A 101834-nucleotide genomic window follows, 5' to 3' on the forward strand; every position below is an offset into this window, starting at 1 on the left:
TCTGGAGGGCATGCGTAAACTCCTCCCGCGTATCCACGACTTCAAAAGTTGTCTCCGGAAATGACTTTCTAAGCTCCCTCGCCACCAACTCCGCATCATCCGGCGAATCTTCCGCGTAAAGAATTCGCAAGGTTTTTGTTGTATCCATACCCCCAAAATTTTCTCAAAAATAAAAAACTATCCCGAAACAAAAACCTTGGCCGTGTTCTCCGGCAAACAGCTCAGGCTCGGGCCTCAAGTCAAATTTTTTGCTGATTGAGCAGCAACCAATAAAAGCCAAGTTCGCGGATCGCATCGACAAACTTGTCAAAATCCACCGGTTTCACAATATAACTGTTCACGCCAAGCTCGTAGCTTTTCACCAGGTCCGATTCTTCCTTGGAGGAAGTCAGCATAATGACCGGAATCACTTTGGTCACCGGATTGCTTTTGATTTCTTCCAACACTTCGAGGCCATCTACCTTGGGTAACTTCAGGTCGAGCAGAATGATTTTTGGGCGCGATGTTTTTGGCCGGTCGGCAAATGCCCCCCGGGCAAAAACAAAGTCCAGCGCTTCTTCTCCATCGTGCACCACCAAAACTTTGTTGGTCAGCTTGTTTTCCTTTAATGCCCGCAGAGCCATTTCGGCATCATGCGGATTGTCTTCCACAATCAAGATTTCTACTTCGGTCAGGTGTTCCATTGGGTTTTCTTTTTAGTTTGATTTTGTTCTGGTTTTAAGTCTGTTTCATTTTGTCTTTTCCTGATGATTATTCAATCAGCACGCGCCGTGCAAATCGTCAGGCACTTTCACTGATCGGGACAAAGCCAGGCGTTAATTTTTCAAAAGAGAAAAATAAAAAGTGGCGCCTTGATCCAGTTCCGCTTCGGCCCACACCCGACCGCCATGCCGGTGTATAATTCGTTGAACAATGGCCAGGCCCACGCCGGTTCCTTTGAATTCGTCGTCACGGTGCAGCCTTTGGAAAACGCCAAACAGTTTATCCTTGTATTTTGGATTGAATCCGGCTCCAAAGTCCTTCACAAAAAAGACCAGTTCGTTTTCCTCGGCCCGCGAGCCTATCTGTATTTTTTTAACGGCTGACTTGCCGCTATATTTTAAGGCGTTGCTAATTAGGTTGATCCACACCTGCTTGATCAAGGCATAGTCGCAAAATGCGGCGGGCAATGGCTCCATTTCAAATTCGAAATGGCTTTGCTCTTCTTCGGTGGCTACTTCGCGAAAAATCGTTTCCGCTACCCGCCCCAGATCGACCGTCGTCATCCGCATCTCGGCGCGCGAAATCCGCGACAGGTTCAACATATCGGTAATCAGGCGATCCATTTTGGTCGCGTTGTTTCTGATAACATCCAGAAAGCGCTTTCCTTCTTCGTCCAACTTGTCGCCATAATCTTTCAGCAGAAAATCGGAATAACCATTAATCGCACGCAGAGGAGCCCGCAGGTCGTGCGATACCGAATAGGTAAAGGCGTCCAGCTCTTGGTTGGACAGTTCCAATTTCCGGCGTTCTTCTTTCATCTTGGCGGTCACCTCGTTTAAGTCTTCTACCATATACAGCATAGCTTGTTGACTTTTATCCAGCTTGCGGACTTTTTCTTCCAGCTCGGCTGTACGCTGGGCCACTTCAATTTCGAGGTTTCGCTTGAGTCTAAGTAATTCTTCTTTGGCTTTCTTTTGTTCGGTGATATTCCAGAAGGTCACCACCACTCCAGTTGTTTCATCATTTTCCCGAATGGGATACGAGTAGTATTCTGCCGGAAAGCTGGTTCCATCGGCACGCCAAAGCACATCATCGTCATTGTGCATGCCCTCTCCGGTTCGGAAAGCCCGGTGTATTTCGCATTCGCCGGCTCCGTAGGGCGAACCATCCGGCTTGGTGTGATGAATCAACTGGTGCATATTCTTCCCGATGACCTGGCTTCGGTCTTCGAAACCCAGCACTTCGAGTGCCGACTTATTGATGAAGGTACAGTTCCCTTCACGGTCAATGCCATAAATTCCTTCCGCAGTCGAGTTGAGTAGCAGGTGAATTTGTGCTTCCCTCCGCTTGAGCTGCACCTGCTGTGTCTGAAGCTCTTCCCAGGTTTGTTTATGCTCCTCGATCTCTTCATTCAGGTGGCGGGTGCGCCTTTTCACTTCCCTGCGAAGCGCAATGATCCAGAAAAAAGATAAAATCGCACCCAGCGGCAAAAAAAGCCAAAGCGCGATTCTTAAAATATCTGCCCTGGAAAGCTCCTCTTTAATCACCGGGCCAAACCATTTCTTGTATATTTCACTGTATGTTCCGTCGGCCATGACAATGGCTAATCCTTCATTCAAACTGGCCAGCAAAGCATCGTTGCCTTTTGTCACCGCGAAACAAAACTCATGGCGAGTTTGAATCAACTTACCATCGAGCATAGCAATGCCCTTGAGCCCCAGCCGATCGATAATTTGCAGACCAATGATGCGGTGTGCAATCACGGCATCCGCTTCGCCCGCCGCCAGCTTTAAAAACGCCTCGTCAAAAGTGGTGGTGGTCGAAACAAAGTTGGAAAGCTCCAACTGCATTGCAAGCTCCTCGTTGATATCACCTTTCATCACTAGGATTTCTTTCTCTTTCAAATCATCCAAAGTATGAATATCGTTTGTTCCCTTTCGGACGAAAATGGCTGTTTGCAATTGGAGGTACGGGATCGTAAAATCGTAGCGGATTTCACGTTCCGGGGTCTTGGCAACAATTGGCAGGGCATCAACGATTCCTTTGGCCAGGTATTCCTTCAGCGCCAGCCACGGTCCTATTTTAATTTCCAGCTCCAGGTTGGCGGCATCGGCAACGGCGGCAAACAGCTCGACGGAGAACCCGGTTGGCTGACCAGCTTCATCCAACGAGCAGTAAGGAGGATAATCTGCTTCGGAACCAAGCAAAATGACAGGCCCTACGGGATCGTCCACGACGGGAATGTCGGCTTGTGTATTCCCAATGGTTACCAGCAGCAAGCAAACCAGCACTGAAAAATAATTCAATTGATTGTACTTCATAATCTCTTTCCTTTAAGTGCTGCAATCTCGTCGCGTAACTCTTTTATTCTGAATTCGCGTTCGATCGTGGCATCATGGAAGCGCTGTAGTTCCTGAATCCGTTCGCGCAGCTCCTTGGTTTTTTCATCGACCTGCACCTCCAGTTGTTCTTTCAATTCGCGCAAATCGGTTTCGGCCAGCTTGCGTTCCGTGATGTCGCGCCCAACACCAATAATGGCGCTGACCTTCCCCTCATCATTAATCACAGCCGTATCGCTCCAGGCCAACCATACCCAGCCCTGTTGCGTAAGGGCGCGCTGTTCCATAAATGCCCGGTGCGGAGGATAGAAAAGCGATTTCATCGCCTCGGCCGTCTGTTCCTGATCGTCCGGGTGAACCAAGGGCATAAAGGTTTTTCCGATCAACTCGTCCTCGGTTTTCCCAAACATTTTACAATACGATGGGCTGACAAACAAAAAGCGCCCCTCCAAATCAACCTTCACAACGATGTCTGTTTGATTTTCAACCAACATGCGGTAGTTCGCTTCGCTTTCCTTCAGGGCTTCCTCCGCTCGTTGGCGTTCGGTAATATCTTTTACAAAAGAGAACGACAAGGTTTGGTCTTTGTACTGAAAGTAATTGACCGTGACTTCAACCGGAAACTCAGTTCCGTCCTTTCTTTTGTGCCGCGAAATGATGGTATTGCTGCCCTTGGCCTTGGTTGCAAGCCGGTGCTGATGAAAGCTTTCCGGATCAAAAGGAGGCGCAATGTCGAAGAGCGATTTTCCAAGTAATTCTTCCATGGAGTAGCCCAGCGTTTTGGCCGCGTAGTGATTGGCATAAGTGATGGTTCCATCTTCTTCAACCTGGTAAATACCAACCTGCGCATGGTCAATGCCGAACTGGGTAATTTGCAGGCGATGTTCGGCTTCTTTGCGTTCCGTAATGTCGGAATGAATTCCCACAAAGCGCAATGGCTTACCCTGCTCGTCGTGCGAAATGATTTTTCCACGATCCAATACCCATCGGTAGCTCCCGTCTTTACCCCGCAAACGATGCTCATTCAGATAAACTTCCGTTTCACCATCGATATGTTTCTGCACATCCTTCAAGGCCTGGTCCAAATCATCGGGATGAACGCGCGTTTGCCACTCCATAAACTCATTGGGAACCTCGTCCGGCTCATAACCCAGCATGCGTTTCCATTGGTCAGAAAAGAAAATCTCGTCTGACTGCAAGTTCCAGTCCCAAATGCCATCGCCAGCACCCTCAAGCGCAAATTGCCAGCGCGCTTCACTTTCGCGCAGCGCTTGCTCAGATGCCTTGCGTTGCGAAATATCCCTTACAAAAACCAAGGCCGAAGCTATCCCTTCATAAACAATTGGATCTCCGGCGGTTTCACCCCAAACTTCGGTGCCGTCCATCCGGATGAAGCGCTGTTCAAACAACTCCTCAACCGGTTGTCCGGCATTCAGCCGTGCGATGCGAGTCTTAATCTTTGCATGATATTCTGGATGAAAACGCTCCATCACCGGTTTCCCAATTAATTCATCGCGTGAATTGATCCTGAAAAACCGGCAGGCTGCAGGGTTTAGGTAGGCAAAATTCATCTGGCTTTGAATAAAAATAGGGTCGGGTGCACCTTCCACGATCGCTCGGAAGCGTTCTTCGTTCTCGCGCAGCACCTGCTCGCTTTCCCTAATCCGCCTCTCCATTCCCACGCGATCGGTAACATCCAAAATCAACACATGCCGTGCCGGCCGCTTATTGTAGACCACACTATGTGAGCTGATCTCCACATCAATCAGCGAGCCGTCTTTCTTCAAATGACGCCATTGCCCCGACCTTTCCATAATCTGCCCTTCCTGCTGCAAATTCTCGTTCAGTCGGTCAAGGTCGGCTTCGGGCCTAATATCTTTGATGGTCATTTTGTAGAATTCTGCTTCCGAATAGCCATAGTGGCTCAAGGCAGCCTGATTCACCTTTAAAAAAGCCAGCGTTTCCAAATCATAAATCCACATGGGTTGCGGGTTGTTTTCAAACATCAGTCGAAAACCTGTTTCGCTCTCGCGCAAAGCTTGATGTAGCTGGTATTCTTCCGTCACATCGCGAAAGACAAGCACCACGCCACTGATTTTTCCGCCATCGTCAACAATCGGCGAACCCGAATCAGAGATCTGGTATTCTTTGCCATTTTTCGAAGTACGCTTGGTGTGGTTCGCCAGGCCCACAATCTGACCAGTTGCCAGCACCTTGGCAACCGGATTTTCGGCCGGCAAACCGGTTTCTGCATTTTCAATCCGGAACACTTCATCGAGGGGTCGGCCTTTTGCTTCGGTTAACTTCCATCCGGTGAGCTGTTCGGCAACGGGGTTCATCCTGACAACCAAGCCATTTACGTCGGTAGCAATCACCGCGTCACCAATCGACTGGAGTGTAATTCGCAGTTTTTCTTCTTTTATTCTGATTCGGTCTTCGGCCTGCCTGCGCTCGAAATACGCGGACAGTTGGGCTCCTATCGCATCCAGCAAACTTCGCTCTTCTTTCAGAAAAGGGCCTTCGTCTGTTTCTGGTTCTTTTTCCAGATAAAAAACCTCCAGGGTTCCCTTTTGCTGGCCGTCAACCCAAATGTCAACCGCCTGCGACCAAGCGCTTTCCTCAAATTTATGCGTATGATATGTCTTTGCGTCAAAAATCAGCCGGGCACAGGTTATCTCCGGATACTGCCAGGCTGGTGGTATCAGGTTTACCACTTGCTGCATCAGTTCATCAAGCGGTAAGTTTACCTGCCCCGTGAGCCTGAAAAGTTGGTAAAGACAGGTTAATTCTTTGATCCGCTCCTGAAGATTTTGTTCCGATTTCTCTAAGTCGGCATGGCAAAAACGAAGTTCTTCCACTAAGTCATCCAACTGTTTTTCTGACCAATCGTGATTATTCCGAGTTAAGAAAGCCCGAAGCTTTGCTTTCAGCTCTCGCATGTTTATAATCCTACCGGGCGATTTGTCCAAACTCATAGTTCAGGTTTTATTGGGTTACGGGCGCTTCGCAACGCTTTGTTCGTCAGCAGGCTGTCCCAAGAAAAACATTCATTCAATCACAATTCAACATTCACCTTTAGGACAAAACCATTGGTTTGAGTTCTCTAAAATAGAAAAAATCAAAAACAGCATTTATGTTATATAACTATAAATGAACACGATATTTAAAATAAATCCAATCGCGCCATGAATGTTCTGCCCTTATGCTCCATTTCGAAATTGCAGCGTTACCGTTGTTCCCCGATTCACCGCACTTTTTATTGAAAGGTCAATATTGGTTTTGGCAAGTAGCTCATGAACCAGTACCAAGCCAATTCCATTGCCCTTTTCGTTGTTTGTGCCCCGGGTCGAACCCGCAGTAGCGGTGAACAATGAATCCAGCTGGTTCTTTGTCATACCCAAACCTTCATCAATAATTGAAAGCATTTCGTTTTCATAGCTTATCCGAATGGCCTTCCCCGAAAAGGAATATTTCAAGGCATTGGACACGAAATTTCGAAGCGCGATTTTCAAAACAGCCTTGTTAGTCAGAACACTTGCAGCTGCCGGTACTTCGTTGGCCGCCGTTATGTTCTTAGCTACCAGCATGGCGTCAAACTCGTGAAACACTTCGAAGACCAGCTCGCGGAGAGCAATGTGCTGTTTGTTGTCAACAGCCAGTGTTTTGGCTTTGCCCCATTCTATCAAACTGGCTGTGATCTCGAACGCCTGGTTGGCTGCTTTCAAAATGATGTCAGCAAATTCCACCACTGAATGCGGATCATCACCTTCTTTACTCCCTTCGGATAGCAATTCTGCAAAGCCGATTACATTGGATAGAGGCGTTCGAAGATCGTGTAGCAGAATGGAAAAGAAATTTTCATGCGTTCGCATCTGCTGCGATAATGACCGGATCAAAACTTGCTGTTTTTCCTGCATGGCTTTTCTTTCAGAGATATCGAAAACAATACCCGCCAGGAACAAGGGCTTGCCTGCCGGATCACGCTTTGTCACTGTTCCCCGGTCATAGCACCATTTCCATTCTCCTGTTTTGGCCTGAATCCGGTACTCTACCTCATAAGCCGGCGTCTTTCCATACAAATGATCGCGCATATTCTGCATCACCGGTTCATAATCGTCCGGATGTAGCTTGTCTGTAAAAAACTGGTAATCGCAGTTTTCCGGAATATCCGACTTCGCATAGCCCAGATTCATCGCTTTCAGCGGATTAAAAGTGACCTGATTGGCTTGAACATCCCAGTACCAATGTCCCAAATTGCCAGCCCAGGCAAACTTCAAAGTCTCTTCATCTTCCCGCTCCCGGGTCCAGGCTTCCAGTAAGCGATCCTTCTTTTCAAGCTGCTCAATCAGTTGTTCACGTGTTTGATCTTTGTATGCTGTTTTCATGGGCGATTGATTGTTTTCTAATTCCAGTCTTTGAAAAGCCAACAAGTTAGGTACTTTTTCGAGATTGCAAACTATAAAATTACGTGTTATCAAAGATTAAAAATCAATAAAAAATACCGCCAATTGGCCCTTCGCAGCGGGCAGGAAAAAAATATCTGGTTTTATTTTTATTTTGCACTTTTGTGCACTAAATTTACACCGTAAAACTTACTTTTAAAGCCAGGAAAAATGAAGATTGCCATTACAGCAACAGGAAACTCCCTCAACTCAAAAGTTGACAGTCGGTTTGGACGATGCTCCTATTTCGCCGTTTACGATATGGATGAAAACCAAACCAAATTTATTAAGAACCCCAATAAAGAAGCAGCCGAAGGCGCCGGCCCGGCTGCGGTTCAGCTGATTGCCAAACAGGGCGTCACACAAATCATTTCCGGCGAGTTTGGCGGAAAAGCCAAAAGCATTCTGGAAGATTTGAACATTCAAATGATCATGCTCAACGGGCCTGAAAAGTCGATACAGGAAGTATTGGATTTAATGGCCATCAACAAATAAAAAAGGAGGTGTCATCATGCCAGGATTTAACAGAAGGGGGCCACGGGGAGAAGGACCGCGAACCGGACGAGGAAAAGGCCGCTGCAACGACGCAAGCCCCAACCGATCGAACCAAAAACAGGAAACACGGGATGCCAACACTCCCGAAAACCAAGCAGAAAAGAACATGAGTGATTTTTTTGGGTTGAAAAGCGGGTTGAGACGCAGAACAGCTTCGGGACGTGGTTTTCGAAACAGGAGCTGATTTGCGAGGGGTTGAAACTGGTAGCCAAATGGTCCTTAAGGCTACCAGTTGTTTTATAGTAAAAACAAGATAAACGATACAAGATGAAAAAATTTGCCATACCAATTGAAAATGGTCAGCTGTGCACCCATTTTGGACACTGTCAGCAATTTGCAATCATTCGGGTTGAAAACAACACCGTGCTTCAAACCGAGTATTTAACACCTCCGCCACACGAGCCCGGGCTGATTCCCAAGTGGCTCGGCGAACAAGCAGTGACTCATGTGATTGCCGCCGGCATTGGCCAGAAAGCCATTCAGCTGTTTAATCAGCAGCATATCGAGCTTACGGTTGGGGTCGAAGCCAAAACCCCGGATGAACTCGTTGCAGACTGGCTGAACGGAGCGCTGCAAGCTGGTTTAAACAACTGTGATCATTAACGAAATCGGCTCCTGCGCGGATCGCCCCACAAAGTGCAGGCATCCGGGAAAAAACGGACGATAACAAATTAGATCGGAAACAAATGAAAATAGCAGTTGCAAGCGGAAAAGGCGGGACCGGAAAAACACTGGTCTCAACCAACCTGTTCAATGTCATCCAGAAATCAGGCTTTGCGGTTGATTTGATTGATTGCGACGCGGAAGAGCCCAATGCCTTGCAATTCATTCACGCTGATTTAATTTCACAGAAGTCCGTCACCCAAAACATTCCGGTAATCGACAAAGAAGCCTGTACTTTCTGTGGCAAGTGCGAGGCGTATTGCCACTACAATGCGATTGTTGTCCTGCCCAAATTGCGCCATATTCAAGTTGTTGAGGACCTTTGCCACGACTGCGGGGCCTGCGAATACGCCTGCCCGGCCGGGGCCATTTCATGGAAATCGAAAACAACCGGAACCATCCGGACGTACGCCGTAAACAATGGTTCTTCACTCATTGAAGGACGCATTGAAATTGGTGTTTACTCCTCGGTTCCACTCATTAAGGAAGTCATGAAAAGCTCCCATCATCGTCAGCTGGCTATTGTAGATGCACCTCCCGGAACTTCCTGTCCGTTCATCGCAACGGTAAGTGCAGCCGACTTTATGGTGCTGGTGACCGAGCCCACGCCATTTGGATTAAATGATTTGAAGTTGTCGGTTGAAATCCTGCAGCAGTTGGATAAATCCTTCGGAATCATTGTCAACCGGGCCGGCTTGGGGGATCATCGGGTTTACGATTTCATTGCAAAAAACAAGCTGCTGCTCCTCGACGAAATTCCGTTTGACCCCCGCATTGCCAAAAGCTATTCGGAGGGCAAACTAATCACAGACAACATGCCCAACTATCACAAACATTTTCTACAGCTATTTAGTCGCATCAAAAAACACCTTCAGTATGATCGAAATAGCTATACTTAGCGGGAAGGGAGGAACCGGAAAATCGAGTTTGAGTGCTGCGCTGGCCACGCTCGCTGCAAAAATTGTGGCGGCTGACTGCGATGTGGATGCTGCCAACCTGCATTTGGTGCTCAACCCAAAGGACTACCGCGAAGAAGTGTACGTATCGGGACAAAAGGCCGTGATCGATCCAGACCGTTGTACCAACTGCGGAATCTGCCTGAGTTATTGCCGCTTTGAGGCCATTAGCAACAAGGGCGGAATTCACCGGATAATAGAAACGGCCTGCGACGGATGCCAGCTATGTGACCGGGTTTGCCCTGAAAATGCCATCCACATGGTCAGCCACGACAAAAGCCGTTGGTTTGTCGGCGATATCGCCAATGGTAAAATGATTCATGCCCGGCTGGCCCCCGGGGAAGACAACTCCGGAAAGCTGGTCAACATTGTCCGTGACCAGGCACGCGAAACTGCCTTTGAAATTCAGTCCGACATCATCCTGATTGATGGCCCTCCGGGAATTGGCTGCCCGGTCATTTCATCGCTCACAGGTGTCGACAAAGTGCTGCTGGTTGCCGAGCCAAGCCTGTCGGGCGTGCACGACCTGAAACGAATCGTTGAACTGACACAGCACTTTCGCGTGCAAACGTATGTTGTCATCAACAAATATGATCTGAATGACGCTCTGAGCGATGCCATTGTCAATTGGTGCCGCTCCGTGCAAATACCGGTGATCGGTCAATTACCTTTCGACCGCGCTGTGGTTGATGCCATGGTGAACTGCGAAAGTGTAACCAACTGGGCACCGGACTCCACGATCAGCAATGCAATAAAAAGAATCTGGAACAAACTCCTGCAACATGAACAAGCAAAATCCTTTTGACAAGATCGACCTTCCCGGGGTAAAAACAAATAAAGATGTTTGAATTTCAGAACAGGCCAAACGCACCCCATCTGCTGGAAACAGGCGAACGAGTCCAGCTGCCCACGATTTATGGCAGCTTCGAGCTCCTTCCATTTATGGAAATCGCGACCGGCAAAGAGCACATTGCCTTGACTAAAGGGCCGGTGGAAAATAAAAAGTCCGTGTTGCTTCGGATTCATTCGGCCTGTGCTACCGGCGATTTGTTTGGCTCCATGCGCTGCGACTGCGGTGAACAACTGCACCGGGCGTTGCAAGCCATTGAGCAGGAAGGCCGCGGTGTGTTGATTTATTTGCAACAGGAAGGCCGGGGAATTGGGTTGATGCAGAAAATGAAAGCCTACAAACTGCAGGAGCAGGGTGTCGACACCGTGGATGCCAACCTGCAACTGGGGCACCAGGCGGATGAGCGGGACTACCGTGCCGCAGCAGAAATCCTTCGCCAGCTCAACATCAGCCAGGTGAAACTGCTCACGAACAATCCCAACAAAAAATCCGGCCTTGAAAAATATGGAATAAACGTGGCATGCTGCATCCCGCTACTGACAGAACCCAATCCACACAACGCTTTCTACTTACAAACCAAGGAAAAACGGATGGGCCATTTGCTTGGGCAACTTAATTTTGAAAATCATGAGTAATCCATTGGAAGCGACTTTCAGGCTGCGTCCGCGCTACGGAGAAGTGGATCAAATGGGCTATGTGTATCACGCCAACTACGTGAGCTACTGCCACCAGGCGCGCACCGAGCTGCTCCGGAAACTCGGCATTGATGACCAGTCCCTGGACGGACACAATATTCTGCTGCCTGTTATCCGGATGAACCTGCGCTACCTGAAACCCGCCGGCTACGACGAACTGCTAACCATCAAGACCAGGATCGTCGACAAGCCCACCACCCGATTCGTGTTTCAGTTTGAAATCCGAAATGAACAGGACGTGCTGCTATGCTCAGCCGATTCAACGGTCGTCTTTGTTGATAAAACAAGCCGCAAGCCGATGAAAGCTCCCCAATTGATTATTAATGCACTCGATCAATACTTTAAACCAACAAAACATGAAACTCACCATCCTCACTGAAAACAGCGCTGGCGGGCACTTCCTGGCCGAGCATGGGCTTTCGTACCTGATTCAGTTCGATGGGCACACCATCCTGTTCGACACCGGCCCGACCGACGTGTTTCTGAAAAATGCCCGGCAACTTGGAATCGATCTGCAAAAAACAGTCGGACTGATCGTGCTTAGCCATGGCCATTGGGACCATGGAAACGGCTTGCGCCACCTGCATTCCAAACCCCTGATCACCCATCCCGCCGCTTTCATGAAACGCTACCGAAAAGCTGACGGCTCATCGGTCGGACTGGCCCTGACGCGGCAGCACATCAATAAAAAATATTCACTCATCACCAGCACCACGCCTTACCGCATTTCAGAGCGGCTGTTCTTTCTGGGCGAAATTCCCCGAATCACGGATTTTGAAGCTCAAAACACAAGTTTTACAGATGAATTTGGCGATGACGATTTTGTTCCCGACGACTCCGCCCTGGCTATCGTTCTCAAGCAAAAGTTGATCATCCTGTCGGGTTGCGCCCACTCCGGAATTTGCAATATTTGCGAACAGGCCAAACAGGTAACCGGCGTACAGTCCATCGACTCCGTCATTGGTGGTTTTCATCTGAAACACGACGATGAGCAAACCCAGCAGACCATTCGGTATTTTCAAAACGAAAAAGTCCGAAACCTTGTTCCGTCTCACTGCACCGAACTGCCGGCGCTGGCCGCGTTTCATGTCAACTTTGGCACCCGACAATTAAAAACAGGACAAATCCTTCATTTCGAATAAAAAACACGTCATATAAAATTCAGAACCATGGAAAATCAACCAAGAATTATTGTCATAGGTGGGTCGGCTGCCGGCCCCAAAGCCGCGGCACGCGCCCGCCGCATGAATGAGTTTGCAGAAATCACGATGTTTCAGAAAGGTCCCGACCTGTCAATGGCTTCGTGTGGCTTCCCGTATTTCGTAGGTGGCTTTTTCGACGACCGCAACAAACTGCTGTGTACCCCCACCGGCGTGGTGCGCGACCCTGTATTTTACTGGAATGCCAAAGGCATTGTGGCCCGAACCAATACCGAAGTGACCAAAATTGACCGGAAAAATAAGCAGGTGGACTTTAAAAATCTGGTTACCGGCGAAACGGGAAGCCAGCCCTACGACAAGCTGATTATTGCCACCGGAGCAACAGCCAATAAACCCCCAATTCCTGGCATTGAGCTAAAAGGAATCACCACCTTGCAATCGATGCAGGATGCCGACTACCTACGAAAAATCCGCGATGATGGAGAAATCAAAAAGGCGGTGGTGATTGGTGGCGGACTGATTGGCATTGAAACTATGGAAGCCCTTCACCTGGCTGGAATTGAGCTCACCCTGATTGAGTTGTTGCCGCAACTACTCATGTTTTTGGATTGGAAGTTAGCCAAGCTCGTTGAAAACTATCTGAAGTCGAAAGCACAGGTGGTTACCCAAAATGGTGTGGCTGAATTTATTGGAGAGAATGGCAAACTGGTGGCCGTGAGATTGCAGGATGGAAGTGAAATCCCCTGCCAGCTCGCGGTTGTTGCCATTGGCGTTCGCCCCAATATTGAACTGGCCCGGGCGGCAGGACTGGAAATCGGTGATCTCGGCGGTATTACGGTGAACGAGCATATGCAAACGAGCGATCCCGATATTTATGCCGCCGGCGACTGCTGCGAAATCACCAACCTGATTTCCGGCAAAAAAGTGCTGGCGCCCTACGGCGACCTGGCCAACCTGGAAGGCCGCGTGGCTGGCGAAAATTGTATCAAAGGGAATGTGGCCTCCTTTCCCGGAACCATACAAACCGGCATTTGCAAACTTTTCGATTGGGGGGTTGGCATCACTGGCCTCTCGGAGGAGAAAGCCGAAGAAGCCGGTCTGGAGTATGTAAAAATCGTGAATGCCAGCCCCGACAAACCCGGATTCATGGATGGCAAACTGCTGATTACCAAACTTCTTGCCGACAAAAACAGCCGGAGAATCCTCGGCGCACAATGTCTGGGGCCTGGTGATGTCGCCAAACAACTTGCCATTTGGGCAACGGCCATCAAAGGAAATTTGACGGTGGATGATATGCTGAATGCAGACCTGCCTTATGCGCCGCCTTTTTCACTGGCCATCGACCACAGCATCGCTTCGGCACATATCATGCAAAATAAAATGAACGGCTTGTTTGAAGGTATTTCAGCCCTCGAAGTCAAGGAAAAAGTAGATCGTGGCGAGGACATTTTTCTTTTGGATACCCGCGGTGCAGATGAATTTGCGGAAACCCGGCTGGGAATTGGCGAAACCCTGATTCCCATCGGGTGGCTGCGCTCGCGAATGGATGAACTGCCGAAAGATAAAAACAAGGAGATCATCACATTCTGTAAAATATCGCTGCGAGGCTACGAAGCTGCGGTACTGATCAAGGCCCATGGTTATACCAAGGTAAAAGTGATGGAAGGTGGTATTGCCGGTTGGCCTTTTGAAAAAGAAAAGTGAACCTTTTTTGGGAACTAATGTTCTATTCAAAAAATCATTTGCGATCTTGCTTCAGTGGCAGGTGAGCTAATTGATTCGAAGAATAAAAAAATCATCAATCAATTTATTAACCATTTAAAATTTTAGAAGATGGACGAAAATCAAGTTCAACCAACCTTTAGCATGCCCCGTATTGGTGAGCCTGCACCCGAGTTCAAAGCCGTAACCACCCAGGGAGATATCAACTTCCCATCTGACTACAAAGGAAACTGGGTGATCCTGTTCAGTCACCCGGCTGATTTCACACCAGTGTGCACCTCGGAGTTTATGACCTTTGCTACCATGGAAAAGCAGTTCAACGAAGCCAACTGTAAGCTTGTCGGGCTGTCAGTCGATGGTATTTACAGCCACATTGCCTGGTTGCGTACCATCAAGGAAAAAATTGAGTACAAAGGCATGAAGGATGTGGAAGTGACCTTTCCGCTGATTGAAGACATCACTATGGAAGTGGCCACCAAATACGGCATGATGATGCCGGGCGAAAGCAATACCAAGGCGGTACGTGCCGTGTTTTTTATTGATCCCAAAGGTATCATCCGAACCATTATTTACTATCCGCTAAGCCTGGGACGTAATTTCGAAGAACTTTACCGCGCCCTGATTGCCCTGCAAACAGCCGATGAGTTTGGTATTGCCACTCCTGCCGACTGGCAACCGGGTGATGATGTGATCGTTCCAACTGCCGGTTCGTGCGGAACAGCAAAAGAACGCATGGAAAGCAAAGATGAAATGCATTGTTACGACTGGTTCTTCTGCACCAAAAAACTAACCAAGGCAACCATTCTGGATAAAATCATAAAAAAATAGATTCCAACAATTGACTTTCAGTTTTATAGATTAGACCAAACAAAGGGCTCGAATCGATTTCGGATTCGAGCCCTTTCATATTGCTAAAATTCTGAAGATCCAGACAGGTTCCATAAAATTAAGAATCAAAAATAAACCCGGCAGAATATCTGACGGGTTTACTTTTGGGCTGAAAACAAATCCAAAAATTCTATTCGTAATGATTGCTGCTATAATACCCCATCGAGTTAACAATTTTTCCATCATCGTTGAAAGTGTGTGACATCATCAACGGAAACTCAAGTTTTTCTTCACCTCTCACGCCTTTAAAAATCCACCATGAATAAACAACGTAGTCATCGTTTCGGGCGTAGTAAATGCAATCGGGATAGCCAACTTGTTCCATTTCAATGTGATCAACCGCATCAAAAACCGACTGCCATTCTTTCTTCTGCTCTTCAAGCTTGTGCTGATCTGTAAACTTCATCGTCGTATTGTAGAACACAGCATCGTCGGTAAAAAACGCAGTCATGCCGGCAACATCCTCATCACAGTAGGCATTGATCAACTTTCGAACCTGGATAATGTACGGATGGTTAATATACACCTTGCCATTTTCCTGGGTAGCCTGGCTGGTGTTAATCTCTTGAAACACCTGTGGATCGAAGTAGCGATGAAGTGAGGTAATCTTTCCATCTTCGTTGAAGCTGTATAAGTTGTGGATGGGCAAATTCAGCCGGATACCCGACTTGGTGTGGAGTCCCGTCATACGGAGCCAGTCCTGAACCCACAGGCCGCCCTTATCATACTCAAGTGCATCAGCGTAGGCCGGTGTGTCGGCTTCCACTTTTAAGTTCTCAAACTCCTCTGCCCACCACTTCAGGCCACTGACAGCAGCCTCACGCGTAATCAGATTTCGGTTCCCATTGGTAATCACCCAGACAGAATCAGCCAGCAAACCGCCAAAAGCAGTTTGATTTCCCTGCTCAAAAGCGTTCCAAAGCTGATTCACTTTCTCCAAAACAGGATGATCAATAAATACAGTACCATTTTTCTCCTGAGCACCTGCAAGCAGCCCAAGGGAGAACAAAACGAGAGTAAGTGTCAATTTTTTCATTTGTCATTTAGTTTAAATTAATAATACAATCGACTATTTATATTCATTCTAAATAAAATTAATGAAACTGACACTGAAAAACAATGCCTTACAACATTACGGCAGGAATTATTTCAACTTAAGGCCTCACGGGTCAAATCCGGGTGATCATCCTCCTCTCCGGAATATCAATCCCAATCGCTTCGCGGCTTTGGTCTTCAAAGTATCCAAAACCGCATTTACCAATTGGCTTGATGAACAGGCCAGTGAAAGTAAAACGAGTATTGAGTTTAATTTGAGAGGGAGAACTCTGGGTTTAACTGCCAAATGAACGATGCAGTAAAAAAACGGATACCCGCGTCAGGACTATTTATTTACGTTTAAAGCGACTCAGGAATTTGCTTTTCAAAGATGCCTGGGTTTCCCCGGCCATCAACTCCTGAATTCCGGTCGGGTTGGTTTTGTTCCGTGCCTGCATGAAACTGCCCAGCGCATTGACCAGGAATGAAACACCGTGTGCGGCAACCCGCGCTGCCTGATCTTCGGAAAACTTCATTTTTTCCTTTAACTCACGTGCGGCTCGCTTTTCGATCTCCCCCGACAAGCTAGTGCGGTATCCACCTTTGCTAACCAATGCGACCAACTCGCTGAGCTGTTCTTTGTCAAATTTTGCAATCAAGCCATCCTTAACAGCCTGGATGATAATATCGGAAGCTTTGATGCCCTTGTGGGCTTCAAGCACGGTTTCGGCAAACAGTAAGTTCACCAGTTCTCTGTGTTTTGTCTTTAATAGGTACGATAACAACATGATATCATTCATTTCTTCCCTCTCGTTCGGCCGGCAGCACTACAACAACTGTACCGTAAGCAAGTTCACACAATTTTCAGACGGTCTGACATGCTGAAAAAATTCCAGGTAAATATGGTTAAAAAAGCTGACAATTATCCTATTTGCTGATCATCGAAAACAGAAACAAGCTTCATTCAAACTCGTATAAATTATTGAAATCAACTTCTTATAAACAAGCCTAATTTTCGACTTGTGGCATGAACGGTGTTCATCCCCTTTCTGCAAAGGGTTACGAGGAATCTCTTCCGACTTAAAATTACTTTTCACAAAGCTTGTGTGTTTATTTTTTATCAGAAAAAACCAAAAGTTATGGAAATCAAAAAATATCCATCCTGCGACTTGAACTGCTACCGGAACCTCTTAATTGAAATTGGGCTGGTTTTGGCGCTGGGCATTATTTTTCTTGCTTTTGAATTTAAGACCGGTGTAAAGAAAGCCGAAATTACTGGTCCCGTTGTCACGCTGGAAGTTGAAAGTGAGGTCATTCCAATTACCCGCCAGGAAGAAGTGAAGCCCCCGGCTCCACCTCCTCCGCCACGAGTTGTTGAAGTGCTGAACATTGTGTCTGACGATATTGAAATTGAAGACGAGCTGGAAATCCAGGACACCGAAGCAGACGAGGAAACCGAAATTGATGTCAGCCCGATTGTTGTTAATTATGCGCAGGATGAAAAAGAGGAAGAAGAAGAGCAGGTATTTTATATTGTAGAGGAAATGCCTGAGTTTCCGGGAGGAGAACTTGCCTTGCGAAAATTCCCGGCCAATGCCATTAAGTACCCGGTTATTGCCCAGGAAAATGGCATTGAAGGCAAAGTTTACGTGTCGTTTGTCGTTGGAAAAGATGGGCGGGTGACCAATGCCCGGGTCGTTCGGAGTGTTGATCAATCGCTTGATAAAGAAGCATTACGCGTAGTAAACAGCCTGCCGCCCTGGAAACCTGGCCTGCAACGCGGACAGCCGGTTCGGGTTGCCTTTAGCGTGCCCATTCATTTTGTATTGCAATAAGTGTATTCCGTCGGTTTGTTATTTTTCAAAGAAAGGCGATTCGTTTTACGGATCGTCTTTCTTTATTCACCGCTTTGCCCTTGAAGCGTCGTCATCCGGATTCCTTATCTTTGTTTTTCATTCCAAATTGAAGTCTGTCTTATGAATCAGCCGGAATCAATCCAAATGCTCGAAGCCAATCGTCTCGGTTTAAAAATAGCTGGTGAAACCATCATCCATCCGCTTAGTTTTCAGTTAAAACAAAGCGAGTCGCTGGCTATTACCGGCGCTTCGGGCAGTGGTAAAACCATGCTGGGACGCGTGCTGGCCGGGCAGCTTTCGCCCTCCTCAGGCGAGTTGCTTATCAATCCAGGTCTCCGGCGTTTAATGGTCGATCAGCAAGATCATTTCATCGCTTTTTCAGGACGAAGAAGCCTGCATGACGGACTTCGCTACGAAAACCAGGACATGGAAATGGAGCCAACAGTCCAGGAGTTTTTGCTTCGAGTAAAGGTGAAAAATACAACTGGCATCTCCGAAACAGCGCTATCGGAGTTGCTGAAACAATTGGAAATTGAACACCTGTCCGACCGGAAACTGTTGCAGCTGAGCAATGGAGAACGCAAGCGAACACAGTTGGCCGCCGTACTTTTGCAAAAGCCCGGCCTACTGGTGCTCGACCAGCCTTTCGTGGGACTGGATTTTCATTCGCGTGCAAACTTAAATCGGTTCCTCAAACAACAAGTAGACACTGGCCTTTGTCTGGTTGTGATTACCGATCCAAAACACATTCCCGAATCAATAAGTCGGGTAATTGAGCTAAAAAAAGGAAACCTGCACCAATTTGTCCGGCGCGATGCCTATCGGCCTGATTTCAACGCTTCCGGCATGAGTTTTCCCGATTTGACCTTGCCATTGTTCTCGCAGCTGTCCAATCCAAAACACACCTTCTTCAACCTTGTGCGGATGAACCAGGTCCAGGTGAGATTGGGCGGCCGCCAGATTTTAAAAAACATCAGCTGGCAAGTGCAAAGTGGCGAGCAATGGGCTTTACTTGGCCCAAACGGAGCCGGAAAAAGTACCTTGCTCAGTTTGATTACTGCCGACAATCCACAAGGCTATGCCAACGACCTGATTTTATTCGACCGGCAGCGCGGAACCGGCGAAAGTATCTGGGACATTAAAAAACACATTGGCTTTGTGTCGCCCGAGCTGCACTTGTATTTTTTGCGTGGCGCAGGCATTTACAACACCATTCCGGGGCTGGGTGCGTCGGGGCATGCCAACTATAGCGCCATGACTTGTCTCGACGTTGTCCTCTCCGGCTTTCACGATGAAGTGGGTTTCACCTCTTCACCAACCGATGGCCAACAAAAAAGCGCGAGGGCCTGGCTGGCTACCTTAGGCTTGACCTCTTGGCAAAAGCGACCGTTTGTGCATGCCTCACTGGGCGAACAGCGCGTGGTTTTACTGGCACGGGCCCTGGTCAAATCGCCTCCGCTGCTTATTCTCGACGAGCCATGTCAGGGACTTGACTCCCAGCAAACCAAGCGGTTTCTTCAGCTGCTCAATGTGCTTTGCCACCAGTTAAAAACCAGCCTGATTTATGTCACCCATCGGAAAGCCGAAATCCCCGCCTGTGTGACCCACCTGCTGCAGTTGGAAAACGGCGAGGTAAAAAGCAAAGGCACTTACGATGGTTCCACTTTTCAATGGAATCATTAATTTTGACTTTGATCAAAACCACTTTCTTCTATGGAAATGACCTCAAAACAATCCGAAGTTTTCTATCGTGCCGCCGCCATTTGCAGTCGTGCCGAGAAATGCTCAACCGATATACTGACCAAACTTGCCCAATGGGAAGTGGATGAAATGGATGCAGGCGTGGTGCTGGAACAACTGATTGCAGAAAAGTATGTGGATGATGAACGTTTTGCCCGGAGCTTTGTAAAAGATAAATTCCGGTTCAACAAATGGGGAAAAATAAAAATCGCTTACCAGCTTCGTGCCAAACGAATCGACTCGAACACCATCGAAACGGCCATGAATGAGATTGACGACGAGGCTTACCGCGAGACTTTAATTGAATTAATTGCGGAGAAAAACAAAAGCGTGAAAGGCTCCAACTCCTACGACCGCAAAGCCAAACTAATCCGCTTTGCCCAAGCGCGTGGCTTTGAAATGGACTTGATCTATCAGGCAATGGCAGAGGTATTGAAATGAGACCAAGAAGGTTGTCCGACTTGCTCTAAAGGCGGGGTAAACCGGAAAATCAAAGAAAGCCAAAGCCATCCAGGTAAAAATGGGACGCACGTCTGGCTGCTCTGATTTTTCTTCTAGTCCTGGCCCAAAAGGGAGAATGAAAAATCAGCCTACCAGATTGGGTTCATAACAACAAACTGACATCTTTTTCCCTTTTATCATGTTTTATCAACATGGGTTTCATGAGCAAGATGAAAACCCTAATTTTAGCTTACTGTTTTTTGCAGCGAGAGACAAATTTGAAGACTGACAAAACATATTGAGAATGGTTCCATTTACACACTTACACGTACACTCACAATATTCAATCTTGGATGGAGCCGCCTCCGTAAAAGGGCTTGTAGCCAAAGCCAAAAGCGATGGCATGAAAGCCCTGGCCCTAACCGACCACGGAATGATGTTTGGGATCAAGGACTTTTACGATACTTGCAAGCGTGAAGGAATCAAACCCATTTTGGGATGCGAAACCTACGTCGCCTCACGAACAATCAACGATAAAAATGACAAAGTCGACCGCTCGGGCGACCACCTGATTTTGCTGGCCAAAAATCTGAAAGGCTACCGGAACCTGGTCAAGCTAATTTCCATTGCCAGCAATGAAGGATTCTACTACAAGCCGCGTATCGACAAGGAGGTGCTTGAAAAATACAGCGAAGGTCTGGTTGTTTCGTCTGCCTGCCTGGGAGGTGAGGTTGCTCAAAAGATTATGAACAACGCCATTCCGGAAGCCGAAGAAACCATACTCTGGTTTAAGCGGGTTTTTGGCGATGATTACTACCTGGAACTGCAGCGCCACCAATCGGATGATCCACAGCGCAATGAAGATGTTTACAAAAACCAGGTGCTGGTCAACCGGGTGATTCTGGAGCTGGCTCAAAAGCACCAGGTGAAGGTGATTGCTACCAACGATGTGCACTTCATCAATGCCGAAGATGCCGACGCGCACGACTTACTGATCTGTTTGAACACCGGGAAGGATGTTGACGATCCCAACCGGATGCGCTACACCAAACAGGAGTGGTTTAAAACCACCGCGGAGATGAATCAGCTGTTTTCCGATGTGCCCGAATCCTTAACAAACACACAGGAAGTAGCTGACAAGATTGAACAATATGAGCTGAATTCACCACCCATCATGCCTCCTTTCCCGATTCCTGAGGAATTTGGAACGGAAGCTGAATACCGGGAAAAATATTCAGAAGAAGACCTCAAAGAAGAGTTTAAAGATGGTGCTTTTGAACGGTTGGGCGGCTACGAAAAAGTCATCCGGGTTAAGCTGGAAGCCGAGTACCTGAAACACCTGACCTATAAAGGCGCCGAAGAAGATTACCGCTACGGCAGTCCGGTTCCGGCAGATGTGGCCGAACGGCTCGAATTTGAGTTGAACACCATCAAGACCATGGGTTTTCCGGGCTACTTCCTCATCACACAAGACTTTATCAATGCCGCCCGCGAAATGGGTGTTCTTGTGGGGCCGGGCCGTGGATCGGCTGCCGGTTCGGCTGTTTCCTTTTGTGTAGGAATCACCAACATTGACCCGATTAAACATGACTTGCTTTTTGAGCGTTTCCTGAATCCCGACCGGATTTCCATGCCCGATGTCGATATTGACTTCGATGATGACGGACGGCAGCTGGTGCTGGATTGGGTGACCGAAAAATACGGCCGCGAGCGGGTGGCACATATCTGTACGTTTGGCACCATGGCTACCAAACTGGCTATCCGCGATGTATCACGGGTGCTAAAGTTACCCTTGCCCGAAGCGGATCGTCTGGCCAAGCTGGTGCCCGAAGCCCCCAAAATGAGCTTCGTAAAAGCATACAAGGAAAGTCCCGAACTTCGGAATGAAAAAAAATCGGACAACCCACTGATTGCATCCACCTTAAAATTTGCCGAAACGCTGGAAGGTTCCGTCCGCCAAACGGGGGTGCATGCCTGCGGAATTTTAATCAGCCGCGATCCGCTGGATCAGCACATTCCGCTGATGCCAACCAAGGATGAAAACTTGTACACCACGCAGTACGACGGGCGTTTTGTGGAGGATATCGGCCTGCTGAAGATGGACTTTCTGGGATTGAAAACCCTCTCCATCATTAAGGAAACCTTGGAAAATATTCGACTCTCCCGGAAGCTGGAAGTGGATATTGATGCGATTCCGGGCGACGATGAGAAAACTTTCGAGCTGTTTAGCCGGGGCGACACGACGGCTATTTTTCAGTTTGAATCACCCGGAATGAAAAAACACCTCCGCAACCTGAAACCCAACCGGTTTGAGGATTTGGTGGCCATGAATGCCTTGTACCGTCCGGGTCCGATGGAATACATCCCCGATTTTATTGACCGGAAGCATGGCCGTAAAGAGGTTCACTACGATCACCCCATGATGGAAAAGTACCTGAAAACCACTTATGGAATCACGGTCTTTCAGGAACAGGTGATGTTATTGTCGCGCCATCTGGCCAATTTTACCCGTGGCGACTCCGATTCGCTTCGGAAAGCGATGGGTAAAAAAATCAAGGCGATGATGGATAAGCTGAAGGTGAAATTTATTGATGGTTGCAAAGCGAACCCCAAATTTATTGAAGGCTGTGAGCAAATCAACAAGGAGCCGGAAGGGATCATCGAAAAAATATGGAAAGATTGGGAGGCTTTTGCTTCGTATGCTTTCAACAAGTCGCACTCGGTTTGTTACGCGCATATCGCCTACCAAACGGGCTACCTGAAAGCCCACTTTCCGGCCGAGTTTATGGCTGCCAACATGAGCCGCAACCTAAGCAACATCACCGACATCACCAAGCTGATGGGCGAATCGCAACGTATGGGAATGAACGTACTGGGACCCGATGTGAATGAGAGTTTTAATAAGTTCATGGTCAACAAGGAAGGGGATGTGCGTTTTGGCATGGCCGCGATTAAAGGTGTTGGATCAGGAGCAGTGACCGACATTGTGAAGGCCCGAAAAGAAGGTTTGTTTACATCTGTTTTTGATTTCGTAGAACGGGTAAACCTGCAAACGGTGAATAAAAAAAATATCGAAGCACTGGCTATGGCCGGGGCTTTCGACAGCTTTGGAACGATCAAGCGCAGCCAGTTTTTTGCCAGCTCAGCCGAAAATGAGCCCTCCTTTATTGAAAAACTGATTCGTTATGGGCACCAGATTCAGTTGGAAAATAACAACGCACAGCAATCCCTGTTTGGCGAAGTGATGTCGGCACAGGCTGTAAAAACGCCCGATGTGCCCGACGTTCCGGAGTGGCCCAAAATCGTCTTGCTGGAAAAGGAAAAAGCCCTGATCGGAATTTACCTGTCCTCGCACCCACTGGATGATTACAAGCTGGAAGTTGAGAATTTCACCAGCCGCGAGTTTTCGTTGAAAGACATCAACAATAATATTGAAGCCCTAAAAGGGCGCGACCTGACCTTTGCCGGCATGGTGACCGAAAGCCGCGAAGCCATTGGAAAAACCGGCAAGCATTTTTGCACCATGACCCTGTCGGATTACACCGACTCCTACACCTTCTTTTTCTTCGGAAAAGATTATGTGGAGTTTTCGAAGTATTGTAAGACGGGCTTGTTTCTGATGATTAAAGGGCAGGTTCAAAACCGGTTTAACGGCGATCAACTCGAATTCAAAATCCGAAGCATCGAGTTGTTATCCGAAGTCAGGAAAAACCAGATCAAAACCGTGACCGTACAACTGCCCTTACAAAACGTGACACCCGACCTGATTCAGGAAATTGAAAGTATCAGCCTGAAAAATAAGGGGAAAGCCTTGCTGCGTTTTAATATATGGGATTCAGAAACAAAAAGCATGGTTAGCCTGTTTTCAAGAAACACGCGTGTAGAAATGACCAGCGAGCTGGAGCGTTTCTTCCGAAATCATGAATCATTGTCGTTTAAGATAAATTAGCTTTAAAAGTTTCAAATAAAATAATAGTTAAAAAATATTGATTATGGCACAAGAAGTAAATGATGCAAACTTTGAAGAAATTGTTCTTCAGTCGGATAAACCGGTTTTAGTAGATTTTTGGGCGGAGTGGTGTGGCCCCTGCCGCATGGTTGCTCCTGTTGTTGAGGAGTTGTCGCAGGATTATGCCGGAAAATTGCTGGTTACCAAAGTTGATGTGGACAGCAACCCGGAGACCGCGATGAAATTTGGCATCCGGAACATTCCTACCATCCTGTTTTTTAAAGGTGGCGAAATTGTAGACAAGCATGTTGGCGCGGCTCCCAAATCGGCCTTGGCAACAAAAGTTGATGCTCTACTCTAAACCAAAACGCATAAGAATTTGAAAGAGGCTGACTCCAAGGAGTTCAGCCTTTTTTTGTCTACCGCCTGGTTACTGATAGTGAAAAAGCGTTCCCCGATCAAACGGCGTCCACACACTGGCTTTGAGCCCGGCCTTCTTCAAGCATTGGTTGGTCCAGGTGTTGCTTGTGAAAAACAAGTTGTAATTGCCCGTTGCTTTGTAAAAAGCATCAACCGCCGAATACTGAAAACCCGCAATCCGAATAGGTTGACCATGCACATCGCGGGCAAAGCTTTCTTCAACATACGCCACAATCGCCTGATAATGTTTGCTTTCCATGGAAATCCGTTTGCAACGGTCATTGGTTGCCAGGCCCCGGTAATAATCGACATGCATGGCCGACGGGCTGTTCACCAGCAAAGCTTTCGCGGCGGTTTTCACCGTCAGGTCGGACCACTGCGGGGTATTCAGAAAAAAATTCCGGTCACCCCAGCCAAAGCTCACCAGCTGCACCTGGTCGGCCACCGCTTCATCAACAGCCAGAAAATCGGTCCAATCCCTGACTTCATTCCGAAGCGGCAGCACCAACTCCAGGTGCACACCATTCGAGCGGATGTAGATGTCAACATCACCTCCCCAGGCGGCATCGGCATTGGCTGGCAGCACCGACAAGACAAGCGCAACGGTCAGGTAACAGCCCACCACCAGCAGCAAAGCGACCAGCAGTCTGGCTATCCATTGAATGAATTTTTGAATGATCGGACTCATGAGTTGTGCGTCTTTCCGGTGACAAGGAAACCTGCCAAACAAGCTTCACTTGTTGAACATTCAGCAAGCACTAATGGTTGTTGCAGGTAGAAATTGTAACAGCAAACACAACATGGAGTTGAAGATTGAACGAATGACCTTTGGCGCGCGGCCAAACAAATACATGCCCGATCAGGATTTGTACAAACACCTGGGCGAATCGGGTGTGCGAAAAATGGTGAGCGATCATTACGATTTGCTGGCGCAAAGTACCATCAAGCATTTGTTTCCGAAGAATCCGGTAGGATTGGATGCGGCCAAAGAACGGTCGGCCGACTTTTTTATCCAGCGGCTGGGTGGGCCCGACTACTTCAACCAGCACCGGGGCAACCCCATGTTGGTGAGGCGTCACCTGCCTTTTAGAATTAAGCCCGACGACCGGATTGTGTGGCTCGAATGCTACCGCGAAGTACTGCTCAAAATGGATGCGCCAGAACACCTGGTCATGGCATTCTGGCGCTACTTGCACGATTTCTCCAACTGGATGGTCAACACCCCCGACGGTTCGTATTCAATCATGCGGTAGGCTTATTATCCGGCCTATTCTTCCACCACTTCCACCTCCACTTCAATGCCGCCAATCCAGCCCGAAATTAGGTTGTAAATGGCGCAGCCCAAGGCGGTGAACAGGAAAAAAACAATGCCGTAAAGGAAAGGCAGGAAGACAAACATCAGCCCGCCAAAGGGGAAATGGTTGCCAAACATGCCGCCAACAATGCTGCCGATGATTCCAAAAGGAATCATAAAAACAGCCATAACCAGAAAATACATCAGGGAAACGACCTTGGCCGTTTGCCAAACATTAAAACGTTTGATTCGTTTCATACATCGAATTTTAATAAAGGTTGATAATTATTTTTTTTAGAAGAATGATTTTGCTTTTTAACTGAAAATGATCAGGGCATCCTGGCCAATGGCCGCATCCATTTTTTGGTCGGTCCAATCGATATTGGTTTCTGTTTTCAGGCTGTTGCCGCTGACCTCGTAGTTTTTAAAATAACTTCTTTCAACTGGCGCGTGCTCGTTTTTATGCCGGAATTCGAGCCTCACCGCTTTGGCCGACAAAATCTTCAGCACCGTGGGCGATTCGAGAATGTGGCCGGGTTCATCGATAATCACCCTGGTGTTTTTCGAGAAGCTGATCACCATTCGCTTTTGCCGGTTGTCATAGTCAACTTGCCAGATCTCCAGGAAATTTCCATAGGGTCGCCCATGCCAGTCTCCAAATACTTTAAAGGTTCCCCCTCGGCACACATGCTGGTCGTTGTGCACCAAGCTTGCCAGTTTTTCGGGACTCAGCTGCCTTGTTTTCGAATCAGCAGTCGGCCTCAGGTTGTCCAGGTCGGGCGATGAAACCACAATGCTCATAAAGTCGAAAATACCAACCCGCTGAACTTTTTGAAAGATCTGAACTCCAAGCCAAATGGCTAGCAGGCCAAGAAGCACACCGATAAAAATACCTGCCGGATTCTGGAGCTCATTGTAAATCAATACCCCGAAAATTCCGGCAATCGCCAAAGGTGCCAGTCCAGCCAGGATGCCGGTTAGAAAGTTGATTGGTTTGTTCATGGGCTATTCTGTTTTTTTGCTGTTAATCAATTTTTTCAGTTCTTCTTTACTTGGTAAAACCGTCTGATATTTACTAGCAAATATTTGTTCATTATTTTCTGGGAGTGTAATCTCTACAAGCGTGTCATTCTTCTTTTTACAAAGAATAATTCCTATTGTTTTATTTTCATTGTCAAGCTTTACGTAGCGGTCATAATAATTTACATACATCTGCAATTGACCGATATCCTGATGCATTAACTCCCCAATTTTCAAATCGATGAGCACGAAACATTGTAATAAGCGATTGTAGAAAACCAAATCAATACGGAAATGCCTATCATCAAATGTAAATCTCACTTGTCTGCCAACAAAAGTGTAACCTTTGCCCAGCTCGAGTAAAAAATGTTCGAGTTTGTCAATTAGTTTCTGTTCTAATTCTGTTTCTGAATATTTTTTTTCTTCTGGGAGACCTAAAAACTCCAAAACATACGGGTCTTTAAGCGAATCTTGTGCTTTCTCGATAACCAGTCCTTTTTCTGAAAGTTTTCTTATTTCGCTTTTTTCTCTACTCAATGCTAATCTTTCGTATAGTGCTGAATCGAATTGTCGTTGAAGCTCTCGTAGACTCCAATTGTTCTCCAAAGCTTCAATTTCGTAAAAATTTCTTTCTGCAGGATTGTCGATACGCATAAGCATCAGGTAATGCGACCAACTTAATTTGAATTCGTCAGACAGTGTCTGACCTTTTGAATAGGTCAGATAGAATGTCCGCATTTGTTTTAGGTTTGTGGTAGAAAAACCTTTCCCATATTCTTCGGTTAACTCTTTCGACAACTCTGTGATTAACTTTTCCCCATAAACAGCCCGCTGTTTGCCATTTTGCTCTTCTTCGACTATCAGTTTCCCAATTTTGAAGTAAGTTTTTGTCATCGTAACATTAACAGACTGCAAAACATTCTTTCGAGCAGTTCTAAGCAGTTCTGAAATCTGATGGTATAGACTATTTTCCCGATCCAATTTTGACATAACCTTAAAGTATTAATTGTCTATTCGTTTCCCTTCGTGGCCCGTTTATGCGCTGTCACTGCTGTCCACGACATCAAGGCGCCAAAGAATACCGTCATGAAACCCAGCTTCAGGAAATTGACTTCTCCTTCGTCGAGATATTCCCAAATGGCCAGTACAAGGCCGTATATCACTCCTGACCTCAAAAATGTTTTCCAATAAAGCTTGGTTCCAGTCTTCATTTTTGTCCGTTAAAGTAACTTCTTATTGCCATACATTCCAATGCTCCGTCATTAATTTCAGCAAGTAAAAAAGCATTACGAGTGAAAAAAATACCTTGAATATATTGAATAGCCTATTTGCAAGTAACTGCCTGAAAGCAAATAGCAAACCGAGCAACACCATCCACAATGGGATGAAGAAATCGTACCCAATCTGCCAAAGAAAAATCGAAAACAACAAACATACGACGGCATAAATCGACCAAAAAGTATCAATCTTTTTACTTGAAGAAGTTGTTTGCAGCATCATCGCATTTGTTTATTTCGATGTTTATTAACCTGTTCTTCTGCTTCACCTGCTTTTTGCAGCCCCCTGCCCTTGCTACGCGCCGGTAGGGATGAGTAAAACAAGGTCCGATGAGGGAGGTACGGGAAAAGCACCATTTGCTCCCTCCAAAAACTTGTTCAATTTAAATAAAATAATTTAATTTAACATCTGCCGACTGATCAAAAGATCAAAAAAAATTCAATTGTTTTTTAGGGTTCGGGTGCAGATTTTTCCGCGTGATGGAATACAAGAAGTAAGCTACTGCGCAGCCATTTTATTTTCCTGCGCAGCCGACTTCGAGTTACTTGCCCGGAAAGAACCGGCATGCAGGGGCTCCGTGTTCCTTTCATTCAGAATCCAAACGACCAGCAACTCACTGAAAGATTCTGGAACAAGTTCAGGATGAGGCTCCGATTGCCGGGACCGGGTAGCCGGTCTCTCATACATAGGTTGTAAAAAGATGCCCTTCAAAATAATAGAGACAAGGATTAGCACCTTGGTTTTACGCCAATTCCGGGGTGGTTATTCAGTACAATTTTGCCGTCAATCACCTGAACGCCCTCAAAGGGATCGTTGGCAATCAGCAGGTTTCCGTCCAGGTCGGCCCAATCGGCTGCTGGCGAAAGTTGCGCTGCCGCCGAAATTGCGCAGGATGTTTCGGTCATGCAGCCAACCATCACTTTCAGGTCCAAAGCTTTGGCCAAACTCAGCATTTTGTGGGCTTCGTACAGACCGGTGCATTTCATCAGCTTGATGTTGATGCCGGAGTACACGCCATGCACTTTCTTAACATCGTCGAGCCGTTGCAGGGCCTCGTCGGCTATGGTGGGCAGCGGACTGTGCTGTGTGAGCCAGGCCATATCGTCGACAGCAGTTTTGGGCATGGGCTGTTCGACGAAAACTACGCCCTGTTCCTTCAGCCAAAAAATCAGATCGAGCGCCTGCTTCCTGTCGCTCCACCCCTGGTTGACATCCACGCATAGCGGCACATCCGTCATCGAGCGAATGGTTTCGATCATTTCCCGGTCATTGTCGCGGCCCAGCTTCACTTTCAAAATTTTGTAGGCAGCGGCTTCCTTCACTTTTTGGCGAACCACCGCTATGTTATCCAGGCCAATGGTGAACGACGTGCTTGGGGCCTTGGCCGGATCGTATTTCCAGACGCTATGCCACGGCGTATTCATCATTTTACCAAGCAAATCGTGCAGCGCGATATCAACCGACGCTTTGGCCGCGCAATTTCCAGGCGCTACGCCATCAACATAATCCAGTATTTTTTCGAGGTGAATCGGGTTAAACTGGTTTAGTTGTAGGCGGGAAAGGAAACGTGCAACGGTTTCGGCGCTTTCGCCCAAATAGGGCGGCAGGGAAGCTTCGCCATAACCAATCAGCCCGTCGTATTCAAGTTCGATAAGCATCACCGGAGTCGTGGTTCGCGAACTGGCAGCTAGGGTAAAAGCATGATTTAGCATAAGCTCGTAGGGTTTAAACCGAAGTGTCAAGCCTTTTTTGTTCATTTTCTGAAATGCAATTGCTTATAATTCGTGTCAAGCGTACTGTTTTTTATGAAAACGAAGGTAGTCGTTTCTTGTTTCGTTGGCTGGCAATAATTCTGGATTTGCGTGAGGAGAAACTGTTGCCCGGCATGTCCCGGCAACAAAATTCTTTATCTTTACAAGATGAGAATTCTAATTGCAGATAGTGGATCAACAAAAACAAACTGGCTTTTTACGGACAGTTCAGGTGAATCACAATCCTTTAAAACGAGCGGAATCAATCCGTTTTTCAGGGGCAGTGAGGATATTTACAATGAGTTGAAAACAGAATTGGCTCCAAAGTTGGCTGATCAGCCCCACCAAATTTTCTTTTACGGCGCAGGCATCATCAACCAGGAACGGGGCGACGTGCTGCGGGTGCCGCTTCACCGCTTGTTTCCCGACGCAAACATTGAAACACACAGCGATGTGCTTGGAGCATCGCGTGCACTTTTTGGCTCACAAGCGGGCATTGCCTGCATTTTGGGAACCGGGTCCAACGCGTGTTTGTACGACGGGCAGCAGGTTTTGGCCGGTATTCCGCCGCTTGGTTTTATTTTAGGCGATGAATGCAGCGGGGCGGTATTGGGCAAAAAACTGCTGGGCGATTATTTCAAAAATGTGATGCCGACCGATCTGCAAACCTTGTTTGGTGAAGACTATTTCCCGACCGAAGCAGACGTGCTTCGCAATGTTTATCGCGAAGATCGCCCCAATAAATACCTGGCTGGATTTACGCCCTTTTTGTCGAAGCACATCGAAAAATCGTATTGCCACGATTTAGTGACCAATAGCGTACGGGAGTTTTTTGAGCGGAACATCATACAGTTGCCCGATGCCCAACAGTTTGCCCTGGGCTTTGTCGGTTCGGTCGCCTGGAACTTCCGGTCCATTATTCAGCACGCTGCGAATGAATACGGATTTGCGAAAGCCATCATTTTAAAAGATCCGATTGACAAACTGAAAGAATTTCATACAACAAGATAAACAGGAAGAAATGACTTCGGAAAGTATTACAGAATCGGAATCGCTTTACAATGATCTGGAGAACATGTCGGTCAGGCAACTGCTGGAAAGCATTCATGAAGAAGATCGGAAAGTGTTGCCTGCGGTACAACAGACCATTCCTCAAATTGAAAAGCTTGTGGAACAGGTGGTGGAGCGCATGCAACAAGGTGGCCGCCTGTTTTATGTAGGTGCGGGGACAAGCGGGCGCCTCGGTATATTGGACGCGTCGGAAATTCCGCCCACTTTTGGTGTTGATTCCGACCTGGTGATTGGCATGATTGCCGGTGGCGACCAGGCCATCCGAAAGGCAGTGGAAGCAGCCGAAGACAATGTAGAACTGGGTTGGCAAGATTTGCAGGCCTATCAAATCAGCAAGCTGGATACGGTGGTGGGGATCGCTGCTTCGGGGCGCACGCCGTACGTGATTGGCGCCGTAAGAAGAGCCCGCGAGCATGGAATTCTCACGGCTTGCGTAACGAACAACCCCAACAGCGAGCTGGCCCGCCAGGTCGATCTTCCCATTGAAGCCATTGTGGGGCCCGAATTTGTGTCGGGCAGCACCCGCATGAAATCAGGCACCTCGCAAAAGCTGATTCTGAATATGATCACCACCTCGCTGATGATTAAACTGGGCAAGGTGAAAGGTAACAAAATGGTGAACATGCAACTCACCAATCAAAAACTGATTGTGCGGGGCACGCGAATGATTATGGATGAATTGGGCTATGACGAAGGAACCGCCCGCCAGCTGCTGCTCATGCACGGCTCGGTAAACAAGGTGCTGGAAGCGGAAAAAGGGAAATAGCAGCAAACGTTTTTAATGCCGCACGACTTTCCATTCAGAAAAAAACTGAGAACAGTGAAAAAGGCGGAAACGATGGAAAACCACAGTTCCCGCCTTTTTCAACTGTCTTATTGTTTTCAATCAATCCAACCGGTTGACTTTTGAAAGGGCCGTCAGAAATACTTTACTTCTTCGTCCAGCAAATCGCTCAACAAATTATTGGCAAGTCGGCTAGCGCCAATTCGAAACAACGAGGGATTGAGCCAATCTTCACCCAAAACCTCTTTCACAATGGTCAGATATAGGATGGCATCTTCGGTAGTGGAAATGCCGCCTGCGGGTTTAAAGCCAACCTTTCTGCCTGTTTTTCGATGATAATCGCGAATGGCCAGGCACATTTCCAGGGCGGCTTCGGGCGTTGCTGCCGGGTTCATTTTACCGGTTGAGGTTTTGATGAAATCGGCCCCCGACTCCATGGCCAAAAACGACGCATGGCGAATCTTTGCAGGTTCAGCCAGGGCTCCGGTTTCCAGGATCACTTTCAGGTGAGCCTCACCAATTGCCTGTTTGATGGTGGTGACTTCTTCGCGGCAAATCACATCATCGTTATCCAAAAAAGCCCACAGTGGGAGCACAATATCAATTTCGTCAGCACCATAATCAACTGCCATGCGCGCCTCTTTCACTTTCACCTCAATAAAACTCATCGAGCATGGAAAACCTCCGGCTACAGCGGCAATATTCACATGATCGTCGAGCAGGTTTTCCTTCACCGTTCGCACCATATTCGGATGCACGCAAATAGCCGCCACATTTGGCAGGTTGGGATAGTCGTTTTCAAAGTCGTTGACCCGCTCAGTAAACGCTTTTACATGACTGACGGTATCGGTTGAGTTTAAGGTGGTCAGGTCGATACAGGAGAAAGCCAGTTCTTGCCAGTCGGAATTGTTATTGCCTTTGGCGATCGCTTTGATAGCGGCTAGGTTGTGCTCCATGGTTTCCATTGCTCTTATTTTAGTTTCGGATTATTTTCATGCCGGTCTTTGTCCCGCATGGTCTTTTTGTTTACGTTGTTGATGAAAGCTTGGTTCAGGTCAACTCCGGTTTGATTGGCCAAACAAATCAACACCCAAAGTACATCAGCCATTTCGTCGCCCAACTCATACGATTCATCACTTTTTTTAAACGACTGGTCACCATATTTGCGGGCCATAATCCGGGCCAGTTCGCCCACTTCTTCGGTTAAAATGGCCATATTGGTCAGTTCGCTGAAATAACGGACGCCGATGGTTTTGATCCATTCATCCACCATTTTTTGGGCTTCGGGCAAACTGATTGTTTTAGGTTCTACATTCATAATTAATGAAATGGATAATAAATTTGAAACAAAAAACCAGACATTTTGATTGTCAGAATGTTTTATTTTTTGAGTCGATGATGATCGTTACCGGCCCGTCGTTGAGCAATTCAACCTGCATGTTTGCCCCAAATTCACCGGTCTGTACTTCCTTTTGAAGGATGGCCGACAGGGCCTCAACAAACTGATTATAAAGCGGAATAGCCACATCGGGTCTTGATGCGCGAATATACGAAGGGCGGTTTCCTTTTTTGGTGCTGGCGTGCAGCGTAAACTGGCTCACCACCAGCGCATCGCCGGCCACCTCGAGCAACGATTGGTTCATCACGCCATCCTGATCATCAAATATTCGCAGTTGGCTTATTTTTTTCACCAGCCAATCGATGTCTTCTTCCTTGTCGGCATCTTCAATTCCCAACAAAACCAAGACACCCTGGCCAATACTTGACTTAATTTGCTGATTGACTGAAACTGACGCCCTGGAAACCCGCTGAATGACAACTCTCATCTTTATTTATTTTTCTGAAAAGCAAGCCTGTATCGAACAAGCTCTTCCTATTTTTGTTTAACTATTCCGACTTAGATCTAAACAATTGATCTGGACACGAATTTTGAACTAGCAAAGATAATGATTCAACAAACGATTCGAAATAGCGCCATGCTGGTGTTGATAATCCTCATGGGAACCAGCGTTTGCGCACAACGCGCTTCCATACACGGGCGCGTATTTGATGCAGCCAACAACGAAGGTCTGCCCTTTGTCAATGTGGTGGTTTCAGGAACGACAACAGGCACCGTGACCGATGAAACGGGCAACTACCATTTAACCGGTCTGGAGTCGGGTTTTATTCGGCTCGAAGCCTCGTTTATTGGTTACGATGATGTGATTTCTGCAGAAATCGAAGTCAGCAACCTGAAGCCGGCTTACCTCGATATCGAGATGGAAAGAAGCAATACCCAGTTGGATGAAGTAACGGTGTCGGCGTCGTTGTTTCGAAAAACAGAAGAAAGTCCCGTTTCGCTGAAAAACATCGGCATTTCTGAAATTGAAGGCAGCCCGGGTGCCAACCGCGATATTTCGAAAGTCATTCAGTCATTTGCTGGTGTTCAGTCCACCCCATCTTTTCGAAATGATATTATTATCCGGGGAGGCGGCCCTGCGGAAAGCCGATTCTTTTTGGATGGCGTAGAGGTTCCGAACATCAACCATTTTGCCACGCAGGGTGCGTCGGGCGGGCCGGTTGGCATCTTAAACGCCGATTTGCTGCGCGAGGTCAACTACTATTCGGGCGCATTTCCGGCTAACCGGGGCAATGCGCTAAGCGGGGTGTTTGAGTTTTTTCAGGTTGATGGGAACTCGGAGAAGCTACGGGCGCAGGCTGCGGTTGGCGCATCAGAAATTTCGGGCACCATCGATGGCCCAATTGGAGAGAATACGAGCTACATTCTTTCCGTCAGGCGATCGTATTTGCAGTTTTTGTTCGGCATTCTGGAGTTGCCGTTTCTACCCACTTTTAATGATTTTCAATTCAAAGTAAAAACCAAGCTTGATCGGAAAAATGAGCTGACATTTACCGGTTTGGGAGCCATCGACCAGTTTGCACTCAACCTGGATATTGATGAGCCCGATGCCCAGCAGCAATATATTTTAGCATCGATTCCGGAAAATGAGCAATGGACCTATACCGTGGGTGCGGTGTATAAGCATTTCGGCGAAAATGGTTACCAAACCATTGTGGCCAGCCGGAACCACCTGCACAATTCGGCTGTCAAATACCTCGACAATGACGACAGTTCGGAGGCCAATAAAACCATTGACTATGTCTCGGAAGAAATTGAGAACAAATTTCGTTATGAAAATACCATTCGGTCGGGCCATGTGAAGTGGAATTTTGGAGCCAGCGTCGACTTTGTCACTTACACCAATTCAACCGAACAAAAGCGCTACTATCCCGGAGGAATTCAGGACATCAATTTTGATACGGATTTGAACTTGGTGAAATGGGGACTTTTTGGACAGGCCAGCAATAAGTTTTTGAGCGATCGGTTGACCTTGTCGCTTGGGATTCGCATGGACGCCAACAACTATTCGTCGAGTATGCGTTCCTTGTTCGACCAGCTTTCACCGCGGTTGTCAGCTTCGTATCAACTTGCTCCCAGCTGGAGCCTCAACTTCAACACCGGCCGTTATTTTCAGCTGCCACCCTACACCGCGCTTGGCTTCAAGCTCAACGGCGAGCTGATCAACAAGTCGAACCAACTGAAATACATCCAGGCCGATCACCTGATTGGAGGAGTTGAGTTTCGCCCGCGTCAAAACGTGGTCTTTTCGGTTGAAGGATTTTTGAAGCAATACAGCGACTACCCCTTTTCGGTGAAAGATTCAGTTAGCCTGGCCAATCTGGGTGCCGATTTTGGCGTGATTGGAAATGAAGAAGTGGAGTCGGTTTCGAAAGGAAGAGCCTATGGTGCCGAGTTTCAAACGCGGATTGCTTCTTCGAACAAGTTCAACCTGAATTTATCGTACACCTGGGTGCGCAGCGAGTTTGAGGATAAAAACCAGCAATACTTTGTGTCGAGCTGGGATAGCCGCCATGTGTTGGTGCTTACGGCCACCAAAAAGTTAAAGCGCAACTGGCAGATTGGAACACGCTGGCGTTACGTGGGTGGTTTGCCGTACACACCGTACGATTTGGACAGATCGACTTTGGTGGAAGCCTGGAACCTGAACGGAGGCCCGTATCTGAATACGGGTGAGTGGAATACCCGGCGTTTTGATCCGTTTCACCAATTGGATGTACGCGTAGACAAGACGTATTATCTGAATAAGATCACAGCCAAATTCTACATCGACATTCAAAATCTGTACAATTTTGAAAACCAGGATCAGGATATTCTGGTGCGGCAACAAGATGCCAACGGGCAATTTGTGACCGCCGATAATGGAACCCGCTATGTGCTGGAGCGGGTCGAAAATACGTCGGGAACGGTATTGCCAACCATCGGCATCATTCTGCAGTTTTAACTACCTTTGAGTTATGCTTGTGATTTGTATTCAACAAAAGGGATTTGACCCCTATTTTAACTTGGCTGCCGAAGAATATCTACTCAAGAATTTTTCAGAAGATGTGTTTATGCTTTGGCGTGGCGAACGGTCCATTGTGGTGGGAAAACACCAAAACGCTTTGGCCGAGATCAATCATCGTTATGTGGCTGAAAACGACATTAAAATCGCCCGGCGGATTTCTGGCGGCGGCACCGTTTTTCATGATCCCGGAAACCTCAATTTTACCTTTATCAAGACCGTAGAACAGATTGACCAGGTGAACTTCAACGTGTTTACCCAGCCCATTGTTGCCGTGCTGAAAGCGCTGGGTTTGGAAGCCTACACAACGGGCCGAAACGATTTGATGCTCGATGGGAAAAAGATTTCGGGCAATGCGGAACATATTTATAAAAAGCGGGTTTTGCATCATGGCACCTTGCTTTTTAATAGTGAATTGAGCCAGCTGAGAAGTGCGCTGAAAGTGGATTTGTCACGTTTTCAGGACAAGGCGGTTCAATCGAACCGGAGCGAGGTTGGAAATATCGCGGCCTTTCTGAATCAGGAAATGGATGTTCAGCAGTTTTCCGATTTCGTTTTTGAAGAGATTCGAAAAACCTATCCGGCACATCGTGTTTTTCAGTTTTCGGAAGAAGAGGTGACAGCCATTCAGAAACTGCGCGACGAAAAATACGCCACCTGGGACTGGATTTACGGCTATTCGCCAAAATACACCTACAGCAACCAACTGGAGATGCCCGGACATACGATTTCCTTTTCGCTGGATGTCGTGAAAGGCATCATCCACTCGATCGATTTTCTAGGCAAAATATCGAATCAACAGGCCATTTTGTTGACGAATGCGCTGCTGGATACCCGCCACGATTATGGCGAACTGGAGCAAAAACTACGAAAAATTGAGGCTGGCCTGGCTCCTATTCCAGTCGGAAAACTGCTGGATTCGTTGGTTTGAAATTAAGGAATCACCTCAATTGTTTTACGGGCCTGAATAACCTGCCCGTTTGAATCAATCATTTCGGCCCGGATGATAAAGGCCCCCAACACCTGCCCGGCTGCCACTTCAAACGCCGACCGGCCATTGGGGTTCACCTGTACCGCCGGACTCCAGAACAGGGTGGTTGGTTGTTGCTGTGGCTTTTTTGACTTTAGCTGCCAATAGTCGCGCGGAATGCGGTAGTCACCATCAAAAATATCTTCTGCCGAAAGCAGTTCCACTTCTTCGGTACGCTCGCCCCTTTTCGTCCAGATTTCGATCAAGCCAACGGAGTTTAATCCAGTATAGCGCTGAATCTCCACCGGACTGGTTGACACGTTAATACTTTCAATATCGTGTGGACTCATCGAATTCAGCACTGTGGCGCTGGTTCCGAGCTTTTGGCCGTCAACCACAATCAGGGCACCATCCTGCGCGTTTATTGAATTGGTTCCGCCGGGGAAAATAATTTTGTCGCCATCCAGCCGGTAAGGCTTAATCACCTTCAACACTTCGAGCAGTGAAGTGGCCGTTTGCAGATACTTTTTGTACGCCGGTTCCGTCATCTGCCGATTTTCCGGTTCGATTTTAATTTTCTCAAATAAATCCTCGTTCTTATTGTAGAAATCGCTGCCGAATTGGGTTTGCTCAAGGGCGGCGTAGACATTCAAAAACTCTTGAACCGCTTCTGAAACCTCCTCAGCCAATGATTTTCTAAAGGCCACTCTGATATCTTCACTCCCGTCGGGACCAATGGCTTTGATGGCAAAATCGTCGAGTTTGCCGGGATTGATGGCTTGCTGGAAAAACTCGCCATTTTCATCGGTCGAACTGTTGAGAATTTGCATGTTTTGAGCATTGATGAAACTAACTTTGGCGTTGGGTACGGGCTCGTTGTTTCGGTTGACAACCTGCCCAAACACCCCGTTTTGCTGCAGCTTGTTCTGCTCGCGTTCCCGGTCAAAATGAATGATGCTGTTCCAGTCGAAGTTCTTCATCCGGTTGGCAACCAGCAGATAATTCAGGGTTGTTTCCAGGCTCTTTGTGCCCAGCAGACTTTGGGTTTCGGTAATCTGTTTTGAAAGATCGGAGTTGAACAGCAGCCACGGTGCCCAATGAGTTGGCCAGTTCCGGTTTTCTTCGGATGCACTGATTGACAGGTCCACCGCCGGTGTTGCTACAGCCGGCTGGCTGGTTTCGATGATAAACTTGAACACTTCGCCGGCTTTTACTTTTTCCGGTGCGTTCAGTCCCAGCGCCGCATCTCCTTGTTTTTCAAGATAAACCAACCGACTGGCCAACACTTCACCCTGTTCATTGAAAGCCGAAATCAGGCTGACTCCATTCGGGAAATCGGTTTTCGGAATTTTCAGGCGGATGTCGCTTTCTAACTTCACTTCAGAAGCCCAAACGATGGTTTCGCCCTTGTTGGCCAGCAGATAGATGGTTTCCGGGTCCTGTGCCGACGGAACCAGGTTGAGGTAAATAAAATCGGCATCGGTACGGGCAAGCGCCAACCCCAGGCCATTTTCAACTTTTGGAAGCGCAAAACTTTGGTCTTTTCCCAGTTCGCTCGTCAAATGCAAGCGGTATTGTTTCCCTTGTTCGAACAGGCACGGAAAAACACCAAAACCTGGTACAGAGGTGCTGCCCTGGCTGATTCGCGTTCCGTTTTCATCCGTAATTTCTCCGCTTACCGACACCGGCTGCCCCAGCTGATTGTGAACGCTAAAGCCCAGTTTTTGGGGCGTTCCGGCAATCAGCTTTCCTCCTTCAGGAAAAAAGCAAACACGGAGCTGTTCGCTTTTGACAGGAAGTAGCGTTGAAAAATTCAATTCATTCTTTCTGGATGAAACAACCAATTTCAAGGGGCTTTCGAAAGTTTTGCCGGGAATGGCCAAATCAAGGACAGCCTCTCCGTCCGCATTTGTTTTCACTTTTTCTTTCAGAACAAGTTCCTCCTGGTGATAAAGTTCCGCTTCCAGCTTCTCATTTTTAGCCGGGGTTCCGTTCATTTCCTCAACCGCAAACGCATAGCTGCTCGATTCTCCCGGGCTTAAAGATGCCGGTACCCTTGTTTCTTTCAGGCGAAAGGCTTCCTCATTTTTTGGATTGATGTAAATCAGTTTGTAAAAGGCGTCATTGGCCTTCGATGTGGAAGCCACGTTGGCCACCAATACATATTTTCCTTCCTGCAAGCCTTTTGGAATGGCGATATCGCCTTTCATCATGCCCATTTTCGACCTGAAATTGTGCCCGATAATACGGATACCATCACTGGAATACAAACCAACCTGCACCTCATCGCTGATCGGTTCCACAAGCTGGCCCATCGCATTGGTGATCAGCATCGAAAACCAAATCACTTCTTCCGGCTTGTACACTTCCTTATCCGTCATCAGCTGAATTTTTTCAATGGGATAAAACTGGTAATAGTCGGTCAGCTTTTGCGCAAGGTCGGACAGAACAACGCTTTGCGACGATGCCGTTAAAGCAGCCAGCGTAAGCAAGATGGATAAAAATTTCGTTTTCATGGTTGACTTTTTTGTGATGTTAAAGGAACTATTGGCGAGGCATTATTGAGGAAACTTCCTTGTTTCGGATCCTTTTTAAAAGCGTTTCGAAGATCTTCGCTTGGTTTTATCACATTGTAATCTCCCCAAAAATCTTCATCGTAGCTGGTGATCATTTCACTGAAAATATCGGACGAATCAAAATTCTCATCACGCTTGAAACGCCTCAGGTTGGTTTCGCGATGATTGGTAATCAGCAGATCAGAGATGCTGTGAAAAACCGAGTTAATCTTGTCCTGCCGGCTCTTGACATGAAATTTCACCGACGTTTGCGCTGAATTCAGGTACCATTTGTTGTGGTGTTTCTTGTAAGTCACCGTGTAATCCAGGTCGATGGGGCGAACATTAAAACCCCGTGGTTTTTTTCTGATCAGTGACCGGCGGGCACTTTTCTTTCCGCTTCGACTCAGGCTAAACTCCGCGTGAACCAAGGCAAAGGTTTCTTTATCGATATAAAGTTCGCCTTCGTATGTGAGGTAGTCAAACTTGCCATCGGGCTCAAAATAAATGATGTAAGTTGGACGGGCAGCATAATCAATCACGCACTCAACGCTGTAGTTGTAATATTCCCGAAATTCCTTGTCGATAAACGAATCCATGGTTTTGATTACATCCAGCTTGGTGATGTAATAAGGGCCACCTTGCATCTTGAAATCGACCAGTTGAAAAGCCGATTGCACCTCCGTGCTTTTTCGCCCCTTCAGGTAACGAATTTGGTCCTGCCGAAACGGATTGTCGTACGGCGCTTTCAAGATATCCATCACAGCCTCCGAAACATTGATGTATTCTTTGTCCTGTTTCAACACTTCGCGGTAAAACGAAGTCATCAACTGGGTATTTGTTGCGTAATTTTCATTGATGTTGTCAATCATTTTATCCAGCACCTGCATGGGATTTGCCGCCGAAACCAGCACTTCTTTTAACTGAATTTCAACCGGATCGAGGTAAACAAGGAGTTCGTTGTGCTGAACGGTGTCCGGCAAAATGTAAAGCCGGTCGAAGCCCATGCTGGAAACAACCAGCGTGTCCGACTCATATTCAGCAGGTATTTTTAACCGAAAATCTCCATCAACATTGGAGATGGTTCCGAAGGGATGCCCCAACACGGAAATGCTGGCATAAGGAACTTCCTCCTCCGTTTGGCGGTTCAGCAATTTCCCCGACAACTCATAGCGAATTTGTTGATAGGTGTCAGCGCCGGTCCCGGGGCCTTTTTGCCGGGTAATGACGAGCTGGTTTTTCAGTAGGTTGAAATGAAATTTCTGCCCAAAAACTTCATCCAAAACGTGCTGAACGGATTGGTCTTCAACCACCATTGCAATGCGTTGGTCGGTGTTGACCAACACCGGATCGTAGGAAAAATAAATGTTGGTTTGGGCCGAAATCTGGTTCAGCAAATCCAGAAGCTGGCCGTCTTCAATGTGTATCGATACTTTGCTGTCCAGACTCGCAGACTGCTCCTCCTGCCCGCGCGTAATGAAGGGCAGGAGTACAATAAGCAGGCTAAATGTCAGGGTGATAAATTTCACTAAAAGATCTTTTCCAATTGAAAACTCGTTTTTACTTCGGCTCCATCGCGCAAGACGGTCATCTTAATTTTCCGGTCTTCCTTGCTCTGAAAGATAAGATTTATGTCATTTAAAGACAAGGATTTATGACTGGTATTATTGACCGATAGAATCTGGTCATTTTCTTTCAGCCCGGCATGGTACGCCGGTGAGTCTTTTCGGACGTTGTCAATGGTGAAAATGGGCAAACCCGGCATGGGATTGTACACTTCCATTCCGCTCATGTTGTAGTTAAAGTCGTCATTCACCTTGCTTGTCGGGCGAAGTTTGATTTGGTGATTGGGATAATCGAGTGTGACGAAAAACCGCTTCAGAATTTCGGCACCCAAGGTTCCGTTTCGGTCATTGGCAACAATCAAACTTTCAATCATCTCGTTGTTTGGAAAAGCGACGATGGGCTCGGTCAGAATTAGTGGACCAACCCAAATGCCGCCGATCCGCCCTTTGCGTCCATGCAGGTCGCCACTAAGTCCTTTTCCCAAAAAGGTTTCGATATTATTCTTGGGAATGTCAATTCGATCGTCCGACTTGGTTGACAGCCAGATGGCATCGCTGGCGCCCGTATCAACCAGCAGTTTCACCGGCACTTCCTCATTCTCATCGGTCATGATGGTGGTGCGCACATAAGGCTTGTTGTGCTCAAAGTGAAGTGGCATCACAATGTCTTTATTTCGAACCCGGTCGCGATAGCGGTCAGGATCAATCACCGTGAGTTTTTCGTTGTTATAATCAATTTCGACCACAAAATCCTTGAACAGGTCGAAGCCAATCAAACCATGGACGGGGATTCCCAGGATTTGAGAAATCTGGAAGTTGTCGTTTATTACCATGTGTACTTCCTGATTCCAGGCCACCAAACCATCAATTTTCATGGTGTTGTTGCCCGAACGGTAAGCGGTCAGGTTTTCGCCTTCGCCCAAACCTTTAATATCCACCGGGTGCAACAGGTTTAAATTCAACTTGTTTACGTAGGGCAGTTCGGTGATGATTGGAAACCGAACGCCGGTATCCAGAATGAAATTCAAGGTGTCCGAATCATTAATCTGTACCGGAATGATGATCAGGTTGCTGGCCGACTTAAATTTGAAGGTGACAGATTTTTGACCCGAATTTTGAAATTCGAATCGGTTCTTGCTGGGTTCAAAGCGCATTTTCTCTTCATAGTCCACACTTTCGCGCAGGGGCACATAGTCGCGCACAACCAGCAGGTTGTTTTCTATCTCGAAAATCAGGTAAAAATCTTCCATCAGTTTTTCGAGTACATAACGAATGGGCTTGTTCGAAATATTCAGAGTAATGTTCTTTCCCTCAAGCAATTTCGAGTTATAGGAATAATCCAAATCGAGGTAAGTACAAATTTGCTCAATCACCTTTGAAAGCGACTCATTTTCAGCATAAAGACTGATGTTTTGCTCCAGGATATTTTCTCCCTGTTTGTCTTCCTGCGCTGCCAGTGGCCGGGCCGAAAGCATAAAAAATAGGGTCAGGATAAATATTGAAGCGCTGGCTTTTATGATCTGTGTTTTCATGGTTTCAATGTTTTTTTTTCGGATTAAGCTTCTTTCTTCAACAATAAATAGCGCCCACCTTGTTTTTTTACGTCCAGCCCGTGGGTGTTGGAAATCACTTCCAGGATAAAGTCGAGGGTTTCTTTTTCAAAATGCGCGTTTAAGAGCAGTTCGTCCAGCCTGTGGTCCGGAAGTTCAATGTGTACGCGGTAAACTTTGTTTAATTGCTGAATGACTTCAGCCAATGCGGTTTCATTGAAAATAAACGTCCGTGTTTTCCAGGCCAAGAAGTTTGGATTATCATTCAGGCTTTTGGTGAGTTGCTTGCTCGAATTGATGAATGTTCCTTTGTCTCCCGGATCGAGCGTGATTTTCTGGAGGTTGGCCAGTTTCGACACCTCTACTTTTCCGGTGGCTACGATGACTTCAACCCGGTCATTCTCCGGGTAAGCATTGACCGAAAAGCTTGTTCCCAAAACCTTCACGGTTGCTTCACCGGCATGAATGACAAATGGTTTGCTTGGGTTAGGTGTCACTTCGAAAAAGGCTTCTCCTTCAATTGAAATTTCCCGAATATCGTTGGCAAACTGATCGGGATATTTAATTTTCGTGTCGCGGTTCAGGGTCACCAGGGTTCCGTCCGACAGCTCAATTTGCGAAAGCCCGGCATCATCAACCATTACGCCAGCCATGTGCTGCTGTGCTATTTGGCGCTGGCCCACGTAATAAGCGGCTGATCCGATGATCAAGGCCAGAATGACAGCCGCCGCAATTTTAAGCGTACGTAAGATCATGAATCGAGAGATTGCTTTCGACCGATTTTTCTGAATACGCCCTTTCACTTGGGAGAGGGCTCCGGCGGTGTCGTACTTTTTTAGCCGGTAATGCAGGTCGATTTTTTTTGTCAACTGCCGCAATTGGCGCTGATCAGATTCGTCAACCGGAATTGGGCAGACTTGGGAGTCGGGCTCATCGAATAGTTCCCTGGCCAATAATTCCCAATCTTCTTGTCGGATATTTTTATTTGCTTTCATTACTCCTATGACAAGACTGGAAGAAAATACCCCTAATGGTGTAGTCAGATATTTCTGAAAATGACCAATCCAATGAAGTAATCTTTGTAGTCGCGTAGTTGCTCACGCAGTTGTTTTAGGGCCAGGCCCATGTGTGTCTCAACAGTTTTCACCGACAGGCCGAGCTGGTCCGCAATCTCCTGGTATTTCAGTCCTTGCTCACGGCTAAGCTTGAAAATTTCACGTCGCTTTTCCGGTAAGGATTCAATGCTGGCGGCAATTTTTTCGGATAAGCCGACTTCCAGAAAATAGTCGGATTCATTCCATTCTCGGTTAAAACGCTCTTTCACATTTTCGGCATGTTTCTCCCGCACTTTCGTGTGCTGAATCCAATTCAGGCATTGGTTCTTCACCGCATGAAACAGGTAACTTCTTAAAGAGCGATCGATGTGCAGGCTGTCTCGCTTGCTCCACAGGTTGACAAACAAATCCTGGGTAATTTCTTCCGCCTTCGCGTCATCGCCAAGAAATTGGCTGCCAAACAAGCACAACGAAGCATAATAGGTGTTGAAAATGGTTTCGAAAGCTTCTTCATCGCTTTGCTTCAGCCGGGTCAAAAGGTCGTTGTCGTTGTGCGTATTCATGCTTATTGCCTGTTCAATCTTAAAAAGATGCCGGGCTAAGTTATCAAAAAAATAGACGCCCGAATAACAAAGACTTCATTTCCGAACAAAAGATTCTTTCGTTTTTCACGTGGTTTTTGGTTTCAAACCAACGATGAGGAAAAAGACGTACTAATTTCGCTTGCCCTTCGTTTTGAATGAAAAGTGCGCCACATGCACTTTTCAGAACAAGATTTCGCTTTCATGTATCATCAAAAAATCGATTGTATGAAAAAATTATTCTTTGGATTGGTTTTCGGATTGCTGGTCTCCGGAGGGCTAGCTGCACAAGATTATAACACGGCCATTGGCTTAAGGGGTGGTTTTGAGAGTGGATTAACCGTGAAGCATTTTATTGGCGGTGAAGCAGCGCTGGAAGGAATCTTATCCACACGCTGGCATGGGTTCAACATCACCGGATTGTATGAAATTCACAACTACCCGTTTGCGGTTGAGGGCTTGTGTTGGTACTACGGTTTTGGCGGTCACCTGGGCTTTTGGGACGGTTACAGATCGTCACGATTCGATGAGGATAAAGCTTACACGGTTGTCGGGCTGGATGGTATTTTGGGTTTGGAATACAGTTTTGTCGAGGTTCCCATTTGCCTGAGCCTCGACTGGAAACCCGCTCTGAATGTGATCGGACACTCCGGTTTTTGGGGTGATGGTGGTGCTCTCTCCATCCGATATGCGTTTTGAGGGAATATTTTTAAAGAATTTCTTTGAGCTCAGAAAATTTCCATTAATTTTGCATCGCTAATTCAAGCCCGGGTGGCGGAATTGGTAGACGCGCTGGATTCAAAATCCAGTTCTGGCAACAGAGTGCGGGTTCGATTCCCGCCCCGGGTACTAAAAACCCTCTCAAACGCTTGTTTTGAGAGGGTTTTTGTTTTTTGATGATCGTAGAATTGTGCCGAATTAGTGTTTCGGACAAATGGCGATACAACCAGTACCAGGAACTTCTACCTGGTAAAATCGTGACTTTTCTTCAGTTTTAGACCGGTTTTTTCTTTGTTTTTTTTAACCTTTACGGCGATTTCAAAAATATAAACCAACTAAACCTGCTTGGACAGACTTGGGGTTCACCCCGTTTTTTCGTCTGTATCAACGCAGGCCTAATATTTCTTTCAGATGAAGCTATACACCTCGATGATCGTTGCCTGTATGTTGGCCCTTATGTGGATTACAGCATGCGGCACAACAACCAACCAAAGCCAGGGCAATCAGCCGGCGAAGAACAATCTTTCAGAACAAAACCTTTTGCGTGCCATTGAACTTGCTGACAACGCCCTGTCGGCCCACTTTACCCGCGAAGGCATGGCCATGGCCCGCTACTACAACCCTTACACGGATGTTCGATCCAAAGAGACCGGAAGCGTATGGATGTACACCGCCGCTATCGAAGCGGTCAATGCCATTCTACATGCCCTCCAGCTGCAGCAGGAGCATGGCAACTCTAAGCTTTACCAAGCGCATTTTGACCGCTATGCCGACGTGCTGAATCAGCTGTATCAGGGTGCCGATTATTATCTGGGAACTTTCGAGCTGGTGTCCTACACACAGACCAAGGCTTGGTCGGTGTATGGGGTTCACCGGGCTGCAAACAAAGGTGAGGCCAAAGTAGCGGGCATCGAAAATGTGTATGACGACCAGATGTGGCTGGTACGCGAGTTGCTCGAAGCGTATAAGCTCACCAACAACAAAGCTTATTTGGAGAAAGCGGAATACCTCACCGAATATGTGCTCGACGGGTGGGACTGCACGCGCGATGCCAATGGCGAAGAGCGTGGTGGGATTACCTGGGGGCCGGGTTATGTCTCCAAACATTCGTGTAGCAACGGGCCCATGGTGAGCCCTTTGGTGTGGTTGCATGAGCTGTATAAAGAGAAAGATGATGAAATCACCCACCGCTACATTGATGCAGCGGATGGCAAAACCCGTAAAACAAGCCAGGTGAAAAAGAGTGACTATTACTTGCAGTTTGCTCAAAAAATATACGACTGGCAAAAGAAACACCTGTTGCGGGCCGATGGCGTGTACGATGATATGATGGGTGGCTGCTCGCCACGAAATCCACAGACCGAAACGGTTGATGGCGTGACTTACCGGCAGGGCATCGTTTGTCGCGACCGCGTGGGACCGGCTTTCACCTACAACAGCGGGACCATGCTTTCGGGTGCTGCCGACCTGTACCGGGCAACGGGCGATCAGCAATATCGGAAGGATTCCGAAAAACTGTCGGATGCCAGTTTCGCTTACTTTGCCAAAGCCGGCGAAGACCTGCCCGGTCATTATACCTACGACATCGGCGGTTTCAGAAATTGGTTCAACGGAGTACTCATGCGTGGTTACGTCGATCTGTATCCAACCGTTAAAAAGGTCGACGATTATATTCATACTTTTCAGCAAAACCTCGACTATGGTTACGAAAATTTCCTGTATAAGGGCATTCTCCCAACCAATTTGTTGAAAGGTTGGAAAGACGACCAAAACGAAAACCAGACCGAGGGCATGTTCAGCTTTACCTTTGCTGCCGAATATGCAGTACTATCTCGATATGAACTGGAGAAATAAAAAATAAAGGAATTAAAGATGAAGAAGAAGATTGGATTTTTAGGCGCCTTGATGATGTTGAGCTTCGTGCTCAAAGTGAACGCACAGGACTTTGACCCGGTGAGCTATGTCAGCACATTGGTGGGCACCAATTCGAAATATGAACTTTCAACAGGCAATACTTACCCGGCCATTGCTCTTCCCTGGGGCATGAATTTTTGGTCGCCCCAAACCGGAAAGATGGGCGATGGGTGGATGTACCAGTACACCGCCGACAAAATCAGGGGATTCAAGCAAACCCACCAGCCCAGCCCCTGGATGAACGACTACGGCCAGTTCTCTATCATGCCCATCACCGGAAAGGCTGTTTTTAACGAGGACGAACGGGCCAGCTGGTTTTCGCATAAGGCCGAAGTGGCCAAACCTTATTACTACCGGGTCTATTTGGCCGATCATGATGTAACAACCGAGATCACCCCCACCGAACGGGCAGCCATGTTCCGTTTCACCTTTCCCAACAGCGACCATTCGTTTGTGGTTACCGACGCGTTTGACAAAGGTTCATTCGTAAAAATCATTCCTGAAGAAAACAAAATTGTAGGTTACACCACCCGAAACAGCGGCGGTGTGCCCGACAACTTCAAGAATTACTTTGTCATCGTTTTCGACAAGCCCTTTACCTATTTTTCAACGGTAAAAGATGGCGAGATCACCGAGGGTGAAAAAGCATTCGAGGGCAACCATGCCGGAGCCATTATCGGTTTTTCAACCGTCAACGACGAGCAGGTGCACGCCCGCGTGGCTTCATCGTTCATCAGCGAAGAGCAGGCCATGTTGAACCTGAAAGAATTGGGCGACGACAGTTTCGACGAGATTGCCGGCAAGGGAAAAGCACGCTGGAACGAGGTGCTGGGAAAAATCAGGGTCGAAGACGACAACATCGACAACCTGCGCACTTTTTATTCCAACTTGTACCGCACGGTCTTGTTCCCCCGGAATCTTTCGGAAATTGATGCCGATGGAAACATCATGCATTACAGCCCATACAACGGGCAGGTGCTGCCGGGCTACCTATTCACCGACACGGGTTTCTGGGATACCTTCCGCAGTTTGTTTCCTTTCCTGAATTTTGTTTATCCTTCAGAAAATGAGAAAATGCAGGAAGGTTTGGCAAACGCCTACAAAGAAAGTGGCTTCCTTCCCGAATGGGCCAGCCCGGGGCACCGCAACATTATGGTGGGCAACAATTCGGCTTCGGTGGTAGCCGATGCCTGGTTGAAAGGCTTGCGAGGTTATGATATTGAGACCCTGTGGGAAGCCCTGAAACACGGTGCCAACCATGTGCATCCAACTGTTGCCGCCTCGGGAAGAACCGGCTACGAGCAATACAACCAATACGGATACATTCCCAACGATGTGAAAATTAGCCAGAATGTGGCTCGTACCCTGGAGTATGCCTACAACGACTGGACCATCTATCGTTTGGGAAAAGCGCTGAATAAACCGCAAAGCGAGATTGACATTTATGCGCAGCGGGCCATGAACTACAAAAACCTGTACAACCCAAAAAATAAGCTCATGGCTGGCCGGGCGTCCGACGGCTCTTTTTCTGATTCGTTTAAACCGACAGACTGGAGTCGCGATTTTACAGAAGGAAACAGCTGGCACTATTCCTGGTCGGTTTTTCACGATCCGGCGGGACTCATGGATTTGATGGGCGGACGAAAAGAATTTGTCAACATGCTCGATTCGGTCTTTATCATCCCCGGATCGCGCGGAATGGACAGCCGCTCGATGATTCACGAAATGCGCGAAATGCAGGTCATGGACATGGGACAGTACGCCCACGGCAACCAGCCCATTCAACACATGGTTTACCTGTATAACTATGCCGGAGAGCCCTGGAAGTCGCAGTATTGGGCGCGCGAAATTATGGACAAGCTTTACGCGGCAACCCCCGATGGCTACTGTGGCGACGAAGATAACGGGCAAACATCCGCCTGGTACGTGTTCTCCTCCCTCGGATTTTATTCGGTGTGCCCGGGAAGCAACGAGTACATCATCGGATCGCCTTTGTTCAAATCAGTGAAAATTGAATTGGAAAATGGCCAGGAGGTCAGCATCCGGGCAAAAGGCAACTCAAAGGAGAATCGCTACATCAACAGCATGAAACTCAACGGAAAAAAATACAGCAAGAATTACCTGACCCACGAGGATTTGATGAAAGGGGCAAAAATCAGTTTCGAAATGAGCGCGCAGCCAAACACGAACCGGGGAACCGGGGCGGCAGACTTTCCCTATTCGTTTTCAAACAAAAAATAGGGCACGAAAAAGCGAAATCAACTCGAATCCCTCGCCTTGAAAACCCGAATACGGATAAGATCAAACGATTTAAAACGACCTAAAATGAAAAGAATTCTTTTTTTGTGTTTCGTGCTTGTGGCCGTCACTTGTGGCGCCCAAACCGGAGAAATGACGGTGGCGTCTTTCAATATTCGTTACAACAACCCCGCTGATGCGAACCAGGGAAATGGCTGGGAGCGCCGCGCCCCGGTTGTTTGTGATTTAATCCGCTTTCACAATTTCGAAGTCTTTGGCGCGCAGGAAGTCCTGCATGACCAACTGCTCGATCTGCTAAATGGCCTGCCCGACTACGATTACGTGGGTGTGGGGCGCGACGATGGCCAAACCAAGGGCGAATATGCACCCATCTTCTTTCTGAAAGAAAAGTTCGAAGTGGTTGAATCGGGCCATTTCTGGCTGTCCGACATCACCGACCGGCCCAACAAGGGCTGGGATGCTGCCTTGCCCCGAATCTGCACCTGGGCCAGGCTGAAAAACCGCGAATCCGGCTTCAGGTTCTTCTTCTTCAACCTGCACATGGATCATGTGGGGGTGGAGGCCCGGAAGAACAGCGCCAAGCTGGTGCTGAAAAAGATAAGCGAAATGTGTGGCGATCAACCCGTAATTTTGGCAGGAGATTTCAATGTCGATCAGCACAGCGCCAATTATGCCGTCTTGGAAGAATCAGACCTGTTGAACGATGCCTACGAAGTGGCCGGGGTGCGCTATGCACTCAATGGGACGTTCAATAATTTTAAGCCCGATATGAAAACCGACTCCCGCATCGATCACGTGTTTGTCAGTCCGTTCTTCACCGTCGAGCGGTATGGCGTGCTCACCGATACCTACCGGACCGAAATCGAAGGTAGCGAGGCACAGCAATCGGGGAATTTCCCGAAAGAAGTATCGCTGACCAGGTATGTTGCCCGCACCCCTTCCGACCATTTCCCGGTGAAAGTCATATTGAGTTTCGAGGAATAACCGGTCGCACAGGCCCTCAGCCAAGGCCTGTGCCCGGTCATTACCGCACCTGCCATGGTCCGCCATGGCCCAAATCAAGTCCGGTCTGGCTCTGCTTCACCCGCAACACCTCCTGCTTGGCAACGGGCGCTTATTGCTCGGCACGGAGGACTTATTGCTTGACACCGAGCACTTATTGCTTGGCACCGGGCGCTTATTGCTTGGCACCGAGCGCTTATTGCTTGACACCGGGCGCTTATTGCTTGGCACCGAGCGCTTATTGCTTGGCACCGAGCGCTTATTGCTTGACAAGGAGGACTTAATGCTTGAATTTTGAAGGATTACATCGTAATTTTGATGAATAACTTTCTTTGAATCATTATTTTCGACACCTTTAATTCCGTCTTTACTTTGTTGTGCATGCAACATAATCCAGGCTTTACAGGTATCACGTTCATAGAAACGTTTGTCAAAAACTCAAAATCAAACACCATGGATGGCGAAGAATTATATTGGTTTTTCAAAAACTTCGAAGACGATATGAAAGCCATGAAAGCTGTGGACGAAGCATTTCACGCCAAGCTTTCCCAAGCGCTTTTCGACCTGGTCTTCGCTTACTGGCCCGAGTGGGAAGAATACCGGGAACAGATGGCGGATCGCTTGCGCGAGCTGGCAGAGCGGTATTCCAACAAAACCATGGAAGGCCTGAATTTTGTCGACTACCATTTACGAAGAGACGAGCCGGTTAAAAATATAAACCCAATCCCCAAACCCCTGTCGGCAGCAAATGCAGAGGCTAAGGTGCAAGAGTTTTTCGCCGAATTTCCGGATGTTCCCATCGAAGAGTGGCGAAGCGTTGTTTGGGAAGACTTTGAAGATGAGATGCGCGCTGACCACTTTGTCCATCGTATTCACAAGCTCATGAAAGAGATCGTCGTGGAATTCTACCTCGATCCGATCCTGAAGTTTGAGCCCGAGCACCTGCTGCTGCTGGACGATTACCTCTACATGATGGGCGCCTATTGCTTTTCCGATGCTGTATACGAGCTGGAATATGACGCGGAACAGGAAAAAAATCCATCCAATCCCGCTGATGAAGCTTAAAATTACAATCGGCTATGGTATTTACGTAAATCTTTCAATATCTTTGGTTGACCAACAGAGATTTAATCTAGAAGAAATGACGATAGTTGATAACCCCAGAATTCTTATTGCAGAGGACGTTGAGTCAAATTATTTGTACTTAAGCGCTGTACTGAGCAAGATTAAGGCAAAAATATTTTGGGCAAAAAATGGCAAGGAAGCGGTCGATCTTTTCAAGAAGGAAACGATTGATTTGATTTTGATGGACCTGCAAATGCCCGAAATGAACGGCTATGAGGCCACCCGAATCATCAAAGGCTTGAATCCGGATATGCCAATCGTTGCGCAAACAGCCTTTGCCATGTCTGATGATCGCGAAAAAGCGCTGGAAGCAGGATGCGATGATTACCTGGCCAAACCCATCAAATCAAAAGATCTTCTGAATACCGTGGAAAAATTCATTCACGTATAGTTTTTACGTGGTTGACGACATACGTAAGGCGTTCATTTCTTTCAAGAGTGAGCGCTTTTTTGTAATGTATCCAGTCAATCAAGACTCATGATTTATTACTTTTGGACAGTCTAAAAACAATTCATCCGATGGAAAAAAAACAGTTCTTACTCGATCAGCGTTATTTGAAGATGGCCAACATCTGGGCACAAAATTCCTATTGCAAACGTCGCCAGGTTGGCGCACTGTTGGTGAAGGACCAGATGATCATTTCGGATGGATACAATGGAACTCCGTCGGGCTTTGAGAATATTTGCGAAGATGAAAACAATGTAACAAAACCATACGTTCTTCATGCCGAAGCCAACGCCATTAGCAAGGTAGCCAAATCGAACAACAGCAGCGAGGGAGCAACCCTGTATGTCACTTCATCGCCCTGTATGGAATGCTCAAAACTGATCATTCAGGCCGGCATAAAGCGGGTGGTTTTTACCGACAATTATCGTTTGGAAAATGGCATAAATCTATTAAGGCAAGCCAATATTGAAGTGGTGCAGGTTGAAAACGAGGAATAAGGAAAGTCATGAACAGAAAACAGATCAACATTTATTTGCCTATTTTAATTGCCGTTTCGGTTATTATTGGAATTGTGCTGGGAAATAGTTTGAGTAGAAACCAGGGCGCATCATTGCAAAATCTGACGCCAACAAAAAACAACAAGCTGAGCACCATCATCGAATTGATTAACCAGGCCTACGTTGATTCGGTGTCAACAAGCGAACTGGTCGAAAAAACCATTCCCGAACTCTTGAAAAATCTCGACCCGCACACGGCTTACATCCCGGCGCGCGATATGCAAGAGGTTCACGAGGAAATGCAGGGCAATTTTGGAGGAATAGGCGTGCAGTTTTCTATTCATAATGACACCGTTCAGGTCATTGATGTGGTGTCCGGCGGTCCTTCGTACCAACTTGGAATTTTACCCGGCGACCGCATTGTCACCGTTAATGATTCTGTCATTGCCGGCGTGGATATTAAGAATCAGGATGTTCTCACCGTACTTCGGGGAGAAAAGGGAACCAACGTTAGAATTGGAGTAAAAAGAAAGTCAATACCTGACCTGATTGAGTTTGAAATTACCCGTGGCGACATTCCAATTTACAGCATTGATGTAAGTTATATGATTGACGAAACGACCGGTTTTGTCAAAGTCAATCGTTTTGCAGAAAAAACCTATGACGAATTTACCGAGGCCATTGCCAAACTACAATCGTCGGGAGCCAAAAAAATCATTGTTGATTTACGCGGAAACCCCGGGGGCTATTTGATGGCGGTGGTGAACATGGTCAACGAGTTTTTGCCCGAAGGCAGGCAGATTGTTTACACCGAAGGAAACGCTCAAGCCCGCAAAAATTACACGGCGACCAAAGGCGGCATCGCGTTGGATAACGAAGTGATTGTGTTGATTGATGAATATTCTGCTTCGGCCAGCGAAATTTTTGCCGGAGCCATCCAGGACAATGACCGGGGACTGGTGGTGGGCCGCCGTTCATTTGGCAAAGGATTGGTGCAGGAGCAAATCCCGTTTCGCGATGGTTCGGCTTTGCGCCTGACCGTTGCCCGCTACTACACGCCAAGCGGACGCAGCATTCAAAAACCTTACACAGACGGCAACACAGATTATTACCACGACATTATGAATCGGGCCGAACATGGCGAATTCCAAGAGGCTGACAGCATCCAATTTGCCGATTCGCTGAAGTTTGAAACCAGCAGTGGTCGAACTGTGTACGGCGGCGGCGGCATTATGCCCGACTACTTTGTGGCGGCCGACACCAGCGGCTATTCCGACTATTACTCCAAAGTCACCCAAAAAGCCTTAGTCTATCATTTTGCTTTTCAGTACTCCGATTTAAACCGAGAAAAATTGAAGGAACTGAAAACAGCTGCCGAATTTGTCGATTACCTCGGTCGCCAGCAGATCCTGGATCAGTTTATCGCTTACGCCAACGAAAAAGGAGTGAAAAATGACCCCAAAGGTCTGGCTGTCAGTGGCAAAATTATTGAAACGCAAATCAAAGCCTATATTGCCCGGAATATCATTGGCGAGGAAGGCTTCTTTCCAATCATTCAGGAAATTGATGAAACTCTCAAAGAGGCCATTCGCCTTTCCCATTCAAAAAAACAATTGAGTCAATTGCTCGCTGTAACAAAATAGCTTCGTGGTCGTCATACAAGGTGTAACGACCTAAAAAAAGAATGACCGTAGAGGATTATAACGAAGCTGTAAACCGGCATGCCGACGCTGTTTTTCGATTTGTGTTGAAGAATATCAGGGATGAAGAAAAGGCCCGCGATATTGTTCAGGACAGTTTTGAGAAGCTGTGGATGCATTTGCTTTCGGTTGATGCTGCCAAGGTGAAATCGTACTTGTTCTCAACGGCCTACCATCGAACCATTGATGTGATCCGGAAAGATCAGCGCCAGCAATTGCTCGATGACAAACAATTGCCTGAAGAAGGACACTTCACCCAATATTCCGATGTTGGCGAAGTTCTGAACCAGGCCATTAAATTGCTCCCCGAAGATCAGCGTTCCGTGTTGATGCTTCGGGACTACGAAGGCTATTCGTACAAAGAAATTAGCGAAATAACCGCGCTTAGCGAAGCCCAGGTGAAGGTGTACATTTACCGTGCCCGGGTGTTTTTGAAAAATTATATTGGGAAACTAGATGTGCTTGTTTGAATCATGAATATTAACCGGTCAAATTACGAAGTTTATTTTCTGGATTACCTCGATGGTAATCTTCCCGAAGATCGGATTGATGATTTTCTGGATTTTTTGAGCAACAATCCCGACTTGCGCGAAGAGCTGGAACAGGTGTCTGCCATAAAAATCACAGGTGGCAATCATCCATTTCAAAATAAACAAGCACTGCTGAAGAATGAACTAACCGGCACCTCCGCATTTGATTCGCGGGCAGTTGCATTCTTGGAAAACGATTTGCCTGAAGAAGATCAAACCGCCTTTTTAAACGAATTAACCAGCGACCGGGAAAAAGAAAAGCAGTTTGACTGGTTTCTCAAAACCAAGCTGCAACCCGATCCTGCGATTGTTTTTCCCAACAAAGCTTCATTGCAAAAAAAACCTGCCAAAAAAGTCTTTTTGTTTTGGGGAACCCGTGTTGCTGCGGTGCTCGTGCTATTACTCGTGGTGTGGGCCGTATGGGATTTTTCGCCAAAGCCTGAACCAACCCACCAACTTGCCCAAGAACAGCCCATTGTAAACCCTGATCAAAAGCCATTGCCGGCGAAAAACGAGCTCAGGAATGCCGCTCCGGAAAAGAACGCTGACCAGCAGCCATCAGCACCACAAGTCCAGCCGCTGGCCATTGAAGCCGTCCAAACTGTTCAGCCCACCATCCAGAAAATATCTGCACCCGACACCGATGAATTGATGGTTTCACGCGAGGCAGTTCCTCAAAAGCTGAAGCCGCTTTCGTCGCCGCTTGAAATAGCTCCGGCAGCAGAGCAGTTTGCCCTGGCCGAGATGAAGACGCATCGGCCAGATTCGCCAACGGACTACCTGACCGTTGATGAGTACCTGGCGCAAAAAGTCTTGAACAAGCCAAAAGATGAGCCGCTGACGATTGGCAGCCTGCTTAGTGCCGGCCTCAATGCGGTGGCTTCGGTGAGCAACGACCGGCTAGAGTACGAAACCAACACCCGAGGAAAAGTTTCTGAAATCAGCCTGAACACCCGAATCCTCGCTTTTTCCATTCCGCTAAAAAAAGATCAATAAGCTGCTGTAACTTTTCAAAATAGCTGGCCGTCTTACTCCTGAAAACAATTAAACAATGATCAGATTTGCTTGCTGAAGGCCAGGCAAGCCCCACACCTTGTAAAATTTTTAAAATGAAAAAAATGAAAACGACAGTACTCACAAGCCTAATGATTTTTTGCCTTTCCATGGGCTACGCCCAGGATTCAACCAAAATAGGAAAACTGGTAGATGTAACGGAAAGCGGAACTCGCACCGAAGTCGCGCTTTTGAATAACCGGATTTATATCGACGACAATTACAGCAGCGACACCACCCACATTCGCATTGGCAAGCGGAATATCGAAATTATTGAAAAAAATGGCCGGACCAACGTTGATGTACACCGCGACCGCTCGTGGGATGACGATGATGACAGCTGGAAACGCAAGAAATTCAATGGGCACTGGGCCGGTTTCGAGCTGGGAATCAATACTTTTTATGATGATGGGCATTTTGGTGGATCGGATTTCATGTCACTGAACCAGTCCAAATCGCTGGAAGTGAATATTAACTTTCTGGAATACAACATTGTACTGGCCGAACAAAGGGCAGGCTTGGTTACCGGCATGGGCTGGTCGATGAACAACTATCGATTGGATAACCCGGTCACCCTGCAAAAGGTGGATGGCGTAATTGTGCCAGATCCTATTGATCCTGATGGACTTAAAAAATCGAAGTTGACCGTTTCCTACCTCACCATTCCGCTTCTGCTCGAATTCCAGATTCCGGTCAATGACAGGTCGAATCAGGTATTTGTTTCGGGCGGGGTCATCGGTGGCTTAAACTTGGGCTCGCACACAAAAATAAAAACCGACGACACCAAAAGTAAAGACCACGGAAACTTTAACATCAACCCCTTTAAGTATTCGCTGGCGGGTAGAATTGGACTGAAAGATATCAGTATCTATGCGACTTACAGCTTGTCAAGTTTGTTCAAAGATGGTGGTGGACCTGAACTTTTTCCATTGACCATTGGCATTGGATTGGTTAATTTTTAATCAGAATCTTTTGAATAGATCGAGGCCTGCCTGCAAGCAGGCTTCTTTTTTTCATTTTCATGCGTAACTTTGTTGGAAGAATTAAGTTATGAAGGTATTTCTATTCCTATTTTCGCTTTTACTTTTCTCGTTTGTGTCGAAAGCACAACTAAATGATTCCATTGAAGTTAGTCAACCGGCATGGGGCAATCAGCCCATCATTATCCAGCCGCATGGGGTTGTTACGGATGGCTTTAACTATTGGGAAGAAAAATTTACCGGTCATTGGTCAGGCATTTACCTTGGACTGAATGGCTTGGCAAATGAAGATTATTCGATGTATTTGGACGAGGAAGCCGGTTTTCTGGATGTTGACCTCTTGCGCTCCACGGTGTTGCAGATAAACCTGATCCAGTTTTCGAAAGGCCTGCAGCGCACCCGCAACACCATTGGCCTGGTCACCGGATTGGGCATGGAACTGCAAACCTACTTTCTGGATAAGAAAACGAGCATTGAGCAGGGGCCCGTTCGGATCGAGCCGGTGGAACGTTTTTATGATTCAAAACAAAAGTCGAAACTTTCTTCCATGTATTTGAGTGTGCCGCTGTTGATCGAATTTCAGGTGCCGGTGAAAAACTACGGCAACCGTATTTATTTGGCGGGCGGCTTGGTTGCCAGCAAACGGCTGAGCACACACACCAAAGTGAAGTACCGCGAAAACGGAAAAAAGGAAAAGCTGAAAATGCCCGACGATTTCTACATGCACGACATTCGCTTTTCGGGTATGCTGCGCGTGGGTTACCGGTGGATTAACCTATTTGCCAGCTACGATCTTCAGCCACTTTTTAAGGACGAAAAAGGCCCGGTGCTATATCCGTTTTCTTTTGGCTTGGCCCTCATTTCATTCTAAAATTACTGGCTTCTGTTGAATTTCCTTTTTTAATGAACCGGCTTTGCTTATTTTAGTGGTCATTCATTCAATAGAAAACTAACGAACATGACAACCATGCGACTATTGCTGCTCAGTAATTCCACCATGCCCGGTGAAGCCTATTTGGATTATCCCAAAAATGAAATTCAGAAATTTTTAGGCTCCAGGAAAGTTAAAGCCTTGTTTATTCCTTTTGCTGCCGTGACTTTTTCGTTTGACGAATACGAACAGAAAGTGAACGAGAGTTTAAGGGAAATCGGCCATGAAGTCATTGGCATACATCGATTTAAAGATCCCGTAAAAGCGGTTGAAGAAGCGGAAGCGATTGTTGTAGGCGGAGGAAATACATGGCAATTGGTTCGCATGTTGCACAACCAGGATTTGATGTCGGCCATACGAAAGAAAGTGCAGCAGGGAACGCCCTACATCGGCTGGAGTGCTGGATCAAACATTGCTTGCCCAACACTGCGCACCACCAACGACATGCCCATTATTGACCCGCGAAGTTTCAACACCCTCAATTTGGTTCGCTTTCAGATCAACCCGCACTACCTCGATGCCAACCCCGAAGGGCACGGTGGCGAAACCCGCGAGCAACGAATCTCTGAATTTCTGGAAGTGAATGGAAAAACCTACGTGGTTGGCCTGCGCGAAGGAACCATGCTTCAACTTGAAAACGGCAAACTCAAGCTCATTGGCAATCGATCCGCGCGCATATTTCTGAAAGGGTCACTCCCCTACGAATTGAATGCAGGCGACGACTTTTCCTTTCTGTTAAGAGAATAGTTCGTTTCGTACAATTCTGCCGGCTGTTGAAACTATTCCAGCTTTTAGTTTATACTTTTGTCCGACGAACTGCGCAATAAATTGCAAGTCGTATTTCGGATTCAACCGCTGTTCGTACAAAACGAACGCCAGACGAATCAATTGGATTTCAACTTAAAAGCATTGCCATGGAATTGTTTACCAACAGCTATTTTGCCCTGTTTTTAATCATTTTAGTTGGATTTATTATTGGCCGGATTCAAGTGAAAGGTATTTCGCTCGATGTATCGGCTGTTATTTTTGTTGCCTTGGTGTTTGGCCATTTTGGGGTCATCATTCCGGTCGATTTTCAATATCTCGGTCTGGTGCTGTTTATTTTTACAATTGGCATTCAGGCCGGCCCCGGATTTTTTGGCTCATTTAAAAAGAACGGCCGCGAACTGGCCATTTTGGCCAGCTTGCTCATTTTAAGTTCGAGCATCATCACTTATTTGGTGTATTATTTTGCCGGAATAGACAAAAGTCTGTGCATCGGCTTGCTTACCGGCGCGCTAACCAGTACGCCAGGGTTGGCAGCAGCCATCGACACGACCGGCTCTCCGCTGGCTTCCATTGGCTATGGTATTGGCTACCCGTTTGGGGTGATTGGCGTCATTCTGTTTGTCAGCTTCCTGCCCCGTTTCCTGCGCGTCAATGTAAAAGAAGCCGAAGCACAGTATAAAAAAGAGGTGTCAGCCGGTTTCCCTGAAATTCTGAAAAAGAATTTTGTGGTTGAAAATGAAAATGTGGTGGGCAAAACCATTGGCGAACTTCGCATCCGATATATGACAAAGGCGGTCGTATCCCGGGTCATGCACGGCGATGTGGCCATTACACCCTCGCGCGAAACCATACTCCACAAAGGCGACATCATTAAGGCAGTGGGGACCAACGAGGCCCTGAGCCGTGTCCGATTGTTGATTGGCCCGGAAACCGAAACCGAAATCCCGCTCAGCACCCAGTACGATGTGCGTTCGGTTTTGGTCACCAACAAGGAAGTGGTAAACAAAACCCTTGGGCAGCTCAATATCTTAAACACCTACAATGCCACTATCACCCGTATCCGGAGGTCAGGAATTGACTTGTCGCCCAGCCCTTCTTCCAAATTGCAGTTTGGCGACAAGTTAATTGTAGCCTGTAATAAGGAAAGCGTGGAGCAGGTTAACCGCATTTTTGGCGACGACGACCGACGGCTGTCTGATACCGACTTTTTACCCATCGCAACAGGCATTATTCTTGGTATTTTGGTTGGAAAGTTGAGTCTTAATTTCGGCTCCTTTTCTTTTAGTCTGGGATTGACCGGCGGCATTTTACTGACTGCACTAATTTTAGGACGCACCGGAAAAACAGGCCCCGTCATGTGGACCATGACTGGCGCTGCCAACCAACTGTTGCGGCAGTTTGGCCTGTTGTTTTTTTTGGCTGCTGTCGGGACTAGTGCCGGATCCAGCCTGGTTTCAACTTTTAGCCAGTATGGCATTGAGCTGTTTGTGTATGGCATCCTAATTACTTTGCTGCCGATGATTATCACAACGGTAGTTGCTCGTTATTTTCTGAAGATGAACCTACTAACCTTGCTCGGAACACTCACCGGAAGTATGACCAGCACACCCGGTCTGGCCGCCATTGACGGCATGACCGACACCGACGCGCCTTCGGTTGCTTACGCCACCGTTTATCCGATTGCCATGGTGCTGCTGATTGTGTTTGTGCAGGTTCTAAGTCTGATTTAAATCACTCAAAGCCGATGAGTTTAAAAAATATTGAGATTATTGCGTTCGATGCGGATGACACCCTGTGGGAAAATGAAAACTTTTTTCGCGATGCCGAACGTCAGTTTTGCGAAATTCTGAAAGCATATCAGCCGGCCGAAAAAATTATGGAAGAGCTTTACCGCGTGGAAGTTCAAAACATGGAAATTTACGGCTACGGAATCAAAGCCTTCATCCTTTCACTTGTGGAAACCGCCTTGCTGGTAACAGACAAAAAGGTCCGGCCGGAGCAGGTTGAAGCGATTATTGCGATTGGCAAAAGCATGCTGAATAAAGAGGTGATTCTGCTCGATGGCATTCGCGATTTGCTGGAAAAGCTGGCACCCAACTATCGGCTGGTGGTCGCTACCAAGGGCGACTTGCTCGACCAGGAAAGAAAACTGAAAAAGTCGGGCTTGCTGAAATACTTTCACCACATTGAGGTGATGACTCACAAACGTGAGGAAAACTACCAGGAACTGCTGAAACATCTGGATATTGAAGCCGGGAAATTCATGATGATTGGCAACTCACTCAAGTCCGACGTGCTTCCCGTGATTTCATTGGGTGGCTACGGCGTTCATGTGCCTTATTACACCACCTGGATTTTTGAACAAATGAATCCGGCTGATATCAAAAGTGACCGGTTTTTTGAACTAAAGGAAATACATGATGTTTTGACTTTGTTTGAAGGTGCTTAACTTTAGCAGGAAAAATACAAATGGAATACCAGGGAAACATCATCAAAATGAAAACCGTATTGGCCGATCCAATTCAATACCGCTTGCCCATTGGTGATCAGCAGGTGAACATGAACGAGTTAATCGGGCAGCAGATTCAGTTTCAATTCGATGGGCAAATTAACTGCATCGCTTGCGGAAAGAAAACCAAGACTTCTTTTGGCCAGGGATTTTGCTATTCGTGCTTTCAAACGGTGCCCGAAGCCGACGAATCTGTTGTGCGTCCCGAATTGTCGAAAGCACAGTTTGGCGTGGCACGCGACCTGGCCTGGGCCGAAGAGCATGACTTAATCGAGCATTACGTTTATTTTGCCGTATCGAGCGAGCTGAAAATTGGGGTGACACGCCACCACCAAATTCCAACCCGTTGGATTGACCAGGGCGCAAGCCGGGCCATCAAGCTGGCCAAAACCCCCAACCGGCACATCGCCGGCATTATTGAGGTGCTGTTGAAAAAACATTTCACCGACAAAACCAACTGGCGGGCCATGCTTCAAAACCAGGTCGATGATTCCATTCAACTGGAAGAAGAAAAGCAGAAAGCACGCGAGTTGATGCCCCGTGAGTTACAGCAGTATTTTTCGGATGAGAATGAGGTGGTTGAACTGCATTATCCGGTGATTAGCTATCCTGCCAAAGTAAGCAGTGTCAGCTTCGATAAAAAACCATTGATTGAAGGAAAACTAACAGGCATAAAAGGACAGTACCTGCTTTTCGACCAAAACCAGGCGCTCAACATTCGGAAGCACAACGGCTACTTTTTAAGGCTGAATGTTAAATCGTAAGCAGTTTGCTCATCCGCATTTGAAATTGGAAACGATTGATCGGAATGGCCTTACAATCGCCACTTCGCTGTTTTCGAATCTATTTTTTATAACATGATTTTAAAGTAACAAATGAGAGAAAGCCCATGCGCAGTCGAGCTTTTTTTCATTATTTTAGGCTTCTGAAAAAAACCTGATGGCAAATAAGATAACTATGGAGAATCAAGACTGGAAAACGATTGGCTTCGGCTATCGCAAAACAAACTACAATGTTCGCTGCTATTACAAAAACGGAGCATGGGGACCGCTCGAATTAAGTGACTCAGAATACATCAACATTCACATGTCGGCCACGGCGCTTCATTACGGGCAGGAAGCTTTTGAGGGGCTGAAAGCCTTTATGGGCAAAGACGGCAAAGTCCGCATTTTTCGGATGGACGAAAATGCCAAACGCATGCAATATTCGGCCGATGGCATTTTGATGGAACGCATCCCGCTTGACAAGTTTCAGGAAGCGGTGAAGCTGGCCGTGGAAAAAAACATGGATTTTGTTCCGCCCTACGGATGCGGCGCCTCACTTTACATTCGGCCTTTGCTGATTGGTAGCGGTCCACAAATTGGCGTAAAACCTGCCGATGAATACCTTTTTATTGTTTTTGTGATGCCGGTTGGGCCTTATTTTCCTGAAGGATTCAAACCCACCGACTTGCTGATTATGCGCAAGTTTGACCGCGCGGCGCCACAGGGAACCGGTAAATATAAGGTTGGCGGCAACTACGCAGCCAGTCTCACCGCGGGTAAAAAAGCCAAAGCCGAAGGTTATTCTGCCGTGTTGTATCTGGATTCGCGCGAGAAAAAATACATTGACGAATGCGGTCCGGCCAACTTCTTCGGAATTAAAAATGGTGCCTACATTACGCCCGAGTCCGATTCGATTCTGCCATCGATTACCAACAAAAGTCTGATGAAAATCGCCGAAGATATCGGCTTGAAAGTGGAACGCCGCAGAGTGCCGGTTGAAGAACTGGAAACTTTTGAAGAAGTGGGAGCCTGCGGAACAGCAGCTGTCATTTCACCCATCAAGCGGATTTACGACGACGACCTGGACAAGGAATACACCTATGGTACCGAACCCGGTCCCTGGACGACAAAATTGTACGAAAAGCTGCGCGCCATTCAGGACGGCGACGCGCCAGACCCTTACGGTTGGGTAACAGTAATCGAATAGTTGCCTACGCAATCAATAAAATGAAGGAGCCTCGTTCAAAAACATGAACGAGGCTTTTTCTTTTTTTCAGGCCTTCAAGATAGCTTCAATCCGGCTCAGTTCATCCTGCGAAAAGTTTGGATAATCGAGCATGGCCAGGTTATCATCCAGTTGCTGCACCGAGCTGGCGCCAATCAGCACCGAAGTGATCCGCTGATCTTTCATCACCCAGGCCAGCGCCATTTGAGCCAATGTTTGACCACGTTGCAGGGCAATTTCATTGAGCCGCTTCACTTTTTCAATAGCGGGTTCTACCTGGTCGGCCTTCAAAAATCCCCACGACTTGGCCGCCCGTGATCCTTCGGGAATACCGTTCAGGTACTTGTCGGTGAGCAGGCCCTGGGCCAGTGGCGAAAATGGGATACAGCCAATTCCTTCCTCATCCAATACATCCAGCAGTTCATCCTCAACCCAACGCTCAAACATGGAGTATTTCGGCTGGTGAATCAGGCAAGGCGTTCCCAGATCGCGCAGAATTTGCGCGGCTTCGCGGGTTCGATCGGCCGGGTAGTTCGATATGCCCGCATACAAGGCTTTTCCTTGTCGCACAGCCTGGTCAAGCGCCATCATGGTTTCTTCCAGCGGCGTTTCGGGGTCGGGTCGGTGCGAGTAAAAGATATCTACATAATCGAGCCCCATTCGCTTGAGGCTCTGGTCGAGGCTCGACAACAAATATTTGCGGCTTCCCCAGTTGCCGTATGGGCCGGGCCACATGTCATAGCCCGCTTTGGTCGAAATCACCAGCTCGTCGCGATAGGGCTGAAAATCCTGCTTAAAAAGTTTGCCAAAATTTTCTTCAGCCGAACCGTAAGGTGGCCCGTAGTTATTGGCCAAATCGAAATGCGTGATGCCACTATTAAAGGCGTGGCGCAACATGGCGCGTCCGTTCTCAAACACATCAACACCGCCGAAGTTATGCCACAAACCCAGCGATACCGCCGGAAGCTTCAGTCCCGAACGCCCGCAACGGTTGTAGGTCATGGTGTTGTAACGCTTGTCGTTTGCTAAATAAGTCATGATTTATTCGTTTAGATTTTGTTCGATCGAAAATACAAAATAATTGGGCATGAAACGAAGCTGTATAACGCTTTACACACAGAAATACCGGGGAGGTTCTTCTTGGTTTCACATCCTTGTCTACACCCATGGTCAAAATATGTTGATAAACATATTGCCGTTTAACAGTAGATCGCTTATCTTGTTTGACGATAATATTCCGGCTCCCTAACCTTTAGCCGGAACTAATAAAAAACCAAAAAATGTCTATTTATGGCTACTTTAACAGAACCACGTCAGCGGGACTTTGTATCCCAATTTATCCTTTTGGTAACCAATAATTCCGAAGAACTGATCGCCGCAGGTTATGACCCGGCAGAATTGCTTGCAAAACTACAGCAAGAATTGGATGGGGCCAACGCGGCCGAAGCTGCCCAATCTGATGCAGAGATTGCCGCGAAAAATGCAACCATAGCAGCCCAGGAAACATTGGCACAGGCTTACATAAGCACCTCGAATGCTGTTGAGCTGGTAGCCGGTTTGTTGGGTAAAAACCATAACCTGGTAAAAGAAATCCGAAAATTGAGGAAGTAACTATTCAGCATGAAAAAGTGGGGTATGCTCGTTATATTCCACTTTTTTCTTCCCAAACCCATGGGGAGCAGGCTAATCTTATAGGGGATTTCTATGATCCCCTAGGGTATTATAGAAATCCCCTAAGAGATCTTCCTTCGGGAATGGGGTAGGAAGCTTCGGGCATTGGGTAGATTGCTTCGGGAATAGGGTAGATAGCCTCGGGAATGGGGTAGATCGCTTCGGGAGTCGGGTAGATTGTTCCGGGAGTTGGGTAGATTGTTCCGGAAACAAGGGATCAAAAGATTTTAATTCGCTGATTTCAAACAGATGAGCAAAAATAGAAAACCAAAAAAGAAGACCGCTCCAAGTCAAAACGGGGGTTATAAGCAGTTCTTAAGAGATATGCGGCAGATGTTAGTCCTGGTTGATCTGGAAGACTCTTTTTTGGAGATGAACACCCAGGATAAACGGGAAATGTATAAATGTGCAATTGGGGTTCGGAACCCGGAGTCCGCCAATGCCTATGTCACTCCCAAAGAGTTGAAATTAATCACCGCGAGATTAAAAACCTACTACCGGACCTACAGCCCTGATCCAAGAAAATATACCCTTTCGACCTACCAGCTTATGCTATTCTATTGTTTCAATGAAGCAGAGTTTCGGAGAGCAAAGCGATTGATGAAAGACGACAAACATCCGGATGTGGTATGTCAAAAACACTTCTCAACACAAAGTATCGACACCTTTTACAGTTACTTTAAACTCCAGTATTTCCGGCTGATTACCCAGCTCAGCAAGCCGGATCAGAAATACTTTAGCGTTCGGGTTCGTCCGGCTCCTGTCACCAAATTTACAAAGCGGGTGGACTTGATTTCCGAAGTCTATGGATCTCCTGCCCATGTCCGCATGTTCGTGCTGAATGGACATAAGCGTCCGGCCTTTCGTCTGGGACAGCCTTCAACGATCAAGCCTGTCGAGTGGATTTCGGTGGACGCATCGGTTTTGGGCAGCGCCTATTCGGGCACCCGGCCACAACTGGAAGTCTATATCCAGTCGCATGCGCTCCGACGCATGCGCGAACGCCTGGATTTGCTCGATGAAGGTGCCGTTAATTATGCCCTTTGGGAGAACACACACACCATCACAAAGCTCGAACATTACAACCGCTACCTGTTACTTCCATTTAAGGTGTTCGATGTGAAAATTGGGTACCTGGTGGCCAGTGTTGTCCAAAACAAGGTGCTGTTCCGCACCTTCTTGTTTGTCACCCACAACTGCACCCCCGAAGGCGATCGCCTGCAAAAACTAACGGGCCTGGAGAAGCATGACGTGACCTATTGGCGGATTGACCGGCTAAGCACCTTCGTTAAGCTCGACGAAGAAAAATACCCCGACCTGATTCGTTTGTTCGACGAAGCCGGGCTGGGCGACCTGGTTCATTTAAAAGAAAAGAACTTCGACATTGACGCCTTGCAGGAGGCCAACCTGAATGGACTAGCCGAATACCTAAAGCGCAGCCAGTCTTCGCCCGAAGTGGAGGAACAGGAGTGGGAAGCCGCTTTAAATGAAATGATTTGAAGCACTTGGGAGAAGGAGCAGGTCTTAAAGGAAGCCGCATTCAGAAAATAAACCAAGGGAAAAACAAAACCCTTACAACAACTTGCAAGGGCCTGCCTTTCACTCAAAAAGTAGTCCCACCGGGAATCGAACCCGGATCTACAGTTTAGGAAACTGCTATTCTATCCGTTGAACTATGGAACCATTTTTCAAGCCTTTCCTTACACGGAAGGCTGACTAAAAAGCTTTGCAAAAATAGGAAAAAGCCAGTGGATTCAAAAAAAGAAATTTGGGGATTGCAAAACGCCGGAATTCAGGTGCATTTACTAAGCTGTCTTAACAAAGAGTTTACACGGGTAAAACCTCCGAAGACGATGAACACAAGCTTTTTAGTCTAATGCAGTACATTTTTTTCTTAGAACCGTTTTAAATTACCTATTTTTGATCTTGCATTTTTGCTGGTCAACCCGCATAACTCTACTTTTGTGGAACTTTAAGAGAATCATTAATTTTAAATAAAACGATTATCCTATGAGCAATTTTCTGACTTCTTCTATTGGGAAAAAGTTCTTGATGAGCATCTCCGGAATCTTCCTGATGATGTTTATTATCGTTCACCTTAGCATCAACCTACTTTTGATTTTTGATGACAGTGGTGATCTGTTCAACCAGGGGGCTCACTTTATGGCAACCAACCCCGCCATCAAAATAATGGAGCCAGTACTTGCCCTGGGCTTTTTAGTACATATCATTTGGTCACTCATTGTTAGTTTTCAAAACTTGAAAGCACGGCCAATCGGATACAAACAGTTAAACAATTCGAAATCGAGCAGCTGGGCATCGCGTAACATGCTGGTTCTTGGTTGCTTAATCTTTGTTTTCCTGGTGATGCACATCATCCAGTTTTTCTGGAAGATCAAGGTCACTGGTGATCCGCTATTGGCGCACGTGACTGTGGGAGGCGAAGAGATGGAAAACACCTATGCTTTGGTGTCGAGCTTGTTTAAAGCAAGTTTGATTTACAGCCTGATTTATGTACTGGGCGGAATCCTGCTTGGGTTACACCTGGCTCATGGTTTTTGGTCAGCTTTCCAAACCATTGGATTTGCCAACAAAATCTGGCTGAAAAGATTACAATTTGTCGGAACCATCTTCGCGATCGTAATTGCCATCGGATTTTCCGTTATTCCTTTGTATTTCCAGATTAAGTTTTAATCGAAAAGAAAAGAAGTTATGAGCGTATTCAATTCAAAAATACCCGAAGGGCCATTGGCTCAGAAGTGGACAAATTATAAAGATCACCAAAAACTGGTGAACCCTTCCAACAAGCGTAAACTGGATGTGATTATCGTCGGCACCGGTTTGGCCGGAGCATCGGCAGCTGCATCGCTTGGCGAGATGGGCTTCAATGTAAAAAACTTTACCATCCAAGATTCACCTCGTCGTGCACACTCCATCGCCGCACAGGGAGGGATCAATGCTGCAAAGAATTATCCCAACGACGGCGATTCGGTTTATCGTCTGTTTTACGATACCATTAAAGGCGGTGACTACCGTGCCCGCGAGGCCAACGTTTATCGCTTGGCTGAGGTGAGCAACAGCATCATCGACCAGTGTGTGGCACAAGGTGTTCCTTTTGCCCGCGAATACGGCGGTTTGTTAGACAACCGCTCATTTGGTGGTGCACAGGTTAGCCGGACATTCTACGCCCGTGGGCAAACCGGACAGCAGTTGCTGCTGGGCGCTTACCAGGCTTTGATGCGCCAGGTGAATGCCGGTTCTGTAAAAATGTACACCCGAAACGAATTGGTGGAAATTGTACTGGTTGAAGGCAAAGCCCGCGGAATCATTACCCGCGACCTGGTGACCGGAAAGCTGGAACGTCACTTTGGACATGCTGTGGTGTTGGCAACCGGAGGTTACGGAAACACCTTCTTCCTGTCAACCAATGCCATGGGATCGAATGGATCGGCTGCCGTTAAAGCTTTTCATAAAGGCGCTATGTTTGCCAATCCTTGTATGGCACAAATCCACCCGACTTGTATTCCGGTTCACGGTGAGTTTCAAAGCAAGCTGACTTTGATGTCGGAATCGCTTCGGAATGATGGCCGAATTTGGGTTCCTGCCAAAAAAGAGGATGCCGAAGCCATTCGTGCCGGCAAACTGAAGCCGACACAGATTGCCGAAGAAGACCGCGATTACTATTTGGAGCGTCGTTATCCTGCTTTCGGAAACCTGGTTCCTCGTGACGTCGCTTCGCGTGCTGCGAAAGAGCGTTGCGATGCTGGTTATGGCGTTGGAACTGGTTTGGCTGTCTACCTCGATTTCAAATCAGCCATCGACCGCTTAGGGAAAGATGTGATTGAAGCCCGCTACGGCAACCTCTTCCAGATGTACGAGAAAATTGTAGACGACAATCCATACGAAACACCGATGATGATTTACCCCGCCATCCACTATACCATGGGTGGTATTTGGGTTGATTATGAATTGCAAACCAATATTCCGGGTCTGTTTGCTGCCGGCGAGGCCAACTTCTCCGATCACGGAGCCAACCGCCTGGGCGCTTCGGCCCTGATGCAGGGACTGGCTGATGGCTATTTCGTATTGCCATACACCATTCAGAATTACCTGGCCGACGATATTCGCACGCCGCGAATGACGACAGAGGAAAAGGAATTTGTGGAAGCTGAGAAAGCCGTGAAAGACCGCTTTGAAAAACTGCTCAGCATTCAGGGGCAACGTTCGGTGGACAGTATCCACAAAGAGCTTGGATTGGTGATGTGGGATTTCGTTGGAATGGGCCGCAATGCCGAAGGATTGAAAAAAGCCGTTAAGCGAATTGCTGAAATCAAAAAAGAGTTCTGGACGAACGTCCGCATTCCCGGAAACAAAGAAGGAATGAATGTTGAATTGGAAAAAGCCAGCCGCCTGGCCGATTTTATTGAAATTGGCGCCTTGATGGCTCGTGATGCGTTGGACCGTGAAGAATCCTGCGGAGGCCACTTCCGCGAGGAATACCAAACCGGCGAAGGGGAAGCTTTGCGTCAGGATGACAAATTTGCCTACGTTTCCTGTTGGGAGTACAAAGGCGAAGATGCAGAACCTGCACTTCACAAGGAAGAGTTGGTTTACGAGTTCGTAGAAATGCTTCAACGTAATTACAAATAACGGCTTTTAAAAAGGAGATCAATCATGGAAAAAACAATAAATCTCACGCTTAAGGTTTGGCGTCAGAACGGTCCCAAAGAGAAAGGCCGTTTCGAAACCTACCAGGTATCCAATATTTCAACCGACAGCTCGTTCCTCGAAATGATGGACATTCTGAATGAGCAGCTGGTCGGCGAAAATAAAGAACCCATTGCTTTTGACCACGACTGCCGCGAAGGTATCTGTGGCATGTGTTCGCTCTACATCAATGGCCGCCCGCACGGACCTGACGAGGACATTACCACTTGCCAGTTGCACATGCGTAAGTTTAAGGATGGCGAAACCGTCACGATCGAACCTTGGCGCGCTGCAGCTTTCCCCATCATCAAAGACCTGATTGTGGATCGTACTGCTTTCGACAAGATTATTGCAGCCGGTGGATACGTATCGGTTAACACCGGTGGTGTGCCCGATGCCAATGCCATTCCCATTGCACGGCCTGCTGCCGAAGAAGCGATGGATGCGGCCGCCTGTATTGGCTGTGGCGCTTGCGTAGCGGCATGTAAAAACTCGTCGGCTATGCTGTTCGTTTCGGCCAAAGTGAGCCAGTTGGCCCTGTTGCCACAAGGCAAGGTTGAAGCGAAACGACGCGCCAAAGCCATGGTTTCGAAAATGGATGAGCTGGGCTTCGGCGGTTGTACCAACACGGGTGCCTGCGAAGTGGAATGCCCCAAAAGCATTTCCATCGCCCACATTTCGCGCCTGAACCGCGAATATTTGAAGTCGCGTTTATCAGAATAAGTAGGCAAAAAAATAAAATGAAAAGGCCCCGACAGTGATGTTGGGGCCTTTGTTATATGCTCAGGTTTTCGTCTAAAAATCTGTAAAATCCCACTTGCCACGAATTGCTCTTGTTCGCATGGCGTCCGCATATTGATCATTTTCGAACTTCTCCTTTTTAGGATCCCACTTTAATGGTCGTTGCAATTCGTAGGCAATATTGGCCAGGTTGCACATCGAAGCGGTGCGGTGCCCGGTCTCCACATCCGAAATGGGTCGCTGCCGCGTGCGGAGGGCTTTGATCCAATCCTGGTAATGGTTGTCGCTGTAGTACACGCGTTTGTCGGTTTCCTTCAGGTCGGCCTTGGCCAGTTTTTCGTTGGGGAAGGTGCGCAGAAAACCTCGGCTGATTTCAATTTTTCCTTCGGAACCAATAAACTGCACGGCATTGTTTTCGCCCCAGTTTACATGGTTCACCACTACCCCATTCGCATAAGTCATTTTTAAACCACGCTTGGCTGGCTCATCCGGCGGCGTAAATTCAACCGGCCCCGATTCATCCATGTCCAACCCCCACTGCACAATGTCGAACATGTGCGCCCCCCAGTCGGTGATCATGCCACCGCCAAAGTTGCGGTAGTTTCGCCAGTTGGGGTAGATGTCGCGTTCAATTGGGGGCGCCAGTTCCGAGTGAAAATCACGATACAGCGAAGGGCCAACCCATAAATCCCAATTCAGTCCATCAGGCGCTTTTTCAGACGGAAGGTTACACTGCACAACCGGATCGCCTACATGCACGTTAACTTCTCTAATTTCTCCAATATAACCGTTTCGTACCAATTCAACGGCATGCCGAAAGTCTCGCCACGAACGTTGCATGTTGCCAGTTTGAAAAATACGGTCGTACTTACGTGTGGCATCCACCATGGCTCGCCCCTCTGCAACAGTCAGTGCCATCGGCTTTTCGCAGTAAATATCTTTTCCGGCTTTGGCGGCATCCACGGCAATCTGGGCGTGCCAATGATCCGGCGTAGCAATCACCACCGCATCAACATCCGGATTGGCCAGTAGCTCGCGGTAGAACTCGTAAGTTTGAATCGATCCATTCGGGTGTGCTTTTTTCGCTTGTTGCATGAACAGGTCAAGCTTGGCCTGGTACACTTCGCAAGCGGCCACCGGAACGGCATCCTTGCAATTTTGGGTGAAGTAATTGAGCAAAATGCGCCCTTGTTTGCCGGTTCCAATGTAGCCGAGATTGATTCGGTCGTTGGCAGCCACAAAGCCTTTTCCTCCCATCACGTGACGCGGAATAATGGTTACAGCCGCGGCGCCGAGGGCTGCCTTTCCAAGGAAATTTCTTCGGTTTAATTTCTGATTCATTCGTTTAGTGTTTAGTTTGAAAAAATGATCAGCCCTAATATAGCTATTTTTTAGACAATTGGAGGTTTGCGTCAAGCACGTCTTTCAGGGATCAATTCATCATTGGGGTGGACTTAAAATGGAGATTGATAAGACCCACAAAAAAGCTGGCTGACTTTCCAAATGATATGATGCGTTGGCTTATCAGCCGGATTTTACTTTTTGTCTTGCCACAAAAAGTAAACAAAAAAGTCAAGGCTTATTTTTATCCGCAAGCTCCATCTTCCGAAAAGCTAAGTTCGGCGGGTGATTTCCTCCTCGCGTCGGAACTTCCCGCCTGCACTAAGCTTTTCGTTTGATTCCACTTTTGATAAAAATAGGCCGCTCCGAAACAACAACTGTCGTAGAACACTCATATTCTCGTGTCTTCTCCTTAGGTTCTTAAACCTGCGGAACCGAAAACTGACGGATTTCTTACAAGGCCTTCTGTTTTGCACTGCGACAGACTGATCTATTCTTTTATCCACTCTGATATTGAAGTGCGCGTCTTTCAGACTATGAACTGGTCGTGGCACAAGACGATAGCACCTTTCATGTCGTTTTTTGAGGACGGATTAGCCGGATGAAATTAATCTTCCCGGATTTGAAGCAGGTAGCGGGTTTTGAGTTTTGAAGCCCTGGTCTTGGGATTCAGAAATTTGAACGAGAGGCTGGTCATGCTGTTGTGCTGCAGGATGCGCACCGTGTCCAGGGGCACACCCATATCGATCAGCTCCTGAACGCCTTCCGGCCCGGTAAAGACCCAGTCGTTGGCCGGTGGGTTTACGCTTTTAAAGTCGTCTGGCGTGACCAGATACTGGCCATAGTTTTTTGAATAAAGAAAGACTTCCCAGTAACGGGCCTCTGGCATGAAGATATGGAGCTTCTCGTTGGCGCCGGCTTTCTGATTAAAAATAGTGCAGGCCCCAAAGGATGCTTGATATTTCTCGATTTCCGGTAGAATATGGATATTCAAACTAAACAGTAAGGCAGAAACGGCAAGTACCAGGTAGGCAATTTGCTTATCAAGGCCACTTTCCCAGCCTAGCACATAAATAAATCCTCCCAGCATTGCGGCAATGACCAGCCAAATCCAAACATCGGCCTGGGGAAATACGAATAGCAGAAATACACCTGACAGCGCAAAAAGGAGGATACCGATAACTACGTGAATGGAGCTCAAGATTTTCCGGAGATTCGAAAATTGAGGCAGATCATAAATCAACAATGCCCAACGGGCTGTTATGATCGAGATCAAGGGCAGAACCGGTAATTCATAGTGAGGATTCTTCGCCCTGGCAGTTGATAAAATAAGGAGGTACACCAATATTCCGCCCAGCGTATAAAATTCCGTATCGGTTGTGGATTGAAACTTTTGCCTGACTTTCTCTCTGATTTGCATAAAAATTCCGACAAAGCTAAACACAGCCCAGGGAGCGATCATATATAGGGTTGTATGGATATAAAAAACCGGATCGGTGTTCTTCCCTGCGTAGCTTCCATCTATCCGTCCGACATTGTTTGTCCAAAAGTAGAATTTAATGCCCTCCAGCCCGAACTGGTTGTACAGGCCCCATAAGGCGGGTGCAGTCATTAGCAGGACGATGGGAATAGCCAGCAGCCAGCGATAATTGAATATGGCCTGAAAGTTACGTGTGAAAAGTAGATGAAGTCCTACAGCTGACCCGATAATGACTATTGCAACAGGCCCTTTCGTTAACATCGCCAATCCAACCAACAGGGTTGCCAGGTAAAAATGGTAGTCTTTACGGGATTTCACCCATGCTGCATATTGCCAGATCGACAAGATGACGGGAACAACAAGTAGGGTATCGGTATGAATGTCATTGTGAAAATGCGCATACCCCAGGCAGGTAGCCCACATGAATGCCGATAGCGCGCCAACTTGCTCATCGTACAATAGTTTACCCAGTCGGAACGTGCCGTAAATTCCGATCAACGAGATGAGTAGAACGCCAAGCTTATAGGCAAACACAGAAATCCCGAATGATTTAAAAATCAAAGCGGCAATCCAAAACAATAAGGGGGGCTTTTGGTCATAAGGTTCGCCGCCAATGGTCATGTTGATCCAGTCCTGGTTATCCAGAATCTCCCGACCCACCTGGGCATACTTGGCCGCGTTAATCACAATGGGAATGAACAAACCGGCGAGGTTCACCAGCAGAAATAGAACAATACCAAAAAAGAGCCAGTGTTTGTGCTTCATACAAATTTTGGAATGATAAGATTAATCCGGAACTGAAATAACAAAAAGAATGATTTACCATTCAGAACGCCAAAAGTACAAATAACATTTTGGCAAGCTCTTTTTTTTTCCTTGTTGGGCCAGTTCAAAATCCCTAAACAGGCTGACTCGCTGAATTGAGCAGCTTGAAAAAGATACTTTGGAGCGTCATTATTTTCACTTTGGAGGAATTTCCCCGATCATTGCTCAACCACCGATTCATCTCAAAATAAACGATCAAAATCCTTTGGAAATAGCGGTTTTACTCATATTCCAAGTGTTTTACAACTATGTAAACAATCCTTTTTACGTGAAATTACCCATTGTTTTATAACATGGCTCAGGTGATATTTGATGATACAAGAAAAGCCACAAAAATGATCTCAAAAGAAGCTTCCAAATGGGGTTTAAGTGGCGAAGCTGTATCGCGTTGGAACAATTGAATTAAATACAATAGAGCTCTTCCACCAGGAATGTGGGAGGCAGGAAGCGAAGCTGTATTTAGACGAAATTTATTCCGTCGCTTTTCATAAATGAATCACCAACAATTTCTGTGTCTATGCATTCGAGCACCCGACCAACATGGCTTTGGAGCGGAATCATGATGCGGATAATTGTCACGGTCTCTCATACCAAAAAATATATATGCAACCAGCAAAGCGTGTGGCAGTCAATACAGGCATTCTCTATGCCAAAATGGGCATCACAGTCTTTATTTCACTTTACGCAACACGGCTGATCCTGGCAGCTTTGGGAGCCGAAGACTATGGGATATTCAATGTTGTGGGCGGTGCCATTGCCATGTTGACCTTTTTAAACATTGCCATGGCCTCCGCAAGCCAGCGCTTCATGTCCTATGCGCAAGGTGAAGGTGATGAACAAAAGCAGAAATACATATTTAATGTATCTGTCTCCCTGCACTTTCTGGTCGCAATTGCAGTCTTCCTTCTTCTTCAAGTTGCTGGATATTTTTTGTTTAATGGGATTCTGGAGATTCCTGAAGAGCGGATGGACGTTGCAAAATTGCTCTATCAGTTCATGCTGGTGAGTACTTTTTTCACCATCGTCTCAGTACCTTATGACGCCGTGATCAATGCCCATGAAAATATGCTACTGGTAGCCATTTTGGGGATTATCGAGTCGGTTTCGAAGCTGGCTATTGCTATCTATATTACGTACACAGCGTTTGACAAACTGTTGACCTTTGGTATTCTGATGGTTTCGCTGCCAATCCTGCTATTGGTGTTACGGAGTATTTATTGCCATCGGAAATACGAAGAAGTTGAACTGGCACCAAGGAAATACTATAACAGGCGTTTGTTTAAAGAGATGACAAGTTTTGCCAGCTGGAAATTATTGAGCAGTACCGCCAGCATCGTCGCCATGCAAGGAATCACAATTATTCTCAACTCATTTTTCGGGGTGATTGTCAATGCAGCGCAAGGGGTTGCCAATCAAGTATCAGGACAACTAATGGCATTCTCCAACACCATGTTAAAAGCCTTGAATCCGGTTATTGTAAAAAGTGAAGGAGAAAAGAACAGAACACAGATGCTTAAAGCATCAATGACGGGCAATAAAATCTCTTTTTTTTTGCTTTCATTTTTTGCCATCCCGGTTCTTATCGAAATGTCATTCATTCTAAATTTCTGGCTAAAAGATGTTCCTGACTTTGCGATTGTGTTTTGTCGATTGAGCTTAATCAATGCCGGGATCGATCAATTAACGGTAACTTTTTCCACAGCAATTGGTGCCACTGGGCGAATTAAAAAGGTGAGCTTTTGGAATTCCATGGTATATATTGCCCTTCTGCCAGCAAGTTATCTGGCTTTTAAACTAGGTGCTTCTCCCGAAGCTATCTATGTCAACTTGATTGGAATGACGGTTGTATTATCAATATTGAGAGTACTTTTTACTTATCATTTATGTGGATTGGAACTGGGCCAATTTACTTCGGATTTATTGGTACCCTGTTTGTCAACAACTTTGGCTACTGCTATCATAGCTTACACGCCTACATTTTTTCTTGATGCTGGCCTTGTCCGGTTAGTCGTTGTGGTTATTTTGAATGTTTTAACATTTTTAACCCTATTGTTCCTAATTGGACTAAAAGATGAAGAAAAAAAGCTTATTACATCCGTCTATCAGGCTGTTGTGACTAGGCTTCGAAACAAAAATTAAGTCGGTTTTTACTAACACACAACGATGAATTAGCCTGATGGCAGCTGACATTGTTGTTTATAAATAGACCTGCAATAATAAAATGATCGCATTGTATCATAAACTCACAGGGCTTCTTCAGCGGAATACCAGAAGTGCTCTGGCAGCCAGACAAGTTTTATATTCTTTTATCCTTCAAGGCCTTAGCATTGCTATCGGTCTACTTTATGTACCCTTATTGTTGGACTATTTAACCCAGGAGAAATATGGGATATGGCTTACACTAACTTCAATACTTGGCTGGTTTAGTTTCTTTGATATTGGATTAGGAAACGGACTTCGGAACAAATTGGCCGAGGCCCTGGCGACCGATAATTTGAAAATGGGCAGAAAATATGTGAGTACGACCTACGCACTTTTAATTGGTATTTTTAGTGCTGTTCTTGCATTGTTTCATATCAGCAATTTTTTTCTGAACTGGGATACGATTTTAAACACGAAAACCATTGCTCAAAGCGAACTATATATCCTGACATCCATTGTCTTTACTTTTTTTATACTTCGCTTTATCTTCCAGTTGGTTTCTATTGTTTATATGGCAGATCAGAAACCATCTATAACTAAACTAATCACAGCTTCAGGCAACCTGTTAGCATTTATATTGGTTCTGCTGCTGACCAGATTTACAGTGAGTGGCAGTTTAGTTCTGGTGGGTTCAATTATAAGCGTTATTCCAGTTCTATTGCTGATTGTGGTATCAGTTATCTCATTCAACGGTCGGTATAAGGCGCTTCGTCCTACGGTAAAGGAGGTCGACTTGAAGCTTAGTAGAGGATTAATGAACCTGGGGGCTAAGTTTTTCTTTTTACAAATTACAGCCATTATTGTATTCTCAACATCAAATATTTTTATCACCCAGTTTTATGGACCTGAGGAAGTTGTTGTTTTCAATATTGCTTTCAAATATTTTCAGCTTCCGGTCATGGTTTTTTCTATTGTGATGAGTCCCATATGGTCTGCGGTTACCGATGCTTACACGAAGTCCGACTTTCCCTGGCTAAAGAAAACCTTGAAAAATCTAAATTGGCTATCTCTTCTTTTTGCCGGCGGAATTATTTTGATGATTTTCCTGAGTAACTGGGCATATGAGATCTGGGTTGGCTCCCGGGTAAAAGTTCCTCTGGGTCTTTCCATTTCGCTTGGAATCTATGCTATTATGCAAATTGGCGTTGCTCCATATTCGAGCTTTATCAACGGCATTGGCAAGTTAAAACTGACCGTTTCGCTAACTTTTGTTGGAGTGGCCATCTATTTGATTTTGATCTATGTTTTTGGGAATTTATTCAACAACAGTACTGGAATTGTAATGGCCATTATTGGTTCGCATACCATTGGGGCAATTTTTCAGCCAACACAAACGTATAAAATACTGAACCGGACCGCCAAGGGTATTTGGAACCGTTAATAGTAAATAGTCTCATTGTTAGAGAAGGGAATAAGTCACTATTTACATAGGAGGAGATGGGTGATGTTGTCATTTCTCCATGTTGTGTGGGCCTAGCAAATTGATACTATCATTTATGGATGGAGTGAAGGCTCTTTTCGCTGGCTTGATATTAAGAAATAATAACCGCATATACAAATAAATTGCTGTGGAATGAAGCAAATTAGTTATCTCAAAAATTACTATACGGCCTATCTCAAAAGCTACCTGAAGAGCTATCTGAAACTGAATCAGAATGGAGAGCGATCGAGCCAATACCTCGATATCGGGATCTTAAATCCGACCATCGGAACATCCAATTTGGGAGACTATATCATTTACGAAAGTGTGTACAAAAACCTAAGGGAAACATACCCAAAAGACGTGTTCACGAATTTTCCGACCCAACTATACAATTCGTTTGATACGAAACATTTGATGAGTCAAAAAGATATCCTGTTTGTTGCCGGAACGAACCTACTGGCATCGAACCTGGAACGACGGTTGCAGTGGAAAATTAGTCAATCGCATAAACTCTTTCTAAAAAACAAAGTCGTCCTGTTTGGTTGTGGATGGTGGCAGTACCAGGATGAAATCAATCAATACAGCGCAAGAATCTATAAATCGATACTCAATTCAAACCTGATTCACGCAGCACGTGATAATTACACCGTCGAAAAGTTTCACTCCATTGGAATCAACAATGTCGTGAATGCATCTTGTCCAACTTTATGGAGATTGAGCCCTGAGGTTTGTAGTAAGATCCCCACTCAACGAAAAGATAGCGTTGTAACCACCCTGACATCTTACAATAAAAACAAAGCAGATGATTTAAAAATGCTTGAATTGCTCAGCAAGAATTATGAAACCGTTTTCTTGTGGATGCAGAGCTATGAAGATATTCAATACCTGAATGAGTTGACTCCGGGAATTCAAAACCTGACAATCATACCACCTACGCTTGAAGCCTATGACGCCTTGTTGGCTCAGAAAAGTATTGACTATATAGGCACCCGGCTTCATGCAGGAGTGCGTGCACTTCAAAATAACATCCGAACGCTAATCTTAGCCGTTGATAACCGGGCGATTGAAATTGGGGAAGATACCAATCTAAATGTTATTCGAAGAGAACAAGTTGAGGAAATCTCCTCGTTTATTGAGGGAGTCTACGTAACCAACATTAAACTGCCTCATGAAAATATCCAAGCTTTTAAAAACTCGCTTGCCAATTATAAGTTAGCCTGACCTTTGAAACACACCGACGCAATATAAAAATAATCAACCCTTTAGACCCTTTAAAACGATAAAAACTGTTGTTATGAACTATACAAATCTACTTACAATCTCGATGCCTGTGTACGAACGCAAGGATTATTTTAAAAACGCGCTCGAAAGTGCATTAAATCAGACCGTAAAGTGCAAAGTTATTGTCATAGACAACTGCTCTTCGCATGATTATTTTAAACAAATCTGCAAGGAGAAGGGAGTGACCTATTACCGAAACGACCGTAATATTGGTTTGGCTCCAAACTTTGCCCGAGGCTTCGAACTGGCCAAGACCAAGTATGTAATGAACCTTCAGGATGATGATCTGCTAGCTCCTGATTACGTTGAGGCCTTTGCCAATGCAGTGGAAAAGCATCCCGACCTCGATATCTTCTTTACGGATTTTAGCAGACTGACATCCAAAGGAAAGTTGCCCCACCATCATACCCTGCCCTTCGGCTATATGAAAAACGGAGATCGGGTGATTGAATATGGAATCAGATACAAATTAGGATTTCCCTATATCTCAAGTGCGATTAAAAGAAAAAATGTCAATGGGTTTGACAAATATGACGGCGGTGGAAGTTATGATTGGGCGTGGCTATATTCCAATGCCGATCAGTTTTCCTTTTATGGCGATCCGCGACAACTTTATTCTTTCAGGGAGCACGAGCTACAGCACACAAAGAAGAATGCGGTAAACTACAACCTATCGACACCATATATTTACGAAGCCATTCTGAAAGAAAAAGCAACCAACCCAGAGCTTAAAAAGCTTGCCGCAAAAAGGGCATTTTGGGAACTCATCCATTTAAAGTCAGTTGCAGACAAAGAAGCGATCGCAGGCTTTCTTGAGAAAGACAACATTTATAGTAAATACCTCAAGGACAAGTTGCAAAATGATTTGAAAATCAAAACCATCTTTTTCATTCCCAAAGCAAGTATCGACTTCTTTTATCGGTCGATGAAGAAAGTAGCTTTGCTATGAGATCTATTTGAAAATCCCTAGCGAGGGAAGGTCTACCATCAGAAGTTTTAATTAGAAAATGGTGCCATTATCTATAATCGAGAAAAGTTCGAAATGAAAGTTCTTTGGATAACAAATACACTTTTCCCAGCAGTTTGTGATGAATTGGGACTTCCCAGCCCTGTTGTTGGTGGCTGGATGTATTCAGCTGCAGAGTCCCTTATTAAAGTTGGAAAGAATATTGAACTGGGAGTGGCTTCTTTGTACGGAGGGAAAGAATTGCGGTCAGTCACCGTTAATAAGATAAACTATTTTTTAATTCCAAGGCAAGATAAAGGCCATATATATAGTACTAAGTTAGAAGCTTATTGGCAGCGCATTCACAGTCAATTTGCACCTGACGTGGTGCACATTCATGGATCTGAATACCCACACGGATTAGCATATATAAATGGATGTGGCAATAGAAATGTTGTCGTTTCTATACAGGGACTTGTTAGTGTTTATGAGCGGTACTATTATGGCAGCATTTCTGAAGTTGAGTTACATAAGAACATCACATTGCGAGATCGCCTTAGAGAAGATTCGATTTTTAAGCAGCGTAAAAGGATGCAAGAGAGGGGATCTTTTGAAAAAATGCTTCTCGGTAAAGTAGATCACGTAATTGGGCGAACTTCATGGGATGAAACACACGTTTGGGCTATTAACCCAAATGCGACTTATCATTTTTGCAATGAGACTTTGCGGAGTGAATTTTACAAGGGTGGGTGGCTGTATGAAGCTTGCGAAAAGCAGAGCATTTTCTTAAGCCAGGCTTACTATCCCATCAAAGGATTACACCAATTAATTAAGGCATTACCCTTTATCTTAAGAGATTGGCCAGATACAAAAGTATATTTAGCCGGTAACAACTTCATGGGAAATAAGTCGAGATGGAGAATGAACGGATTTGGCAAATATATAGATGGTTTGATGAAGAAAAACGAAGTGGAAGACAAGGTCGTTTTCACCGGTTCCTTGTCGGCAGAAGAGATGCGACAACGGTATTTGGATTCAAATGTATTTGTATGTCCTTCGTCCATAGAAAATAGTCCAAACTCGGTAGGAGAAGCCCAACTGCTGGGTGTTCCTTGTGTTGCCTCCTACGTAGGTGGAGTTGCAGATATGATTTTGGATAAAGAAACAGGCTTGCTCTATCGTTTTGAAGAGGTTGAAATGCTGGCGAAATCTATCTGCCAGATTTTTGGAGACCAAGAGTTAGCCAACAAGATTTCAAAGCAAGGAAAAATAGCAGCATCAGCTCGCCACTCACAAACAGTAAATTCTGAGAAGTTAAATTCAATTTATCAGGAAATATGCAAAAAATAGCAACGAACCTTTATAAGGCAATCCGAAGAATCTTGATAGCCATATTGATATTTATCAATAGAATGTCAACATGGATTGTATTGTTTTGCAATAATGTACAATTTCAGCGATTCCAAACCACCGGTGTGCCGTATGTTAGTGTAGCTAAGAGCGGAAGCTGTTCCATCGAATCCAATTTTCGGATGAACAATGGCAATTTGGGTAATCCGATTGGAAGGCCGCAGCGTTGCATTCTTTTTGTTGATCGGGGAGCAAGTTTATCGATTGGTAAAAATGTAGGAATTAGTTCAACTGCTATTGTTGCTCATCATCAAATCACGATCGGGAACAATGTTAAGCTAGGTGGAGGCGTATGTATTTATGATACCGATTTTCATTCGCTCGATCCAAAGTCAAGACAAAACGCATCAGAAGATAGCGCGCAGAAAATAAATAAACCTGTAAGTATTGGAAATAACGTTTTTATAGGAGCCCATTCAACAATTCTAAAGGGAGTGAGCATCGGTGACAATTCAATTATTGGCGCCTGCTCTGTGGTTACCAAGAATATTCCTGAAAATGAGATATGGGCGGGTAATCCGGCAAAATTTATAAAAAAACAATCGGCAGATGCTTAAAAAAACAATCGAAAAAATAGTTCCATTTACAATTTTGCCAATAGCTGTTTTCTCGGTGCAGTTGTATACTCCAGTGCCTGTTGGCAATACGGCGTTCTGGTGGCTGATTAACACCCTGATCCTATTCACTTACTTCTGGACGGTCAGGTATAGTTACATCTCTCCCGAAGACAGAAAAGCGATCCTTTTTTTAAAATTGTACTTAATATGGAATATTTTCAGCATTGCCCGGGGACTATTTGCTGCCGAAATCTATTGGGATTATAAAGGCTTGGTGAATATGGGGATGGCCTTACTGTTGGCATTCGTGGCATATATTTCCATCGACAAAGATCGGGTTCAATCAATTTTGGCTTCCTTTGTAAAATATCTGTTGCCATTTTCGATTTTGGCTTTCCCTTTATTCTTAGGTTCGTGGGGATGGATCTTCTTTCCAATCAGTTTACTCATGCTATTTTTACCAATCCTGCCGATCAGGGGAAAGATACTTGTTATTGTCGTTACAATCATCGCTGGTTTTATTGACTTGGGTACCAGAAGCCACGTCATAAAATACGGTATGCCGATCATTCTTCTCCTTGCTTTTTATACCACCCGTCACTTCTCCTTGTCTGCCAACCTATTGAAGATTGCTCAAAAAGTTCTGATGTTTATCCCATTCTTATTTTTTGTACTGGCTGTTTCCGGTGCTTTTGAAATTTTTAAAATGGATCAATATATTGAAGGCAACTATGTAGAGGAGAGAAAAAGCAGGGATGGAGAAGTTGTCGAGGAAAATCTAAAAGCAGACACGCGTACTTTTCTTTATGTTGAAGTTATACAGTCAGCACAGAAATATGATTATTGGTTGATTGGACGCACTCCTGCCAGGGGTAATGAAACCTTTCATTTTGCGACTGAAAGTGAAGAAATAACAGGTCGGCCCGAACGCATCAGGAATGAGGTCGGTGTTTTGAATGTCTTTACTTGGACCGGCATTGTTGGCGTAGTCTTATTCTTCCTGCTTTTTTATCAGGCATCTTTTCTTGCGGTCTACCGATCAAATAATATTTTCATAAAACTAGTAGGGCTTTTTGTCGCTTTTCGTTGGGTCTATTCCTGGGTGGAAGATTACCAGGGATTTGACATGAATAACTTTGTGATCTGGCTCATGATCGGCATGTGCTTTTCTTCGGCTTTCAGAAAAATGAATAATTCGGAAGTGAAATTATGGGCATGGGGCATTTTTGATAAAAACGTGAAGGAAAGATACCAACGACATTTGCAGAAAGAGGTGGCAAACCCCATTCCGTAACCATCAAAATAACTGAAAATGAATGTTGATTTTAAAATAGCGGTACTGCTAACTTGCCATAACCGCCGAGAGAAAACACTCCTTTGTTTAAAAGCTTTGTTTCAGGCCCGGTTGAAACCCAATTATAAGGCAGATGTTTTCCTGGTCGATGATGGCTCAACAGACAGGACAGGCGAAGCAGTAAAAGAGAACTTTCCCAAAATCCATGTCATCCAGGGAGATGGCAGTCTTTTCTGGAACCAAGGTATGCGTTTGGCCTGGGATACAGCCAGTCGGAACGGAAACTATGATTTTTACTTGTGGCTCAACGATGATACGATATTGGATGAGTCTGCACTGGAAGAATTATTAAATTGTTACCAGAAAGCGTTTCATAAAGATCAACGACCCTCAATTATTGTAGGTGCTTGCGAATCTGATGCACAGAATAACGACTTTACCTATGGGGGTAGAAACGAAGAAGGAGCTGTCCTTCCAAATGGTGATTTACAAATTTGTAAGTACATGAATGGAAATGCAGTACTGGTTCCTCAAGCGGTCTTTGAGAAGCTAGGTAATCTTTCTCCGGAATACACCCATGGGATGGGTGATTTCGACTATGGATTGAGAGCCCAAAATGATGGATTTGTTTGTTACACGACAAGAAAATACATTGCTGTCTGTCCAAGAAATGAGGGAGTAGGCGCTTGGTGCAATTCGCAAACTCCTATATCGAAACGTTGGGAGTTGCTATATTCGCCGAAGGGACTTAACCTTAAAGAATATAATATCTTTCGCAGGAAGTTTTGGGGATGGAGGTGGATTATTTATGCAATCAAGGCTTATCTTAAGATCTTATTCCCATTGTTTTATTCCTCGTTAAAAGTATCAAAAAAGTAAAAGCTATGCTCGCTCCAATTTGCCTTTTTACATACAATCGATTAGCTGAGACCCAGCAAACCATCGAAGCTTTGCAGAACAATTTTTTGGCTTCAGAAAGTGAGCTGTTTATTTTTTCGGACGGACCTAAAAATGAAGCTTCAAAACCTAAGGTTACCGAAGTGAGGGCCTTTCTCCACTCCGTCAGTGGATTTAAAAGTGTGTCACTGATTGAAGCGAATGAAAACAAAGGATTAGCCAGATCGATTATTTCAGGGGTGTCAGAGATCATCAAAAAGTATGGGAAAGTGATTGTTTTGGAGGACGATCTAATTACTTCTCCCAACTTTTTGGATTTTATGAATCAAGCTTTGAATTTTTACCGTGATCACGAGAATATATTTTCTATTTCAGGTTACTCTCTGGACTTACCTTCATTAGAAGGCTATGAGGCAGATTATTATCTGGGCTATAGGGCTTCATCTTGGGGGTGGGGAACGTGGCTTGATCGATGGGAGCAAATAGATTGGGCTGTGAGTGATTACAAGAAATTTATTTTCGACCCTTTTGAGCATATTAAATTTATGCGTGGTGGCTCCGATTTGCCTTTTATGCTTTGGAAGCAAATGAATGGAAAAATCGATTCCTGGGCGATTCGATGGTGCTTTCATCAATATAGGCGAGAACAGTTAACAGTCTTTCCTTCACAGTCCAAGGTCACTAGTATCGGGTATGGAGAGGAAGCGACACATACCAAAGAAACAAATCGTTTCGATACAAATTTAGATGATGGAGTTAATCGACTTTTCTCATTTGATCTTGATTTAAGATTAGAGAAAAAATTAGTCAAAGAATTCAGAAATAAGTTTTCAGTATATAAAAGAATTAAAGATAAATTTTGAAAGTGAGACCAAATATCCTTTTTCTCCTTCATCTTCCTCCTCCAGTTCATGGATCATCCATGGTGGGCCAATATATTTATGGAAGTTCAAAAATTGCAAGCTTATTTTCAGGCAGGTATATTAATCTGTTGGCCTCGAAAAATGTGAGCAGTTCGGGGAAAGTGAGTTTGAGCAAAATAAGCAGTTTTGTTGGTATTTGGTTTAAGCTTCTGGCTGAATTGCTCAAACAAAAGCCACAATTGTGTTATTTGGCTTTAACGGTAACAGGTGCTGCCTTTTACCGGGATGTGCTAATTGTTGCCTTATTGAAACTATTTGGAGTTAAACGTGTTTATCACCTGCACAACAAGGGTGTTAAGCGGTGGAGCGACAACAGGGTTCATCGGCTTTTTTATCATTTTGTGTTTAAAGATGTTGATGTCATCTTATTGTCGAAACATCTTTATTCCGACATACAGGATTTTGTGCATGCATCAAAATTTCATATTTGTCCAAACGGAATACCCAATGAAAATCCAAATTCTAAAATCCAAATTCCAAGAGAAGAACGGTCAGTTGTTAAAATTTTATTTCTTTCCAATTTGATTGAGTCGAAAGGGGTTTATGCCTTGATTGAAGCTTGTTCTATGCTGAAAAGTAAGGGGATTTCATTTCAATGTGATTTTATTGGAGGTGAAGGAGATATTACAGCCGAACGATTTCAAGCTATGGTTGATCAATATAATTTAGCAGATCAAGTGAATTTCTTAGGTAAAAAGTATGATCAGGAGAAGTTCTTGGCTTTTGTAAGTGCCGATATTTTTGCTTTCCCGACACATTATCCCAACGAGTGCTTCCCTTTGGTTATCCTGGAAGCCATGCAATACTCACTTCCAGTTATCTCTACTTTTGAAGGGGGGATACCAGATGTAATTGAAGATGGAATAACTGGATTTCTTGTGCCACAGAAGGATGTAGAGGCGCTGGCTTCAAAACTTGAGTTCTTGATCAACAATCCAAAGGTGCGCCACCAAATGGGGGCAGCTGGAAGACAAAAATTTGAGAATGAGTTTAAGTTGGAAGTCTTCGAGAATAGGCTGACTGACATTCTCCAACAAATCATCGACGAATGACTTCAATGGAGTTAACCACACTCTGAAAGCAGCAGTTCGCTTACTGTTTCCCCAATATATATTTTATCATACTACCATGAATGAATCTACTACACCTTTGTTAGGCTATTCAATTTATAGTCATGACTTATCGACGATTCGGACGAACAGCCGGCTTGTGATCAACACGCTGAACGGTCATTCCTATAACGTGGCAAAAAAAGATTCGCTGTTTAACGAGGCATTAAAAGCTTCCGATATTCTATTGCCCGATGGCGATAGCGTGGTCCTTAGCGTGAAGTGGTTAGGCGGTGCAAGAATCCGGAAGGTTGCCGGCTACGATTTGTTTATGTATTTGATGAATCGTCTCCACGAGGAAAACGGATCTTGCTTTTTCCTGGGTGCCATGGAAGGAACATTGGATAAAATAAAAAACAAAATATCGAATGAATTTCCCAATGTCCGGGTAGGAAGTTTCTCTCCTCCCTTTAAAGCCGAATTTTCGGAGGAAGACAACGAGCTGATGCGAAAGCATGTCAGCCGTTTTTCACCCGACGTTTTGTTTGTTGGAATGACTGCGCCAAAACAGGAGAAGTGGGTTCATCTGAATAAAGAAAAGCTGGATGCACGGATTATCTGTTCCATTGGCGCAGTCTTCGACTTTTACGCCGGTACAGCAAAACGCCCACCCCAGTGGATGATTAAGCTAAAATTGGAATGGCTGGGCCGGCTGCTGAAGGAACCCAAACGCCTCTGGCATCGGTATCTTGTATCGACACCAGTTTTACTCGTTGACGTGTTGCGTTATAAACTAAAAATCAAGAACTAAATCGTAAAAAAACAAGCATGCTCAAAATATGGGTCAGTGGGCTGTTGATGACGGTCCTGATGACCATCTGCAGTACGACAGCGCATGGCGAATCGGGAGAGCGGATCCAAATAGAATCAGAATTGACACCGAAGCCTGCAAGCGACCAGTTTTTGGTTTCGATCTGGGGCCCTACCCGACCCAAGCGCTTTTGGCTGGGAGGCGGCTTTTCGTCAGACTTTTGGAACCAAAGTTACGTGGGAGGCAAAGGAATACTCGACTACCTGTTGTGGAGCCGGCTTACGCTGGGGCTGGAAGCGGGAGCCTGGGTGGGCGACACCTCCCTGCAATCGAAACGCACACTGGCTTCAGGAATACGTGCCAGCTATCAGTTTATCCCCTTCAACCGGTCACTGCGCAGAAGGCCCTGGAGTCTGTACGCCGGAATGAGTTGCGGCGCCGTATTTGGCGCCGGCCATAAAGAAATTGACATGATCGACCCTTATGTGGATCTCCATGCCGGGGCACGCTATCTGATCAGCAATCACTGGATGCTCTTTAGCGAAATTACTGGGCGCAACGCTACGGTGGGACTTGGCCTAAGGTTTTAAGAATCGTTATCAACACCACGGAAAACAGGAAAAAGTAGCCTTTGAACAATCTTTATCCAATCTCTGGCGTACCGAACATTCAGCAAACGAAATCACACTTCGGAAGCCACGATACCCGGCAACCACCTCCCCCTGCGCTACGCTTGAGTACTCCTTGCGTCAAAAGCCGGACAGGCTCTTGGAAAGGGCAAACCACCTCCCCCCGATTCTCGGGGTACTCCTCCTTGAAAAAAGGAGGAGAAAAGGGCGCACCTTGCGGAGGTTTGGAGCTGAAAGCAAGCGGGATGTCACTGCCGCAAATTCTCCTCCTTACAAAGGAGGAGTACTCCCGGTTTACCGGGAGGGAGGTGGTTGGATTCTTCTTTTTAGCTTTCAGCATGCAAATGCCACGGACGATCGGTTAGCGACGGAGGCGCAAGAGTACTAACAGGAGCAATCAGAAACACCGAACAAGAAACAAGGAACAAGAAAACCAAAATCTCCAATGACCAATCCCGAATCACCAATAAAAAAAACCACCCACAGAGCAGCATTAATCTCCTGCTCCGTGGGTGGTTCATTACAATAGGTATTTGAATGCCAGCTTACATGATCACAATCTTGTCCTGAAAGATTTGTCTTTTGGAAATGAGTTTGATAATGTAAGTTCCTTTGTTGAGGTTCGATAAATCGAGGCGTTCTTCCAGGTTTCCAAATGAAGCTGAAACGAGTTGTTTGCTGACCAAATTGCCGGTCATGCTGAACAGGAACAATTCACAGTCGTCTGAGCTCAGGTTATTGGCGCGAACATTAACTTGCCCGTTCGATGGATTTGGATAGACCATCACATCCAAGGCATTCGCTGTTGGGTCAATGCTTGTATTGACACCATTGCCCATGAGCACGTTGTTTGTGACCTCGTAGTTGTCGAAAGGCTCCATCTCGTTGCCTGATGCATCATAGATGGGCGTTGCTCCCCGGCTGTAGCTCACGATGATCTCATCTTCGTATTCATATTTGAATTCCAAATCGAGGTAGATTTCATTGTCCTTGATGGACACGTGGCGGACAATATTCCCATCGCTCAGGGTAAAATCGGATGAGATTTGTGCACTTTTCAAGTTGTCCGTTTCCAGCGGTTCGCTGTAAGCCAGGATAATGCGTTTTGGATTGTTGTTTTTTACTTCGCCATTCACAATCTTACCATTAATCACAATATTGATGGTGATATAAGCGCTTGCGGACAAGGGCTCCATGGCATTATCCGTTACCTCCACTTCAAGCACAACGGTTTCAGAAGTGGTCAATTGGATCGCGTCGGTGGCATACAAACCGCCGGTGGCCGGGTCAATGGTAAATAGACCCTCTTCGTTACCTGAAACGATGGCAAACGTTAAGCTTTGTTCCAGGTTGGAATCACTCGCCAGCACCTGTCCGATCATATCCCCCAACTTATTATTCTTTCGAATCTCGAAGCTTTGATCAGCAATCACCGGACTCTGATTAGCAAAGGCAGGCGTGATGTGAATGGTGATCTTGCCATGGGCCGAAAGTGGCATTTGATGATCGTCCGTAACCTGAACCACAAGCGTTAGGCTTTCATTACTTTCGAATGAAATCGCCTGATTGGCAAATATTTCTCCGGTTTCGGGATTGACTTTGAATAAGCCGGATTCGTTTCCTTGTACGATTGAATACGTGAGCTGCTGACCAGCGTCAGGATCTGAAGCCAAGATTTGTCCAATGAATTGATTGCTGACCAAATCACCATCAATTTCAATAGACTGGTCGGCAATGGCCGGACTCTGGTTAAGCTGAATTCCTTTGATGTTGATTGAAGCCGTAGCACTGACTGACAGCGATTGCTCACCATTGTCTTTCACCTCAACCGTCAAAACAACGGTTTGATCATTGGTGGTGATAAAATCAGCAGCCGCACGAATTTCTCCGTTCTCAGAATTGATGGTAAACAAGCCCGCTGCATTTCCACCGGTAATGGCATAAGTCAGCAACTGGCCTGCGTCGGGATCAGACGCAACAATCTTTCCAATGAAATCATTCACCTCAAAATTACCTTCCACGTCAACGGTCAGGTTTTGTGCGACCGGACTTTGATTGATTTCGACAATTTTCAGGCTGATAATCGTCATGTCTGCATGGGCTGATAAAGGATTTTCTCCATTGTCAGTTACTTGAACCATGAGCGAAAATAACTGGTCAATTGTAGCGGAAATGTTCGTGTTAGCGAAGATTTCACCGGTTTCCGGATTGATTTTAAATAGACCGGCTTCATTTCCCTGAACAATAGCATAGGTCAGTTGCTGATCCACGTCGGGATCAGACGCCACCACCTGCAGAATAAAATCATTCGTTTGAATCTCCTCTTTCAGCTCAACGGTCTGGTCTTCAATAACCGGACTCTGATTTAGCTGAATTCCTTTGATATTGATCGTTGCAGTGGCATTCACAGCTAACGACTCTTCGCCATTGTCTTTCACTTCAACCGTCAAAACAACCGTTTGGTCATTGGTGGTGATAAAATCAGCAGCCGCGCGAATTTCTCCGTTTTCAGAATTGATGGTAAACAAGCCCGCTGCATTTCCACCGGTAATGGAATAAGTCAATACCTGGCCGGCATCCGGATCAGACGCGTCAATCTTTCCAATGATATCATTCATCTCAAAATTACCTTCGACCTCAACAGTCAGATTCTGTGCGACAGGACTTTGGTTGATTTCAGCAATTTTCAGGCTAATAATCGTCATATCGGCTTGGGCTGATAAGGAATTCTCCGCATTGTCGGTTACCTGCACCACAAGTAAAAATGACTGGTCGATTGTTGTGGGAATGCTTGCGTTGGCGAAGATCTCGCCGGTTTCCGGATTGATTTTAAATAGCCCGGCTTCATTTCCCTGAATAATGGCATAAGTCAGTTGCTGATCCGTGTCGGGATCAGACGCCACCACCTGCAGAATAAAATCATTCGTTTGAATTTCCTCTTTCAGTTCAACGGTTTGGTCTTCAACAACCGGACTCTGGTTGATTTGAATTCCTTTGATATTGATTGTTGCGGTGGCATTCACAGCTAAGGACTCCTCGCCATTGTCTTTCACTTCAACCGTTAAAACAACCGTCTGGTCATTGGTGGTGATAAAATCAGCAGCCGCACGAATTTCTCCGTTTTCAGAATTAATGGCAAACAAGCCCGCTGCATTTCCACCGGTGATGGAATAAGTCAATAACTGCCCGGCATCGGGATCAGACGCTATGATCTTTCCAATGATATCATTCACCTCAAAATTACCTTCGACCTCAACAGTCAGGTTTTGTGCAACCGGACTTTGATTGACCTCAACCGCCTGAATAGAAATGTGTATCTCTGCAGTAGCCGACAATGGCTCCTGATGATTATCGGTAACTTGCACCTGCAGCGTGATTGATTCGTCAGCATTTGCTGGAATGTCGGTATTGGCAAAAATTTCTCCGGTTTCAGGATTAATTTTAAACAGTCCTGCTGTGTTTCCTGCGGTCAGGGTATAGCTAAGCGTTTGATCTACATCCGCATCGGTAGCTACAATTTTTCCAACAAGTTCATTCGCCACTTTGGGCTCGGCAATCGCAAACGATTGTGCTTGAATTTCCGGTGCTTGGTTGGGTTCAACACTTACTCGATTGTAAAGTTCGCTAATCTCAATATCGGTCAATGCCGTGTTGTAAATGCGAACTTCGTCGATCAAGCCTTCATACAACAGGGTCGGATTTTCGTCATCCCTTCCGGCACCGATCAGTAAATTGTAGCCTTCGCCCGATTCAATCGATCCGGTCGCATCTACAGTAAACAGAATTTCGCCGTCGAGGTAAATTATCTTTTTGCTTCCATCGTAGGAGACTGCCAGATGATGCCAGTTTCCATCCCACAAGCTGGCGATGTTGGGAATACTCGTCCAGGCTGATGTTGTTCCTGAGGTTTTAAAGGAAATGCTTTGATTTCCCGGATGGATATACAGGGCATAAGTGTCAGTATTCGGTCCGCCATGCATGATGATGCCCTGATAACCAGTTGAGATTGACTGTGGTTGAATCCAGGCACTTAAAGTCAGCTCGTCCTGAACGTTGGCGCCAAAGCTGTTTCCCAGGTTGATGTGTCCTGTGCCTGTCAGTTTCAGACCATCGCCGTTCACGCCTTCAACCCGAAGTTCTTCATTCATCAGGGTTCCGTCGTTTGAGCCTTGCGAGTCAACCACAGTTGCACCGGCAGGTTCTTCAAACAAATATTCGGAAAATGCAGGCGATAAGTCTGGCAAGGCAATGGATACCGAACGACTGATTGCTGAGGAGATATTTCCTGCGTCATCTTTTGCCCAGGCATACAGTGTATGGGTTCCCTCTGCGGAGAAAGTGTAAGTCTCAGGTGCCGATGTGGTCCATTGGCTATCATCAGCTGTCGGTGTGGTTGCAGTCTCAGTCAACTGGTATCCCACAACAGCGGTATTGTCCGAAGCGGTCAATTCACTAATCGGAATCGTTAACGCACTGTAGTTTGAAGGAATTGAAAAGGACGCAATCATCGGAGAAGTTGTGTCCGGAGCTGGCGCCGCTTCAATGGCATTGATCCGGATGGTAATCTCGGCGCTGGCCGAAAGCGGACTGGAGGCGTTATCAGTCACCTGCACGGTCAAAACCAGGGTTTGATCGGTTGTTGCCGGAATAGATGCAATGGCAAGCAAATCCCCGGTCAATGCTTCCAGGGCAAACTGGTTGTCGCCATTTCCTTCCAGAATGGTGTAGGTCAATTCCTGCCCGGCATCTGCATCGTTTGCGATGATTTGTCCAATCAAATCGTTCACATCTTTTGGGCTGCTGATATCAAAAGACTGATTGTGAATTTCAGGGGCCTGGTTGGCTTTTTCGGCCGTTTTCTTGGTGGTCTTAATCAGAATCTGGGAAGTAAAAGGCTCCAGACTAATACTGCCGGCAACTTCCTTCCCATCTAAATCCCGGTAAATCGAACTCCCAAGATCAATGGCTTTGGTTTGTTTGGTAGCATTGTAGAAGAGTTCCTCTTTCTCGCCATCAGCGAGAGGAGAACCATCGAAAGTTGAGTTGGCATCCTGGCCTGTGGCGGATTTCCAATTTTCAAAAGTCAAAAAAGAATCCTGACTCCTGAAAGTACCAACCTTGTGCTTGCTGTAATACTTATTATTATTGTAGATATGGGTAGCTCCCTTCCTTTGACCAACAACTCTTGTATCTGAAAAATTATCAAAATTCTTTTCAAAAACATACACGATATTGCGTGTTATCAAACAATTTTCGTTTTCTTCATCGCTATATATACCGTATAAAGCGTCTAGTATCGTATTGTCGTCAACAGTTATATTTCCATTTTCATGTAAGTAAATTCCACCGTTTCCAGAATAGGCAATCGTATTGCCTTGTATCAAGACATCTTTAATGTTATTGTCCATGTATATACCATAACCATAAGTCCGATCCAAGACTCCTCCCTCTTTGGTACCTCTGGAATATAAAACAATATTGTTTGTCACGGAACTCCCAGATACACCAGTGTTTGCATAGTTGCTGGTCCAAGTGTATATTGCGCCTCCATCGTCTTTAACAAGGCACACGTTTTTTATATAGTTTTTATCAATAATTGTGTTTGGAGTGTCCCATCTAATACCTATGTAGCCAACATTTTCAATTCTGTTGTATCGGAAAATATTATTGCGACCATAAGGATTGTAGATTGCAACCCCTTCCATAGGACCTCCCATCCCTGTTACACCGAGGTTCTCCAGCAAGGCGGTATTGTAAACTCTATTATCCAGAAACTTAGAATCACTTGTATTAGCCCAGATGCCATTGTTGCTTGCCCCATTAATATAATTGTTCTGGTAGTTTCCATTGCTGTCGTGATTGATACGTAAACCTTCCGCCTCCGGGAAATGTATGCCCACATTATTTATTGTTAGGTGCTCACAATAGTCAGCGCTAAGCCCAATATCTGAAGCATGGAGAAGGTCAAGGTTTTCAACGACAATATGATCTCTGTTGTTGATAAGCATTCCAGTAGTTAGATAAGAACCCCTAATGCTGTAGTTTGCAGGAGACTCTCCAGTAGGAGTCCACAAATAAACCGTTTTTGAATTAGTATCGAAGTAAAACTCTTGGGGAGCCGTTAAATATTCAAGTTTATTGGCTAAAAAATAACCGTCTCCGACACTTAGAGGATACAATGGTGCACTATTAATTGAAAGGTTTTGGTTGTGATTTCCTCCGACAACTGTTTTTGTTTCTACCCCCCAAGCATTTGTTCTGCAAATAAAGGTTGCTCCAACATGGCTAAAGTTGGGAAGACTGTTATCTGTAAAGTTCGTTTTACTGCCGACAGCATCAATAATGGAATATCCGCTATCAGGATATCTTGCAAGCTTCATTTTCTCACCATCAAGGAACAGCTGGTTAATATCACTTTCAACTTTTGCCTTATAGATATTCCCCTTGTACAAACTCCATCCCGTAATTTCCTGTGATCCATAGATCTTCGGCTTATCTCCTGAGCCATAAGCACCATAGGTAATTGGTTTTCCAGCACTTCCTGACGCCGGAGGTGTTAAGGTGCCGACCCATTCATCGCCCCGCTTAAATAAAATTTTGTCGCCGGCTTGTGGTTTAAAACTATTTACTTTTTCCAGGGACTTCCAGGCTTGCCCGGTTGTTGTTCCCGAATTTGAATCATTTCCTTCACTGCTGCTTACATAATAGCTTGTTTGCGCTATCAGTGCACCTGGTAGTAACAGGAATACGATTAGTATTAATCCTCTCATCTCTCTCTTCATCTCTCTCACTATTAATAAATTAATCCTATCCTCAAAAATCTGTTGGACTCCTTTCCTCGAGTCATCTGTTCTTTTCCTTTTGTAATTTGCCTGGGCCTGTGCCAGGCAGCATTTGGGTTGGTTACTTCCTGTTCACTAAAGCAACGAAGTAAGCCAATTCATTTTGTAGTCCACGCTGGGTACGAGTAGCCAAATAGGTTGTTTCCCTTTTATTGACGAGGCGCTTTAAACCAGTTCCTATTCGCTTTGCAACTTTCTTCGTTGTAATTGGAAATAGGCTGGAGCCGCTGTTCGTCTTTCAGCTCTTATAGACCTGAAACAAATCATTAAGCAATGATGCGCACCGCTCGAAACCGGAAAGTCACATTCTTCTTTTCCGGCGTGATCAAAGGCGATAACTTGAGCCGCAAGAGCAGGATCGACTGAAAATTCATGATCGAACTGCTAGCTGACTTTTCAATAAGGTTGTATGAATACATGACTTGGGAGACCAAGCCATCAAAAAAAGACCAAAGTAGATTAAATGTTTTCAATTCAATTTGATTATTGTTAATATTAATACCTATCTACACACAAATCCCACTTCACGATAATATAAACACGCTCAAATTTCGAGTACAATAATGCTAAAAAAAACGAAAAGTAAATAATCCACTTAACGGTATCGGCTAATTTAGAATGAATTCAAATAAGATAAATCGCTGATAGATCACATTTTATAAGGGATTCAGCGTTTTAATCTTAGAGATTGGATATCAAAATAAATTGTTGTTTTTCACGATCATCAAAATCGAAGGGATGTCAGATTGTGAGGTTTTGTTAATCAGAGGAATCTAGTCGCTTTTCAAAAGGGTTTTCGCAAAGAAAAACATGATGAATTTTAATTGTTCAGTCCGTTTGGTTAGGATATCGCTTCCCCGCCTTTTCCGAAAGATAGCTCCCACGCCTTAATGAGTGAATTTACCTAACAAGCTTAAAATGGATCAGGCGAAGTTTGGCCAATGCCCTTTGAGCAGAAACAAGTCTCTCGTTTCTCTCTTCGCAGTTTGGCAGCCACATCTTTTGATGGTTGCTTTCGAAGGGAATTTTAGTGTGTTGATTTAGTGATATTTGCCGTAGAACATGCGGCGGCTGGCTGAATGATCTGGGGGTGTCTGGCGGTCAATAAATACTGGGGTTTAATGGTTTTACGTGAAATTACCCATTGTTTTATAAGGGCTGTCGTTGGATATTTGAATAAACAAAATAACCGGAAAAAGATGGATTTTAACCAGAATGAAAGCCGGTTTTTTTAATGTTCCATAAAGGATTGAAAACAGTTTGAGCGATCACCGACGAGTTCGAAAGTCGCATGTTTTCACGATCAATGTTCCCAGAGAAAAATGGGAGGCAAAGAGCGAAGCTGTATCATCCTTAGAACACCGAGTGAGAAGATTGTCCAATTTCCATTGGATTTGAGGGTTTGAAAAGAAAAAAATGAAATTATGACACACATTAATTCTTCCTATAATTGGTATGCATTATATACCAGATCGAGATACGAAAAAAAATTGCACCTGGATCTAAGCAAAAGAGGGGTTGAAAGTTATTTGCCTCTTAAAGTGGAAAAACGGAAATGGAGCGATCGGGTCAAAGTTATTGAAGAACCTTTGTTGCGCGGCTACCTTTTTGTCAAGGTAAGTAATAAAGAATATTTCGATGTATTAAATAATGCAGGAGCTGTTTCGTATGTTGCATTTGCAGGAAAGGCAGCGTCAATTCCAGAAAATCAAATTCATAGCTTGAAAACTTTCGTAAGTAACTTCAATGATCAGATCAATGTAACCCGCGAGCGAATCTCGAAAGGTACGCTTGTCAAAATTAAACGAGGATTGCTGAAGGACGTTCAGGGCGAAATCGTCGAGATTCGGGGAAAGAACCGAATTGTTCTGCGCTTTGAAAGCTTGGGGTACTGCATTCATAGCGAAATTGCCATTGACGATGTTGAATGCCTGGAATCGGACAGCGTTCTGGATTAAAGCACGGTTTAATACCCTACTGACCTTGTCATTCCAATTATTTCCATTCGGCAAAAGACAGAGAAACGTTTGTTGCGAATAGCCAATCATTTATCTGAAAAACCGTCTTAATACTATTTCAAAAATAAAATTGATTTCTCCAGTCTGATTCAAACCCATTGCCACCCCGAAAATACTCAGGACAAGCAATTTCTAAAAAATAAAATCCCAAAATTTGTTGATAGATGAAAGTTTTGATATTAGCGGGAGGTCTTGGAACGAGGCTTTCTGAAGAAACGACGATTAAACCCAAGCCAATGGTCGAAATTGGAGATCGACCAATTATTTGGCATATCATGAAAACCTACTCCCACTACGGACACAATGAGTTTATCATTTTGTGCGGATACAAAGGGTACGTAATCAAGGAGTTCTTTGCAAACTACGTGCGTTATCGCTCTGATTTGACAATTGATTTGGTTGGCAATACAACAACCTATCACAAAAATCACTCAGAACCTTGGAAAATAACGCTCATTGACACAGGGCAGGACACTTTAACCGGGGGACGAATTAAGCGGGTAAAGGATTATTTGGGCGATGAACCATTTCTCCTCACCTATGGCGATGGTGTTTCAAATGTCAACATCAATGAGTTAATTGAATTCCATAAACAGCAGAATGCCTATGTCACGCTTTCTGCAATCAGGCCACCTGGCCGTTTCGGCGCATTTAGCCTATCCGACGAATCAGACAAGATTACTTCATTCAAAGAAAAGCCAGAAGGTAATGGCAGCGACACAGCCTGGATCAATGGTGGTTTTTTCGTTGTCGAACCACAAGCGCTTGATTTCATCGAGGGGGATCACACGATCTGGGAAAGAGATCCGCTTGAGAACATTGCCCAACAAGGCAAACTGGCTGCCTACAAACATCAAGGGTTTTGGCACCCAATGGATTCGCTGAACGACAAGCATAAGCTTGAAGAGCTTTGGGCAACTGGGAAAGCCCCATGGAAAATATGGGAATAAATCGTTTTGGAACAGAATATTATTAAAGACATAGAGCAATGAAAATATTGATTATTGGAAATATGGGCTATGTTGGCCCTGGCGTAATCGCACAATTAAGATCAACCTATCCCGATGCGGAGTTAATCGGCTTTGACATCGGCTATTTTGCAAACCAGCTTACCGGCACCGAGTTTATTCCTGAAGTGAAACTGAACAAACAAATCTTCGGAGATGTCCGCCACTTTCCCGCAGAACTGTTGCAGGGTGTGGATGCCGTTGTTTATCTGGCAGCAATTTCAAATGATCCGATGGGTGCCAAGTATGAAGAAGTGACGCTTGAAGTCAACTACCGGTCGTGTGTTCGAATTGCAGGACAGGCGAGGGAAGCCGGTGTGAAATCGTTTGTTTTTGCATCAAGTTGTAGCATGTATGGTTCAGCCAATGGAGATGCTAAAACAGAGCATGACAGCCTGAATCCGCTAACAGCTTACGCACGATCAAAGGTTTTTGCAGAAAAGGAGCTGGAGCCGCTGGCTACCAATGACTTCACAGTTACCTGCCTGCGCTTTGCCACCGCTTGCGGAATGAGCAACCGATTAAGATTGGATCTGGTGCTCAACGATTTTGTGGCCGGAGCCGTCGTAGCAAAGGAAATTAACATTTTAAGCGACGGAACCCCTTGGCGCCCTTTGATCAACGTATTGGATATGGCCCGGGCGATTGAGTGGGCCATTGGTCGCGACCAAGCCAATGGAGGAAAATTTCTGGCTGTCAATACGGGCAGCAACCAGTGGAACTACCAAGTAAAAGAATTGGCTGAAGCTGTGGGTGAAATTGTTCCCGGATGTCAGGTTACGGTCAATGAGGATGCCCCACCCGACAAGCGATCTTATAAGGTCAACTTTGATCTTTTTGAAAAACTGGCTCCAAATCACCAACCCATTTATGACTTAAAGACAAGCATCGAAGAGATCTACAAGTCTTTGTCGGAAATTGGATTGAAAGACCCAAAGTTCAGAGAATCAAAATACATGCGTTTAAAGGTATTGGCCGGCTTGCAAGAGAATGGACATTTAGACGACAATTTATCATGGAACTGGTAATTCAACAGATATGAAATTCAACGAAACAGAATTAAAAGGAGCCTTCGTTCTGGAAATTAACCAGCTGACTGACGAAAGAGGTTTTTTTGGACGATCCTGGTGTAAACGCGAAATGGAAGAGCATGGCCTGAACGGCAATGTTGTCCAGGCCAATACATCTTTCAGCAAAACAAAAGGAACCCTTCGTGGTATGCATTATCAAAAACATCCGCACGAAGAAACCAAATTGATACGCTGCACAAAAGGCGCCATTTATGATGTGATTGTAGATTTGCGCAAGGACTCGCCTACCTACCTCAAGTGGTTTGGGATTGAGCTGAGTGAAAACAATTACAAAATGCTTTATGTGCCGGAGAAATTTGCCCACGGTTTTATATCCCTGACGGACGATGCGGAAGTGACCTACCTGGTTACCGAATATTATACCCCAGGCGCTGAAGCCGGCTTGCGATTCAACGATCCGAAATTGAAGATCGACTGGCCGCTGGATGTAACTGTAATTTCAGAAAAAGACAGGCAGCATCCGGATTTTGATGAATCCGTATTACCATAAAAACCAAACATCATGATCATTGTAGATAAAGCCCTCCAAAAAAGACACGAAGATAAAAACCCAATCCGCGTAGGAATGATTGGCGCCGGATTTATGGGTCGTGGAATAGCTATTCAAATTGTGAAGTCAGTTCCCGGAATGGAGTTGGTAGCTATTTCAAACCGAACAATTGCAAAAGCAATCAAAGCATACGAAGAATCAGGAATTGACGATGCAAGGATTGTTGAGAAATTGTCTGATTTAGAAGACAACATTAGACATGGCAAGGTGAGTGTGACGGAACAACCGGAGCTAATTTGCCAGGCAGATGGTATTGACGCCGTGATTGAAGTTACGGGAACCATCGAACTCAGTGCTCAACTAATCTTAAAAGCGTTTGAGCACAAAAAGCATGTGATCATGATGAATGCTGAGGTTGATGGAACCATTGGCCCCATTCTGAAAAAATATGCAGATGAGGCCGGAGTTGTTCTGACCTTTGCGGATGGCGACCAACCTGGCGTTGAAATGAACCTGTATCGTTTTGTAAAATCCATTGGTGTTAAGCCTGTTCTGTGTGGAAATATCAAAGGTCTTCATGATCCTTATCGGAATCCGACAACGCAAGAAGGTTTTGCCAAGAAATGGGGACAAAATCCTTCGATGGTTACTTCTTTTGCCGATGGAACCAAGATTTCATTTGAGCAAGCCATTGTAGCCAACGGAACCGGCATGCGGGTTGGCAAGCGCGGCATGTATGGCCCAACCGTCCCTTCCGGAGCTCCACTTCATGAGGTGGTTCACCAGCTTTATCCGCTGGATCGTTTGCTGGAAGGCCCTGGAATTGTTGACTATGTGGTCGGAGCCCAGCCGGGTCCTGGTGTATTTGTGCTGGGAACTCACGATGATCCGCTGCAACAGCACTACCTGAATTTATATAAGCTCGGAGAAGGACCGCTGTATTTGTTTTATACACCTTACCATCTTTGTCATTTCGAGGTGCCATTAACCGTTGCACGAGCGGTTTTATTTGGCGATGCTACCCTGGCACCCGCCCGCGGACCACTGGTGGAAGTTGTGACAACTGCGAAAATTGATCTAAAAGCTAACACACAACTCGACGGTTTGGGCGAGTACATGACTTATGGTTTATGTGAGAATTACGACACAGCCAGAAAAGAAAATCTGCTGCCAATTGGAGTAGCCAATGGCTGCCGGTTGAAAAACGACATCCCCAAAGACCAGGTGATCACTTACGACGACGTGGAACTTCCTCAAGGCAGATTATGCGACCAGCTAAGAATGGAACAACTCAAAACATTTAATCCTGAGTTGATTACCAAAACTGCGATACAGTTTATTTAGCTGCAGATTCGTTTTGCAGTATTCCGCATCGATATTCATTTTAAGGGAAAAAATAGAAGGTATCCAAGTTGCAATCCACGACTGCACCGGATGCAAAGAAGCATTTCAGGATAAGAGCTTCAGTCAGAATAGACGAAAAAAGAAAAATAAAGAACTGGTCAGTGGTGCACCGCCAGACCATTGATGAATTATTTATTTGTAAAAAGAGAGAAATATGTCAAAAGTTGCATTAATAACTGGAGTTACCGGACAGGACGGAGCGTACCTGTCGGAATACCTGCTAAAAAAGGGTTACATCGTTCACGGGATTAAGCGTCGCTCATCCATGTTTAATACCGATCGTATTGACCATTTGTACCAGGACCCACATACGACCAATCGCAATTTTATTTTGCATTATGGCGATTTAACTGACAGTTTGAACCTGACTCGGATTATCCAGGAGGTTCAGCCCGATGAAATCTACAACCTGGCAGCCATGAGCCATGTCAAGGTGAGTTTTGATACCCCTGAATATACAGCCAACGCTGATGGTATAGGAACGCTGAGAATTCTTGAAGCCGTGCGCTTACTAGGATTAAAGAAGACGAGAATTTACCAGGCATCGACCTCCGAGTTGTACGGAATGGTGCAGGAAATTCCTCAAACAGAGCGGACTCCTTTTTATCCGCGCAGTCCTTATGCTGTAGCCAAAATGTACGCCTACTGGATTACGGTAAATTATCGCGAAGCTTATGGCATGCATGCCAGCAACGGCATCTTGTTCAACCACGAATCACCCATTCGCGGCGAAACATTTGTCACCCGGAAAGTGACCCGGGCAGTTTCCAGAATCGCTTTGGGTATGCTTGATAAAGTTTACCTTGGTAATTTAAGCTCGAAACGCGATTGGGGCCATGCCAAAGACTATGTGCGGGCCATGTACCTGATCCTGCAGCAAGATAAACCCGACGATTATGTGATTGCAACCGGAATCACAACATCGATTCGCGACTTTATTACGATGGCTTGCGAAGAAGTTGGTTTGGAAGTTGCTTTCAAAGGGCAGGGTGTCGACGAAGTTGGCTACCTGGTGGGAGTTGATGAAATGAGATTCCGTGAGCGAGTAGGCGACGAATACCTGGAAGATCTGCGGATGCGAATTTTGTCGAACGACAATGAGATTGTCAAAATTGATCCCATGTACTTCAGGCCAACCGAGGTTGATCTGTTGATTGGTGATCCAGCTAAATCGCAGCAAGTTCTGGGATGGAAACCAAAGTATGACTTGCAGGGATTGGTTGCCGACATGATGGCTTCCGATGTCAAACTCTTCCAGAAAGAATCGTACCTCCGAAACGGAGGATATCGTATTTTGAATTTCTTCGAATAAAGATAGTCCACGCTGAGTAAAAAAGCTGAAAGTATGAGCTGTACCTGCAGAGGCAGGTGCAGGCTTATCTTTCGGCGTTTTAAAGACTTGACAATCGAAACGATCGGCAAGTGAAGTGTGGAAAAAACCAGATAAAACAATCCGAAGCATCAAGCCATCAAATGCTTGGAAAATTACATGCAGGATTGTGCCCTAATAATGAGCTTGAGAGATGGACAAAAACAGTAAAATATATATTGCCGGACATCGTGGTCTGGTCGGGTCAGCCCTTCTGAAAAAACTAAAGGAAAAAGGATATCAAAATTTTGTGCTGCGAACCCATTCCGAATTGGATTTGACCAACCAGCAAGCGGTCGCAAATTTCTTTACAAGCGAAAAACCAGACTATGTTTTTCTGGCGGCGGCAAAAGTGGGCGGCATCATGGCGAACAACACCTATCGCGGAGAATTCATTTATGATAATTTAATGATTCAGAACAATGTGATTCATCAGGCTTGGTTGACTGGAGTGAAAAAACTTCTTTTTCTTGGAAGCACGTGTATTTACCCACGTGAAGCTCCCCAGCCCATGTCGGAAGATAGCCTGTTGAGCTCAGCCCTGGAATACACCAACGAACCTTACGCCATTGCCAAAATTGCCGGCATTAAACTGTGTGAAAGTTACAATATTCAATACGGGACGAACTTTATTTCGGTGATGCCCACCAACCTGTATGGTCCGAATGACAACTTTGATTTGGCGAACTCTCATGTGCTGCCTGCCTTAAT

At 45.9% G+C, this 101834-nt stretch carries 87 protein-coding genes and 2 tRNA genes; 64 read left to right on the top strand and 25 right to left on the bottom strand.

The features are described 5' to 3' along the window. Positions 1 to 239: 239 nt before the first annotated feature. From NC99_RS01075 to NC99_RS01090, 4 genes are all read right to left on the bottom strand, one after another. Positions 240 to 683: a response regulator gene (locus NC99_RS01075; RefSeq protein WP_053178969.1), complete on the bottom strand. Its 444-nt coding sequence runs from the start codon at positions 681 to 683 to the stop codon at positions 240 to 242. A 132-nt stretch (positions 684 to 815) separates the two neighbouring features. Beyond that, positions 816 to 3023 carry a transporter substrate-binding domain-containing protein gene (locus tag NC99_RS01080; protein WP_053178971.1) on the bottom strand — a complete coding sequence of 736 codons (2208 nt, stop codon included), beginning with the start codon at positions 3021 to 3023 and terminating at the stop codon, positions 816 to 818. Beyond that, positions 3020 to 6016: a PAS domain-containing protein gene (locus NC99_RS01085; RefSeq protein ID WP_082326244.1), complete on the bottom strand. Its 2997-nt coding sequence runs from the start codon at positions 6014 to 6016 to the stop codon at positions 3020 to 3022. Before NC99_RS01085 ends, NC99_RS01080 begins: the two co-directional genes overlap by 4 nt. 225 nt (positions 6017 to 6241) lie before the next feature. Then, entirely contained in the window at positions 6242 to 7426 is a 1185-nt protein-coding gene (locus tag NC99_RS01090; protein WP_157624336.1) for a sensor histidine kinase, read from the bottom strand. A gap of 228 nt (positions 7427 to 7654) precedes the next feature. On the opposite strand from NC99_RS01090, the gene NC99_RS01095 reads away from it, so the two are divergent. The 10 genes from NC99_RS01095 (at position 7655) to NC99_RS01140 (ending at position 14912) form a co-directional block, all read left to right on the top strand. After that, a complete protein-coding gene (locus NC99_RS01095) occupies positions 7655 to 7978 on the top strand; it encodes a NifB/NifX family molybdenum-iron cluster-binding protein (RefSeq protein ID WP_053178977.1) in 324 nt (107 codons plus the stop codon). Between the two features lie 16 nt (positions 7979 to 7994). Continuing rightward, positions 7995 to 8222: a DUF5320 domain-containing protein gene (locus NC99_RS22630; RefSeq protein WP_053178979.1), complete on the top strand. Its 228-nt coding sequence runs from the start codon at positions 7995 to 7997 to the stop codon at positions 8220 to 8222. Positions 8223 to 8305: 83 nt separating this feature from the next. Further along, complete coding sequence (locus NC99_RS01105; protein WP_053178981.1) at positions 8306 to 8641, top strand: NifB/NifX family molybdenum-iron cluster-binding protein; 336 nt, start codon at positions 8306 to 8308, stop codon at positions 8639 to 8641. 83 nt (positions 8642 to 8724) lie between these two features. After that, a complete protein-coding gene (locus tag NC99_RS01110) occupies positions 8725 to 9600 on the top strand; it encodes a nucleotide-binding protein (RefSeq protein WP_053178984.1) in 876 nt (291 codons plus the stop codon). Then, positions 9578 to 10462: an ATP-binding protein gene (locus tag NC99_RS01115; protein ID WP_053178986.1), complete on the top strand. Its 885-nt coding sequence runs from the start codon at positions 9578 to 9580 to the stop codon at positions 10460 to 10462. Before NC99_RS01110 ends, NC99_RS01115 begins: the two co-directional genes overlap by 23 nt. A 35-nt stretch (positions 10463 to 10497) precedes the next feature. Then, positions 10498 to 11142, top strand: a complete 645-nt coding sequence (ribA, locus tag NC99_RS01120) for a GTP cyclohydrolase II (RefSeq protein ID WP_053178988.1) — start codon at positions 10498 to 10500, stop codon at positions 11140 to 11142. Next, entirely contained in the window at positions 11135 to 11581 is a 447-nt protein-coding gene (locus tag NC99_RS01125) for an acyl-CoA thioesterase (protein ID WP_053178990.1), read from the top strand. The genes ribA and NC99_RS01125 overlap by 8 nt, the downstream gene beginning before the upstream one ends. Continuing rightward, positions 11559 to 12344, top strand: a complete 786-nt coding sequence (locus tag NC99_RS01130) for an MBL fold metallo-hydrolase (protein ID WP_053178992.1) — start codon at positions 11559 to 11561, stop codon at positions 12342 to 12344. Before NC99_RS01125 ends, NC99_RS01130 begins: the two co-directional genes overlap by 23 nt. Positions 12345 to 12371: 27 nt before the next feature. Further along, positions 12372 to 14066: an FAD-dependent oxidoreductase gene (locus NC99_RS01135; RefSeq protein ID WP_053178994.1), complete on the top strand. Its 1695-nt coding sequence runs from the start codon at positions 12372 to 12374 to the stop codon at positions 14064 to 14066. A gap of 129 nt (positions 14067 to 14195) precedes the next feature. Further along, positions 14196 to 14912, top strand: coding sequence for a peroxiredoxin (locus tag NC99_RS01140; RefSeq protein ID WP_053178996.1), 717 nt, complete (start codon positions 14196 to 14198; stop codon positions 14910 to 14912). A 190-nt stretch (positions 14913 to 15102) separates the two neighbouring features. Here NC99_RS01140 and NC99_RS01145 read toward each other — a convergent pair whose 3' ends face one another. Next, the gene (locus tag NC99_RS01145) at positions 15103 to 16008 is read right to left on the bottom strand and encodes a nuclear transport factor 2 family protein (protein WP_053178998.1); all 906 of its coding nucleotides are present in this window, start codon (positions 16006 to 16008) and stop codon (positions 15103 to 15105) included. 61 nt (positions 16009 to 16069) lie between these two features. On the opposite strand from NC99_RS01145, the gene NC99_RS01150 reads away from it, so the two are divergent. Beyond that, entirely contained in the window at positions 16070 to 16318 is a 249-nt protein-coding gene (locus NC99_RS01150; RefSeq protein WP_053179000.1) for a hypothetical protein, read from the top strand. 39 nt (positions 16319 to 16357) lie between these two features. On the opposite strand, the gene NC99_RS01155 is transcribed toward NC99_RS01150, so the two are convergent. Continuing rightward, positions 16358 to 16753, bottom strand: coding sequence for a hypothetical protein (locus NC99_RS01155; protein WP_157624338.1), 396 nt, complete (start codon positions 16751 to 16753; stop codon positions 16358 to 16360). Positions 16754 to 17146: 393 nt separating this feature from the next. Here NC99_RS01155 and NC99_RS01160 point away from each other — a divergent pair, with 393 nt between their 5' ends. The 5 genes from NC99_RS01160 to trxA all read left to right on the top strand — a co-directional run bounded on the left by NC99_RS01160 (position 17147) and on the right by trxA (position 24354). Continuing rightward, positions 17147 to 17842, top strand: coding sequence for an energy transducer TonB (locus tag NC99_RS01160; RefSeq protein ID WP_053179004.1), 696 nt, complete (start codon positions 17147 to 17149; stop codon positions 17840 to 17842). 141 nt (positions 17843 to 17983) lie between these two features. Then, on the top strand, positions 17984 to 19546 hold the full coding sequence (locus NC99_RS01165) for an ATP-binding cassette domain-containing protein (protein WP_053179006.1): 1563 nt from the start codon (positions 17984 to 17986) through the stop codon (positions 19544 to 19546). Between the two features lie 30 nt (positions 19547 to 19576). Next, positions 19577 to 20044, top strand: a complete 468-nt coding sequence (locus tag NC99_RS01170; RefSeq protein WP_053179007.1) for a regulatory protein RecX — start codon at positions 19577 to 19579, stop codon at positions 20042 to 20044. A gap of 304 nt (positions 20045 to 20348) precedes the next feature. Beyond that, the gene (dnaE, locus tag NC99_RS01175) at positions 20349 to 23993 is read left to right on the top strand and encodes a DNA polymerase III subunit alpha (RefSeq protein WP_053179009.1); all 3645 of its coding nucleotides are present in this window, start codon (positions 20349 to 20351) and stop codon (positions 23991 to 23993) included. 43 nt (positions 23994 to 24036) lie between these two features. After that, the gene (trxA, locus tag NC99_RS01180; RefSeq protein ID WP_053179011.1) at positions 24037 to 24354 is read left to right on the top strand and encodes a thioredoxin; all 318 of its coding nucleotides are present in this window, start codon (positions 24037 to 24039) and stop codon (positions 24352 to 24354) included. A 69-nt stretch (positions 24355 to 24423) separates the two neighbouring features. On the opposite strand, the gene NC99_RS01185 is transcribed toward trxA, so the two are convergent. Then, positions 24424 to 25101: a TIGR02117 family protein gene (locus tag NC99_RS01185; RefSeq protein WP_053179013.1), complete on the bottom strand. Its 678-nt coding sequence runs from the start codon at positions 25099 to 25101 to the stop codon at positions 24424 to 24426. Positions 25102 to 25150: 49 nt separating this feature from the next. On the opposite strand from NC99_RS01185, the gene NC99_RS01190 reads away from it, so the two are divergent. Further along, on the top strand, positions 25151 to 25666 hold the full coding sequence (locus NC99_RS01190) for a globin domain-containing protein (RefSeq protein ID WP_204374860.1): 516 nt from the start codon (positions 25151 to 25153) through the stop codon (positions 25664 to 25666). Positions 25667 to 25680: 14 nt separating this feature from the next. Here the strand turns inward: NC99_RS01190 and NC99_RS01195 are convergent, their stop codons facing one another. The 5 genes from NC99_RS01195 to NC99_RS01225 all read right to left on the bottom strand — a co-directional run bounded on the left by NC99_RS01195 (position 25681) and on the right by NC99_RS01225 (position 29762). Continuing rightward, positions 25681 to 25965 carry a hypothetical protein gene (locus NC99_RS01195; protein WP_053179018.1) on the bottom strand — a complete coding sequence of 95 codons (285 nt, stop codon included), beginning with the start codon at positions 25963 to 25965 and terminating at the stop codon, positions 25681 to 25683. A gap of 57 nt (positions 25966 to 26022) precedes the next feature. Continuing rightward, positions 26023 to 26709, bottom strand: coding sequence for a hypothetical protein (locus NC99_RS01200; RefSeq protein ID WP_053179020.1), 687 nt, complete (start codon positions 26707 to 26709; stop codon positions 26023 to 26025). A 3-nt stretch (positions 26710 to 26712) separates the two neighbouring features. Further along, the gene (locus NC99_RS01205) at positions 26713 to 27717 is read right to left on the bottom strand and encodes a PDDEXK nuclease domain-containing protein (protein WP_053179022.1); all 1005 of its coding nucleotides are present in this window, start codon (positions 27715 to 27717) and stop codon (positions 26713 to 26715) included. 20 nt (positions 27718 to 27737) lie between these two features. Next, positions 27738 to 27938 carry a hypothetical protein gene (locus NC99_RS01210; RefSeq protein ID WP_053179024.1) on the bottom strand — a complete coding sequence of 67 codons (201 nt, stop codon included), beginning with the start codon at positions 27936 to 27938 and terminating at the stop codon, positions 27738 to 27740. 795 nt (positions 27939 to 28733) lie between these two features. Beyond that, positions 28734 to 29762 (bottom strand): dipeptide epimerase, encoded by a 1029-nt coding sequence (locus tag NC99_RS01225; protein ID WP_053179030.1) that lies wholly within the window; start codon positions 29760 to 29762, stop codon positions 28734 to 28736. A 162-nt stretch (positions 29763 to 29924) separates the two neighbouring features. Between NC99_RS01225 and NC99_RS01230 the strand changes: the two genes are divergently transcribed. After that, the gene (locus tag NC99_RS01230) at positions 29925 to 30767 is read left to right on the top strand and encodes a hypothetical protein (RefSeq protein WP_053179032.1); all 843 of its coding nucleotides are present in this window, start codon (positions 29925 to 29927) and stop codon (positions 30765 to 30767) included. A gap of 10 nt (positions 30768 to 30777) precedes the next feature. Next, positions 30778 to 31593 (top strand): N-acetylmuramic acid 6-phosphate etherase, encoded by an 816-nt coding sequence (gene murQ / locus NC99_RS01235; RefSeq protein ID WP_053179035.1) that lies wholly within the window; start codon positions 30778 to 30780, stop codon positions 31591 to 31593. A 152-nt stretch (positions 31594 to 31745) separates the two neighbouring features. Here the strand turns inward: murQ and deoC are convergent, their stop codons facing one another. From deoC to dtd, 3 genes are read right to left on the bottom strand one after another with little or no spacing between them, the layout of a single operon-like run. Further along, positions 31746 to 32576, bottom strand: coding sequence for a deoxyribose-phosphate aldolase (gene deoC, locus NC99_RS01240; RefSeq protein ID WP_053179037.1), 831 nt, complete (start codon positions 32574 to 32576; stop codon positions 31746 to 31748). A 5-nt stretch (positions 32577 to 32581) separates the two neighbouring features. Then, positions 32582 to 32929 (bottom strand): nucleotide pyrophosphohydrolase, encoded by a 348-nt coding sequence (locus NC99_RS01245; protein ID WP_239684384.1) that lies wholly within the window; start codon positions 32927 to 32929, stop codon positions 32582 to 32584. 52 nt (positions 32930 to 32981) lie between these two features. Next, positions 32982 to 33437, bottom strand: a complete 456-nt coding sequence (dtd, locus tag NC99_RS01250) for a D-aminoacyl-tRNA deacylase (protein ID WP_053179039.1) — start codon at positions 33435 to 33437, stop codon at positions 32982 to 32984. Between the two features lie 120 nt (positions 33438 to 33557). Here dtd and NC99_RS01255 point away from each other — a divergent pair, with 120 nt between their 5' ends. Further along, the gene (locus tag NC99_RS01255) at positions 33558 to 35954 is read left to right on the top strand and encodes a TonB-dependent receptor (RefSeq protein ID WP_239684385.1); all 2397 of its coding nucleotides are present in this window, start codon (positions 33558 to 33560) and stop codon (positions 35952 to 35954) included. A 13-nt stretch (positions 35955 to 35967) separates the two neighbouring features. Then, on the top strand, positions 35968 to 36945 hold the full coding sequence (locus tag NC99_RS01260) for a lipoate--protein ligase (protein ID WP_053179041.1): 978 nt from the start codon (positions 35968 to 35970) through the stop codon (positions 36943 to 36945). A 2-nt stretch (positions 36946 to 36947) separates the two neighbouring features. On the opposite strand, the gene NC99_RS01265 is transcribed toward NC99_RS01260, so the two are convergent. From NC99_RS01265 to NC99_RS01285, 5 genes are read right to left on the bottom strand one after another with little or no spacing between them, the layout of a single operon-like run. Beyond that, positions 36948 to 39500 (bottom strand): carboxypeptidase-like regulatory domain-containing protein, encoded by a 2553-nt coding sequence (locus NC99_RS01265; protein ID WP_053179043.1) that lies wholly within the window; start codon positions 39498 to 39500, stop codon positions 36948 to 36950. Then, a complete protein-coding gene (locus NC99_RS01270) occupies positions 39497 to 41068 on the bottom strand; it encodes a carboxypeptidase-like regulatory domain-containing protein (protein WP_053179045.1) in 1572 nt (523 codons plus the stop codon). The genes NC99_RS01265 and NC99_RS01270 overlap by 4 nt, the downstream gene beginning before the upstream one ends. Beyond that, positions 41068 to 42636: an aspartyl protease family protein gene (locus NC99_RS01275; protein ID WP_053179047.1), complete on the bottom strand. Its 1569-nt coding sequence runs from the start codon at positions 42634 to 42636 to the stop codon at positions 41068 to 41070. Before NC99_RS01275 ends, NC99_RS01270 begins: the two co-directional genes overlap by 1 nt. Positions 42637 to 42659: 23 nt before the next feature. After that, positions 42660 to 43649 carry a FecR family protein gene (locus NC99_RS01280; RefSeq protein WP_053179049.1) on the bottom strand — a complete coding sequence of 330 codons (990 nt, stop codon included), beginning with the start codon at positions 43647 to 43649 and terminating at the stop codon, positions 42660 to 42662. Between the two features lie 44 nt (positions 43650 to 43693). Then, on the bottom strand, positions 43694 to 44272 hold the full coding sequence (locus tag NC99_RS01285; protein ID WP_053179051.1) for an RNA polymerase sigma-70 factor: 579 nt from the start codon (positions 44270 to 44272) through the stop codon (positions 43694 to 43696). A 246-nt stretch (positions 44273 to 44518) separates the two neighbouring features. Here NC99_RS01285 and NC99_RS01290 point away from each other — a divergent pair, with 246 nt between their 5' ends. The 19 genes from NC99_RS01290 (at position 44519) to NC99_RS01380 (ending at position 62697) form a co-directional block, all read left to right on the top strand. Then, positions 44519 to 44989, top strand: coding sequence for a hypothetical protein (locus NC99_RS01290; protein WP_053179143.1), 471 nt, complete (start codon positions 44519 to 44521; stop codon positions 44987 to 44989). Between the two features lie 66 nt (positions 44990 to 45055). Next, positions 45056 to 45139: transfer RNA gene (locus tag NC99_RS01295), tRNA-Leu, on the top strand. Positions 45140 to 45421: 282 nt separating this feature from the next. Next, on the top strand, positions 45422 to 46864 hold the full coding sequence (locus tag NC99_RS01300; RefSeq protein WP_053179053.1) for a glycoside hydrolase family 76 protein: 1443 nt from the start codon (positions 45422 to 45424) through the stop codon (positions 46862 to 46864). 18 nt (positions 46865 to 46882) lie between these two features. Next, positions 46883 to 49165 (top strand): GH92 family glycosyl hydrolase, encoded by a 2283-nt coding sequence (locus tag NC99_RS01305; protein WP_053179055.1) that lies wholly within the window; start codon positions 46883 to 46885, stop codon positions 49163 to 49165. A gap of 84 nt (positions 49166 to 49249) precedes the next feature. After that, positions 49250 to 50167 (top strand): endonuclease/exonuclease/phosphatase family protein, encoded by a 918-nt coding sequence (locus NC99_RS01310; protein WP_053179058.1) that lies wholly within the window; start codon positions 49250 to 49252, stop codon positions 50165 to 50167. Between the two features lie 64 nt (positions 50168 to 50231). After that, the gene (locus NC99_RS21780; RefSeq protein WP_053179060.1) at positions 50232 to 50483 is read left to right on the top strand and encodes a hypothetical protein; all 252 of its coding nucleotides are present in this window, start codon (positions 50232 to 50234) and stop codon (positions 50481 to 50483) included. Between the two features lie 155 nt (positions 50484 to 50638). Next, complete coding sequence (locus NC99_RS01320) at positions 50639 to 51250, top strand: hypothetical protein (RefSeq protein ID WP_157624340.1); 612 nt, start codon at positions 50639 to 50641, stop codon at positions 51248 to 51250. A gap of 76 nt (positions 51251 to 51326) precedes the next feature. Then, the gene (locus tag NC99_RS01325) at positions 51327 to 51701 is read left to right on the top strand and encodes a response regulator (RefSeq protein ID WP_053179064.1); all 375 of its coding nucleotides are present in this window, start codon (positions 51327 to 51329) and stop codon (positions 51699 to 51701) included. Positions 51702 to 51829: 128 nt separating this feature from the next. After that, positions 51830 to 52255: a deoxycytidylate deaminase gene (locus NC99_RS01330; RefSeq protein ID WP_053179066.1), complete on the top strand. Its 426-nt coding sequence runs from the start codon at positions 51830 to 51832 to the stop codon at positions 52253 to 52255. Positions 52256 to 52263: 8 nt separating this feature from the next. Beyond that, complete coding sequence (locus NC99_RS01335) at positions 52264 to 53898, top strand: S41 family peptidase (RefSeq protein WP_053179068.1); 1635 nt, start codon at positions 52264 to 52266, stop codon at positions 53896 to 53898. A 41-nt stretch (positions 53899 to 53939) separates the two neighbouring features. Next, positions 53940 to 54425 carry an RNA polymerase sigma factor gene (locus NC99_RS01340; protein WP_053179070.1) on the top strand — a complete coding sequence of 162 codons (486 nt, stop codon included), beginning with the start codon at positions 53940 to 53942 and terminating at the stop codon, positions 54423 to 54425. 3 nt (positions 54426 to 54428) lie between these two features. Then, the gene (locus NC99_RS01345; RefSeq protein ID WP_053179072.1) at positions 54429 to 55481 is read left to right on the top strand and encodes a hypothetical protein; all 1053 of its coding nucleotides are present in this window, start codon (positions 54429 to 54431) and stop codon (positions 55479 to 55481) included. A gap of 122 nt (positions 55482 to 55603) precedes the next feature. Next, the gene (locus tag NC99_RS01350) at positions 55604 to 56500 is read left to right on the top strand and encodes a porin family protein (RefSeq protein ID WP_162231118.1); all 897 of its coding nucleotides are present in this window, start codon (positions 55604 to 55606) and stop codon (positions 56498 to 56500) included. An 88-nt stretch (positions 56501 to 56588) separates the two neighbouring features. Continuing rightward, on the top strand, positions 56589 to 57389 hold the full coding sequence (locus tag NC99_RS01355) for an outer membrane beta-barrel protein (RefSeq protein ID WP_053179076.1): 801 nt from the start codon (positions 56589 to 56591) through the stop codon (positions 57387 to 57389). A gap of 87 nt (positions 57390 to 57476) precedes the next feature. Then, entirely contained in the window at positions 57477 to 58196 is a 720-nt protein-coding gene (pepE, locus tag NC99_RS01360; RefSeq protein ID WP_204374861.1) for a dipeptidase PepE, read from the top strand. A 167-nt stretch (positions 58197 to 58363) separates the two neighbouring features. After that, complete coding sequence (locus NC99_RS01365) at positions 58364 to 59947, top strand: aspartate:alanine exchanger family transporter (RefSeq protein WP_053179078.1); 1584 nt, start codon at positions 58364 to 58366, stop codon at positions 59945 to 59947. Positions 59948 to 59961: 14 nt separating this feature from the next. Then, entirely contained in the window at positions 59962 to 60666 is a 705-nt protein-coding gene (locus NC99_RS01370) for an HAD family hydrolase (protein ID WP_053179080.1), read from the top strand. A 20-nt stretch (positions 60667 to 60686) separates the two neighbouring features. Continuing rightward, entirely contained in the window at positions 60687 to 61490 is an 804-nt protein-coding gene (locus NC99_RS01375) for a DUF2797 domain-containing protein (RefSeq protein ID WP_053179082.1), read from the top strand. Between the two features lie 175 nt (positions 61491 to 61665). Beyond that, on the top strand, positions 61666 to 62697 hold the full coding sequence (locus NC99_RS01380) for a branched-chain amino acid aminotransferase (RefSeq protein WP_262509296.1): 1032 nt from the start codon (positions 61666 to 61668) through the stop codon (positions 62695 to 62697). Positions 62698 to 62763: 66 nt separating this feature from the next. Here the strand turns inward: NC99_RS01380 and mgrA are convergent, their stop codons facing one another. Continuing rightward, positions 62764 to 63753 (bottom strand): L-glyceraldehyde 3-phosphate reductase, encoded by a 990-nt coding sequence (gene mgrA / locus NC99_RS01385; RefSeq protein ID WP_053179084.1) that lies wholly within the window; start codon positions 63751 to 63753, stop codon positions 62764 to 62766. 252 nt (positions 63754 to 64005) lie between these two features. On the opposite strand from mgrA, the gene NC99_RS01390 reads away from it, so the two are divergent. Together NC99_RS01390 and NC99_RS01395 are read left to right on the top strand one after the other, a co-directional pair. Beyond that, the gene (locus NC99_RS01390; RefSeq protein ID WP_053179086.1) at positions 64006 to 64326 is read left to right on the top strand and encodes a hypothetical protein; all 321 of its coding nucleotides are present in this window, start codon (positions 64006 to 64008) and stop codon (positions 64324 to 64326) included. Between the two features lie 309 nt (positions 64327 to 64635). After that, entirely contained in the window at positions 64636 to 65886 is a 1251-nt protein-coding gene (locus NC99_RS01395; RefSeq protein WP_053179088.1) for a hypothetical protein, read from the top strand. Positions 65887 to 65997: 111 nt separating this feature from the next. Here NC99_RS01395 and NC99_RS01400 read toward each other — a convergent pair. After that, positions 65998 to 66069 (bottom strand) — tRNA-Arg (locus NC99_RS01400). 327 nt (positions 66070 to 66396) lie between these two features. Here NC99_RS01400 and NC99_RS01405 point away from each other — a divergent pair. Genes NC99_RS01405 through NC99_RS01415 form a run of 3 tightly spaced genes read left to right on the top strand, consistent with a single transcriptional unit; the run spans position 66397 to position 69816 of the window. Then, positions 66397 to 67080, top strand: coding sequence for a succinate dehydrogenase cytochrome b subunit (locus NC99_RS01405; RefSeq protein WP_053179090.1), 684 nt, complete (start codon positions 66397 to 66399; stop codon positions 67078 to 67080). 18 nt (positions 67081 to 67098) lie between these two features. Next, on the top strand, positions 67099 to 69036 hold the full coding sequence (locus NC99_RS01410) for a fumarate reductase/succinate dehydrogenase flavoprotein subunit (RefSeq protein ID WP_053179092.1): 1938 nt from the start codon (positions 67099 to 67101) through the stop codon (positions 69034 to 69036). Between the two features lie 24 nt (positions 69037 to 69060). Further along, positions 69061 to 69816 (top strand): succinate dehydrogenase/fumarate reductase iron-sulfur subunit, encoded by a 756-nt coding sequence (locus NC99_RS01415; protein ID WP_053179093.1) that lies wholly within the window; start codon positions 69061 to 69063, stop codon positions 69814 to 69816. A 72-nt stretch (positions 69817 to 69888) separates the two neighbouring features. On the opposite strand, the gene NC99_RS01420 is transcribed toward NC99_RS01415, so the two are convergent. Together NC99_RS01420 and NC99_RS01430 are read right to left on the bottom strand one after the other, a co-directional pair. Next, positions 69889 to 71175, bottom strand: a complete 1287-nt coding sequence (locus NC99_RS01420; RefSeq protein WP_053179096.1) for a Gfo/Idh/MocA family protein — start codon at positions 71173 to 71175, stop codon at positions 69889 to 69891. A 607-nt stretch (positions 71176 to 71782) separates the two neighbouring features. Further along, a complete protein-coding gene (locus NC99_RS01430; protein WP_053179100.1) occupies positions 71783 to 73420 on the bottom strand; it encodes an ArnT family glycosyltransferase in 1638 nt (545 codons plus the stop codon). Between the two features lie 663 nt (positions 73421 to 74083). Here NC99_RS01430 and NC99_RS01435 point away from each other — a divergent pair. The 12 genes from NC99_RS01435 (at position 74084) to NC99_RS01490 (ending at position 86863) form a co-directional block, all read left to right on the top strand. Next, positions 74084 to 75619 carry an MATE family efflux transporter gene (locus NC99_RS01435; protein WP_053179102.1) on the top strand — a complete coding sequence of 512 codons (1536 nt, stop codon included), beginning with the start codon at positions 74084 to 74086 and terminating at the stop codon, positions 75617 to 75619. Between the two features lie 220 nt (positions 75620 to 75839). Continuing rightward, complete coding sequence (locus NC99_RS01440) at positions 75840 to 77063, top strand: MATE family efflux transporter (protein WP_157624342.1); 1224 nt, start codon at positions 75840 to 75842, stop codon at positions 77061 to 77063. A gap of 192 nt (positions 77064 to 77255) precedes the next feature. Then, a complete protein-coding gene (locus tag NC99_RS01445) occupies positions 77256 to 78326 on the top strand; it encodes a polysaccharide pyruvyl transferase family protein (RefSeq protein ID WP_053179106.1) in 1071 nt (356 codons plus the stop codon). Between the two features lie 73 nt (positions 78327 to 78399). After that, positions 78400 to 79335: a glycosyltransferase family 2 protein gene (locus NC99_RS01450; protein ID WP_082326246.1), complete on the top strand. Its 936-nt coding sequence runs from the start codon at positions 78400 to 78402 to the stop codon at positions 79333 to 79335. A 93-nt stretch (positions 79336 to 79428) separates the two neighbouring features. Beyond that, positions 79429 to 80682, top strand: coding sequence for a glycosyltransferase family 4 protein (locus NC99_RS01455; protein WP_053179110.1), 1254 nt, complete (start codon positions 79429 to 79431; stop codon positions 80680 to 80682). 62 nt (positions 80683 to 80744) lie between these two features. Next, complete coding sequence (locus NC99_RS01460; protein WP_204374862.1) at positions 80745 to 81299, top strand: DapH/DapD/GlmU-related protein; 555 nt, start codon at positions 80745 to 80747, stop codon at positions 81297 to 81299. A gap of 349 nt (positions 81300 to 81648) precedes the next feature. Beyond that, positions 81649 to 82593, top strand: coding sequence for a hypothetical protein (locus NC99_RS01465; RefSeq protein ID WP_157624344.1), 945 nt, complete (start codon positions 81649 to 81651; stop codon positions 82591 to 82593). Between the two features lie 18 nt (positions 82594 to 82611). After that, positions 82612 to 83472 (top strand): glycosyltransferase family 2 protein, encoded by an 861-nt coding sequence (locus tag NC99_RS01470; protein WP_053179114.1) that lies wholly within the window; start codon positions 82612 to 82614, stop codon positions 83470 to 83472. Positions 83473 to 83477: 5 nt separating this feature from the next. Next, positions 83478 to 84353, top strand: a complete 876-nt coding sequence (locus NC99_RS01475; protein ID WP_053179115.1) for a glycosyltransferase family 2 protein — start codon at positions 83478 to 83480, stop codon at positions 84351 to 84353. 2 nt (positions 84354 to 84355) lie between these two features. Continuing rightward, entirely contained in the window at positions 84356 to 85465 is a 1110-nt protein-coding gene (locus NC99_RS01480) for a glycosyltransferase family 4 protein (protein WP_157624346.1), read from the top strand. Positions 85466 to 85541: 76 nt separating this feature from the next. Then, positions 85542 to 86273: a WecB/TagA/CpsF family glycosyltransferase gene (locus NC99_RS01485; protein ID WP_053179117.1), complete on the top strand. Its 732-nt coding sequence runs from the start codon at positions 85542 to 85544 to the stop codon at positions 86271 to 86273. A 17-nt stretch (positions 86274 to 86290) separates the two neighbouring features. After that, positions 86291 to 86863 carry a hypothetical protein gene (locus tag NC99_RS01490; RefSeq protein WP_053179118.1) on the top strand — a complete coding sequence of 191 codons (573 nt, stop codon included), beginning with the start codon at positions 86291 to 86293 and terminating at the stop codon, positions 86861 to 86863. Between the two features lie 584 nt (positions 86864 to 87447). Here NC99_RS01490 and NC99_RS01500 read toward each other — a convergent pair. Then, complete coding sequence (locus NC99_RS01500; protein WP_082326247.1) at positions 87448 to 93684, bottom strand: cadherin domain-containing protein; 6237 nt, start codon at positions 93682 to 93684, stop codon at positions 87448 to 87450. A 1484-nt stretch (positions 93685 to 95168) separates the two neighbouring features. Here NC99_RS01500 and NC99_RS01505 point away from each other — a divergent pair. The 7 genes from NC99_RS01505 to NC99_RS01535 form a co-directional block, all read left to right on the top strand. Further along, positions 95169 to 95702, top strand: coding sequence for a UpxY family transcription antiterminator (locus NC99_RS01505; RefSeq protein ID WP_053179122.1), 534 nt, complete (start codon positions 95169 to 95171; stop codon positions 95700 to 95702). Between the two features lie 224 nt (positions 95703 to 95926). After that, positions 95927 to 96712 carry a glucose-1-phosphate cytidylyltransferase gene (rfbF, locus tag NC99_RS01510; protein WP_053179124.1) on the top strand — a complete coding sequence of 262 codons (786 nt, stop codon included), beginning with the start codon at positions 95927 to 95929 and terminating at the stop codon, positions 96710 to 96712. A gap of 38 nt (positions 96713 to 96750) precedes the next feature. Continuing rightward, positions 96751 to 97797, top strand: coding sequence for an NAD-dependent epimerase/dehydratase family protein (locus NC99_RS01515; RefSeq protein ID WP_053179127.1), 1047 nt, complete (start codon positions 96751 to 96753; stop codon positions 97795 to 97797). A 10-nt stretch (positions 97798 to 97807) separates the two neighbouring features. Beyond that, the gene (rfbC, locus tag NC99_RS01520) at positions 97808 to 98350 is read left to right on the top strand and encodes a dTDP-4-dehydrorhamnose 3,5-epimerase (protein ID WP_053179128.1); all 543 of its coding nucleotides are present in this window, start codon (positions 97808 to 97810) and stop codon (positions 98348 to 98350) included. 12 nt (positions 98351 to 98362) lie between these two features. Beyond that, positions 98363 to 99694 (top strand): NAD(P)H-dependent oxidoreductase, encoded by a 1332-nt coding sequence (locus tag NC99_RS01525; RefSeq protein WP_053179133.1) that lies wholly within the window; start codon positions 98363 to 98365, stop codon positions 99692 to 99694. Between the two features lie 214 nt (positions 99695 to 99908). Beyond that, positions 99909 to 101066 carry a GDP-mannose 4,6-dehydratase gene (gene gmd / locus NC99_RS01530; RefSeq protein ID WP_053179135.1) on the top strand — a complete coding sequence of 386 codons (1158 nt, stop codon included), beginning with the start codon at positions 99909 to 99911 and terminating at the stop codon, positions 101064 to 101066. 211 nt (positions 101067 to 101277) lie between these two features. Beyond that, positions 101278 to 101834: NAD-dependent epimerase/dehydratase family protein (locus NC99_RS01535; RefSeq protein WP_157624348.1), on the top strand; the 557-nt coding region annotated here is incomplete at its 3' end.

The sequence above is a fragment of the Sunxiuqinia dokdonensis genome (assembly GCF_001270965.1).
Taxonomy (GTDB): Bacteria; Bacteroidota; Bacteroidia; order Bacteroidales; family Prolixibacteraceae; genus Sunxiuqinia; species Sunxiuqinia dokdonensis.

Bases quoted from the DNA above. Each gene is read 5' to 3' on its own strand.
- NC99_RS01075 (WP_053178969.1), bottom strand. From the start codon at position 683: ATGGAACACCTGACCGAAGTAGAAATCTTGATTGTGGAAGACAATCCG.
- NC99_RS01080 (WP_053178971.1), bottom strand. From the start codon at position 3,023: ATGAAGTACAATCAATTGAATTATTTTTCAGTGCTGGTTTGCTTGCTG.
- NC99_RS01085 (WP_082326244.1), bottom strand. From the start codon at position 6,016: ATGAGTTTGGACAAATCGCCCGGTAGGATTATAAACATGCGAGAGCTG.
- NC99_RS01090 (WP_157624336.1), bottom strand. From the start codon at position 7,426: ATGAAAACAGCATACAAAGATCAAACACGTGAACAACTGATTGAGCAG.
- NC99_RS01095 (WP_053178977.1), top strand. From the start codon at position 7,655: ATGAAGATTGCCATTACAGCAACAGGAAACTCCCTCAACTCAAAAGTT.
- NC99_RS22630 (WP_053178979.1), top strand. From the start codon at position 7,995: ATGCCAGGATTTAACAGAAGGGGGCCACGGGGAGAAGGACCGCGAACC.
- NC99_RS01105 (WP_053178981.1), top strand. From the start codon at position 8,306: ATGAAAAAATTTGCCATACCAATTGAAAATGGTCAGCTGTGCACCCAT.
- NC99_RS01110 (WP_053178984.1), top strand. From the start codon at position 8,725: ATGAAAATAGCAGTTGCAAGCGGAAAAGGCGGGACCGGAAAAACACTG.
- NC99_RS01115 (WP_053178986.1), top strand. From the start codon at position 9,578: ATGATCGAAATAGCTATACTTAGCGGGAAGGGAGGAACCGGAAAATCG.
- ribA (WP_053178988.1), top strand. From the start codon at position 10,498: ATGTTTGAATTTCAGAACAGGCCAAACGCACCCCATCTGCTGGAAACA.
- NC99_RS01125 (WP_053178990.1), top strand. From the start codon at position 11,135: ATGAGTAATCCATTGGAAGCGACTTTCAGGCTGCGTCCGCGCTACGGA.
- NC99_RS01130 (WP_053178992.1), top strand. From the start codon at position 11,559: ATGAAACTCACCATCCTCACTGAAAACAGCGCTGGCGGGCACTTCCTG.
- NC99_RS01135 (WP_053178994.1), top strand. From the start codon at position 12,372: ATGGAAAATCAACCAAGAATTATTGTCATAGGTGGGTCGGCTGCCGGC.
- NC99_RS01140 (WP_053178996.1), top strand. From the start codon at position 14,196: ATGGACGAAAATCAAGTTCAACCAACCTTTAGCATGCCCCGTATTGGT.
- NC99_RS01145 (WP_053178998.1), bottom strand. From the start codon at position 16,008: ATGAAAAAATTGACACTTACTCTCGTTTTGTTCTCCCTTGGGCTGCTT.
- NC99_RS01150 (WP_053179000.1), top strand. From the start codon at position 16,070: ATGAAACTGACACTGAAAAACAATGCCTTACAACATTACGGCAGGAAT.
- NC99_RS01160 (WP_053179004.1), top strand. From the start codon at position 17,147: ATGGAAATCAAAAAATATCCATCCTGCGACTTGAACTGCTACCGGAAC.
- NC99_RS01165 (WP_053179006.1), top strand. From the start codon at position 17,984: ATGAATCAGCCGGAATCAATCCAAATGCTCGAAGCCAATCGTCTCGGT.
- NC99_RS01170 (WP_053179007.1), top strand. From the start codon at position 19,577: ATGGAAATGACCTCAAAACAATCCGAAGTTTTCTATCGTGCCGCCGCC.
- dnaE (WP_053179009.1), top strand. From the start codon at position 20,349: ATGGTTCCATTTACACACTTACACGTACACTCACAATATTCAATCTTG.
- trxA (WP_053179011.1), top strand. From the start codon at position 24,037: ATGGCACAAGAAGTAAATGATGCAAACTTTGAAGAAATTGTTCTTCAG.
- NC99_RS01185 (WP_053179013.1), bottom strand. From the start codon at position 25,101: ATGAGTCCGATCATTCAAAAATTCATTCAATGGATAGCCAGACTGCTG.
- NC99_RS01195 (WP_053179018.1), bottom strand. From the start codon at position 25,965: ATGAAACGAATCAAACGTTTTAATGTTTGGCAAACGGCCAAGGTCGTT.
- NC99_RS01200 (WP_053179020.1), bottom strand. From the start codon at position 26,709: ATGAACAAACCAATCAACTTTCTAACCGGCATCCTGGCTGGACTGGCA.
- NC99_RS01205 (WP_053179022.1), bottom strand. From the start codon at position 27,717: ATGTCAAAATTGGATCGGGAAAATAGTCTATACCATCAGATTTCAGAA.
- NC99_RS01210 (WP_053179024.1), bottom strand. From the start codon at position 27,938: ATGAAGACTGGAACCAAGCTTTATTGGAAAACATTTTTGAGGTCAGGA.
- NC99_RS01225 (WP_053179030.1), bottom strand. From the start codon at position 29,762: ATGAACAAAAAAGGCTTGACACTTCGGTTTAAACCCTACGAGCTTATG.
- NC99_RS01230 (WP_053179032.1), top strand. From the start codon at position 29,925: ATGAGAATTCTAATTGCAGATAGTGGATCAACAAAAACAAACTGGCTT.
- murQ (WP_053179035.1), top strand. From the start codon at position 30,778: ATGACTTCGGAAAGTATTACAGAATCGGAATCGCTTTACAATGATCTG.
- deoC (WP_053179037.1), bottom strand. From the start codon at position 32,576: ATGGAAACCATGGAGCACAACCTAGCCGCTATCAAAGCGATCGCCAAA.
- NC99_RS01245 (WP_239684384.1), bottom strand. From the start codon at position 32,929: ATGAATGTAGAACCTAAAACAATCAGTTTGCCCGAAGCCCAAAAAATG.
- dtd (WP_053179039.1), bottom strand. From the start codon at position 33,437: ATGAGAGTTGTCATTCAGCGGGTTTCCAGGGCGTCAGTTTCAGTCAAT.
- NC99_RS01255 (WP_239684385.1), top strand. From the start codon at position 33,558: ATGATTCAACAAACGATTCGAAATAGCGCCATGCTGGTGTTGATAATC.
- NC99_RS01260 (WP_053179041.1), top strand. From the start codon at position 35,968: ATGCTTGTGATTTGTATTCAACAAAAGGGATTTGACCCCTATTTTAAC.
- NC99_RS01265 (WP_053179043.1), bottom strand. From the start codon at position 39,500: ATGAAAACGAAATTTTTATCCATCTTGCTTACGCTGGCTGCTTTAACG.
- NC99_RS01275 (WP_053179047.1), bottom strand. From the start codon at position 42,636: ATGAAAACACAGATCATAAAAGCCAGCGCTTCAATATTTATCCTGACC.
- NC99_RS01280 (WP_053179049.1), bottom strand. From the start codon at position 43,649: ATGAAAGCAAATAAAAATATCCGACAAGAAGATTGGGAATTATTGGCC.
- NC99_RS01285 (WP_053179051.1), bottom strand. From the start codon at position 44,272: ATGAATACGCACAACGACAACGACCTTTTGACCCGGCTGAAGCAAAGC.
- NC99_RS01290 (WP_053179143.1), top strand. From the start codon at position 44,519: ATGAAAAAATTATTCTTTGGATTGGTTTTCGGATTGCTGGTCTCCGGA.
- NC99_RS01300 (WP_053179053.1), top strand. From the start codon at position 45,422: ATGAAGCTATACACCTCGATGATCGTTGCCTGTATGTTGGCCCTTATG.
- NC99_RS01305 (WP_053179055.1), top strand. From the start codon at position 46,883: ATGAAGAAGAAGATTGGATTTTTAGGCGCCTTGATGATGTTGAGCTTC.
- NC99_RS01310 (WP_053179058.1), top strand. From the start codon at position 49,250: ATGAAAAGAATTCTTTTTTTGTGTTTCGTGCTTGTGGCCGTCACTTGT.
- NC99_RS21780 (WP_053179060.1), top strand. From the start codon at position 50,232: ATGGCCCAAATCAAGTCCGGTCTGGCTCTGCTTCACCCGCAACACCTC.
- NC99_RS01320 (WP_157624340.1), top strand. From the start codon at position 50,639: ATGGATGGCGAAGAATTATATTGGTTTTTCAAAAACTTCGAAGACGAT.
- NC99_RS01325 (WP_053179064.1), top strand. From the start codon at position 51,327: ATGACGATAGTTGATAACCCCAGAATTCTTATTGCAGAGGACGTTGAG.
- NC99_RS01330 (WP_053179066.1), top strand. From the start codon at position 51,830: ATGGAAAAAAAACAGTTCTTACTCGATCAGCGTTATTTGAAGATGGCC.
- NC99_RS01335 (WP_053179068.1), top strand. From the start codon at position 52,264: ATGAACAGAAAACAGATCAACATTTATTTGCCTATTTTAATTGCCGTT.
- NC99_RS01340 (WP_053179070.1), top strand. From the start codon at position 53,940: ATGACCGTAGAGGATTATAACGAAGCTGTAAACCGGCATGCCGACGCT.
- NC99_RS01345 (WP_053179072.1), top strand. From the start codon at position 54,429: ATGAATATTAACCGGTCAAATTACGAAGTTTATTTTCTGGATTACCTC.
- NC99_RS01350 (WP_162231118.1), top strand. From the start codon at position 55,604: ATGAAAACGACAGTACTCACAAGCCTAATGATTTTTTGCCTTTCCATG.
- NC99_RS01355 (WP_053179076.1), top strand. From the start codon at position 56,589: ATGAAGGTATTTCTATTCCTATTTTCGCTTTTACTTTTCTCGTTTGTG.
- pepE (WP_204374861.1), top strand. From the start codon at position 57,477: ATGACAACCATGCGACTATTGCTGCTCAGTAATTCCACCATGCCCGGT.
- NC99_RS01365 (WP_053179078.1), top strand. From the start codon at position 58,364: ATGGAATTGTTTACCAACAGCTATTTTGCCCTGTTTTTAATCATTTTA.
- NC99_RS01370 (WP_053179080.1), top strand. From the start codon at position 59,962: ATGAGTTTAAAAAATATTGAGATTATTGCGTTCGATGCGGATGACACC.
- NC99_RS01375 (WP_053179082.1), top strand. From the start codon at position 60,687: ATGGAATACCAGGGAAACATCATCAAAATGAAAACCGTATTGGCCGAT.
- NC99_RS01380 (WP_262509296.1), top strand. From the start codon at position 61,666: ATGGCAAATAAGATAACTATGGAGAATCAAGACTGGAAAACGATTGGC.
- mgrA (WP_053179084.1), bottom strand. From the start codon at position 63,753: ATGACTTATTTAGCAAACGACAAGCGTTACAACACCATGACCTACAAC.
- NC99_RS01390 (WP_053179086.1), top strand. From the start codon at position 64,006: ATGGCTACTTTAACAGAACCACGTCAGCGGGACTTTGTATCCCAATTT.
- NC99_RS01395 (WP_053179088.1), top strand. From the start codon at position 64,636: ATGAGCAAAAATAGAAAACCAAAAAAGAAGACCGCTCCAAGTCAAAAC.
- NC99_RS01405 (WP_053179090.1), top strand. From the start codon at position 66,397: ATGAGCAATTTTCTGACTTCTTCTATTGGGAAAAAGTTCTTGATGAGC.
- NC99_RS01410 (WP_053179092.1), top strand. From the start codon at position 67,099: ATGAGCGTATTCAATTCAAAAATACCCGAAGGGCCATTGGCTCAGAAG.
- NC99_RS01415 (WP_053179093.1), top strand. From the start codon at position 69,061: ATGGAAAAAACAATAAATCTCACGCTTAAGGTTTGGCGTCAGAACGGT.
- NC99_RS01420 (WP_053179096.1), bottom strand. From the start codon at position 71,175: ATGAATCAGAAATTAAACCGAAGAAATTTCCTTGGAAAGGCAGCCCTC.
- NC99_RS01430 (WP_053179100.1), bottom strand. From the start codon at position 73,420: ATGAAGCACAAACACTGGCTCTTTTTTGGTATTGTTCTATTTCTGCTG.
- NC99_RS01435 (WP_053179102.1), top strand. From the start codon at position 74,084: ATGCAACCAGCAAAGCGTGTGGCAGTCAATACAGGCATTCTCTATGCC.
- NC99_RS01445 (WP_053179106.1), top strand. From the start codon at position 77,256: ATGAAGCAAATTAGTTATCTCAAAAATTACTATACGGCCTATCTCAAA.
- NC99_RS01450 (WP_082326246.1), top strand. From the start codon at position 78,400: ATGAACTATACAAATCTACTTACAATCTCGATGCCTGTGTACGAACGC.
- NC99_RS01455 (WP_053179110.1), top strand. From the start codon at position 79,429: ATGAAAGTTCTTTGGATAACAAATACACTTTTCCCAGCAGTTTGTGAT.
- NC99_RS01460 (WP_204374862.1), top strand. From the start codon at position 80,745: ATGTCAACATGGATTGTATTGTTTTGCAATAATGTACAATTTCAGCGA.
- NC99_RS01470 (WP_053179114.1), top strand. From the start codon at position 82,612: ATGAATGTTGATTTTAAAATAGCGGTACTGCTAACTTGCCATAACCGC.
- NC99_RS01475 (WP_053179115.1), top strand. From the start codon at position 83,478: ATGCTCGCTCCAATTTGCCTTTTTACATACAATCGATTAGCTGAGACC.
- NC99_RS01485 (WP_053179117.1), top strand. From the start codon at position 85,542: ATGAATGAATCTACTACACCTTTGTTAGGCTATTCAATTTATAGTCAT.
- NC99_RS01490 (WP_053179118.1), top strand. From the start codon at position 86,291: ATGCTCAAAATATGGGTCAGTGGGCTGTTGATGACGGTCCTGATGACC.
- NC99_RS01500 (WP_082326247.1), bottom strand. From the start codon at position 93,684: ATGAAGAGAGAGATGAGAGGATTAATACTAATCGTATTCCTGTTACTA.
- NC99_RS01505 (WP_053179122.1), top strand. From the start codon at position 95,169: ATGACACACATTAATTCTTCCTATAATTGGTATGCATTATATACCAGA.
- rfbF (WP_053179124.1), top strand. From the start codon at position 95,927: ATGAAAGTTTTGATATTAGCGGGAGGTCTTGGAACGAGGCTTTCTGAA.
- NC99_RS01515 (WP_053179127.1), top strand. From the start codon at position 96,751: ATGAAAATATTGATTATTGGAAATATGGGCTATGTTGGCCCTGGCGTA.
- rfbC (WP_053179128.1), top strand. From the start codon at position 97,808: ATGAAATTCAACGAAACAGAATTAAAAGGAGCCTTCGTTCTGGAAATT.
- NC99_RS01525 (WP_053179133.1), top strand. From the start codon at position 98,363: ATGATCATTGTAGATAAAGCCCTCCAAAAAAGACACGAAGATAAAAAC.
- gmd (WP_053179135.1), top strand. From the start codon at position 99,909: ATGTCAAAAGTTGCATTAATAACTGGAGTTACCGGACAGGACGGAGCG.